Genomic DNA, 87019 nt, shown 5'->3' with positions numbered 1-87019 from the left:
CTCTAGCCATTTTTCTCCAATCTCGCAGTGACTGTGGGGTGACGCCGATTGCAACGGCGAGTTCTGCCACCGCTCGATTAAGGGGCGGCATCATTTGCAGAACCGCCCAATCCTTGAAGTCATTGTCATAACGTTTCGGCATTGCCAAACACCTTCGCCCCCTTGAATGATTGAGTCAAACATCAGAGGTGACAGATAGGCTGACACGGGGGGCGTTTGCCAAAAGTGACCCGCTGTAAGAGCGGAACCCTAAGTGGCCGTTACCGAAGAAACGGATATGTACTCAATCCCCACATCTCATGCTAACCCCCTGGCCCGCCAGCAAAACACCGCACTAACCGCAATCGCCGCCCCCGCCACGCCAAACACCCAAGGCGCCGACGCCACCGGCAACAACAACCCCGCCAGCAAAGGCCCAAGCCCCGCTCCCACATCCCGCCAAACCGCATTCGACGCCAACGCAGAAACCCGCATCGCCCCCGGATTACGCTCCGCCACCAACGTCGTCACCAGCGGCAACTGCAACGCGCGCAACACCAACACCGCCGCCGCCCCCACAATCACCCAGTGACTACCAAACGCCCCCAACGCCAACGCACTAAGAAACGAAAACAGCAACAACATCGAAGTAGCACCAAACTGCTGAGCGAAGCGCCCCCCTAGCGGACTCAGAAGCAACTCCGAAACATATCGCAGCGCCATCAACCCACCGGCAATCAATACCGCATTCCCACCCAGCATCTTCTGCGCCTGAATCGACAAACCAAAGATAAACAGCCCATCCAGCGCCACCCCTTCGATAAACGACCAGGTCGCCACACTGTCAGGCAACTTGAACCGCCGCCCCGGCGTGCCATGCAAATTGTGACCCGCAGTCGGCAACCCCCGCGCCATCCACAACCCCACCAGGCAACACACCGCCAGAATCCAAAAGATCGGCCGCGGCCCCACCTGTAACGTCAGCCACCCACCCAACGGCAAAGCCAGCATCGGCCCCAGGGCAATCAACGCCCGCGACCGCCCCGCCCGCCGCGCTGCACCCAGCGGTTCAGAGGTGGCCAACACTTGAGTGGAAAGGTTCAACGCCGCAAAACACAGCCCCCAGACCAACCGCAGCCCGAGCAAGGCCGCAAAGCCGGACAGCATCGAGTTGCCAAGGGCACACACCGCCGCCGCGCCGGCGGCGATGGAGCACGTCAGCCGATCACCGTTGCGGGCATAGAAATTCAGAACATGCTTGTAGCCGAAGATCCGCACCAGGCGGTTGGCCGCCAGCAGCACCCCGGCCTGGGCCAGGGTGATACCAAACGCCTGGGACTCCATCGGCAGCACCAGGTACAGCAACACATCACTGGGCAGGCACAGGCCAAGGGTCAGCGCGGCACGGCGGGAGTGGGAATCAGCACTGCGTTGGGCCAGATCAGACATAAAGGCTGAAACATTCAGAATTATTTAGACGGCCACGGTAGCCGCCTACCTCAATGTTTTACAAGGCCCAAATAATTAAACCTTGGCGCCGTCCTGCATCAGGCGCAACCCGCTGGCCACCGCGCCCACCAGTGCGAACCCGCACCCCAGCCACAACGCGTACTGCGGACCGCTGCTCAGGGACAGGTGGAAGCACAACGCCACCAGCGAAGCGCCGAGTGTCTGCCCCATCAACCGCGACGTGGCGACGATCCCGCTGGCACCGCCACTGCGGGCGATAGGCGCACTGGTCATGATCGCCTTGAGGTTGGGCGACTGGAAGAACCCGAACCCGGCGCCACACAGGGCCATGCGCCAGCCGATATCGAAGGTCGAGGCGTCGTTGCCCAGGGTCGCCAGCGAGGCCATGCCCGCGCTCAGCATCACCAGGCCGATGCCACACAGCAACGCCAGGGAGATACGGTCCGCCAGCCGCCCGGCAATCAGCGCCATCACTGCCACCACCGCCGGCCACGGCGTCATCAGGAAGCCGGTGGCCACCTGGCTGTGACCCAGCACCGTTTGCAACAGGAATGGCAGCGACACAAACGCCAGGCCCTGGGCGCTGAACGCGCAAATTGCGGTGAGGGCCGACAAGGTGAACAGCGGGCGCTTGAACAGATCCACCGCCAGCATCGGTGCCGGGTGCCCAGCCTGACGGCGGATCAGCAACAGCCCGCACAGCAGCGCCACGGCGATCAGTCCCAGGGTCAACACCGCCTGCGCGCCGTGCACCGCCGAACCCAGGCCCAGCACCAGCAGGGCGAACAACCCGGCGCAGAGAATCGCCGCCAGCCGGTCGAAGGCATGCCCGGTGATCGGGATCACCGGAATCGCACGCCCCCCCAGCCACAAGGCCAATGCGCCCAGGGGCAGGTTGATCAGGTACAACCAGTGCCAGGTGGCCACCGACAGAATCGCCGACGCCGCCGTGGGCCCCAGGGTAAAGGCCAGCCCCACCACCAGCGAGTTATACCCCAGCCCCCGGCCCAATATTTTTGCCGGGTAGATATGCCGCAACAGCGCAATGTTCACGCTCATGATCGCCGCCGCGCCCAGGCCCTGCACCACCCGGGCGGCGGTCAGCGTCGGCAGCGACCAGGCCAGCCCGCAGAACAGGGACGCCACCACAAACACCAGCAAGCCGCCGAGGAACACCCGGCGGTGGCCGACCACATCACTCAGGGAAGCAAAGGGCAGCACCGCAGCGATGGTCGCCAACTGGTAGGCATTGACCACCCAGATTACCGAGGCGGAGTCGGTGCCAATGCCTTCGGCCAGGGTCGGCAACGCGGTGTTGACGATGGCCGTGTCGAGGGTCGCCATGCCGATCCCCAGGGAAATGGCGACAACCGCCGCGAGACGTTTATCACTGGGCAACCCATCAGCTACTGAAGACATGGACAATCCGCACACGTGGCAAAGGCCTGTAGATTACGGGCAGCGGCCTTTTTTTTCAGCGGGCAAATGCGTGGCTGTCCAAATATTCATGTTCAGGTGCGCCAGTTGCCCATTCGGGCCATCTGCACCAGCACCTCGGCCAGGGCGGGCTGCGGCGCGCTGTTGACGGTGACCAGCGCCACACAGCGGCTCGGCCGCAAGGTGGCCGCTGCCGTGACGGCACGGCCGCCGAGATCGAACCCACCCAGCACCGCTTCAGGGATGTGCAAGGCGTTCATCAGGTCCAGCACGTCCTGGCCGAGAACGACTTCCTGAGTGACGGCGGGTGCAGCCTTGTCCAGTTGCGTGGTGCTGCCATGGCCCCGCAGGTACGGAATGACCACCCGAAAGCCCTGGGTCACCAGATGCGGCGCGACCTCGGCAAAACGCTTCAAGTCGCCATCAGCCCCATGCAGCAAAATGACCGGCCGGCCGTCTTCCGGGCCGGCTTCGTAGTAGCCGATATCCAGCAGGTCGGTGCTGACCTGGCGAATCGTCCAACGCGCAGGCGCCGCCAATACCGGCAATGACAGCGCGACCGAGGCAATGGCGCTGGAAATCAGAAAGCGACGACGATTGAAAAAAGACATGGGTTTATAGCTCCGAAAAATACGCCACAGGAAGGTCGTCAACGACCCCCACGATCAACTCACTGCCGATCCAGCCGGCCAGCCACTCACCGGCTTGCGCCACGCCCTCCTCTTCCCCCAGGCGCTCCACCAGAAACTCGCACAGCCCGGCAAAACTGCCGTCGCCTTGCAGATGCACCAACGCCTGGAATTCCAGGGCCTCGACTTGCCGCAAGCGCGAGGTGAACTGCCGACGCCACACCAGCAACCCACCGGCCTCGGCCAGCATCACCGCCTCGGGCGCCGGGGTTTGCTGCCATAACGCCGACCAGATCGCCTCGGCATTAGTGGTCAGCCCGTGGCAACGCAGCGACGGCGTGAGTTGCAGGCGTGCCGTGTCCCAATCCACCGCCGCCAGCACATCCATGGGCAACGGGCTGGCATCGGCGGCGACAAATGCCTCGTTGAGCGACGACTCGATCCAGGCCAGTTCATGCACGTCGGGATTGTTGGGGAACCGTTCACCCAGGGTCAGGTGAAAGCCCTCGGGATAGACGTCCAGGGTCCAGGCATGGGGCGGATACCGGTCGATATGGCTGATGCACGCGGCCAGAAACGCCTCATCCCCCAGCCAGCGCCGCAGGTTGGGAAACGCCTGCTCCAGGCAACCCACCAACTGCGCGCGGTAGTTATTCTGGTAAACCGCCAGGCCTGCGGCCTTGTTACCCAGCAACTGGGCCGACTCCTGCGAGGCACTCACCAGCCAGGTGTGAAACGCCTGCTGCCATTGCGCGAGATTCATGAGCGCACCTGCGCACGCTTGTAGGCCTCGGAAGCACCCAGCATGCGGGCAATGGACAGCTCCTCCAGCAGCTCTGCCAAGGGCGGAATCTCGTCATCGCGCTCGATCATCGTGGCGACCGGGCCGAGCAACGCAACAGCCCTGGCATACAAATCCCAGACCCCGTCACACACCGGGCTGTCATGGCTGTCGATCAGCAAATCGCGGCCCTGACTGTGGCCGGCCAGGTGAATCTGCCGCACCCGCTCGGCCGGAATACCGTCGAGAAATGCCAGGGCGTCGAAGCCATGGTTGCTGGCGCTGACAAACACATTATTGACGTCCAGCAACAGCTCGCAGCCGGTGCGCCGGGACATGGCGGCGATGAATTCCCACTCGCTCATGGATGCGCCATCAAAGGCCAGGTAGCTGGACGGGTTTTCAAACAACATCGCGCGGCCCAACACGTCCTGGGCCATGTCGATATTGGCGCATACCCGGTCCAGTGCCTCATCGGTATAAGGCACCGGCAGCAAGTCATGGGAGTTGAAGCCTCCACTGCGGGACCAGCTCAGGTGGTCGGACACAAACAGCGGTTCGATCTCGTCCACCAGCGACTTGAGGCGCTTCAGATAATCGAGATCCAGCCCCTCAGCCGTGCCGATCGACATCGATACACCGTGCAGCGCCACCGGGTACCGCTCACGAATCTGGCGCAGGATATGCCGGGGCTGGCCGCCCGCGACCATGAAATTCTCGGAGATCACTTCAACGAAATCTACCGCCACCGGGGTCTCCAGGAACTCACTGTAGTGCTCCTTGCGCAGCCCCAGGCCGTAGCCCGGAAAACGCGGATTGGGTGTCGGCATCACATGGTCTCCGTTAAAAAACTGTAGGAGCGAGCTTGCTCGCGAAAAACCCAAGAACAACGCGAGGCGTCAAGCACCCCGCGTCATCGTTAACGGTCTTACTTCGGCTCGGTAGTGGTACCACCCAGCTTCAAGCACTCGGACGGAGTCTTAACGACAACGCCCTCACCCTTGCAGCTGTTGAGACCCTTGCAATCGTTCTTGGCCGTGGCGCACAGGCTTTCGCCTTTGCAGTTGTTCACGCCGTAGCAGCGACCCGGCTGTTCCGGCTGGTCGGCGGCGCTGGCGGCAGCGGCAAAAGACGCCGACGCCATGGCGATCAGGGCGGCAGCAGTAGCAAGACTCAAACGGGATTTAATGGATGTGCTCATGGGTATTACTCCTCAGGGTGGGGTTTATTTGATGACGGATGCAGCGTCTTCGATGACCTTCGCCACAGCCTCGGGCTGGGAGATGTACACCGAGTGGCTGGCCTTGATTTCAGTGACTTTCGAGCCGGCGCGCTTGTACATCCAGCGCTGCAGATCGGGGCTCAGGGCACGGTCTTCGGTGGACACCACGGCGTAGGTCGGTTTCTTGTGCCAGGCCGCAGCCCACACGGTGCCGCCGAACAGCGCAGTGGTGGCCGGCACTTGGGAGGCGGCCATGAAGTCGGTGCGGTTGGTGGTCAGGTCGGCAGCAAAGTCGGCATTGAATTTGGTGCGATCAAAGAACAGGTGCCCGTCGCGGGTCTGCTTGACGTCATTGCTCGGCGCCGGCATCGAAGACAGCAGTTGGCTCATGTTTTCGCCGACTTCCGGTTGCAGGGCAGAGACATAGACCATCGACTTGACCTTGTCGCGGTCACCGGCAATCGAGATCACCCCGCCGCCGGAACTGTGACCCACCAGCACCACCGGGCCGACTTGCTGCTCCAGCACTTCGCGGGCCTCGGCCACGTCGGCGGCGAGGCTTTCATGGCCCTGATGCACTACGGTGACCTTGTAGCCCTTGTGAATCAGGATGTCGTGCACCACTCGCCAGCCGGAGCCATCGACGAAGGAACCGGGCACGATCACCACGCTTTTACCGGTGCCCGGCTGGGGCTTGGCTGCATCGGCGGCCGAGGCCACTAACGGTGCAGCGAGTGCCATGGCGATCGCCAGGGAAGAAAGAATACGCATGCGACTCTCCACAGGCCTTGGGGCCTGATCATTGTTGTGAAAGGGTTAACGGCGTTGGCCGGACAACACGCGATCCAGTGACCAGGCCCCGCCGCCATACGCCAGCAGCGGCAACAACAGCCCGGCCCAGGTCAGGTGGGTCGGCCAGGCATCGGGGTACACGAACACCTCGATCACCAGGGTCATGCCCAACAGCGCGGCGGCCGCCGGGCGGGTCAGCAGGCCCAGCACCAGCAACAGCGGGAACAGATGCTCGGCGTAGGTCGCCAGGTGTGCCGCCCAGTCAGGCGGCACCAGCGGCAAGGCGTATTCCGAACGAAACAAGGTGTAGGTCGACGGCTTGAGTTGCAGAAAACCGGTCACCTTGGTGCGGCCCGAGAGGAAAAACACCGAAGCGATACCCACGCGAGCCACCAGCAACAGCAGCGCCTCAGGCAGCACACGCTTGAGCACCGCAGGGGCCAGGGCAATCATGGTTGTTCCGTCAGGCTGCCGAAGCCTTTGGGGGTTTTGATCTGGGTGCAGGTACCTTTGTCCACCAGCACCCAGGCGTTGCCCTGGTAATCCGCCTTGGCGGTACCGGCGCAGGAAGTACCGGCACCGGCGGCGCAATCGTTGGCCCCGGCGAGGGACACGCCGAAGCATTTTTCCTGAGGTTTGGCATCCTCGGCATGGGCGGTGGCGGCGAAGGCACCGAGGGACAGTGCGAGGGTGGCAGCAAGGGCCGCGTAGTGGCGCTTCATGGTTGAATCTCCTGGCTTGACTGAATGTGGCCAGGGCGCTTGTGCGGTGCGTGACCACTTGCGCCATCTGGTAGACAGATTTAAAGCCAGGCGTGTATCCCGTCTGTGTCGCGTTCCCTCCTGCTAATCATGCCGCTGTATCAGATGGGTGCTGATACACAGTCTGATACACAGCCAAAAAAACCGCGCCAAACCACCACCGTTTTATTCGGCATCCCGAACGACACAATTAGAAATATTCGCCTTTCCGAACACTCCTCTCTCGCCGCCTCCGACGACCTTAAAAATCACCATAAATTTCATACGGTTGTTGTCATCTTTGTTACATGCCAACTGGCATACATTCTGCTACATCAGGTTTTCTAGTAATAAAATGTTTCTGAATTGAAACAGTCTCATCGCCTGAACCCCAACGGCCCCGCGCCCTATAACAATGTCCATGCCCCAAAGGAGGGCGGCAATTCTCACCTTTTTGATCGACTTCAACTCTCCAAGCCTGCTGCCGCACGTAAGCACCCAAAAGGGCGAATGGCCTGATCGCCAATAACAAGCCCGACTACAAAAAAGGACAAATTGATGAGTTCGAGCAAATACCACGCAGTGTCCTTCACGGACCTCGTCCCCCAGGCCCCGGACCACACCGAGAGCGCAATCGGTTTTGGCCCCTTTCTCTTGTTGGCGCGCCAGCATGTATTGCTGCGCAACGGCGAGCCGGTGACTCTCGGCAGCCGCGCCTTGTACTTGCTGATCGCTCTCGCCAGCCGGGCTGGCGAGTTGCTGGAAAAGTCCGAACTGATCTCCTTCGCCTGGCCCAAGGTGGTGGTGGAGGAATGCAACCTGCGCGCACAGATCGTTGCGCTGCGCCGGGCGTTGGGGGATGACGGCAACTTCAGCTACATCGTCACCGTGCCGGGCCGGGGTTACCGGTTTGTCGCGCCCGTGACGATGCAGGCGGTGAGTGAAGGCGCTATGACCCAGGCCCTGCTGCCCGCCCCGACCATGGAGGCACCGAACCTGCAACCGCCGCCCACCACGGTGATTGGCCGCGAACAACTGATCCTCAGCCTCGCTGACCAGCTTCTAAGCCAGCGCTTTGTGACCATCACCGGCCCAGGCGGCATCGGCAAGACCACCGTCGCCCTGGCCGTGGCGCAACTGCTGCAGGGCCGCTTTCACCAGGGCATGTGCTTCGTCGACCTGGCCCCCGCCACCAGCGGCCAATGGGTGGCCGGCATGCTCGCCAACGCGCTGGGCATTCAAAGCGTGAGTGACGACCCCTTGCAAAGCGTGGCCTCGATGCTCGCCAACAGCCCGTTGCTGCTGGTGCTCGACAACTGCGAGCACGTGCTGCAAGCCACCGCCGACGCCGTCGAAGTGCTGCTGCGCTGCGCGCCCCAGTGTTGCGTGCTGACCACCAGCCGCGAACCGCTGCGGGCCGAAGGCGAGCGGGTGCACGACCTCGCACCGCTGCTGGTGCCGGACGAAGACTTAAGCTTGAGTGCCGAGCAAGCCATGACGTGGTCGGGCATCGCGTTGTTCATCGAACGGGTCAAGGCCCTCGATCCCGGCTTCGTGTTCAAGGACACCGACGTCGCCGCCGCCAGCGCCATCTGCCGCAAGCTCGACAGCAATGCCCTGGCCATCGAAATCGCTGCGGCGCGGGTGCGTACCTTTGGCATCCAGGACCTGGTGGGTTTGCTCGACGGCAGTTTCCGCCTGCAAATGACCGGCCGACGCACCGCCCTCGCCCGCCATCGTTCACTGAGCGCGACGCTGGACTGGACCTACTCGATGCTCACCGGCGACGAGCAGGCCATGCTGCGTCAACTGGCGGTGTTCACCGGTTCCTTCACCCTGGATGCAGTCAAAGCCATGACCGCCAGCAGCACCCTCGACGCCCGCAACGCCCTGCCCTTGCTGGAAAGCCTGATGGACAAGTCGCTGCTGATCGCCGGTGAATCGCAGTTGCTCAAGCGCTACCGCCTGCTGGAAACCACCCGCGCCTACGCCCTGGAAAAACTCAACGAACACGGCGAAGCCGACGCCACCCGCCGGCGTCATGCACGGTATGCCCTCGGGGTTTTGCAGGAAGCCGGGCAAACCCTCGACAGCCTTTCTCCCGAGACCTGGGTTGGCCTCTATGGCCCGGAAATCAACACAGTCCGCGCCGCACTGGAGTGGGCCTTTTCAGCCTCGGGCGACCTGCCCACCGGCATCGAACTGACACTGGGCGGCGTGCCGTTGTGGCTGCGCCTGTCGCTGGTCAGCGAGTGCCGTACCTGGGTCGACAAAGGCCTGGCCAGCGCCGACACCACCCCGCTGCCGCTGCGCCAGCGCATGCTATTGCAAACGGCCTTGGCCAGCGTGCTGATGCTCACCTACGGCACCGGCGGGCCCATGCGCGAAGCCTGGCGCCAAGTGCGCGAAGACGCCCGCGACCTGGGCGATGCCGAGCACAAACTGCGGGCGCTGTGGGGCCTGTGGAGTGACCGCTGCGGCTGCAACCAGTACGCCGAAGCGCTGGAACTTGCCGAGCGCTACATCAGCCTGAGCCACAGCGGCAACCAGCAACTGCTGGGTAAACGCATGCGTGCAGTGGCGTTGTTTCACATGGGCGACCTGGCCGGCGCCCGGCAGAATATCGACGAGGCGCTGGGTTCACCGTCGGCGCCGCGCTCGCACATTATCGACGTGCATTTCGACCAGCGCATCGCCGCCCGCTGCCTCAAGGCGAAGGTGCAGTTGCTGGAAGGCGATGTTGACCCGGCGCTGCGCCTGATCGGCAGTTGCGTCGATGAAGCCATCACCCTCGATCACCCCGCGACCCTCTGGTACACCCTGTGCCTGGGGGCGATTCCCCTGGCGCTGTTGGCGTCCAACCTGCCCAAGGTGCGTTATTACCTGGGCTTGCTGCAGAGCAGCACCACCCAACAAGACTTGCATATCTGGCGCCAGTTTCGGTTGTGTTTCGAGAGTATTTTGCTGATTCGCCAGGGCTCGCCTGAGGAAGGTGTGCCGCTGTTGGGTGAGGCGTTGCATCACTTGAGTGGGCAGGGAGACAGCCAGCTGTATAGCTTGCTGCGCTGTGAATACGCCTTGGGTCTGGCGCGACTGGGGCTGGAGAAGCTGGCGCTGGAGGTGTTGGAAGACACCTTGCAATTGGCGCTGGGGCGGCATGAGCATTGGTTCGTGCCGCAGATGTTGCGTATCAAGGCACAGCTGATCTTGCGTCAGGCCCAGTATGGGTCGGTGGACAAGGCCAAGGTGTTGCTGCGCCAGGCGTGGGTGGATGCGCAGTTGGCCGGGGCGCACTTTTGGCGGGCGCAGATTGCCAGTGACCTGGCCAGGTTGCAGGAACCGAAGATGCGGATTGCTTCGTTGCCCCGGTTTCAGCATCGGTAGGCGGCCGTTATTCGGTACGCACTTGAGTGTTCTGGGGTGGGGGCAATGTTATGGGGCAGGATTTCTGATCGGGTCGGGTACATATCCGTTTCTTCGGTAACGGCGGCTATTGGTTCCGCTCTTACAGCGGCTCACTTTTGAATAGCGCAAAAGTAAGCAAAACGCTCTTGCCCCACCACTCGGCACCTCGCTTGGGCTCGGTGTGCCCGCACTCCGGCAGCACGAAGTGGGCCGCCGCGACGGGGCGTCCCTGCCCCGTCGCGGCTAAACCGGCGTCCTGCCGGTTTACCCGCTCCGTACTGCCTACGTTCGGCCAGCGTGGTTTAACGGGGCGCCTAAGATCAAGATCAAAAGCAGATCAAGGGCACAGCGGCCTACAGGCCGGCTTGAGTGTGGTGAAACAACAGCAACAGCCAAATCAAAAGCTAAAGCGGGCACGGTCCAAATGTGGGAGCGGGCTTGCTCGCGAAGGTCGTTAACGATGACCCGGGCATCCTGATTCAACGCGGCGGTCTCAGGTTTTTCGCGAGCAAGCTCGCTCCTACAGAAAAGCAGCCCTGCTTTCGCTCTGGATCTTGCCTCTGCTTCACCACACTCAAGCCGGCCTGTAGGCCGCTGTGCTCTTGCTTTTGATCTGCTTGTGATCTTGATCTACGGGCCCCGTTAACCACGATGGCCGCAAGCAGGCACGGTGGAGCGGGTAAATCGGCAGGGAAGCCGATTTAGCCGCGCCGGGCCATGGATGGCCCGTCGCGGCGGCCCGCGGAAGCGGGCCGGAGTGCGGGCATGCCGAGCCTAAGCGAGGCACCGAGTGGTGGGGCAAAGACCTTTTGGTTACTTTTGGCTGGGCCGGCATTCCGGGCGTTTGCCAAAAGTGACCCGCTGTAAGAGCGGAACCCTAAGTGGCCGTTACCTAAATAACGGATATGTACTCAACCCCAACCCCCTAGCGAAACCGCGCAATCACCGCCTCCACCACCGGATTCGGCCGCTGGGTATTCCACGCGACAGCCGTAGTCACCACATTGAGTTTCTGACTCAACCCACGAAACACCACATTAGCCGGCGCCAGCTTCTTCAACGACGCCGGCACCAGCGCAATCCCCTGCCCATAGCTGACAAAGGCAATCTGCGAGGCCACCGACCGCACCTCATGCAGTACCCGAGGCGAAAACCCACTGGCACGACAGGTAGCGATCAAATTGTCGAAATACACCGGACTGACGTTGCGCGAAAACATCACCAACGGCTCGTTAGCCAGACTCGACAAACTGATGCGCGTGCGGCTCGCCAGCGGGTGATCCGCCGGCAACGCCACCACCAGCCGGTCCTCCGTCAATGGCAATGACTGCACCGAAGCCCCAAGGTCGCCATCCAACCGGGCAAACGCCAGGTCGATATCCCCAGCCTCCAGCGCCGGCAACGCCTCGACGCTGTCGATTTCCCGCACCGACACCGTGAGCTGCGGGTAATCGAGCTTCAGTTGCTCAATCAACCCCGGCAGCACATCGAACATCGCCGTGGAGATCGCGCCGATGGTCAACATCCCCGACTGCCCCGCCACCGCTTCTTCCACGGCGAGCTCCAGGCGCTCCAACTGCTCGGCGAACTTGCGCACCGCCGGCAGGATCGCCGCGCCCACCGGGGTGAGTTTTGCGCCGCGTCGGGAGCGGTCGAACAGCTTGACCTTGAGCGCCTGTTCCAGCACCTGGATCTGCTCGCTCAGCGGTGGCTGGGACATGCCAAGGCGCTTCGCCGCACGGCCGAAGTTCTGCTCTTCAGCTACCGCAAGGAACAACCAGAGGTGGCGAATCAGGCGAAAATTGATCATGGTTTTATCCATAGGTTAAGCGTATGCAAGGCTTCTGTACTTCGTAATATACCTATCATAGCCACTCACTGACACTGGCCGCCTCCGTCACCCGAGGCTTGCCCATGACCCCTGACCGTTTGCTCGATCGCCTGGCCGCACTGGACACCAACACCGTGTCCGACGCCCTCGACTTCCTCGGACTGCCCGGCGCCACCGTGGGCCTGCGCCCGCTGTGGAACTGCCCGAAGATCGTTGGCCGCGCCAGTACCGTGCTGCTCGGCCCCAAGTCCGACATCGCCCCCACCGTGCACTTGATCACGCCGGTGATCGAACAGGTTGAAACCCGCGACCGGGTGCTGGTGATTGCCGGCGGTATCGAGGGCATTTCCTGCTGGGGCGACATCATCGCCAACGCCGCAGCGCGCAAACACATACGCGGCACGGTGATTGATGGTTTCAGCCGCGATATCGACGGCAGCGAAGCCATCGGCTATCCGGTGTACGGGAGGGGCGTGACCATGATCAGCGCGCGCAACCGCGTGGTGCAGCTCGACGCCGGCGTGACGCTCAACGTTGCTGGCGTGAGCGTCAGCGAGGACGACTACGTGATCGCCGATACCTGCGGCACGGTGTTCGTGCCCCAGGCGGTGATCGAAAACGTCCTGGACCTGGGCGAGCGCATCGCCCGCCGCCAGGACGGCATGGTGCAGGCGGTGCGCAGCGGGCGTTCGGTGGTCGAGGTGATGCACGACGCACAGTTTGAGGCGATCACCCGATGAGCGCCGATATCCAGCGGCTGAACCCGCGCCTGGCCAGCGCACAACCGTCCGCCACCTATCGCATCATGGACCGCGTCGCCGAACGCCGGGCACAAGGCGCGCAGGTTATTTCGCTGTGTGCCGGCGAGCCGGATTTCGACACCCCGGCGCATATCCGCGAGGCTGCGATCCAGGCCATCGAAACCGGGCATACCCGCTACACTCAGGTGGCCGGTGCGCGGGCCCTACGGGAGGCGGTGGCAGCGAAGTTCCGGCGCGAAAACGGCCTGGACGTGTCCTGGCAGGACACCCTCGTGTGCAACGGCGGCAAGCAGGTGATCTATAACGCCCTGGCGGCCACCCTCAATGAAGGCGACGAGGTGATCGTGCCCGCACCGTACTGGGTCAGTTACCCGGAGATGGTGCAACTGTGCGGCGGCAAAGCGCGCATCGTCACTTGCGATGCCGACAGTGGGTTCAAGCTGACACCCGAGGCCCTGGCCGCTGCAATCACCCCGCAAACACGCTGGCTGATCCTCAATTCACCGTCCAATCCCACCGGCGCGGTGTACAGCGAGGGCGAGCTACGGGCGCTGGCCGAAGTGCTGTTGGCCCACCCGCAGGTGCTGATCCTGGCCGACGACATCTACGAGCACCTGATCTTTGACGGCCAGGTGTTCCATACCCTGGCCCAGGTTGAACCCCGGCTGGCACCGCGTACATTGACCATGAACGGCGTGTCCAAGGCCTACGCCATGACCGGCTGGCGCATCGGTTTCGCCACCGGCCCACGCTGGTTGTTGGAGGCCATGGAAAAGCTGCAAGGCCAGCAAACCTCTGGCGCCTGCTCGGTCTCGCAACAAGCGGCACTTGCCGCGCTGGAAGGCCCCAAGGATTTTATCCGCAACAGTCGCGTGGTGTTCCAGGCGCGCCGGGACTTGATGGTGAAGTTGCTGAATGACACGCCAGGCCTGACGTGCATCAGCCCCGCCGGTGCGTTCTATGCGTTCGCCTCCTGCACGGCGCTGATCGGGCGTACCTCGGCGGGCGGCCGGGTACTGCACAGCGATGAAGATGTCGCCCTGGCGCTGCTGGATGAGGCCAATGTGGCCGTGGTCCACGGCAGCGCCTTTGGCCTGGGGCCTTACATTCGCATCGCCTATGCCCTGGATGATGCGTCGTTGCGCCAGGCGTGCGAGGCAATCCGCGGCTTCTGCAGCAAACTGCTGATCGAAGAAAAAAAGTGATGAGTTCACATAGATAAATATCGCTAATGGTGGCGTTCGGCCCTTCTTAAGATTGGGGCCGAACAGGACAACACTCACAACAACAAGGTCCGCCCTCATGTCTATGCCTGAAGTCATAAAACCCGCTGTGCGCAGCCAATACCGCTGGGTGGTTGCGGCGCTGATTTTCCTGATCTACACCGTCGCCGCCGCCGACCGGGCCAACCTCGGTGTGGCGCTGCCGTTTATTCGCCAGGAATTTGAAATGAGCAATGCCCAGGCCGGCGGCCTGGTCAGCCTGTTCCTGCTGGCTTACGCCCTGGCACAACTGCCGTCGGGCTTTGCCTTCGGCCGCTTTGGCGTCAGCCGGATCCTGCCGGGGGCCATGGTGCTGACCTCGTTGCTGACCGGCCTGGTGGGCACCGCCAGCTCACTGCTGGCGCTGAAACTCTATCGCCTGGGCCTGGGCATCGCCGAAGGCCCGCTGCCCATCAGCATGACCACCACCATCAACAACTGGTTTCCGGCACGGGAAAAAGGCACCGCGTCGGGGATCTTTTTGTCGGCCGTGAAGTTCGGACCGGTGATCGTGCCGCCGCTGTGCGCCGTGATCATTTCGGTGTGGGGCTGGCGCGAGATTTTCTACTTCTTTGCGATCCCGGGCATCGTGCTGGCGGTGGTCTGGTACTTCCTGGTCACTGACCATCCGTCCCGCAGCCGCTTCGTCAACCCGGCCGAACTGCAGTACATCGTCGAGGACACGGCAATCAGCCAGACCGCCCGCGTGCACAAGACGCCGGCCTGGGTTGAGAGGCTCGACCGGGTCATCCGCACCCGCGATGAAAAGCCTCTGGAAACCAACCGCCAGGTGTTCAAGTCGTGGAACATCTGGGGTTGCGCCACCAGCTACTGCTTTCAGCTCGGCGTCTCCAGCGTGCTGCTGGCGTGGATTCCCACCTACCTGATGACCGTCAAGCAGTTCTCGATCATGAACATGGGCCTGGTCTCGGCAGCGCCCTGGGTGGGCGCGGTGCTGGGCAACCTGCTGGGTGGTTTCTGCTCGGACCGCCTGATGGGCGGGCGCCGCAAGCCGGGCATGTTGCTGTCGGCCGTCGGCACCTCGTTGATGATGTACCTGCTGATCAATTCACCGGCCGAACCCCTGCCCTACGGCTTGCTGCTGATGCTGACCGGCGTGGTGCTGAGCCTCGGCTTCTCGTCCTACATGGTCTACCCGATGGGCCTGACCACCAAGAAGACCTTCCCGATCTCCAACGCCATCGTGAACATGATCGGCCAGTTGGGCGCCGCCGCCACGCCCTTCATCACCGGCCTGCTGCTGGACAACTACGGCTGGAACTACGTGTTCGCCTGGCTGGCGATCGGCTCGTTCATCAGCTTCATCATTTTGCTGACCATTGCCGAGCCCCGCCCGGCCTCCAGCCAACCGACCTGATTTGTCACCCCACGAGGAGTTACCCATGTCGCCCCAAGACCAAGAATTGGTTGACCTGTTTGCAGGCCTGGACACCCCGGGCGTGTCCGACGCCCTGGACAAACTCGGCCTGCCCGGCCAGTGCCTGGGAATCATGCCCCTGGACAACTATCGCCAGGTGGTGGTCGGCCCGGCCTTTACCGTGCGCTACGTCAGCGCCAGCACCCCGCCGGGCACCGTAGGCGACTTTATCGATGACGTGGCCGAAGGCGATGTGGTGGTGATCGACAATGACGGGCGCACCGACTGCACGGTGTGGGGCGACATCATGACCCAGTACGCCGGCAGCCAGCGGATCGCCGCGACGGTGATTGATGGCGTGTGCCGCGACGTCAGCAAGGTCCTGGGCGACGGCTACCCGCTGTTCACCAAGGGCCGGTTCATGCGCACCGGCAAGGACCGGGTTGAAGTGGAAGCGGTAAACCAGCCGGTGTCCATCGGCCAGGCCCGGGTGTGCGCCCGGGACATCGTGGTCGCCGATGCCAATGGCGTGGTGATCGTGCCGCGTGAGCGGGCCCATGAAGTGGCAGCCTGTGCGCGCTCGATTGAAGCGGTGGAAGCACGTATCCGGGGATTGCTCGATGAAGGCAAATCATTGAGGGAAGCGCGGGCAGTGCTGGGTTATCACACCCTGCAACGCAAGGGCTGAGACGCACCGGGCCGCTCCGCTGATCCAACAGATTTGCGCAGCGGCCCCTGCATTCCTCACACTACCCGCCCTCACCGCCTTCCCCGGAATGTGAAAAATGTCCGACCTGTTGCTCAAGCCTGCCCTGCCCGGCATTGCGTTGAGACGATGGCGTCTGCTGCACCGCGTCAAACAGACTCACGCCGCCGAGTTGTTCCACGTCACCCAGTCGACCATTTCCCGCTGGGAAAGTGGCGTGCAGGCCATGGAGCCTGCAGCGCACCGACAACTTGAACAGTTGCTGGCCGCACGCCTGGAAGCCGCCGCCGATCAGGCCCTCGCCCGGCTGGTCAAGGAAAGTCCGCGCCCGATGCACCTGGTTTGTGACCTGACCCATCGTCTGCTGGCTTGCTCGGCCTCCCGTGCCGCCGAGTTCAGCAGCCCGTTGGCGGACCTTCTGGGGCATTCACTGTGGCGCTTCGTGACGCCGGAAATCCTGCGCATGGAGTCCGCGCTGGATGACTCGGGCTGGCGCGACAGCCTCGCCCCGCCGGCCCTGGAGTTCATCACCGGCACCAACGACTCCACGGTTGTACCGATCCGCCAGAGCCTGTGCCGCTGGACCCGCATCCCCCTGAGCGATGGCACCGCCGCGCGGCTGGTCGAGACGCTCTAACTCCCCGGCGCATATTTTATGCGTGGACGCTTCGCACCACCGCGCCTAGTCTTGAATCCTTAACCGCGACCCTGCCGGGGCAGATTCATGGACATCGAAAAACTCAAGGGCCGCCTCGACTTCCTGCGCGAAGCGGAAAAACTCAAGGACGTGCTCAGAAGCGCGCATACCTCTTCCGGCCGCACCGAAAGCACCGCGGAACACAGCTGGCGCCTGTGCCTGATGGCAATTACCTTCGGGGATGAGCTGGCCGGCCTCGACCTGCTGAAAATTCTCAAGATGTGCGTAGTCCACGACCTGGGAGAGGCCATCCACGGCGACATCCCGGCAGTCGACCAGGCGCAGTTCCCCAACAAGAGCCAGCAAGAACACGACGACCTGCTGCTGTTGACCCGGGCACTGGATGAACCGCTGCGAGCCGACATTCTGGCCCTGTGGGACGACTACGAAAACGCCCGGTCTGCCGAGGCCAAGGCAGTCAAGGCCCTGGACAAGCTGGAGACCCTGCTGCAACACAACCAGGGCCTGAACCCGCCCGACTTCGACTACGCCTTCAATCTGGCCTATGGCAAGAAACACACCAGCGCCTGGCCGATTTTCCAGACACTGCGCGAGATCATCGACCAGGATACAGAAGCAAAAATCCAGACTCTCAACCGGTAGCGCGAACTAGTTCGCCGGCCGCAACAGCTGCATCTGCTGGCGATAGTCATCCGTCACCTGCCGCGACTGGCCGCTACTGGTAATCACCCTCGGTGTGATCAGCACGATCAGTTCGGTGCGGTCCTTGGACTTGCTGGTGTTGCCAAACAACCAGCGCAAACCGGGGATTTTCCCCAGGTACGGCACCGCACTCACGCTCTCGGCGTTGTCCTGCTTGATCAGCCCGCCGAGCAACACGGTCTGGCCGCTTTGCACCGCCACCTGGGTGGACACCGAGCGTGTGGAGATACGCGGGTTGTTGGGCGTGTCGCTGCTGTTGGTGGTCTGGTTCTCGGCGTCGCTGACCTGTTGCTGGATGTCCATGTACACCAGGCCGCCCGGGTTGATGCGCGGCACCACGTCGAGGATCACCCCGGTCTGCACGTATTCGACGCTGCTCAAGGTGCTGTCGGAATTGCCGGTGTTGACCGTGGTCTGGCTGATGGGGATGTTGTCGCCCACCTGGATCTGCGCTGGCTGGTTGTTCATCACCACCAGCGACGGCGCCGACAGCACCTGGGTGCGGCCGTTGGTTTCCAGGGCATGCAAGGCCACTTGCAGGTTGGAGCTGACGAAGGAATAGAACAACGAATCTGCGCCCAATCCCGCCCCGCCACCGCCCAGCGCGCCCTGGCTGCCAGGAGTATTGGCCACCGTGGTGCTGGTGGAATTACCCGCCAGGCGGCCCAGGTACCATTGCACCCCGAGGTCCAGTTCGCCGGTGAGTTTGACTTCGAGGATGCGCGTCTCGATCTGCACTTGCAGCGGCGGATTGTCGAGGCGCTTGATCGCCGACTCGATCTCCTTCCACTGCACCGGGCGGGTGCGTACCAGCAGTTGGTTACTGCTTTTTTGCGCGGTGATCCGGGTGCCGGCGTCGAGGCTTTTGGCGGCAGTACCGTCGGCGGCGCCCTGCTCTGCGCTTTCACTGTCTTCGTTGGCGCTCGGGGCCTGATCCTCGTCGTCGCCGGCCTGCTGGTTGTTGCTGATGCCCGCGCTATTGCCGCTGTTGTTCAGGCCACCCGAGGTGCCGCCGCTGGTATTGAGTGAGGACAAGGTCGCCGTGCGCAAACCCGGCGCCACCTTGGCTGGCGTATCGTCCTTGATCGCGCCGGTGCCGTAGATCTGCCGCAGGTACTTGGCGAGGTCTGTGGCCTTCATGTTGCGCACGTCATAGACGTACATTTGCGGCTCGTTGCCGCCGCCTTCGTCGATCGTATGAATCCAGTCGCCGACTTCGCTGAGGTACTGCGGCTGGGAGGAGATTGCCACCACCGAATTGGTCCGCTCAATCGGCAGGAACCGCACCATGCCCGCCAGGGGCATGCCGCTGTCGGGGCCGAACATCTTTTGCAACTCGGGCATCAACTCCGCGACCGAAGCCCGCTGCAAACCGAACACCCCGACCGACATGCCTTTGAGCCAATCGACGTCGAAGGTGTCGATGGTGTCCTGGTAGTTGGCCAACTCATCCGGCGTACCGGCCAGGCTCAGCACATTGCGCGCCGGGTCCACCAGCAGGAACGCGTTTTCCGGGGCGAACGGTTTGAGCAGTTTCTGCATTTCCGTGGCCGAGATATAGCGCAACGGAAACAGCCGCGCCGAGAGCCCGCTGGAGGGTTGCGACACGCTCATTTCCGGCACCAGCTTGCCCGCCACCGCCTGGTTGGCGGGCAGAATCACGTAGCGCTGGCCCTGGCGGATCATCGCATTATCGGTCCAGGACAGCAGGGTTTCGAGGATCGACAACGCCTGCTTCTTGTTCACCGGCTTTGAGGTGGAAAAGCTCACGTTGCCTTTCACGCCCTGGGCGATGCTGTAGTTCTCGTGCAACAGGTCGCCCATGACGCTGTTGATCACCGCTTCAATCGGCTGGTCGGCGAAGTTGAACACGATGTCGCCACTGGCTTCATCCTTGACCGCCGGCGCCGGTGCGGGCTGGCGCACGAACTGCTGGTTACCGCGAATCAACTGGCGCTGGGGCGGCGTGGGCGCCTGGGGTTGGCGACTTTCAGCCGCAGGCGACTCGCTGGCCGGGTCCACGGCGGGCCGTTGCGAACCGGTGCCCTGCATCGCCTCGTGGAGCAAGGCATCGTCCGGGTCGAGGTGATCGGGGAATGACCCACAGCCGCCCAGGGCGACGGCGGTGGCCAGGCAAAACACGGTGGTGCGCAAGGCGCGAGGGGAAGTATCGATCAAGGGGCGGGCTCGTGAGGAAGGGAAATCGGGGGGGTGGTGGACGGCGGCGGCAAACGCAGGGCGCTGAGGCTCAGGGTTTGCGTGCGGCCGTCCAGCACAAAACGGGCGTGCAGCGGTGTCAGGTGTTCCAGGCGCCAGCCGTTGGGCAGGGTCTGGCCTTGGTGGACCTTGAGTGGCGGGCCGTCTGCGGGTTTGAGCAGCGCGACGCGAAGGTCGCCGTCGAGCAGCACGCCGGTCAGCTTCAGGCTCGACAGGCTGGAAATCTCGGCCTGGCCCACGGCCGCGTCGGGGCTGCGGTCGGGGCTGAACAGCGGCGCCTGCCAGGTGCCGGCGAGGCTTTCCAGGGTCGCACTTGGGGCCACATGAACCTTGGCCGAAGCATTGGCGCGCGTAGCGGAGGCTGGCTCATCCAGCCACTGGGGCGCATCGCCGATGCTGCTCAAGATGCCCACCATCAGCAGGCCCAGCAGCCCGGCTACACCGAGCAATCCCCACTCCAGAGGGCGCAATGAATTGATCATCGGCGGGCCTGCGTGGCCGCTGCCGGTTGCAGATAACCGCGCACCAACAGGTGCACCACCAGCTTTCCGGCACCGCCGCTGGCGGGGGCATTAGGGGCCCGGCGGATGCTCATTTCATCCACGAACAGGAACGGTCGCTGGTACTCCAGTTCATGCAGGATCGCGGTCAGGGGCTCGATGGCGCAGTTGAGGGTCAGGCTGACTTTCACCTGGCGATAGGGCTCGGTGTCGTCCTGCTCCGGAGTGATGGGCATGCGCTGGGTCAGGCTGCAACCGCCGCCGAAGCTGGCGCGGCTGCTGATCAGGTCGGCGATGCGTTGCATCAGGTCGGCCGCCACGGCGCTGGGGTCATCTCCCGGCAACAGGCTGGTGCTGCTGGCCGGGTCCTGGCGGGCTTGCTCCAGTTGCTCGCGCAAGGCGGCGCCCTGGTGCAACAGGCCGGCATAGCGTTGCTGTTGTTCGCGCAGCTGTTCTGCTTGCTCGCCCATGTCGCGCAATGGCCCGGCGAACCAGCTGTCGATCAGCAGCCAGTAACCGCCGCCCAGCACCAGCGCGAGGATCAGCAAGGCCGCGCCGCGACGTTCACGGGGTGTCAGTGGTCGGCGCATCGGCGGCCTCCTGGTGCAAGTGGGCGCGCAGGGAAAACTGATCCTTGCCGGTTTGCGCATCGGGCTGGATCACCCCTTCGAACTGGGCGTTTTCCAGGCTGTGGCAGGCCTTGATCCGGGTGATCATGGCGCTGGCCTTGGCGCTCTGCCCGGAAAAGGAAACGTCGGCGCCGTCATTGACCTCCAACTGGTCGATCCAGGTGTCGGCGGGCAGGCACGCGGTCAGCTCATTCAGCAGCGCGGCCAGTGGCGGTTGTGCCGATTTGCGGCGGATCAGGTACTGCGCGGCGCCACGGGTGTTGAGCAGTTGTTGGCGCAGGCTCTGGATCTCGGCAACCTGGGCTTTTTGCTGCTGCACCTGCGCATGCATCACGTCGAGCACCCGCTGCCGGTCGTTGAGCCACAGCAGCATCGCGGCAATCAGCAAGGCACCGCACAGCCACGGCAGGCTGCGTTGCAAACCCTTCCCGGCCGGACGCTGGCGCGGACGCAATGGCGCCGGCAGCAGGTCGATACCCATCAGCCCGACCCCGTCGGCCACATCCACGGCATGGGGCTGCAAGCCAAGGGCCGCGCATTCATCAAGCATCTGGTCAAGGCGCTCGCGCAGGATCGCCACCAGTGTCACCTGCAAGTGCGTGGGTGTACGGCGCTCCTGGCGCACGACGAAGTACAACTGGGCGGCATCGAACGGGGTAAAACGGTCCAGCTCATAACCCACCACTGTCGCCAGGTTACGCGCGGCGGCCGGGGGCAACTGCACGGTTTGCACCAGCACCGCCGAGGGTGGCAGTACCAGCACCCGACGCGCCTCGCCGGTGAGCTGTTCCACGGGCGCCGTCAACGGCCAGCGGTAGACATGCTCGGGGATGTCATGCAGCGACAACCAATCCGGCAGGCAGCCATGCAGCTCCTTGAGCCACAGCTGCCAGCCCAATTGCAGCACACTGCCGCGCCAGCGCTGGGCGAAAGGTGCCACCAGCACTTGCAGCCGTGCGGATAAGTGTTCGTTCATTCTTGCCAACGTAGGACTCGATAGGGTTGTGCGCTGCCTTGCGCGGGGCTCAATAACACCGTGGCTTGCAACCGGGCGTGATAGCCGCCGGGACGTTGTGCGCGACTGTCGATCACCAGCACATCACCGGGGTCGGCGCCCGTCGCGCTCTGCCGGGGCAGGTTCAACGCCTGGCGCATCAATGGGCTGGCGAAAGCAGGATCGGGCCGGTCCAGACCACTCCACAAGCTGATTTCCGGGACCAGCCGGCTGTACAGCGCCTGGGTCATGCCGGGCAATTGCCGCAGTTCTTCCACCACACGGAACGGCGGCAGGCCTTCGTTGCGCCGCACTTCCAGGTCACTGGCGAGCCGGCTGGCCTGGGCCTGGGTGGCGCCGCAAGCCAGGGCCAGGCGGGCAAAGTCGGCCGCCTCGGCGCTGTTCAAATACAGCTTGCCGCGCTCGCTGTGCAGGCTCACGAGCAGCTGTGCGTCATCAAACACCAAGGGCATTTCGCGGCCGTCGGCAATCCATTGTTTGCGCTGCAACGGGTCGGCCAGAGCCTGCATGGCCAACGCCACGCCCGCCTCCGCCGCCAGCAACGCCTGGGTGTGCTGGCGATGCCACAGGGCCTGGCGGCTTTCCAGTTGCACCCAACCGGCCAGGCCGCCCAGCAGCAGGCTGAGCAATGCCAGCACCCACAGCACCAGCAGCAGTGCAACGCCGCGCTGACGCTTCATTGGTCTGATGCTCCGCTGGACAGATTCAGGCGCAGGGCAACCACTTGGGTCACCCACGGCACCGGCCCGTTGACGCGCGCCGCAATGCGCACTGCATAAGGCAAGCGTTTGGTCCACGGCCAGTCACTGATCCAGCCGGTGGCCTGGCCCTTGGGCGACACGCCGCGATAGCTGAATTGCAGATCCTCGACGTTCTTCAGCAACACCTGGGGCTCGCTGCGGGTGGCCGGCACACTCACTTGGGCACTGGACTCAAACCGCGCGAACGCCACTTGCAAATCGCGCTGCTCCTCGGGCCCGGTTAACTGCAAAGTGAAGCGCTGGATACCGCCACCGAGCACACCGGGCAAGGTCGCGACGAATTGCAGGCGTTGGGCGGATCCGGCAAAAAAACCGTTGGTTTGGCTGTCGTCCTCAGTCACGTCCAGCGGCAGCGCCTCGCTGATAGAGGTGCGCAAAAACTGTTGTGCGGCGCGCATTTCATCGAGGCTGACCGTGTAGCGCTGGGCCTTGAGCACCGCGCGGTTGGCACCCAGCAACGCGCCGCCCACCAGCGTCAGCAACACACCCAGCAAACTGAGCACGATCATGATTTCCAGTAAGGTAAAGCCCTGTTGACGCTGATTCACGGGCCAGCCCTGTCGGTGACAGCGCGCAATTTCAAGGTGCTGAAATGGGCCTGGCGCCGGGCCTCACTGACGGTAAGGTCAAGGCGAAACAACCGCGGCTGGCCGATACGGGTTGGCTGCTGGGCAATGGTCAATTGCCAATCGATGCCGTCGCCCAGGCTGCCCTGGCGAGTGCCGCTTGCCAGCGGGCCGGATCCTTCCTGGTCCATCACGCTCAAGGCGGCATGGGTCAGGCGGTCGCTGTGGGCGACCTGCAACAACGAGCGCGCGCTCTGCCCGAAAGCGACCAGCAACACCGTGCTGCAAATGGCCATGAGGGTCAGTGCAGCAAGCATTTCCAGCAAGGTGAAACCCGACTGACGCTTCATGGCAACGCCTTGGACTGCACGCTGCCAGTCAGCCAGCCAATATCGATGCGCCAACGCCGCGAGCCATTGGCCAACAACAGGTTGCCGCCGGTGGAACTGCCGTCAGGGTAAAACTCCACCGCAGAGCCTGCTTGCTCGGCGGTGTGCAGGGTCACTTGCAGGTCGGCCGGCCAGTGTTTGACCGGGCGTCCCGGCGCATGGAAGCTCAATTGGTGCATGTCGAACAGCGTCTTGGCCGGCGCCCCGCTGACAATCGCCCGCGCCCGCGTGCTGCGCAGGGCATCGACCATCTGCCCAACCGCCTGACGCTCTTTGGCAACCCGCAGGCCTTGTTGCAGGCCAAATCCCACCAACCCGGCCGCGATGCTGATCAACACGATCACCACCAGCATCTCCAGCAGGGTAAAGCCGCGTTGGAGGGCCTGCATTATTCCCAGTTGCCCAAGTCAGCGCTGTAGCCTTCGCCGCCGGGCTGGCCGTCTTGACCGTAGAAAATCAGGTCGAAGGCCCCATGTTCACCGGGGAAACGATAGCCGAAGGCATGGCCGAACGGGTCCTTGAGGTCTGAGGGCTTGGCGTACGGCCCGGCCCAACCGGCGGCGTTGCCGGATTTCTCGACCAGTTGCTGCAAACTCTTGGGCGGCGACCCCACATCCAGGCCGTAGCTCTCGATCTTCATGCTCAGGCTGGCCAGTTGCGCCTTGCCCGCGCCGTACTTGCCCTTGTCGACATTGCCGCCCACTTGGCGCACCACGATGGTGGCGACGATCCCCAGCAACACGATCACCGCGAGCATTTCCAGCAAGGTAAAACCGCCTTGGCGGCGGGCGGGTTTGAAACGGGTATGGCGCATCGGCTTGCTTCCTCGGGTTTTCATATATTGCTGGTCAGACTCATCAACGGCAGCATGATCGCCAGCATGATCACCGCCACCAGCACCGCCATGACCACGGTCAGGGACGGCACCAGGGCGGCGAGCAGGCGGTCGATGCCGCGCTTGGCTTCGACGTCGAACACGTCGGCGACCTTGAGCAGCATGCTGTCCAGTTCACCGGCCTGTTCGCCGACTTCAATCATTTGCAGCGCCAGGTCCGGCAGCAGCGGTTGGCTGCCAAACGCACTGGCCAGGGTGCCGCCGCCTTTCACCGACTCGGCGGCCTGGGCCACTTGTGCCTGCAAGGCTCTGTTCGTACAGACCTGGCGAGCGATCACCAGCGCTTGCAGCAACGCCACGCCGTTGCTCAGCAAGGTGCCAAGGGTGCGTGCCAGGCGTGCGGCTTCGACCCGCTGCAACAGCGGGCCTATAACTCGGATACCCAGCACGCGCCGGTCGTACGCTTCACGGTGTCGAGGGTTGCGCAGGCGTGCCGCCAGGCCCCAGACAGTCACGATCAACCCGGCGAGCACCGCCAGGCCATAGGCGCCGAGGAACTGGCCGAGTCCCAGAATCACTTCGGTGATCAGCGGAATCGGCACGCCCAAGTCCTTGAAGATCGGCACGAACTGCGGCACCACGTAGGCCAGCAACAGCGCCAGCGAACCGAGCACGCCGACGACCAGGAAGGCGGGATAGATCAAGGCATTGATCACTTCGCCCCTCAATAACTGGCTGCGTTCCAGGTAGTCGCTGATCTGGCGCAGGGTGTTCTCCAGCGCGCCGCCGGCCTCGCCGGCGCGGACCATGCTCAGGTACAGCGGCGAGAATTGGCTGCCCTCCTCCTCCAGCGCTGCCGACAAGGGTTTACCGGCCTTGACGTGCTCGCGGATGCGCTCGATCAACGCGCGGGTTTGCGGCTGGCCGGGTTGCTTGAGCAGGATGCCCAGCGAGCGTTCCAGCGGCTGGCCCGCGCCGAGCAGCGTGGCCAATTGCTGGGTAAAACTGACCAGCGCCGCGCCATTCAAATGGCCGCGCCCGAAAGCGTTGCGCAGCCCCTGAGCGCTGGCGGGATCAATCTGCAACAACAGCAGCCCACGCTTGTGCAGCGCGGCGACGGCGGCGGCCTGGTCCTTGGCTTCCAGGGTGCCGTTTTGCGCGACGCCCTGGCTGTCCAGGGCGCGGTATTTGAACAGGCTCACGCGCCCTCTCCACGGGTGACGCGCAGCACTTCTTCAAGGGACGTGACACCCGCCACGGCTTGGCGCAGACCCTCTTCATGCAGGGTACGCAGGCCACTGCGGCGGGCAGCTTGTTCAAGGGTCGCGGCATCCGCCTGGCGCATCAACAAACTGCGCAGTTCGTCATTCATCACCAGCAATTCGGTGATTGCACTGCGGCCGTGGTAACCGCCGCCGGGGGCGTTGGCGCGAGGCCGGTAAAGCAGGATCGGGCGCTGGTCGGTGAAGCGGTCGAGGCCGTGTTCCTCGATCAGTTCCGGCGGGGCTTCGAACGCCTCGCGGGTCGCCGGGTCGAGGCGGCGCACCAGGCGCTGGGCGAGGATGCCATTGACGGTGGACGCGATCAGGTAGCTCTCTACGCCCATGTCGAGCAGGCGGGTGATACTCGCCGCGGCGCTGTTGGTGTGCAAAGTAGAAAGCACCAAATGCCCGGTCAACGACGATTGAATAGCAATGCGGCAGGTTTCCAGGTCGCGGATTTCACCGATCATGATCACGTCCGGGTCCTGGCGCACGATGGAGCGCAGCGCCCCGGCGAAGTCCAGCCCGATGGCCGGCTTGACCTGGATCTGGTTGATGCCTTCCAGTTGGTATTCCACCGGGTCTTCGACGGTGATGATCTTGCGCTCGGCGGTATTGAGCCGCGACAGCGCGGTATAGAGCGTGGTGGTTTTACCCGAGCCGGTGGGGCCGGTGACCAGCAGGATGCCGTGGGGTCGCTCGAGCACTTCAAGAAAGGTTTCCAGGCGCTGGCCATCAAAACCCAGGCTCTGGAAATCGAACTGCACGGTCTGGCGGTCCAGCAGGCGCATCACCACCGACTCGCCAAAACTGGTGGGCACCGTGGACACCCGCAGGTCCAGCTCCTTGCCCTGGATGCGCAACATGATCCGGCCGTCCTGCGGCAAGCGCCGCTCGGCGATGTCCAGCCGCGCCATGATCTTGACCCGGGAAATCACCGCCGCCGAGGAGCTCGATGGCGGCGCCTCGGCTTCATGCAGTACACCGTCGATGCGGTAGCGCACCTTGAGCTGGTTTTCGAAGGGTTCGATATGGATGTCCGACGCTCGATTCTCAACGGCCCGCTGCAGGATCAGGTTGACCAGGCGAATCACCGGCGCCTCGGACGCCATGTCCTTGAGGTGTTCGATGTCTTCCAGGGCGCCGCCCTGCTCGTCGAGATTTTCGATCAGGGTGCCCATGGCCGAACGGCCCTGGCCGTAATAGCGCTCGATCAGGGTTTCGACTTCATTGCGCGGGCCTACCGCCAGCCACACCGGCACGCCGCACGCATACGCCAGGGCCTGGAACGGATACAGCAGCGCCGGGTTGGCCGCCAGCACACGCAAGCCGCCGTGGCTCCAGCCCACCGGCACCACCTGGTAATGACGCATGAAGCGTTCGGTCAGCGCCGGCAGCGGATCGAGCACGGGCGGTGCGGCGTCCGCCAGCAGCAACGGAGCGCCAAGCAAATCCGCCCAGGCCCGCGCCAGCTCCACTTCGGAAACCAGCCCCAGACGCGTCAGCAGGCCGAGCAGTTCAGGGTCGTCGGACTCCTGAGATAACCGTCGGGCGCGTTCCAGGTCGACGGTTTTCAAACCGGCCTGCTGCATCAGCCATGCACACACCTGTTCGGTATCCGGAATCTGCATTCGGCAAGCATCGATGGGCGTGGACGGCATGGGCTGGGGCATCTGCGAAATCTGAGGGGCTATTTAAAAAAACTGTTGCCGTGGCGCCTGCTGGTAAGGCGCCCGGAAACAGGTGCATCCAACCTTAGTTGGAAGTTTTTGGCGCAGTCGCCTGGCTGTTACTCAGCGGGCGGCCGCCCTTGGTGGTTTCGGCCTTCTGCTTCTTCGCCGCCTTGGCATCGTGGGCCTGGGTGATCACCGTGGAATCGGCGGCACCGGACTTCGCGTCAGCGTCCGTCGACTCGACGGCCATTGCCGCCCCACTTAGCGCAACGCCCAGTACAACACCGGCACTCAACAGGGAAATCTTCATTAACTTTCTCCAGATAAAAAACAATCAATCGCCCAAGCACGGTCCTGACAGGGTCAAGACCCTACACCAAAGCATTTTGTATTACAGCCCATTTGGATTATGGCCATTTAGAACTACTGGCGAACGCCACTAGTTAGCCATGACTGCGCATATTTCCTTAAACCAATCGACTAGTAGGTTTAATCTAAGTTCATAAACGTAAGAAAATATTTCTTATTTTACGCAGATATTAGCTTTCGTTTGACATTTTACGGCAAGAATTGACTTAATTACGGCGTTTTAGCGGTTCAAAATGCCATCTCGTGATATCGCATAGACACTACTCAAAACAATAACTAGTTCAATTATTACACTTTTAAAACTGCGGAATCCGCCCCGTAATCGCAATTAGCCATCGGCAAAAAGTTGCGACAAAGGTGAACTATTGCCCGTAAAAAAGTGACGAGCGTGCACAACGAAATGCACTTCTCGGCACCCAGCTATCAATAATCAGTTGTCGGAGAGTCCCATGAGTAAACGCAAAATGATCGGTGCGCAGTCGGCATTCGCCCTGCTGGCGCTCGCTGTGTCCCAGGTGCATGCGGCCACCAGCCCCGCCCTCGATGAAGCGCGGGTAAACCGTGCCGAAAAGGCCGCAAACAAGACCCTGGCCAAGATGACCCTGGAAGAAAAACTCGCCTATATCGGCGGCACCGGTGGTTGGGACGTCAAGCCGCTGACTCAGTATGGCGTGCCGCAGATTCATGGCGCCGACGGTGGCGTGGGTGTGCGCTACACCAGCGAAGGCAACGACCAGGGCGTGGTGTACCCCTCCGGCCCGAACCTGGCGGCCAGCTGGAACCCGCGCCGCGCCATCGACCTGGGCCGTGCCCTGGGTTACGACACCGCAAGCGGCGGTTATCAATTCGTCACCGGGCCCGGGGTGAACCTGTACCGCATGCCTTACAGCGGCCGGGCGTTTGAGTACCTGTCCGGTGAAGACCCATTCCTTGGCGCCAGCCTGGGGCCGGCGGTGATCAATGGTATCCAGTCACGCGGGGTATGGGCCAACGCCAAACATTTCGCCGCCAACGACCAGGAAAGCAACCGCTTTCACCTCGACGAGACCATCAGCGAACGGGTGCTGCGGGAAATGACCCTGCCGCCCTTCGAATCCGCCTCGAAGAACAGCAAAGTGGCGATGATGATGTGTTCGTTCCAGAAGGTGAACGGTGAGTTCGCCTGCGAGAACAAGCACCTGATGCACGACATCCTGAAGACCGAATGGGGCTATCCGGGCTTTGTGCAGAGTGACTACAACGCTGTGGTCAACGGCTTGCCGGCGGCACAGGCGGGTACCGATCTGGACATGATGGGCTACCAGATGAACAGTACTGTACTCAAGCCGTTCCTCGACAGTGGCGAACTCGCCGGCGCGACCATCGATGACAAGGTGCGGCGCATCCTCAAGCAGATCTACCTGTACAAATTCGACAGCAAGGCGCCGCTGACCACCCATAACATGAACAGCGCAACCAGCAACCGCGTGGCGTTGAATGCGGCCCGCGAAGGCATCGTGCTGCTGAAAAACCAGGACAGCCTGCTGCCCCTGGACGCGAAGAAGGTCAAGCGCATCGCCGTGGTCGGCAACCTGGCCAAATACGCACCGCCCACCGGATTCGGCAGCGCCAATGTGATGGCCGCCAACTACATCAGTGAACTGAGTGGCCTGCAGCAACTGGCGCCGAACGCCAAGGTCGAGTTCATCGAAGGGCTGTCCCTGGACCAGACGGCGTCCAACTGGACCCACACCGACAGCGACGGCAACAGCGTCAAGGGCTTGAAGACCGAGTTCTTCAGCAATGCCAACTGGTCCGGCGACCCGGCTGCCACCCGCACCGACAACCATGTCGACCTCGACTGGTCCACCGACAGTCTGCCGGTGAATGGCAACACCGCCGCCACGTCGATCCGCTACAGCGGCCAGATCACCCCGACCGTCAGCGGCGAACAGGTGTTCAAGGTGCGCGCCGACGGTGCCGTGCGCCTGTACGTCAATGGCCAGAAAGTGCACGACAACGGCGACGGCAACCCACTGCCCAACAACAGCATCCCGCCGACGATTCCGGTGTTCGCCAAGGTCAATCTTGAAGCCGGCAAAGCCGTGGACATCAAGCTTGAGTACTCGCGCCGCAAAGGCTACATCTCGACCATGGGCGGCCTGGTAGGCGTGCAAATGAGCTGGGCCTCGCTGGTGGCGCCCAAGGACCTGGCCCAGTACGACGCGGTGCTGGTGGCGGCAGGCAACAGCAATGAGTACGAAGGTGAAGGCTTCGACCACAGCTTCGATTTGCCGGAGTACCAGAACCTGCTGATCCAGAGCATTGCCAAGGTCAACCCGAACACCGTGGTCACCCTGCACGGTGGCACCGGGCTGAAGATGAGCGACTGGATCGACCAGGTGCCGGCGGCGCTGCATGCGTTCTACCCGGGGCAGAACGGCGGCCAGGCCCTGGCGGAGATTTTGCTGGGCAAGGTCAATCCATCGGCCAAGCTGCCCATCAGCATCGAGCGCAATATCGAAGACAACCCGATCTACGCGACTTTCCCGAAATTCGACAATCAGGAAACCCTCACGCAGATGAGCTACAAGGACGACCTGTTCCTGGGTTATCGCGGCTACGAGAAAAAAGGCATCAAGCCGCTCTACCCGTTCGGCTACGGCCTGTCGTACACCACCTTCGGCTACAGCAACATCAGCGTGACACCCGGTGTCGCGGTGGCGGGCGCGCCGATCAAGGTATCGTTCGACCTGAGCAACACCGGCAAGGTGGCGGGCGCTGAAGTCGCCGAGCTGTATGTGGGCCAGAACCACCCGAAAGTCGAACGGGCACTGAAGGAACTCAAGGGCTACAAGAAGGTGTTCCTCAAGCCCGGCGAGAGCAAGCGCGTGACCATCGAACTCAACGACCGCTCACTGGCGTACTTCGATGTGGCGAGCAAGCAATGGGTGGTGGACGCCGACAGCTTCAACCTGTCGGTCGGCGCCTCGTCCCAGGACATTCGCCTGAACGCCAAGCTGGTCAACCCGTTCCGCCAGGAACTGTCGACCACCACCAGCAACCCGCTGCCACGCTCGGCGCTCAACTCCACGCTGCGTGAGCTGCCAACGGTCAAGACCGGTGGTGTGCTGCATCAGAACCAGGGTGACTCCGGCACCAGCGACGGTGACGGCTACGACACCTCGGATGACAGCAACCAGGGCAGTGCTGTGGGTAACTGATAAAAACCTGTAGGAGCGAGCTTGCTCGCGAAAAACGCAAAGACACCGCGTTAAGCCAGGATGCCCGCGTTATCGTTGACGTCCTTCGCGAGCAAGCTCGCTCCTACATTATTTACGCCCGTATGGCCGCATCGACCCGCGCGATGTAGGTATCGAAACGCGCCACCAGGTCCACCTGATCGGGAAAGCGCAGCCACTGGATCTGCAAGCCGTCCATCATGGCCAGGATCTCTTCCACCAGCCCGGCGATGTCCACATCGGCGCGCACCTCGCCCATGGCCACAAGGTCTGCAAACTGCCCGTGCATGCGCCGATGAATGCCCGCATAGCGCTCCTGAAACCAACCCCAGGCCGGATGGGTGTCCAGCAGGCTTTCCGCATTCAGAATCGTAAAAGCCCGCACCACCCCCGGCGCTGTCGCGTTGGAGCGGTTGATCGCCCGCAGGCTGCCGAGCAACCCGGACAATGACTTCTCGGCCCGAACCTCATCGGCAATCCGCTGATTGACCTCGTCCCGGCGTTGCAGCACGCCCATCAACAACGAAATCTTGCTGGGAAAGTGATGCAGCAGGCCGGCCACCGAGATGCCGACGATCGCCGCCACCTGCGCCATCGAGGCGCCGCTGTAGCCTTCCATGGAAAACACCTGTAAAGCAGCGTCCAACAGTTCTTCCCGGCGCTTTTCGCCTTTGGGCGCACGGCGGGTTCTGGGCGCGGTAGCGGGTTGTGGCTCGGTCATTGGCAGGTCCTTTTGGCAGGCCTGCACCGTATCCAAAATGGCCAGGCGCCGCAAATAAACCTCAGCCGCTCTCGCGCTCGATCAAGCGGCAGTTAGCCCGCAGCCGTCACGCCCACCGCGTAATGCAACGGTTCGCGCTCGGAAAACGGCGGACCTGTTTTACCAGAACCGCCTGCTCCCCAAGCCTGTGGAGGTCAGAAAAGCAGTGTGGCAGGCCGCCGAGGCATCGAATCAGAAGTCGACCGTGGCCGACAGCAAGTAAGTACGCGGCGTCGACAAGGTCAAACCCGGCTCGCTGTCATCCGAGGCACCGGCCGAACTCCAGTAGCGCCGATTGGCCACGTTCTCGACGTTGGCCCGCAGGGTGATGTGCTTGTCGTCGACCTTGAAGGCGTAGCGTGCGCCAACATCAAGACGGGTCCAGGCGTCGATTTCCTTGACGTTGGACTGGTCCAGGTACTGGGAGCTGGAATAGATCCCGCGGCTGGTCAGGGTCAGGCCTTCAACGGTCGGCACATCCCACTCGGCGCCGAGGTTGACGTTGTACTTGGGCGTGGCCGGCGCGCGGTTGCCGTCGAAGGTGCCGTTGGTGGTGTTGGTCAATTCGCTGTCGATGTACATCACCCCGCCCAGCAGGCGGAAGCCCTTGAGCGGTTCGCCGAACACGCTGAGTTCGACACCGTCGTTCTGGCGCTTGCCGTTGGGGCCGAAGACCCGCGTGGTGGCGTTGGTCTCGTAGGCCGGCTGCTTGATCCGGAACACCGCAGCGGTGACCGCGAACGCCCCCGCGTCGTACTTGGCACCGACTTCAACCTGGCGGCTGATGAAGGGCGGGAAGATTTCATCCTCGTTGATCGAGGTCGACGGCGCGATCTTGCCTTGGCTCAGGCCTTCCATGTAGTTGGCGTACAGCGACAGCTTGTCGGTGGCCTTGAACAGGATGCCGCCCGACGGTGAGATTTTTTCCTCGTCGTAGGCGGTGTCGCCTTTGACGTCATCGGTCCAGTCATCCACCTTGACCCGCTGCCAGCGCGCACCGAGGGTCAGCAGCAACCGGTCATCGAAGAAGCCCAGGGTGTCGGACAACGCCACGCCGCTGAAGCGGTTTTCGGTGTAGACCTTCGAGTCAAATCGCGTTGGCCGGCTTGGCGTAGGTGTTTCTACCGGATTGTAGATATTGCTCGAACCTGGCGCATAGCGTGCGCCGCCGTTTTCGAAGTCCATATAGAAGTAGCTGGCCGCCAGGTTGACCTCATGGCTGACCGGGCCGGTATGAAACCAGTTGCGCACGCCCGCCGTGGCGGTACGCACGTTTTCGTCGCGGGTGAAGTCGCGGGGCTGCACGCTGAAGTCACCGGCGTTGTTGGTCACCGACACCGCATGACGCAGGAAGTCATGGTTACTTTTACGCGCGCCGACACCGCCATAGAGCATCACGTTGTCACTGAGGTCGAACTCGCCGTTGACCGTGCCGAAGGTGTCGTTGGTGCTCGCCTTGCTCCAGGGTTGCGCGTAGTTGTGACGCACGTCGTTGGCACTCGGCACCTTGGCATTGGGACCAACTTGCACGCGCTCCTGCGGGGCGTCGGTGTCGCGCTCGGTGCGGCCGATGTCGGTGGAGAGTCGCAGGCGTTCACCGCGAAAATCCAGGCCCAGTACGGCCATTTCGCGATCGACACTCTGGTCGTCCCAGGCAGTGTCGCCGGACTGCTTCACGCCGTTGAAACGCAGGCCGAATTTATTGTCTTCACCAAAACGCCGGCCTATGTCCACGGCCCCGCCCGCCTGGCTGTCGGAGGCCCAACTGCCGGTTAACGAGGTGATGGGCTTGTCGGTAGCGCGCTTGGGCACCACGTTGATCCCGCCGCCGACGCTGCCCCGCGGCGAGATGCCGTTGATCAGTTGGCTGGGGCCTTTGACGATGTCGACGCGCTCGGCCATTTCCATGTCGATGGTGTAGGTCGGCAGCACGCCGTAGAGGCCGTTGTAGGCGACATCGCTGTTAAACAGGCTGAAACCGCGAATGGTGAATTGTTCATAGCGCCCGCCCGCCGGGTTGGTGGCACGCACCGAGGGGTCGCTGGCGATCAGGTCGCCGAGGGTTCGCGCCTGCTGGTTCTTGACCGCCTCGCTGGTGTAGGTGGTCATGCTGAACGGGGTTTCCATGAAATCCCGTGAGCCCAGCAAACCCTGGGAGCCACGGCGTGCCACCTGGCCCCCGGCGAAGGACTCGCTGCCGGCATCGCCGACGGTGCCAAGAATCGAGGTGGGTGCCAGTTGCAGGCTGCCGCCTTCCGGAATCGGGGTCAGCATGTAGGCCTGCTCGCCCAGGGGTTGCAGTTGCAGGCCCGAGCCTTGCAGCAAGCGGGCAAACCCTTCTTCGACGCCGTATTCGCCGGACAACCCGCTGCTGTTACGGCCGCTGACCAGCGCCGGGTCTACCGAGAGGTTGACCCCGGCCAGGCCGGCGAAACGGGTCAGCGCGGTGCTCAAGCTGCCGGCCGGCACCTGGTAGCTGCGCCGGGACGCGCCGTCTTCGGCATAACTGATGGGGACGAACAACGGGCTGGCACTCAGGCTCAGCATCAGGCTGAAATTCAGCAGCGGGCGGATTGCGGGCATTGGAAGAAGCTCTCGATTTTGTTCACTTACCTGGAATGACCAGCCACGTGAAAAAAAGGGACAGGCTTCAGCCACTATTTTTTTGAGGATTACGGTTTGATGCCTTTCAGCTTTTGGAGCAGCTCCATCAACTGCTCCAGGGATTCCTCGCCGAACTGCTCCTGAATCTTCTGGTAGTTGCTTTCCATCCCGGCGCTCATGTCGACAAAACACTGCTGGCCCTGTTCGGTCAGGGCGACGAAGACCCGGCGCTGGTCTTCGGCGGATTTGCGCCGGCGCACGATGCCGTCACGCTCCAGCCGGCCCAGCACGCCGGTCATGCTCGGCTTGAGGATGCACGCGAGGTGCGCCAGTTGATGGCTTTCGAGTTCGCCCTGCTGACGCAGGATGCGGATCACCCGCCATTGCTGTCGGTCAGGTCATGTTCATTGAGCAGTGGCCGGAAGAACGCCATGGTCGCTTCGCGGGCCTGGAGCAAGGTGAGCGTAAGGGACGGTCTAGGGGTGGGCATGGTTCACGCGCAGTAGAGGTCGAAGCGTCGAAGCTTAGAGTCGGTGTCCGGTGCATGCAACCCGAGGCAGGGAACAAATCATTAATTTAGAAACGATTTTTAAAAAACCTGCTAATCCCGCTATTCAGCCTATAGATAACATGTTAACAATATGCCGCCCCCGACCTAGCAGAGGGCGCATACCAACAAAAACAACAAAAGGAACGCCCCTCATGCATTCGTGCCTCTTTCGCACGGCGGCAAGCGCTGGCCTGTGCGCCGCGTTTACCCCTCTGGTCGCCCACGCCGATTTCATCCAGGACAGCAAAGCCAGCCTGGACCTGCGCAATTTCTACATGAACCGCGACTTTCGCCAGGCCAACGCGCCGCAGAACAAAGCGGACGAATGGGCCCAGGGTTTTGTGCTGCGCCTGGAGTCGGGCTACACCGAAGGCGTGGTCGGTTTTGGCGTGGATGCCTTGGGTGAAATGGGCTTAAAACTCGATTCCAGCCGCGACCGCCGTGGCACCGGGTTGCTGCCGTCTGGCGCCAGCGGCGAGCCGGCCGACAGCTACAGCGAACTCGGCCTGACCGCCAAGCTGCGCCTGTCGAAAACCGTGCTCAAGCTCGGCACCCTGCAACCGATTTTGCCGGTGGCCGCCTACAACGACACCCGGCTGCTGCCGTCGACCTACAACGGTGAACTGGTGACCTCCCAGGACATCGACGGTCTGACGTTGAACGTCGGCCGCCTGGAAAAGCAGAACCTGCGGGACTCCTCCAACAACGAATCCATGAGCTACGGCGGCGTCACCAGCAGCCACCTGGATCTGGCAGGCGGCACCTACGCAATCAATCCGCACCTGGCGGCGACTTATTACTACGCGCAAATGCAGGACATCTACCGCCAGAACTTTATCGGCCTGGTGCATGACCTGCCGCTGGCCCAGGGCGTGAACCTGCGCACCGACCTGCGCTACTTCGACACCCGCGAGCAAGGCAGCACGCTGTTGCGCAGCCCTACCCGGGTCGACGGCGGGCGGATCGACAACCGCTTTTTCAACGGCATGTTCAGCCTGTCGGTAGGCGCGCACAAATTCGGCCTGGGCTTTCAGACCCTTTCCGGTGACGGCGACTTTGCCTTCCCGGGGCAAGACCCGTACTCGGTCAACCTGGTGACCATCAATATCTTCACCAAGGCCAACACCGATGCATGGCAAGCGCGCTACGACTACAACTTCGCCGCCCTCGGCCTGCCCGGCCTGACCTTCATGACCCGCTACGTCGACGGCAGCCACGCGCAAACCGCCACGGTGCGCAACGGCCGGGAATGGGAGCGCGATACCGACCTGATCTACACCGTGCAAAGCGGCCCGCTGAAGAACGTCAACGTGCGGCTGCGCAACGCCACCCTGCGCTCAAGCAACGGCCTGACCAGCGACATCGACGAAAGCCGGGTAATCATCGGCTACACCGTGGCCCTGTGGTAACGCCGGGCGCCTCAACGCAACCCCGATTGACGCTGGCGGTATTCCCCCGGCGTCATTTGCGCGTAGCGCTGGAAGAACCGGCTGAAATACGCCGGGTCCTTGAACCCCAACTGGTAGCAGATTTCATTCGCCGAGCTGCCGGTGAACAGCAGCAGGCGCCGGGCTTCCTGCATCAGCCGTTCGAGGATCAGGCGTTTCGAGGGCAGGTCGGCGATCCGCCGGCACACCTCGTTGAGTCGCGCTTCAGTGACGCCGATACCGTCGGCATAACGCGACAGCGGCCAGTGTTGGAGGTAGTGGTCTTCGATCAGTTCGTTGAAGCGGTGGAAGATTCGCAGGTCTTCGTGACGTGCCGGCCGGGCTTCCAGGGAATTGGCGCAGAGCCGCAGCAGGCTGATCATGATCAGCCGCGTCAGGCTGTCCAGCGCCGAACCGCGTCCGCTGGCCTGGGCGTTGATCTCGCTGCACAGCTCGTCGAACAGGAATTCCAGGCGGCGTACCTCGGGATGAAACTCCGGCGCCAGCCGCGCCAACGCCACACAGGCCGCCGGCAATTGCGCGCCGGGGGCCAGGCTTGGGTCGGCGTCAATCAAGGCCCACACCAGTTGCTGGCGCACGGTCAGCACATGGCCGTCGGCGTCGGCTTCGGTGACGAAGGAATGCGCCACCGTCGGCGGCGTGAGGAAAAACATCGGCCCGGATTCGAGGTACTGCTGGTCGTCCAGATAGACCCGCACCGCGCCGGTCTTGACGTAATGCACCTGGAAAAACCGGTCATGACGATGCACCGGCATGTTCCGGCCAAAAAATCCCGCCAGGTTGCCGAGCCGGTCGTAGTGCACCTCGGCATCGCTGTAACGCTGGTCGTAGACCTGCCCGATGTTGATGTTGGGGATCGGCTGACGATCGCTCATCACTGCATTCTCTTTGTTGTTTTGAGTGCCCTGAAATATTGCCACGCTTGACGATAGTTAACATCTTAATTATAACGTTAACAGGTTAACGAATATCCCACGGAGCAGGCCCGAATCTGCCCCGCCACTGCCAGGAGAAAAGCATGAGCCGTGCCCTGCATGATGTTGCGAACGGCACCCTGTTCGGCGTTGCGCTGAACTACCAGGGGTTGCTGAACCAACGTCTCGCCGAATTCGAACAAGCGCCTTACCAGAAGCCACCGGTGAAGCCGGTGCTGTTCATCAAGACGCCCAACACCCGCAACGGCCACGACGGCGTAGTGCTGCACCCTCAAGGTGAACGCCTGCAACCCGGCCCGGCCCTCGGGGTGGTGATTGGCAAGACCGCCAGCCGTGTCAACGTCGAAAACGCCCTGGAGCATGTGGCCGGCTACACCATCATCAATGAGTTCAGCCTGCCGGAAGACAGCTACTACCGCCCTGCGGTGAAAGCCAAGTGCCGGGACGGTTTCTGCGCCTTGGGCCCGGAACTGGTGGCCCGCGACCAAGTTGCCAACCCGCACCAACTGAGCGTGAAGCTGTTCGTCAACGGTGAACTGCGCCAGCAAAACTCCACCGCCAACTTCGTGCGCAGCCTCCCGCAATTGATCGCCGAGATCAGCGAGTTCATGACCCTGCACGAGGGCGATGTGCTGATCACCGGCACGCCCGAAGGCCGCGTGGATGTGCATCCAGGCGACACGGTTGAAGTCGAGATCAGCGGCCTGGGCCGCCTGGTCAACCACATCAAGGCAGAGGAGCTGTCATGAAACACGCGCGTATTCGCTTTGAAGGTGAAGTCCATTCGGTACAGGTCGAAGCTGAGAACGCCGTGCGCCTGGCCGACGGTCGCCTGCTGGCTGAAGACCAGGTCGAATGGCTGCCACCGGCCAACGGGAGCATGTTTGCCCTGGGCCTGAACTATGCCGACCACGCCGCCGAACTGGCCTTCAAGCCGCCGACCGAACCGCTGGCGTTCATCAAGTCTCCCGGCACCTACACCGGCCACAACCAGGTGACCTGGCGCCCGGACAACGTCGCCTACATGCACTACGAGTGCGAGCTGGTGGCGGTCATCGGCAAACCGGCACGCAACGTCAAGCGCGAGAACGCCCTGGAGTATCTGGCCGGCTACACGGTGTGCAACGACTACGCGATCCGCGACTACCTGGAAAACTACTACCGCCCCAACCTGCGGGTGAAAAACCGCGACGCCACCACGCCTGTCGGCCCATGGATAGTCGACGTCGCCGACGTGCCAGACCCGAGCAACCTGAAGCTGCGCACCTGGATCAACGGTGAACTGCGCCAGGAAGGCAGCACGAAAGACATGATTTTCGACATCCCGTATTTGATCGAGTACCTGTCCAGCTTCATGACCCTGCAGCCCGGCGACATGATCGCCACCGGCACGCCGGAAGGCCTGGCCGATGTGGTGCCGGGAGATGAAGTGATCGTGGAAGTGGAAGGCGTGGGTCGCCTGGTTAATCGAATTGTCAGCGAGGCGGACTTTTTCGCCGCCCGGAAAGAGGCTTGAGCAACATGATCAAACACTGGATCAACGGCCGTGAGGTCGAAAGCAAAGACACCTTCATCAACTACAACCCGGCCACCGGCGAAGCCATCGGTGAAGTCGCCAGCGGCGGCGCCGAGGAAGTGGCGCAGGCGGTAGCGGCGGCCAAGGAAGCCTTTCCGAAATGGGCGGGAACACCGGCCAAGGAACGTGCCCGCCTGATGCGCAAGCTCGGCGAGCTGATCGAACAGAACGTGCCACACCTGGCCGAACTGGAAACCCTCGACACCGGCCTGCCGATCCACCAGACCAAAAACGTGTTGATTCCCCGGGCGTCCCACAACTTCGACTTCTTCGCCGAAGTCTGCACCCGCATGGACGGCCACAGCTACCCGGTGGACGACCAGATGCTCAACTACACCCTGTACCAGCCGGTGGGTGTGTGCGCATTGGTGTCGCCGTGGAACGTGCCGTTCATGACCGCCACCTGGAAGACTGCGCCGTGCCTGGCGCTGGGCAATACCGCGGTGCTGAAAATGTCCGAGCTGTCGCCGCTGACGGCCAATGAACTGGGGCGCCTGGCGGTCGAAGCCGGGATTCCCAACGGCGTGCTGAACGTGATCCAGGGCTACGGCGCCACCGCCGGTGATGCACTGGTGCGCCACCCCGACGTGCGGGCGATTTCCTTTACCGGCGGTACTGCCACCGGCAAGAAAATCATGCAGACCGCAGGGTTGAAAAAGTACTCCATGGAACTGGGCGGCAAGTCGCCGGTGCTGATTTTTGAAGACGCCGACCTGGAACGCGCCCTCGACGCGGCACTGTTCACCATCTTCTCGCTGAACGGTGAACGCTGCACCGCCGGCAGCCGGATCTTCATTCAGGAGAGCGTCTATCCGCAGTTCGTCGCCGAGTTTGCCGCCCGCGCCAAGCGCCTGATCGTCGGCGACCCGCAGGACCCGAAAACCCAGGTCGGCTCGATGATCACCCAGGCCCACTACGACAAGGTTACCGGCTACATCAAGATTGGCCTCGAGGAAGGCGCCACCCTGCTGGCCGGCGGCCTGGAACGCCCGGCCAACCTGCCGGCGCACTTGAGCCGCGGGCAGTTTATCCAGCCCACGGTGTTTGCCGATGTGAACAACCAGATGCGCATCGCCCAGGAAGAGATCTTCGGCCCGGTGGTGTGCCTGATTCCGTTCAAGGACGAAGCCGAAGCGCTGCAATTGGCCAACGATACCGAGTACGGCCTGGCGTCGTACATCTGGACCCAGGACATCGGCAAGGCGCATCGTCTGGCCTACGGCATCGAAGCCGGCATGGTGTTCATCAACAGCCAGAACGTGCGGGACTTGCGCCAGCCATTCGGCGGGGTAAAAGGTTCCGGCACCGGCCGTGAGGGCGGCCAGTACAGCTTCGAAGTGTTTGCCGAGATCAAGAACGTGTGCATTTCCATGGGCAGTCACCACATCCCGCGCTGGGGTGTGTAACCCGGATATAACAACGCTCCCTGTAGGAGCGAGCTTGCTCGCGAAGAACCCGCAGGCGCTGCGGGCTAACAGAAGTGCTGCGTTATCGTTGATGTTTTTCGCGAGCAAGCTCGCTCCTACAAAAAAATAAATACTCAGGAGAATGATCATGGGCGAAGTGGTTCTGGCAGCGAAGATCTGCCACGTCCCCTCGATGTACCTGTCGGAACTGCCCGGCAAGCACCACGGTTGCCGCGAAGCAGCCATCGCCGGGCACAAGGAAATCGGGCGGCGCGCCCGTGAGCTGGGGGCCGACACCGCCGTGGTGTTCGACGTGCACTGGCTGGTCAACAGCGGCTATCACGTCAACTGTGGCGAGCATTTCAAGGGCACCTATACCAGCAACGAACTGCCGCACTTCATCAAGAACATGGAGTACGAGTACCCGGGCTGCCCGGAGCTGGGCGAGTTGATCGCCGCCGAGGCCAACCTGGCCGGCGTGCGCACCATGGCCCACAACATCCCGAGCCTGGAGCTGGAATACGGCACCCTGGTGCCGATGCGCTACATGCACATGGGCGTGCCCGACGAGCAGAAGTTCGACGTGATCTCCATCGCCGCCTGGTGCGCCTGGCACCGCCTGGAAGACAGCTTCGCGTTTGGCGCCGCCGTGCGCCGGGCCATCGAGAAGAGCGACCGCAAAGTCCTGGTGCTGGCCTCGGGTTCCCTCTCCCACCGTTTCTCGGACGACCGCGAAGCCGAAGCCAACATCCACAACTGGACCCGTGAATTCGACAAGCAGATGGACCTGCACGTGGTGGAAATGTGGAAGCAAGGCCGCTTCAAAGAGTTCTGCGCGATGCTGCCGGACTACGCCGAGCACTGCTTCGGCGAAGGCAAAATGCACGACACCGCAATGCTCCTGGGACTGCTGGGCGGGCCGGACTACAACCAGCCGGCCGAGATCATCACCCAGCCGTTCGGCAGTTCGGGCACCGGCCAGATCAATGCCATTTTTCCCCTCTGATCCGGGAGCCGCACATGCCGCACTTCATCGCCGAATACACCGACAACCTCGAACAGCAAGCCAACCTGCCCGCTTTGTTCGAGCAGGTTCACGCCGTGCTGGGCGACAGCGGCGTGTTTCCCCTCGGGGGTATTCGCAGTCGCGGGGTGCGCCTGGACACCTGGCGCATGGCCGACGGCAAGCATGACTACGCCTTCGTCCACATGACCCTCAAGGTCGGCCACGGGCGCGACCTGGAAACCCGCAAGACGGTGGCCGAAGCCCTGTTCAACGTCATCACCGAGCACTTCGCCGAGCTGCAATCCCAACGGCTGCTGGCGTTGTCGTTCGAGATGATCGAGCTGCACCCCGAGCTGAATTTCAAGCAGAACAACGTGCACGCATTCCTGAAGAACCAGGCGGGCTGACCACAGCACACCTTTCCACCCATGGCCACTCAAACAAAAAAGAACAACATCATGAGCACAGCCAATACCGCCGACAGCACCACCCTGATCGAACATCAGCGCACCCACAGCATCGTCACCTGGCGACTGATGCCGTTGCTGCTGATCTGCTACCTGTTTGCCCATCTGGACCGGATCAACATCGGCTTCGCCAAGATGCAGATGAGTACCGACCTGCATTTCAGCGACACGGTGTACGGCCTCGGTGCCGGCCTGTTTTTCATCGCCTACGCGCTGTTCGGGGTACCGAGCAACATGGCCCTGGACCGGGTCGGGCCGCGGCGCTGGATCGCCTGCCTGATGGTGGTGTGGGGCGTGCTGTCCACCAGCATGCTGTGGATCGAAAGCTCCACCGGCTTCTACGTGCTGCGCTTTTTGCTGGGGGTGGCCGAGGCCGGCTTCTTCCCGGGGATCCTGGTGTTTCTCAACCGCTGGTACCCGGCACGGCGCCGGGCGCAAGTCACCGCGCTGTTTGCGATTGCCGTGCCCATGGCCGGTGTGGTCGGCGGGCCGTTGTCCGGTGCGATCCTGGAGCATTTCCATGATTTCGGCGGGCTGCGGGGCTGGCAGTGGATGTTCCTGATCGAAGGCGCGCCGGTGGTGCTGCTCGGTCTGGTGGTTCTGAAATACCTGCCCGACAGCTTTGAAACCGTGAAGTGGCTGGAACCGGCGCAAAAGCAGCAACTGCGCGAGCAACTGAGCAGTGAAGAACAGCGCAAATCCATCACCTCCTTCGGCGGCATCGTGCGTGACCCACAGGTGTGGCTGCTGGTGGCGGTGTACTTCGCGGTGATGCTGGCGGTGAATACCCTGGCGTTCTGGATGCCCACCCTGATTCACGGTGCCGGTATCGGCCGCGACAGCCAGGTGGGCCTGCTGAGCGCCGTGCCGTACCTGGCCGGGTGCTTCTTCATGATCGGCTGCGGACGCTCATCCGACCGCAACCGCGAGCGCCGCTGGCACCTGTGCGTGCCGTTGTTGATGTCGGCCATCGGCATCGCAGTGGCCGGGCTCTCGCCTACCAACCCGACCCTGGTGCTGGGCGGCCTGATCCTGGCCGGCATGGGCGCCAGTGCGGCCTTGCCGATGTTCTGGCAACTGCCGCCGGCGTTCCTGTCCAACAGCACCCAGGCCGCCGGCATCGCGTTGATCAGCTCGTTCGGCAGCATTGCTTCGTTCCTCGCGCCGTACCTGATCGGCTGGATGCGCGACACCACCCAAAGCGCGAGCCTGGCCCTGTATGTGCTGGCGCTGCTTATCGCCCTCGGCGGCCTGCTGGTGCTGCGCACCCACGCTGCCATCGTCAATCCCCAGTAGAGATTTCGTCATGCTTGATCAAGCCCACATCCAGCAAGCCGCCGCCCGCCTCGACCAGGCTGAGCGTTCCCGTGAACAGGTGCGCCAGTTTTCCCTGGAACACCCGAACATCACTATTGACGATGCCTATGCCATCCAGCGCGCCTGGGTGGCACAGAAAATCAAGGACGGGCGCAAGCTGGTCGGGCACAAGATCGGCCTCACCTCCCGCGCGATGCAGGTGTCGTCGAACATCAGCGAGCCGGATTACGGCGCCCTGCTCGATGACATGTTCTTCGACGAAGGCACCGATATTCCGTTCGAGCGCTTCATCGTGCCAAGGGTGGAAGTGGAACTGGCGTTCATCCTCGGCAAGCCGCTCAAGGGGCCGAACTGCACGATCTTCGATGTGCTGGACGCCACCGAATGGGTGATCCCGGCCCTGGAGATCATCGACGCCCGCATCCAGCAGATCGATCCGCACACCAACGCCACGCGCAAGGTGTTCGACACCATTTCCGACAACGCCGCCAATGCCGGCGTAGTCATGGGCGGCCGCGCCGTACGCCCCACCGAGATCGACCTGCGCAAGGTGCCGGCGGTGTTGTACCGCAACGGAGTGATCGAAGAGTCCGGGGTGTCGGCTGCCGTGCTCAACCACCCGGCCAAGGGCGTGGCCTGGCTGGCGAACAAACTGGCGCCCTACGACGTGACCTTGCAACCCGGCCAAATCATCCTCGGCGGCTCCTTTACCCGCCCGGTGGCGGCGAATCCGGGCGACACCTTCCATGTCGACTACGACATGCTCGGTTCCATCTCCTGCCGCTTTGTCTGAATACTGGAGGACTGCTTCATGGACATGCCCATCAACCGCTTCAAGCAGCGCCTGCAACGTGGCGAAACCCAGATCGGCCTGTGGCTCGGTTTGGCCGACGCCTATTGCGCCGAACTGGCGGCGAATGCCGGGTTCGACTGGCTGCTGATCGACGGCGAGCACGCACCCAATGACCTGCGCGGCATGCTCGGCCAGTTGCAGGCCGTTGCGCCTTACGACAGCCAACCGGTGATTCGCCCGGTGATCGGCGATACCGCGCTGATCAAGCAGGTGCTGGATATTGGCGTGCAGACGCTGTTGGTGCCGATGGTAGAGACGGCAGAGCAGGCTCAACAGTTAGTGCGGGCCGTGCGCTATCCGCCCTTTGGCGTACGGGGCGTTGGCAGTGCGCTGGCACGGGCTTCGCGCTGGAACAGCATTCCGGGTTATCTGGATGAAGCGGATGCCCAGATGTGCCTGCTGGTGCAGATCGAGAACCGTGAAGGCCTGGACAACCTCGACCTGATTGCTGCGGTTGAAGGGGTGGACGGGGTGTTTATCGGGCCGGCGGATTTGAGTGCGGCCATGGGGCATCGGGGGAATCCCGGGCATCCCGAGGTACAGGCGGCGATTGAGGACGCGATTGGGCGGATTCAAAAGGCTGGCAAGGCGGCTGGGATCCTGAGTGCGGATGAGAAATTGGCGCGGCGGTACATCGAGTTGGGGGCGGCGTTTGTGGCGGTGGGGGTGGATACGACGGTGCTGATGCGCGGGTTGCAGGGGTTGGCTGCCAAGTTCAAAGACACCGCAACACCTGCGACTACCGGCGGCGTGTACTAACTCTTTGAAACGACAAAGATCCAAAATGTGGGAGCGGGCTTGCTCGCGAAAGCGGTGTATCAGTGCCAGATTTGTTGGCTGACCCACCGCATTCGCGAGCAAGCCCGCTCCCACATTTGGATCGGCGGTGTGTCAGCGTTTGATGGTTTTCAACTCATCCAACAACCTCAACAACACCTGCAACTTCTCCTCCCCAAACTGCTCCTGCAACCGCTGGTAATTCTCCTCCATGCACTGGCTCATCGACTCGAAACTGGCCTTGCCCTTCTCCGCCAGCGTCACCAGCACCCGCCGCTGATCCTGCTCGGCCTTGCGCCGGTGCACCATCCCGGCCGCTTCCATGCGCACCAGCACGCCGGTCATGCTCGGTTTGAGAATGCACGCCAGTTCCGCCAGTTGGTAAATCTCCAGCTCGTCATGCTGGCTGAGAATTCGAATAACTCGCCACTGCTGCTCGGTCAGCCCATGCTCATTCAGCGAGGGCCGGAAAAAACTCATGGCCGCTTCACGGGCCTGCAACAGGGTCAAGGTCAGGGATTGTCTGGGTTTCAACATAGGCTCAGGGTCACGATAGATTTAGTTAATGTTTTAACGAAACTCTAACACTCTCCTCCCCGCCTCACGCTATAACTTGTGAACCCGGCGAAGGCTCTGGCGCGCAGGATCAAAAAGCCCGGCACACAGAATCAAGACATCCAGCGCGCCAACGCCCTTAATACACTCATTAGCTCTTCACTGTCAGGCAGCGCAATGATCAATATCGAAACGCCGACCTATTACACGGCAACCAAGAAATACAACCTCAGCTTCCCCACCCTGGAACAGGATGTGGAAGCCGACGTGGTGATCATCGGCGGTGGCTTTTCCGGGATCAACACCGCCCTGGAACTCGCCGAAAAAGGCATCACCAACATCGTCGTGCTGGAAGCGCGTTACCTGGGCTTTGGCGGCACCGGGCGCAACGGTGGGCAGATCATGGCCGGCATCGGCCACGACCTGGAGAAGATCAAGAAGGACGTGGGTGAAGACGGCCTGCGTCAGATCTTCGAGATCAGCGACCTGGGCGCCGACATCATCAAGAATCGCATCGCCAAGTACGACATCGATGCCGACTTCTGCCATGGCTACGGCTACATGGGCTTCAACGCCCGCCAGGAAAAGACCCTGCGCGCCTGGGAAAAAGACTTCAAGTCCATCAACACCCAACACGAGATCCGCTTCCTTGGCGGTTCCGACGTGAAGCAGATCATCGGCTCCGACGCCTACAGCAGCGCCCTGCTGCACATGGGCGGCGGGCATGTGCACTCGTTGAACCTACTGCTGGGCGAGGCCAAGGCCTTGGCCGGCCACGGCGTGCAGATTTTCGAGAACAGCCCGGCATTGGAAGTCAGCTACGGCGAACGCATCACCGTGCGCACCGGCCGCGGTTCGGTCAAGGCCAGCAAGCTGTTGTGGGCCTGCGACAGTTTCCTCAACAAACTGGAACCGGAACTGCACCGCTCGACCATCAACACCTATGCGTTCCAGATGATGACCGAGCCGTTGTCCGAAGAACTGATCAACCGCATCAGCCCGATTCGCGGGGCCTACAGCGACATTCGCCCGGTGATCGACTACTACCGCGTCACCAACGAAAACCGTCTGCTGTTCGGGGCCGCCACGCCGTTGGTGGAGCACATTCCCGGCGATTTGAAAGCCTGGAACCGCAACCTGATGCTGAAGATCTTCCCGTACCTCAAGGACGTGAAGATCGACCTGGCCTGGGGCGGCCCGATGGCCTGCAGCCCGAACCTGTTCCCGCAGATCGGCACCCTGCCCGGGCGCAGCAACGCGTTCTATGTGCAGGGCTATTCAGGCTTCGGCGTGACGCCGAGCCACATCATCTGCAAGGTGCTGGCCGAAGGCATGAGCGAAGGCTCGGCGCGGTATGACCTGGTCAGCTCGATCCATCGCCCGACCATCATCGGCAAGGACGCGATCCGCCCGCTGCTGCTCACCGCCGGCAAGTCCTGGCACCAGCTCTCCGGTTATTGGAACGGCCGCCGCTAAAGCCCGACACCTGACACTAACACCTGACACCTAACACCTGACACCTAACACCTGACACCTAATACCTGACACCTGACACCTGTAGGAGCGAGCTTGCTCGCGAAAAACCCGAGGGCACCGCGTTCATCCAGGACGCCAACGTCATCGTTGACGACCTTCGCGAGCAAGCTCGCTCCTACAGTTGATCGCTAATTTTTTCTCATCAGGAGCAACTGCCATGACCCTCGTTACCCTCAAAAAAGACATCCAGCTATCCGAACTCGACGCCTGGGGCACCGTCGCCGATCTCGGTTCGACCATCCTCGAAGGCGAAGTCCGGGCCTTCGGCAAAATGACCTTCGGTGCCCCCACCGACCCGGTCAGCAGCGCCTATTTCGGCACTACCCAAGGCAAATTCCGCATGGTCTATCCCTTCGCCGAACAAGCCACCGTGGTCACCGGCGAGGTGGTGCTCACCGATGAATCCACCGGCCAGAGCACCCGCTACCAGGCCGGCGACAGCTGGTTCGTGACCAAGGGCACTCCCGTGCTGTGGGAAGTGGTCAGCGAAAGTTTCGTCAAACACTACTTCGCCGTGGTGTGATGGCCCCGGCTGCCGCACCCGTCGGCAGCCTTTTGGCGCAGGTGACCTACCATGCACGCCCTCCCCGTCCACGAAGTCGCCGGCCAGTGCCTGCAGGCTTTCACCCGCTTGATTCCGGTCAGCCAGGCCGCGTTCTACTGTGTCGACCGCCACCTGCAAGCCCGGGATTTCCAGTTGCACGGCATGAGCGGCGAGATGCACCGCGACTACCTGGACAACTACCGCCAATTCGACCCGTTGCAACCACGCAACTGCCTGTCCAGTGGCTTGGCGGTGGTGCCGCTGGGTTTTGCCATGGCCCGCCAGCCGGTGCGGGATACTCGGCGCTATGGGGATTTTCTGCGGCGCTATGGCGTGGTGGATGTGGTGGAAATCCTCGCCCAGCGTGGCGGCCAGCCCCAGGCGGCGATTTCGTTGCTGCGCACCGCCGACCAGGGCGCCTTCACCGGCGAGCAACTGGCCCAACTCAACGCCCTGCAAACCTTGCTGCAGCTGGCCGTGGCCAATATGCAACCCGCTGAAGATGCACTGGCCAACCTCACGCCCAAGGAGCGCCAGATCGCCCTGTTGTTGCGCCAGGGTGCCAGCAACAAACAGCTGGCCCGGGAGCTGGAAGTCGGCCTGCCCACCATCAAGACCCACCTGATCAACCTGTTTCGCAAGACCGGCGTCAGCAGCCGCACCGAGCTGGTGGGCAGCCTGTTTCTGTAGCCCGCCTCAACCATCCGGTTGATACCCGGGCCTGCTCCCGAGCGCGATGATCCGAGGTGTTCATCCACCCAACCGGAGCATCGCAAATGACCACACCTTCTGACTGGATCACCGTGGGAGCCCTGGCCGACGGCTTCGCCCCCGAAGCGTTTATCCTGCCGAACCTGGCGGACCTGAGCGGCAAGACCTTCACGCTGTATTTCGCTAATGGCTGGCAGATCGAGCACCGTTTCGAGCGCGACAGTCTGTCCTGGGTCGCGGCCGACGGTCACTCCAGCGGCAGCGCATCCTACCGCGCGACCTCGGTGCGCCCCGGCTTGTACCTGGTGGATTTCATCAAACGCGAAGGCGCCCAAGCCTGGTCGGTCAGCCTGGTGCTCGACACCGCCAGCGCCTCGTTCACCGCCGTGCTCGGGCGCATGCCCACCCAGGAACAAACCCGCGAAGGCCTTTACAGCCGCGCCCTGGCCGGCAAACCGCTGACTTCAGTGGAGGTGGAATTCCTCCACGGCAGCCTCGACCGCCCCTGGCAAGCCGGCCAGTGCCCCCACGCGCCCACCACCGAACTGACCGGCCTGCGCAACCAGTACCGCTACAGCCCGAGCGAGGTCTACGAGCACATCTACCTCAACCACCAGTTCTACGCCTGGCAATGCCTCAAGGGCGTCGAGCAAGGCCTGTGCGACACCGACCGCTGCCATTACTACAAGATCGCCGACCAGTTGTACCTGTTCGTCTGGCGCGAAAAAATCATCCCCACCCTTGGCCTGGTGCTGATCGACCTGCAACAGCACCGCAGCGATGGCAAGATCTTCGGCTATGCCGGGGCGGCTTTCGATGAGCTGTCGAACTTCCCCATCAGCTCCTACTGCCAGGTACTCAACCGCACGGAGCATCCCGATGACTGAGCCGCGCACGATTGTGATCACCGGGGCCGGCACGGGCATCGGTGCCGCGTGCGCCCGGCTGTACGCCGCCGAGGGTGCGCATGTGGTGCTGATCGGCCGTCGTCGCGAGCCGCTGGAGCAGGTCGCGGGGGAAACCGGAGGTTTGGTGCTGGTGGGTGATGCGGCCTGCCCTGTCACGTGGGCGGGCTTTGTGGAGCAGATTCGCCAGCGCTTCGGGCGGATCGACGTGCTGCTGGCCTGCGCGGGCGGCCATGGCATGGGCAGCGCCACCAACACCAGCCCGCAGACCTGGGAAGCGGCGCTGCGCAGCAACCTCGACAGCGCTTTCTACAGCGCGCGGGCGTGTTTGCCGCTGCTGCTGGAGAGTGGCGGGAACATCGTGCTGATGGGTTCGATTGCCTCACTGGCCGCCGGGCCCGAAGTGTGCGGCTACACCACAGCCAAACATGCATTGCTTGGGCTCAACCGTTCGCTGGCCCGGGATTACGGCCCGCGCGGGGTGCGGGTAAATGCGGTATGCCCGGGCTGGGTGCGCACGCCGATGGCGGATGAAGAAATGCAGCCGTTGATGGATTTTCATGGCGTGACACTGCAAAACGCCTACGACCGGGTGTGCGCCGACGTGCCGTTGCGACGCCCCGCCAGCGCTGAAGAAATCGCCAGGGTGTGCCGCTTCCTCGCGTCCAGTGAAGCGTCGATCATTACGGGTGCGGCGCTGGTGGCGGACGGTGGTTCGAGCATCGTCGATGTACCGACGTTGGCCTACGCGCATATGGAGCTGAATCATGGATGAGGACCTGGATTTCAGCGGGCGCAGCGTATTGGTGACGGGTGGCGCCCAGGGCATCGGTCGGGCCATCGTCGAAGCCTTTGCGCTGCGAGGTGCGCGGGTGATGATCGCCGATCTGCAACTGGCCCAGGCACTCGCGCTGGAACTGTGCGGGCGCGGCTGCCAGGTGGAAGCGGTGACTGTGGATCTGGCGGATGCGGCTGCGGTTTTCGCGCTGATTGCAGGGCTGGAACAAGGTTGGGGGCGGCTGGATATTCTGGTGCATAACGCCGGGTATTTTCCGCTGACGCCCTTTGCCGAAATCACTCCGGCGATGCTCGACCGCACCTTGGCGGTCAATCTCTCGGCGTTGTTCTGGCTGACCCAGGCGGCATTGCCCATGTTCCGTCGCCAGGGCCAGGGCTGCGTGCTGGTCACATCTTCAGTCACTGGGCCGAGGGTGGCCTTTCCGGGCCTGAGTCACTATGCGGCGTCGAAGGCCGGGGTCAACGGGTTCATTCGCAATGCCGCGCTGGAGCTGGCCGCTCTGAATGTGCGAGTCAACGGGGTGGAACCCGGCATGATCGCCACGCCCGCCATGGGCAATCTGGGGGATGATCAGGTGAACGCACAGATCGCCAGCCGGGTGCCGCTGGGACGGTTGGGTGCGCCAGCGGATATTGCCGGGGCGATGCTGTTTCTGGCATCGGACCTGGCGGGTTACATCACCGGGCAAACGCTGGTGGTGGACGGCGGCTCGACCTTGCCGGAGGTTTAACGAAACGTCCTACCGAACGGCCAGATAACCTCTACTCCCCCGCCTTGAGAACCGCTGCAAAGTCCCTCGCCTGATCACACAGTGCGAGGGAACGCCGATGCTTTTTCCGATTAATGCCCTGCCCGATGGGGCTGTCTCTTGATTCCCGCCATAGGCTTTCTGGTCGTGGCGGCGATGGACCCGAAGACGCGCGACGTCGACGGGGTTCTCAACGACTTCACGCACTGCCTGAACACCTACGACGCCTGGGCCGAAAGCTTCTGGAGCTTTTCGGCGCTGGATGTCGAGCAGGTGTTCAAGGTGGGGGATGAAGTTGCGCTGGTTGCGCCCATCACCCGTTCTCTTTATCCCAGCAGCACCGTCGCGACCTGCAAAGCCAACGCGTCGTTGAAGCTGGTGCATATGTTCCAGAGCACGCGGTTCGTGCCCATCGGCAATACGCCAGTGATGCTGCAGGAAGTCGCGCAAGACGGTGGCCCCCTCGGCGACCCCATCCATAAAACCATCGGCCCCAGCGGCATTCTCGAAGTCACCGAGTGCACCGTCGACCGGCAGTACCGGGTCAGCTTTTACCCCAACGTTTCCAAGGACCACGTCAAGGCGCTGTATGCCTCCTATCAGTCCGAGATCAGCTCGCTGGAAGGTCGCTTGCGTGACGAGTGGACGAGCACATTCAAGCCGATATGGGAGAGCTATTCCAAGGCTGACTTTGTCGATCGGTACACCTCGCTGCAACAGGCGTACGCGCAAGGCTTTGGCAACGTGCTTTACGGTCTGTGGGACGGTATTGCGCAACTGTACCAGTGGCTGGCAGATATCAAGCCCAACAGCGAAAAGCTGCTGCAGTACCTCTCCCAGGCCGAGCTTGGAGCGCTGCTGCAGCTCAGTAATGAGGCGATTGCCAAAGGGTTGCTGATCCTGAGTGATGAACCGTTGCTGTTCATCTACCTGTCCGCAATGGTCAGTTGGATGCGCATGCTGCCACCGCATTACATGCTTGAGTTGCTCGGGGAAATCACCACCGAGGTGCTGCTCAACCTGCTGTTGCTATGGGCTACCGGTGGCATGGGTGTGGCGGTGCGCTTGGGTGCGCAGGTGCTGGGCAAGGTCAAGTCCGAGCAGGCACGGGAGTGGTTGGAGCAGATTGCCAAGCTGGGTGGTACGGCCCCGCTGGATGGGCATGCGGAGGTACTTAAGCCGTTATCACTTCAGAGTCATGCAGTGCCGGTGAAGGCGGCGGCGGTGCCGTTGAAGGCTGGCGTGGAGGAAATTTCGAACCCGGCACCGATGGTGCGGGAGCCCAAGACGGCGCGAACAGCGCTGGTGAAGCAGGAGCCCGTGGATGATGTCCCTGCTTCTGCGAAAAACCCCAACGGGGATGCTTCGGTCTGTTCGGCAAATACCTGTACCAATGGCTGCCCGGTGTCGATGGTTACCGGTGAGGAACTGCTGACTCTCACAGACGGCTCGTTGGAAGGTGTGCTGCCGTTTGCCTGGACGCGACTGTATCGCAGCAGTGCCGTGGAAGTGGATTGCGGGTTGGGGTTTGGCTGGAGTCATTCGCTGGCTCAGCGCTTGGTAGTGAGCGGTGAATCGGTGGTGTGGACCGATCACGAAAACCGCAGCACCACCTTTCCCCTGCCCTCTGCTGCGCGGCCGGCCATCACTAATAGCCTGGCGGAAGCGGCGATTTATCTGGGCGCTTTGCCTGATGAGTTGGTACTGGCTCAGGCGTCGCTTTTCTACCACTTCCGCAACGGTGTGCTGACGTCGATCAGCGATGCGTACGACAACCGACTGCGCATTTCCCGAGACTATTCCGGGCGGATTCAGCGGATCGATAACCACGTTGGTCAGGGATTGCTACTGCGGTATGACCGTGGACACATCGTTGCGGTCGACTATCAGGTGCAGCGGGAACTCGGCTGGGTTACTGAGCAGAACGTTGTTTCCTACAAGTATGACGATGTGTGGCGGTTGGTTGAGGCGACCAACGCTGTCGGCGAAAGCGAACGTTATCGCTACGACGATCAGCAGGTGATCCTGGAGCGGGAACTGGCCGGTGGGGCGAGTTTCTTCTGGGAGTGGGAACGGACTGGCAAGGCTGCAAGGTGTGTCCGGCACTGGGCCAGCTTTTCGCAGATGGACACGCGGTATGTGTGGGACGACAACGGCACTGTCACCGTGCACAACGCCGATGGCAGCCAGGAAGTCTACGTTCACGACCAGCGCGCACGGCTGGTGCAGCGAATCGATCCGGACGGCGCGCAGCACTTCAAATCCTACGATGAAAAAGGCCGGCTGACGGTCGAGCAGGACCCGCTGGGAGCGGTGACGGCGTATCAGTACGACGAAGCCGGTCGGTTGATTGCGCTGTTTCCCGGTGACGATGCACCCACGTCCTACGAGCATGACAACGGGTTCGTACGGGTTGTACGCCGTGGTGACGCGGTGTGGAAATACCAGCGCAACGATCAGGGCGATATCACCCGTAAGACCGATCCGGACGGCAATTACACCGAATACACCTACACCAAACACGGAAAGCTCACCGGCGTCTGGTATCCGGACAACAGCAGCCAGCGGTTGATCTGGAACGAGCGTGGCCAGCTCACCGAAGAGAAGCTGGCGAATGGCGGAGTGCGGCGTTATTGCTATGACGACCTGGGGCGGCAGGTGGCTTGCGAGGATGAGCATGGCGCGCTGACCCTGTATCAGTGGGACGCCGTGGGCCGCTTGCTGAACGTGATTCAGCCGGGCGGCGCCACGCGCGAATTCAGCTACAACCCGTACGGAAAAATCACTGCCGAGCGTGACGAGCTGGGTCGGGTTACTCGCTATGAGTATGCCGACGGCCTGCATCTGATCAGCCGTCGGATAAATCCCGACGGCACGCAGCTCAAATACCGCTACGACAATGTTCGGTTGTTACTCACCGAAATCGAAAACGAGGTTGGGGAAACCTATCGGCTCGAGTACCACGCCAATGGCCTGATCCAGCAGGAGACCGGCTTTGATGGGCGCCGCACCGCCTATGCCTACGACCTCGCCGGGCACCTGCTGGAAAAGACCGAATACGGCGACGACGGCAGTCAGCTGGTTACCGGTTATGCGCGCGATGCGGCCGGTCGCCTCGTAAGGAAAACCCTTCCCGACCGCAGCATTGTCGATTACACCTACGACCGCCTCGGCAACCTTCTCAGCGTCGACGACGGAAATTGGCCGCTCCACTACGAATACGACCTGCAAAACCGCCTCACTGCCGAGCACCAGGGCTGGGGGACGCTGCGCTACCGCTACGACGAATGCGGGCAACTCAACTACCTGCGCCTGCCCGATAACAACCGCCTCGCTTTCCACCACGAAAAAGGCGGCGACCTCGCCACCGTCGAGGTGAACGGCAAACCGCTCACCTCGCACCTGTTCAAATCCGGCCGTGAACACCAGCGCCAGCAAGGCCAACTTCTCAGCCACTACCACCACGACGACCAGGGCCGCCTGCACGCCCACGCCATCACCCAACAAGAACAACGCCACCAACGCCGCCAATACGACTACGACAAACGCGGCAACCTGACCCGCATCCTCGACACCCGTAAAGGCCAGCACGACTACCACTACGACCCGCTCGACCGCCTGACCCGCGCCAACCATTCGCACGATCTGCAAGAACGCTTCGTCCATGACCCGGCGGGCAACCTGCTGATGCAAGACCGCGTCGGTCCCAGCATCGTCAAAGGCAACCGCCTGTTGATGCAAGGCGACCGTCATTACGACTACGACGCCTTCGGCAACCTCCTGCGTGAACGCCGGGGCCGCGCTCAAAAACTGGTCACCGAATACCGCTACGACTGCCAGCACCGCCTGATCGGCGTCACCCAACCGGACGGTACCGAGGCCGCATATCGCTACGACCCGTTTGGACGGCGCATCGCCAAAGTCGTCAACGGCGAGACCACCGAATTCTTCTGGCAAGGCGACACCCTGATCGCCGAACACAGCACCGATCACCACCAAAGCTACCTCTACGAACCCAACAGCTTCCGCCCGTTAGCGCTGCTCAAAGGCTACGGCCCGGAAGACGTAAAACCCTTCCACTACCAACTTGACCACCTCGGCACCCCACAGGAACTCACCGCGCCCGACGGCGAAATCGTCTGGTCCGCCCACTACCGCGCCTACGGCCAAATCGCGAAGCTGGACGTCAACACCATCATCAACCCACTGCGCTTCCAGGGCCAATACTTCGACCCGGAAAGCGGGCTGCACTACAACCGCCATCGCTACTACAATCCGGACATTGGCCGCTATCTGACGCCTGATCCGGTGAAGCTGGCGGGTGGACTGAACGGATACCAGTACGTGCCCAACCCGACGGGGTGGGTAGATCCGTTGGGGTTAAGCTGTAAAGCTACAGCCTGCCCAGGCCAAATAGTCGCCGATGGGCCTTATAGCGAAATTGTTCCTGGTGGAGGTTTAGCTGCTCACGAAGCTGCCGGAGGACATTTGATGCAAAAGCACATTGGTAGAACTGACCAACAACTGGCAACACGTCTTAAAAATGAGCCTCATGTGCCTACGGCATCTACCTTCCCTGATCGCGCGACAGCCGAGTCAGCTATATCAAGCGTGATAGCAGGCAACAAAACCAAAATAAATTCGTTCGTTAAAGGAAAAGACAAAAAAATTGTTATTACTCAAAAGCCTCCTCAACCAGTTGGAACCAGCCTGAAGCGAGGTGCAAAAACAACCGTCCCCGGACGGGAGATCTACCTGATTTTGTACAAAGATAAAAGCATGCCCGATGGCTATAGAATTCAGACCGGATATCCGAATCCATGAATAACGATTATTCACAGCTGCAGCAACTTCTCGCGGGTTACTTCAATCAGGATTGGGTTGATGAGTTTGATAGTGCGGACGATGTGATCCTAAGCTTTATAGCTGAATCCTCAACAGAAACTTTTAAAACCGCACACCTTGAGTTAAAAGCCCTTTTACATGCCAACAAGACGGAGCAAGCGTTACAGCATTTTTTATTCTCAGATATTGGCTGTGGCTACTATTATCCTCACGATTGGAAAAGCGGGAAATTGTGGCTGGAGCACATTGACGCGCTTTTGAACCAAAGAGGCGAATAACTTCGATCTTTTAAGATATTTATAATGAAGAAGGTGCTCGGAAAGCCCCTTCTTCCTCCCCTACCCCACCTGCTGCAACCGCCCAGCCCGAAAATCCTTCGGCGACACTTCAAACTGTTTCTTGAACGACCGACTAAAGTGCGCCGAATCCGTAAACCCCCACTTATACGCAATCGACGTGATCGACTCACTGCGCAAAAACGGGTTGGTCAGATCATCCGCACTGCGCTTCAACCGCGCCCGCTGGATATACCGGCACACACTGTCATCCTGTTCCTCAAACAACCGATACAAATGCCTTACCGAGATGTTCAACCGACTCGCCAACCCCATCGGGCTCAATCCTGGCTGGGTCAACGATTCATCAATCACCTTCTGCACATAGCTGCGCAAATTGCTGCCTTGCAACCCGCCGCAATCGTCCCGCTCATCATCTTCCTGCTCAAACGCCGACCCCAGTAGCGAAACAAACGCCGACTGCAACGCCTGCCCCTCGCCGACCGCGCCTTCGCCGTTCAACGCGTCTTTGCACAATTGGTCCATCAGCACATGCAACATGCGCCCGCAGGCTTTGCTTGAGGAGATTTTGCCGAAGGTCTTGGGCTGGTTGCCGAACTGTTTGCACACCTCTGCGCGGGACAATGACAGTGAGGCATGTTCGATCAGCCCGAACGGGGTGATGTCGATGGAGCCCACCGAGTCCATCAAGAGTAATTCGCCGGGGGCGAGTTGCACGCTCTGGCCGTTTTGGGTGATCTGGCAGTAGCCGCTGCGCTGGCTGACCAGGAAACAGTTCTGGTCGTCATCGTGGTCGGCGCGGGCTTTGGGGCGTTTGATCAGGCCGGCGTTGGTGCGCAGGTTGGCCAGGGGCAAGCCACCGCGGGAAAAGGTGCTGATGCTGCCGATGAACAGCGAGCGGTTGAAGGCCAGTTCTGTGTCGAAGTGACCGCAAACCGCGCGCAGATCCCGGGTCCAGCGGTCCAGCCCGTCTTGCCCAATCTGTTGCATGCTCATGGTAGTTTCCACCTTGGCTTTTTGTTTTTGTCGGGCAATAGTTAACATGTTATCTATATGCGCGCAACAAGTACGTGTCTGCCAAGGTGTTTGCACTATTGATGCCAAATCCTGCGGTCAGTGGGCCTGTAATGCGCGCTGGAAACCGCTCAAGGCGTCCAGCAGCCAGGCACGTTGAATGCTGCTCAGGGCGATATAGCGCCGAAACGCCGGCATGCGGTTGACCACCTCGCTGCCGCCCATATGCTCAAGCCGCACGCACCACTGGTGATCCACCAGGTCGATGCGCAGGCGCTTGAAGTCCAGCGGCATCAAGGCGCGATACAACGCACTGCCCTCCTGCAACTCGGTTTGCAGAACGCCTAAAACTTCCTTGTTTCCCGAGCGCTGCCGACAGCGGATTCCAGTGCGTCGAACGGCCCCGGTGTGGTGCAGTTCGAAGCTCGCCGTGCCCTGCTGCGAGGCAGGCAGGTGCAGTACGAATTCGGTCATCACCAGGTGCATCAACAGTTGCGATTCGGTGCGCTCGACGATCTCCAGTTGCAACCCGAGTTCGTCCAGGGTGACCCGGGCCGTCGTCGGGCCGCACACCGCATAACCGGCGAGGCCAAGGTTGCGCCGCAGGTGTTCCAGCGTAACGCCGGGACGATAACCGGCAGGCGCGCGCCGGGCGCTGAACAGCTCAGACAGTTTTTGCAGCATGGCTGATATACCCGTTGTGCGGCTGACCCGATTCATGGGCGAACTCCTTGGCTAACACCTCTTCCACCGAGGCGGGCTTGAATGGATTGACCTTCTGCACCACCAGGGTCCAGAACAGCGCGTACGCCGCCGTGCAACCGAGCATCACGCCGAAGGGAATGTAGATGTCAGCAGGGTTCATCCCCGGCGGCGTGATAAACCACATGCCCAGCAGGATGCCGATGCTCGACAGAATCTGCGGCAGCGGAAAGAACGGCGAACGGTAGGCACGAGGCAGATCCGGCCGGCGAATCCGCAGGATCACCACCGACAATGTCACCAGCAGATAAGCAAAACTCCAGGCACACACGGCGGCCAATACCAGGTGCATGATGTTGTCGGTGTTGCCTCCCAGGTACAGCGCGTGCAGGCACGGAATCAGCATTGCCACCAGGATGCACAGCAGCGGTGTCTTGAAGCGCGGGTGCAGGTACGTGAAGACCTTGGGCAACGCGCCGTCCACCGCCATGCCGTACAGGATCCGTGGTACACCGGCCATCAAGGTGTTGATGGTCGCAGCACCGGCAAACAGGAAGCCGATACCCAGCCACATCGGGCCGATGCTGCCCATCACCTGCTCGGCGAATTTCGGGATCGCCATCGGCGTATCCAGCAGGTGCACGCCGCCCGCCGCGTCGATCAATACGTTCTCCACCTGGCGCTTCATGGCTGCGCCGTAGATGAACATGCAGGTGGCCACCCCCAGCAACCCCAGCACCATGGCCTTGGGCATCACCTTGGCCGAATTGCGCAGGTCCGGCGCCAGCGGCGTGACGAACTCGCAACCGACGAACATGAACATCGCCATGCCCACCAGCGACAGGATCGTGATCAGGTCGGTGCCCACCAGGGATTCACCGAACCAGCCGTCCAACTGCACCGCCGGAGCCGCGATCAAGCCCAGCACGCCAAACACCATCAGGGTGGTCCACATGCCAAAGGTGAGGATGATCTCGGCGCGGCCGAACGCGCTGACACCAAACGCATTCAGCACCCCGAACACAATCACGAAGCCAACCCCCAGCAACCATGAGCCGCCGGCAGATTCCGCCAGGGTATTGAGGTGCTCGAAGTTCACCAGCGCCATCACCCCGGACAGGATCGTCTCAGCGGTGCCGGCAAACACATGCACGATCAAGTACGCCGACAAGGTGCCGGTGATCGCAAAGAACCGGCCCATGCCGCAGTTGATGTAGTCGTAGACCGAGCCGGTGGTGGGCAGGATCGAGGCGGCTTCGGCGAAGGTGGTCGCCTGGGCCAGCATCATCACCACCGCGATCAACATTGCTACCGCGAAGGCGCTGCCGCCGATGCCAAACCCCATGGTTGCGGTGAGGATCACCGGGCTGGCCATGATCAGGCCAATGGTGCTCGCCAGCGCCGTGGGAAAGCCCACCGTGCCGCGTTTCAAGTGTTCGGTGAGCCGGTCGTTGATCGACATGGTGCAGATCCTCAAGAAGCGGATTTTTAGAAGTATTGGCACTCTGCGCCCCGCCCTGGCTGATCGTCTTGCTCCTGGCTGCCGCCGGTTTTGTTGCTGCCTGCCACTGTCCCGCCGCTGGCGGCCAGGGTCAATTACCTGGCACGCAGAGGAAAGACTTGGCCCGCCCCCGCTCGCACTAATGCGCCCTCAACTCAACCTGCTGGGGACTATAACAATGGAGCACACACAAAAAACCCGTCGGCTGTACAAGGCCGTGAGTCTGGGCATTGCGCTGATGGTCATCGAGTCATCGGCCCGGGCGTTCGAGCTGTACGCCGATGACGACACCCAGGTCACCGGCAACTTCCTCGCGGTGTACGGGATGTTCAACAGCCGCAAAAACTATGACGGCACCACCGGCGGTTCCACCTGGCGTGAAGGCTTCATCAAATATGGCTTGAGCGTTGACCAGCGCTTCGGCGCCCTGGGCAGCGTGTATGGCACGGCCAACCTGGTCAGCTCCGGCACCTGGGGTGATGGTGATGCGTCGGGCGTGACCACCGGCAGCGAGCGCACCACCAAGTTCGACGAAGCCTTCGCCGGTTGGCGCTCGGGGGAGCTGTTTCCGGCGCTGGGCAAGGATGGTGTGGACCTGTCGTTCGGCCGCCAGATCATCATGCTCGGCGACGGCTTCATCATCAATGACGACGGCCCGAACCTCGGCAAGGGCGTGGACGACGGTAAGTTCAACCGGGGCGGCGCCTACTACATCGCCGCGCGCCATGCCTTCGATCAAACCGCCGTGTTACGCCTGGGGGGCAAGGACGGCGTGCATGGCAGCGTGATGTGGATCAAGTCCGACAACCGCGCCCAGGCCAACACCGAAATGGCCGCCGGCACCCTGGACTACACCGCCGCACCCGGCACTGTGGGGTTGACCTATATCCATGGCATCAGCGTCGACGACCGTTACGCCAATGACCTGCAAAAACAGCGCGCCGGGATGAACCTCTACAGCCTGCGGGGCGCCGGCAATGCAGGGATCGAGAACGCACACTTTTCCTTTGAATACGCCTGGCAGGACAAGGACGCCGGCCCGGAAAAGGCCTGGTACACCGAGGGCGGTTATACCTTCGCCGCGCTGCCATGGTCGCCGGACCTGACCTACCGCTACAGCCGCTATTCGAAAAACTGGGACGCGATGTTCGCGGGTTTCAACCGTGGCTACGGCACTTGGGTGCAGGGCGAAGTGGCCGGCAATTATTCGGGGCCGTTCAATACCAATACTGAGGTGCAGCACGTGGCGTTGAAGGTCAAGCCGCTGGACAGCGTGACCGTCGGCGCGCTGTTCTTCGATTACAAGACGTTGAGCAAGGGCGGCATGCTCAACCTCGACGGGCGCGAACTGGACCTGTACGCGGAGTGGGCGGTGAACGAACACCTGATCGTCACGCCGCTGCTGGGGCTGTACAAGCCCAACAAGGATGAGAGCAACGGCGGCAACCAGGTGGGTGGCAACGGCACCAATGTCTATAGCCAAGTCACAGTGGCCGTGCCGTTCTAACACAGATGCAATGAGCAACCGAGATCACAGGTGGGAGCGGGCTTGCTCGCGAAAGCGGTGTGTCAGTCGCCAGATGTATTGGCTGACACTCAGCATTCGCGAGCAAGCCCGCTCCCACATTAAACCTGCATCAGCCCTCGATAGAGGTGTTCGCCCTACGGTTGCCGCTCCTCGATCCGCGCATACGCCCCTTGGTGATAGAGCAACGGCGAACGCCCAAAATCATCAAACGCCACCACCTTGCCGATCATGATCCAGTGATCGCCACCGTCCACCTGCTGGTATTTCTCGCAGTGAAACCGCGCCGAGCAATCGGCGAAGACCGGCGAGCCGCCTTCGCCCGATTCGAATTCGATTTCGGCGAAGCGATCGTCCTTGGGCCGGGCAAAATTGTTCGACAGGTGAATCTGGTCGGCCGCCAGCACGTTGACCGCAAAATGGCTGGCCTGCTCGAACACCTCATGGCTGTTGGAACGCTTGTCGATGCTCCACAGCACCAGCGGCGGGTCCAGGGAGACCGAGTTGAAGCTGTTGGCGGTGACACCCACTTTGCGCCCGCTGGCATCAGCGGCGGTGACCACCGTGACACCGGTGGCAAAGTTGCCCAGGGCCCGGCGAAAGGCCCGTGGATCGAAGATCGTAGCGCTGTGCTCAGACATACAAGACTCCCGGATTACTTATTATCGAGCTGCTCCCTGTAGGAGCGAGCTTGCTCGCGAAGGTCGTTAACGATGACGTGGGTTGCCTGGAGGGGCGCGGCGCTCTCGGTTTTTTCGCGAGCAAGCTCGCTCCTGCAGAGGGGCCGCCACGAGGCTTCAAATCATGCTCGGATCAGGCTCAAGCCCCATCAGCTCACGCCCCAGAATCTGTGCGCACACGTCGTAATCGGTGTACGCATGGGCGCCGGTCATATGAGAATCGCGGAACAACCGCTGCATTTCGTTGTGCTCGAACCACGCATTACCACCGGCGGCCTCGAACAAACGGTCCACCGCCTGGATGCACATCTTGGTGGCATACGCCTGATTGGTGCGCCAGAACGCCAGGGTCTCGCGGCTCGGGTAACGGTGCTGTTCGCTGTGTTCGGCGTGTTCCTGCCAGGTCTTTTCCAGGAACGCCCGGGCGGCGGCCACCTGGTGCGTCGACTCGGCCAGGCGCATCAACGCCGGAGTCGCGGCACCCACCGCCGCGCCGGTGTAGGCACGTACGCGGGTCTTGGTTTTCTCGCGGAACACCTCCAGCATGCGCTCGGCCACGCCCAGGCTGACGGTGGAGAAACCGCTGGCGAAATACGGCCGGTACGGCGAGTAGAAAATCTTGCTGTCGGGGTACAAACCGAAGCCGGCGGACTTGCCTTCCATCATGTCTTTGGCTTTCTGGATGCGATGTTCGGGCACCAATACGTTGTCGATGATCAGGGTCTTGGTGCCGCTGCCTTTCATGCCGGCGGCGAACCAGTCATCACGAATCTGGTAGTCGCTGCGCGGCAGCACCGCAAAGCAGTAATCCTGAGTACCTTCGGTATTTTTACGACGGAAACCGACAATCGCCCACTCGGCGTGATCGCAACCGCTGCTCCAGCCCATTTCACCGCTGAACAGCACGCCGCCTTCAACTTCTTCAGTGCGGCCAAACGGCGCGATGCTGCTACTGGCCGTGGCGTTCGGGTTATCGCCCCAGACTTCCTGCTGCAGCTTGGCGGAAAACAGCGCCAGTTGATGGCTGTGGGTGCACAACAGGCTCATGGCCCAGGCGGTGCTGGCACAGGCGCCGGCGAGCAAGGCGATGCAGTCGGCAAACTGCGGCAGGGAGATTTCCATGCCACCAAAGGGTTTGGGTTGAAAGGCACGGTGCATGCCGATGCTCTTGAGCAGCGCAATGTTCTCGTCGGGAACCTTGCGGTCCTGCTCGGCCAGGGAGGCATTGGCAGCGATGGTCGGCAGAATCGCCTTGATGTCTTCGAGGAGCGGGTTTGGCTTTTTCATGGACGGCCCTGCTTATTATTGGATGTCCGGCTGGCGTTCCAAATCAACGAACGACGCCGGATGTGGGGCCAGTATGGAGCCGGCGATCACACCGGAAAATGCACCTTCCACAGCCAAGATTGCACTTTCCACAGGCCTGGCAGCCACAGACATATCGCGCGGCAGGCACAGACAAGCCTGGCCCAGCGGCGCTGGTTAACCTCGGGCTTTTGCGAGCAGGAAATTCCCATGAGCGATATTGCGCTGCTGCCTGAAGTCCAAGCCTTCCTCCGTCGAAACCATGCCTTGTTTATCGACGGCGGCTACGTCCAGAGCCACTCCAGCCAGACCCTGGAGGTGATCAACCCGGCCACCGGCGAAGTGATCGCCCGCGTCGCCGATGCCGACCTTGCCGATATCGACGCGGCCGTGGAATCGGCCCGACGTGGCTTCCGGCAGTGGTCCCAGGTCGCGCCAGCCATTCGCGGCAATGTGCTGCTGAAACTCGCCGACCTGCTGGAGCAACACCGCGAAGAACTGGCACAGATCGAAACCTGCCAGTCGGGCAAGATCATCCAGATTTCCCGGGCCTTTGAGGTCGACCAGGCCGCGCATTTCCTGCGTTACTACGCCGGTTGGGCCACCAAGATCAGCGGCCAGACCATCACCCCGTCACTGCCCTCCTTCGCCGGTGAGCGCTACACCGCCTTCACCCTGCGCGAACCGGTGGGCGTGGTGGTGGGCATCGTGCCGTGGAATTTCTCGACCATGATCGCCATCTGGAAACTCGCCTCGGCGCTGGTGACCGGTTGCAGCATCATCATCAAGCCCAGCGAGTTCACCCCGCTGACCATCCTGCGCATCGCCGAACTGGCCATCGACGCCGGCCTGCCGGCGGGCGTGCTGAACGTGTTGACCGGTGGCGGGCATGTGGGCAAAGGCCTGGTGGAGCATCCGGACACCGACAAGGTTTCGTTCACCGGCTCGGTGCCCACCGGCATCGCCGTGGGCCGCAGCGCCATGGGCGCGGGGCTGACCCGGGCGACCCTGGAACTGGGCGGTAAAAACTCGGCCGGGTTTCTGCGGGATGTGGACCTCGACAAGGCGGTCAGCGGCATCATCGAAGCCGGCTTCCTGCACTCCGGGCAAATCTGCGCTGCCGCTGAACGCTTCTTCGCCCATCGCTCGCAGATCGAGCCGATCATGGACAAGCTGGCGCAGCGCCTGGGCCGCTTGAACATCGGCTCGCCCCTGGATGAGCGCACCGAATTCGGCCCGGTGACCAACCGTCAGCACCAACAGAAACTCGAAGGGTTTTTCGCCAAGGCCCGCGCCGAAAATAACACGATTGTCCACGGCGGCAAGCTGATCGAAGGGCCGGGTTGCTACGTGGAGCCGACCGTGATTCTCGCCAACACGATCAACGACACCCTGCTCAACGAAGAAACCTTCGGCCCCATCGCCACGTTTTTCCCCTATGACACAGAGGAAGAACTGCTTGAGTTGATGAACAACACGCCGTACGGCCTGAGCGCCAGCCTCTGGACCAACGATTTGAGCAAGGCCCTGCGCATGGTGCCTGCGATCAACGCGGGGACGGTGTGGGTGAACATGCACACGATGCTCGACCCGGCGGTGCCGTTCGGCGGCAACCAGTCTTCGGGGGTGGGGCGGGAGTTTGGTGGGGCTTTTATCGAGGACTATACCGAGCTCAAGTCGGTGATGATTCGCTACTGACCGGCATGCGGGGTGCCTGTCGGGGCTTTGCCGCTGGGGGAGGATGCTAGGTGGGGACATATCCGTTATTTGGGTGATGGCTTGCATTGGTTCCGCTCTTACAGCGGCTCACTTTTGAAAAGCGCAAAAGTAAGCAAAACGCTCTTGCCCCACCACTCGGCACCTCGCTAATGCTCGGTGTGCCCTCAGCTCCGGCAGCACGAAGCGGGCCGCCGCGACGGGGCGTCCCTGCCCCGTCGCGGCTAAACCGGCGTCCTGCCGGTTTACCCGCTCCGTACTACCTGCGTTCGGCCAGCGTGGTTTAACGGGGCGCCTAAGATCAAGATCAAAAGCAGATCAAGGGCACAGCGGCCTACAGGCCGGCTTGAGTGTGGTGAAGCAAAGGCAACAGCAAAATCAGAAGCTAAGGCGGGCACGGTCCAAATGTGGGAGCGGGCTTGCTCGCGAAGGTCGTTAACGATGACGTTGGCATTCTGGATGAACGCGGCGGTCTCAGGTTTTTCGCGAGCAAGCTCGCTCCTACAGGAAAGCAGCTTTGCTTTTGCTTTTAACACTCAAGCCGGCCTGTAGGCCGCTGTGCTCTGGCTTTTGATCTGCTTGTGATCTTGATCTGCGGGCCCCGTCAACCACGATGGCCGCAAGTAGGCACGGTGGAGCGGGTAAATCGGCAGGGAAGCCGATTTAGCCGCGCCGGGCCATGGATGGCCCGTCGCGGCGGCCCGCGGAGCCGGGCCGGAGTGCGGGCATGCCGAGCCCAGGCGAGGCACCGAGTGGTGGGGCAAAGACCTTTTGGTTACTTTTGGCTGGGCCGGCATTCCGGGCGTTTGCCAAAAGTGACCCGCTGTAAGAGCCAGCCCTTTCAAGGTCTTTGATAAAATCCCACAAAACTCCAGTCAGGGTGACGAAAGCGATGTGGGCAGAAGTTCTAGCGCGGTTTGAGAAAAAAGCACCGGCCAGTGTCATGACCAGAGTGATATTGGAGCAGGCTGTTCCTGCTGAGTGGGTCGATCAGGTGTTCGAAGAACACCGTCAGCGGCAGTACCCACGTGAGCTTTTGTTTTCAACCATCGTTGAACTGATGTCCCTTGTTTCATTGGGTTTGCGACCTTCGCTGCATGCCGCCGCTCGACAGATGGAAGATCTTCCTGTCAGCTTGGCGGCGCTGTATGACAAGGTCAATCGCACAGAGCCTGCGCTACTTCGCGCTCTGGTCACCGGTAGCGCAGAGCGTTTGGCACCGACGATAAAAGAACTGGGGCACTCAGCCATTTTGCCTGGCTGGCAACTACGGGTCGTTGACGGTAACCACCTGCCTTCCAGCGAAAAGCGTCTGGGCGCTTTGCGCCGTGAACGAGGCGCGGCCCGGCCTGGTTTTTCCGTTGTGGTTTACGACCCCGATCTGGACCAGGTCGTTGATCTTCAGCCTTGTGAAGATGCTTATGCCAGCGAACGCGTCAGCGTGCTGCCCTTGCTGGAAAAGGCCTGTGCGGGACAACTGTGGATGGCTGACCGACTCTACTGCACGCTCCCGGTCATGGAGGCCTGCGAAGATACCGGGGCCTCGTTCATCATTCGCGAACAGAGCAAACATCCACGCCTGCTTAAGGAAAGCGACTGGCAGATGCCTGTCGCAGTCGCGGCAGGCAGCGTGCGTGAGCAAATCATTGAAGTAAAAGGTGGGCGCCAGTGGCGGCGAGTCGAATTGAACCTGCAAAACCCCACCGAATCCGGCGACACCACGCTGCTGTTCTGGAGCAACTTGCCCGACTCTATCAGTGCTGAGCAAATCGCTGATTTGTACCGCCGTCGCTGGAGCATCGAAGGGATGTTCCAGCGCCTGGAAGCGGTGTTGGACAGTGAAATCGAAACCTTGGGCACCCCTAAAGCAGCCCTGTTGGGATTTGTATCAGCCGTGTTGGCTTACAACGTTCTGGCCGTGCTCAAACGCAGCGTCGAGCAGGCTCATCGCGAGACTTTACCCGACGATTGGGAGGCATCGATTTTCCACCTGACGGTGCAGGTACGCAGCGGTTACGAGGGAATGCAAATAGCTTTGCCAGAATATTTATCCATCCCTATCCCCGCAGAGGGACTGACCCAGTACCTGCTTGCACTTGCTCGAAATATCCAGCCCAAAACGGTCGTCAAGAGCAAACGGGGGCCGAAGGTGCCTAAACCCAAGGAATGGCTGGAAGGCAAAGCCGCGAATGCCCATGTGTCGACGGATCGGGTGCTCAAGGCCGCTAAAATCAAAAGACCTTGAAAGGGCTGGCTGTAAGAGCGGAACCATAAGCCGCCGTTACCTAAATAACGGATATGTACTCAGCCCACGCCCGAAGTCTGCCTTCCACATCGGCAATGGCCAGGTACACAGTGCCGCTTCGGCCCAACGGTCTTACCCAGCCGTCGATCAGGAACGTGGGCAACAACATTCAGATCCCCCTCTAAATACCTGTACAAATTTATTATTTTGTACAAGTATCAACCATCGAGGCTTCATCTGTATCAAGCCCTCTCAGGGAGAACCGAAATGACCCGTCTATTGGTTTCGCTGGCCCTTGTGCTCGGCCTGAGCAGTTGTGGCAGCGTCGATGTAAAACACTATGCCGACCAGCAACCCCAACTGGACCTGGTGCGCTTCTTCAGCAAACCGGTCAAGGCCTGGGGAATATTCGAAAAGCGCTCAGGTGAAGTCGCCAAGCGTTTCGAAGTGAATATCGCCAGCCGCCGCGAGGGCGAGAACCTGATTCTCGACGAACGGTTTCTCTACAGCGACGGCACTCGCCAAAAGCGCGTCTGGACCCTGACCCCCGACGGCCCGAACCGCTGGCGCGGCCGCGCCGACGACGTGGTCGGTGAAGCCAAGGGCGAAGTGGCCGGCAACGCACTGCGCTGGCGCTACATCCTGAGCCTGCCGGTGGACGGCTCCGTCTACGAAGTGAGCCTCGACGACTGGATGTACCTGATGGACGAAGACACGCTGATCAATCGCTCCAGCATGTCCAAGCTGGGCGTCGAAGTGGGCCAGGTGACGCTGTTCTTCCGTCGCCAGTCTTCGCAACCCTGACCGGCAAGGAGTGAATCATGAACCTGCAAACCCTGACCCAACTGGCCACCCAAGGCGATGTACGTGAAATGGAACTGCTCTCCCTGGAAGGCGGTTTCTATCTGGCGCGCGTCCGGCTGGACCATGGCGAGTTCACGTTGCTGGACGCCGCGGCAAAGCCCCTGCACTTTCGCTCCGTCAACCACCTGCGTGACGTATTGCAATCAGTCCCTGCATTCCCCTGCACCCTGGTGCATCAGTGCGTACATGATGAAATGTGCGGCCGGCGTGAAGGGCCCATTGAGGCACTGCGAACGCCCTTTTCCCTGGAAGCGCCCTGGTGACCAAGGCCGTTAGAAACCTGTGCCTGGTGCTGGGCGATCAGTTGTCGTTTGACCTGGCCTCACTGGCCCGGCTGGACAGCCAGCACGATGCCGTCTTGATGGTCGAGGTCATGGAGGAAGCCAGCCATGTACCCCACCATCCGCAAAAAATCGTCCTGATCTTCAGCGCAATGCGCCACTTTGCCGAAGCGTTGCAGCAACGCGGTATTCGGGTGCAGTACGTCGCCCTTGATGACCCGCAAAACACCGGCTCGGTACCGGGTGAGTTGAAGCGCTGGCAGTCGCTGATGCAGCCACGGGAACTGCACCTGACCGAATGCGGCGACTGGCGCCTGGAACAATCCCTGAAAGACTGCGGCTTGCCGATCCAGTGGCATGCCGACAGCCGTTTCCTGTGCAGCCGTGACGAGTTCGCTACATGGGCCAGCGGCAAAAAACAACTGCGCATGGAGTTCTTCTACCGGGAGATGCGCCGCAAGAGCGGGCTATTGCTCAACGGTGACGGCACGCCGGTCGGCGGCGCCTGGAACTTTGATGCAGACAACCGCAAGGCGCTGCCCAAGGGCACCAAAGCGCCCTACCCGGCGCGCTTCAGTTCAGACTCCATCACCCAGGACGTGCTGGCGCTGGTGGGTCAACACTTCAGCAGCCACTACGGCGAACTGGACACCTTCGATTACCCGGTAACCCACGCCGACGCTCAGGCGTTGTGGGGTTACTTTCTGGATTACGGCCTGGCCGGGTTCGGCGACTACCAGGACGCCATGGCCAGCGACGAGCCCTTCCTGTTTCATGCCCGCATCAGCGCGGCGCTGAACATCGGCCTGCTGGACCTGCGCCAACTGTGCAGCGACGTGGAGGCAGCCTATTGGTCGGGCAGCATCGGGCTGAATGCCGCCGAAGGGTTTATCCGCCAACTGATTGGCTGGCGTGAATACGTACGCGGCGTGTACTGGCTGAAGATGCCGGACTACGCCGCTGGCAATTCATTCGGCAACAGCCGCCCGCTGCCGGAGTTCTACTGGACGGGCGAGACGCAAATGAACTGCATGCGCCAGGCGATCGGCCAAAGCCTGAAACATGCCTACGCCCATCACATCCAGCGGCTGATGGTCACCGGCAATTTCGCCCTGCTGGCCGGCATCGTGCCCAGCCAGATATGCGAGTGGTACCTGGCGATCTACATGGACGCTTTCGACTGGGTCGAGCTGCCCAACACCTTGGGCATGGTCATGCATGCGGATGGCGGCTACCTGGGTTCCAAACCTTATTGCGCGAGCGGCCAATACATAAAGCGCATGTCGGACTACTGCCGCGACTGTGCGTACAAAGTCACTGAAAGTACCGCTGACAATGCCTGCCCGTTCAATGCGCTTTACTGGCACTTTCTGATGCGCCATGGCGACCTGCTGCGGGGCAATCAGCGCATGGCCATGCTTTACAAGAATCTCGACCGGATGCCTGAATCCAAGCAGGACGCGCTGTGGAACCGGGGCCAGAAGCTGCTGGCGAAGCTGGATGCGGGCGAGTCACTTTGAGCGGGCGACTTGGTGTTTGCCGGCACGCTGACCGAGCAGCATCAATCCACCTCCCGTCAGCAGCAAGCCCGCCGCGATAACGATGTAGCCGCCGTACACATCCACGCCTTGCACGATGTTGAGCGTCTGGGAACACACCAGGGTGCCGGTCAGCGAGGCAATGGCCAGCACCGGCGTCACGGTCGCGGAGACTCGACCCAAATAGCCTGCCGGCACGGCCTCTTGCAGCATCGGCCCCTGCACCATGGCAAACACCGAAAAGCACAGCCCGCAGCAGAACATCAGCACCCAGGCCAGGTAAAACGGCGGATGCAACGCATAGCCCCAGGTAGCTCAACCCCAGGCACAACAGCGCCACGGTGAACGCGCGTCGAATGCTCAAGGCCTTCAACAGCGGCCGAACGAGAAAGGCCGCCATCAGCCCGCCGACGGGGAATGCGGCGAGTACCAGGCCATATTCACGCGGGCTCAGGCCCAACGTTTTGAAGGCATACAACGACAGGACGACGTTGTTGATACCGAGGGAAAAGCCATATAACGCCACGCCGATCAGCAGGGTTCGAATCGACGGGTGCCCCCAGGAAAACCGCAGGCCGGCCAAGAGTCCACGCCAGAATGAGGCGCGCTCTGCGGGCAATGCAGCCCCCAAATCTCGGGTGGCCAGAATACATAGCGCCGAACCGCTGAACGCCAACACATTTATCAGCAACGCCCAGATCGGCCCTACCCATACAAACAGCGCCGGGCCCACGGAAGCGGAAAGCACCGAAATGCCCGTGAGGGAAAACATCGTCTTGGCCGACGCTTCCACCCGGCGCTCAACGGGAATGATCACCTGCATGACCGCCTGCCGGGACGGGTTGAAGAACTGCGCGGCGCCGCTGTTCATCACCAGCAACAGCAGCACGCCGGCAAACACTTGCATCTGATCGAGGCCGGACAGCGAATAGATCAGGATAAAGATCAGGAAGTTGATCACGCGGATAGCGTCTGCGCTGATCATCACGTAGAGCGGGGTCAGGCGGTCGACCCAGGCACCCGCGAATGGCGCCACCAGCACCCGCGGGATCGCCGAGGCCGCCACCGCCAGGCCCACGGCGCTGGGTAGGAAGGCGCTGTCGCGGAACAGATCGGTCACCAGCCAGACGATGATCGTGCTCTCCAGCACGAACTCGCCGAAGGACGAGAGCGCCTGGCCCAGCCATAAAAGTGAAAAATTGCGGCTGATGAAAAACCCGGCAAACCGGCTTTGCCCTTGATTCGTCCTGAACACCATCCCTTCCCTGTGCGAAACGCTGTGAAATTTTCCGGCCGCTGCGAATTGTTGTGAAGCCGACGATAAATGGCCAATTGCCCATGCTAACGTCGGCTTCGATGTCATCCAATTCATTGAGGGAGCAGCGCCGATGTCTACTACCGTAACACCCGCCGGTGGCGGACCGACCACTCAAAAAGCCTCGACGTCGGTATTTGACGACAAGTTGAATATTTCCAAGTCGAGCAAGGTGATCGCCGATTACATGCGCCAGTCGGGCAAGTCGGCAATTACCAAGCAAGAGCTTTCACAGCTTGCCAGCAATGCTTCGGGCAAGGTTCCCGCCGATGTGAGCGCTGCGGCCCAGTACATGGAACGCCATCCCGACGTGTTCACCGCGATCGAAACCCATGACGTGGCGGGTGCCGATAACCTGTCCGGGGTGTGGAACTTCGACTGGGCGGCCAACGGTGGCCTGAACGGCACGGCAACCGATGCGATCGCCAAGATGCAGGACACCTTTGACTTTGCAATCGCCAAGTCGGCGCTGATCACCGAGATCAGCACCGGCAAAAAGGCCGAGCTGGATTCGACCAAGCAGCGGCCGCAGAACTGAATCTCCAGCCACTACAAAAATCCAGTGTGGGAGCTGGCTTGCCTGCGATGCGGGCACCTCGGTGCTTCAGGTACACCGAGGTGATGCCATCGCAGCCTCGCTAAGGCTCGACAGCTCCCACACTGGATTTGCTTTGCCTGTCAGGTCGTGGTGCTGCCATCAAAAGTGAAACGCAACCCCCGTGGTCACGTTGAGCGCATCCCCTACATAGAAGTTGGCCGAGTCCTGGCCCTTGGCGTCGTACGCGGTGTTGGTGGCCGTGGCATAGCGCTTGTTGGTCAGGTTGCGCGCGTCGACGAACACTTCCCACTTCTTGCTCGGGGCCTCGTAGCCCACCTTGGCGCCCCACAACGTGTAGGACGGGGCACTCAGGGAGTTGGCGAAATCCACGTAGTAGCTCGACGCCGCCCGGGCATTGAGCTGCGCGTAGAAACCGCTGCCCTGGCGATACTCCAGCTCCGCCTGGTAGACCTGACGCGGCAAGCCCGGCAACTGGTTGTCGCCGAACACCCCATCATTGCGGTAGTGGAAGTCGTTGAAGGTGTAGGCCTGGCGCAAGGTCACGGTGTCGCCATTGCCGCCGTCCCACAGTTGCGCATTCAAGCCGGCTTCAATGCCCTGGTGAATCGTTGCGCTGCCGTTGGAGGTAGCCACCAACTGGTCCTGGGTGGCGGTTGCCTGGCGCACCACAACCGACAACAGTTCTTTCTGCACCCACGACCGGTAGACCGTCAGGCTGCCGTCGAAAATGCCGTGGCCGCCGCGAATACCAAACTCCACGGTGTTGGCTTTTTGCGGGCGCACATCGCGGATGTAGGGTGTGCCGGTGCTGCCCAACTGCCAGGTAACGGGTGGATCCACCGAGCGGCTGACGTTGCCGAACACTTCGAATTCCGGGGTCAGCTGGTAGCGCAGGCCGATGCGCGGGGCGACGTCGGTCTCGTCGTATTCGACGCCACTGGGGAACGCGCTGGTATTGGTGCTGGTGCTGTATTCGATCTGCGCCTTGCGCTTGATATCAATCAGCGACAGCCCGGTGGACAGCCACGTACGGTCGTTCAGTTGCAGTTCGTTGCCAAGGGAAAACACCGTGTCCCGGGAGCCGGTGTAGTTGGTTTTCTGCTGGGTGATGCCGGTGGCCTTGCTGTGGGATTTCACATCGGCGAGGTACGCCAGGGTGTTGCTGAAGGTCACGCTGCTGTCGCTGCGCAGGCCGAAGAAGGTGTCGGCGGTGCGCAGGTAGCGCAGGGTCAGGTTGACGTCCTGGGAGCGCCATTCCTGGGGGGTTGGCGAGTAACGCCAGCCGTTGTCCAGCGGGTAGTCGTTGTAGCCCAGGCCGACTTCGAGCTTGGCATTGTCGTTGAAGGTGTAGGTGGTGGTGCTGCCCAGCAGGGTCGAGCCGTCCTTCTTGCGACCGATGGGCACGAGGTTGCTCGTAGGGTCGTGCTTGAGCTGGTATTTGGTCAGGGTATTGCCCTGGCTGAGGGTTTCTTCTTTATAGCGAATGTAGAAACGCGTCTCCAGTTGCGGGCTGAATACATGGCCGAAGTTGGCGACGATCCCCTGCCCCTTGTTCGGCGTGTTGTCCTGATAACCGTCGCGCTCGTTGTGCTGGATGCTGACGTAGTAGTCGTTGTCCCCCTCTACACCGCCGGTGCTCAGTTGCTGCTTGCGGTAGCCGAAGCTGCCGGCTTCGAAGCGTGCGTAATTGCCCGGATCGGTGCGGCCGGTCTTGCTCACGAAGTTGATCGCGCCGCCCAATGACAAGGCCGAATAACGGAAGGCGTTGGCGCCGTAGAGCACTTCGGTGTGGTCCACGGAGGCCATGTCCAGCATGTCTTCCTGGGTGCCGCCCGGGCCGGTCAACGGCAGGCCGTCGTAGAGGAATTTGATCCCCAGCACATAGCCTTGATAGAAGGTGTTGAGGCCCGAACCCCGGATCGAAATCTTGTTGGCGCCCGAGCCGCTGGTGGCCTGGGCGAATACTCCCGGTTGCAACGCCAGCACGTCCTCGGCATTCGCCGCCCGGCCCTGCTCGATCTTGCGGTTGTCGATCACCGCGGTTTTGCCGGGCACCTTGGCCAGCTGCTTTTCGGCCTTTTGCGCTTCGGTAGCCTCGGCGCCGGTGACCACCACCGTGGCCAGGGTCGGGTCGGTCTGGGCCGCAAAGGCCGCGCCGTGTATCAGCATCAACAGCACACCAAGGCTGGACGCGGTGGCCAGTGACTCAAAACGACGAGCGCGTGGTTCAAACAGTTGCCGCATGGATTAAATACTCCTGGGATCTCTAATTAGTTGGAGCATCTATTTGTATAGTCGCGCTCTGAATCCAACTTTGCAGGGTTCGTGCCACGTCAAAACATCAATAAACACGGGACCACAACCGTATTTAATCGGCACAGGCGCAACACTTTGCTGGCGAAATGTTCGATTCCCAACAACCGTTAAAAAGAAAAATTACTTATATGCTTAACCGATAAAAGCATAACCGGCGCCAGGCCACGCGGGCCTTGGCACAACTGTCCGAATCCCAACACCTGCGCAACAAAAGTTGTGCTTTTGATAATAGTCGGCCCAGCCCGTAAACACGGAACCGCAAGTTTCACGCGTGTTTTTACTTGGTATGGCTCTTGCTCTATCAACAGTTGAACAAACCCACTCAAACACGCTCGACTATTAAGCAACGAGGTATTCACGCGTGACGGTCAACTTACTCTGCACCCGCAGGACGCCGCTGGAGATTGCCCGTGACCTGGCGAGCGAATTCGCCCGCACCGCCGTCGACCGCGATGCCAGCGGCGGCACCCCCAAAGCCGAACGCGACAAGCTGCGCAGCAGCGGCCTGTTGTCCCTGAGCATTCCCGGGCAATTCGGCGGGCTGGATGCCAACTGGTCGGAAACCTTCGAAGTGGTGCGCGAATTCGCCCGGGTCGACAGCTCCATCGCCCACGTATTCGGCTTTCATCACCTGATGCTCGCCACCGTCCGGTTGTTCGCCACGCCCGCACAATGGCAAACCTGGTTCAGCCTGACGGCCAGCAACAACTGGTTCTGGGGCAACACCCTGAACCCCCTGGACACCCGCACGGTGGTCAAGCGCCACACGGGCTGGCGAGAATTCTCGGGGCAGAAGAACTTCTGCTCCGGCGCCAACGACTCGGAGATGCTGATCGCCTCGGCGATCGATGAAAGCGCCGGCGGCAAGTTGCTGATCGCGGCGATTCCCAGCGCCCGCAGCGGGATCATCCTGCACAACGACTGGAACAATATGGGCCAGCGCCAGACTGACAGCGGCAGCGTGACTTTCAAACGCGTACGCGTGGAAGAGTCCGACCTGCTGCTGGACCCGGGGCCGTTGAGCACGCCGTTCGCCTGCCTGCGCCCGCTGATTGCGCAACTGCATTTCGCGAATATCTTCCTCGGCATCGCCGAGGGCGCATTCGAAGAGGCGCGTCAATACACCCTCGAAGAGGCCCGCCCGTGGTTCCGCTCCAGCGCCAGCCACACCACCCAGGATCCCTACATCCTCAGCCACTACGGCGATTTCTGGGTGGCCCTGCAAAGCACCCGCCTGTTGGTGGAGCGCGCAGGTGAGGTATTGGATGCGGCATGGGCCAAGGGTTCGGCGCTGACCAGCGAGGAACGCGGCACAGCGGCGATTGCCATCGCCACCGCCAAAGTCGCCGCCAGCCGCAATGGCCTGGAGTTGTGTAGCAAGGTCTTCGAGGTCACCGGCGCGCGGGCGACCAACGCCTCGGTGGCCCTCGACAGGCACTGGCGCAACTTGCGCACCCAGAGCCTGCATGACCCGCTGGACTACAAGCTTCATGAACTGGGCGAGTGGGCACTGAACGGTACCCCGCCCATCCCGACGTTTTATTCGTAGAGACTGCCATGCAACTGCTGACCCTACCGCCCTCGCCCGCCCTTGCCACCTCCATCCGTGCCACCGCGCAGGTGTTTGAAGATCCCCGGTCCAAAGCCTTGCTCAAGCATGTGCAACAAGTCGCCCCGAGCGAAGCCAGCGTGCTGATCATCGGCGAAACCGGCACCGGCAAAGAGCTGGTGGCTCGGCATATCCACAACCTCAGTGGCCGCAAGGCTCAGCCGTTCGTGGCGGTGAATTGCGGTGCGTTCTCCGAGTCATTGGTGGAAGCCGAGCTGTTCGGCCACGAGAAAGGCGCGTTCACCGGCGCCCTCAGCGCCAAGGCCGGCTGGTTTGAAGAAGCCAACGGCGGCACGCTGTTCCTCGATGAAATCGGTGACCTGCCGATGTCGATCCAGGTCAAGCTGCTGCGGGTATTGCAGGAGCGCGAAGTGGTGCGCCTGGGTTCGCGCAAAAGTATTCCGATCAATGTGCGGGTACTGGCGGCGACCAACGTGCAGTTGGAAAAAGCCATCAACGCCGGGCATTTTCGCGAGGACCTGTTCTACCGCCTGAACGTGGTCAACCTGGAACTCAGCCCGCTGCGGGACCGCCCCGGCGATATCCTGCCGCTGGTGCAGTATTTCATCGACACCTACACCCGCCGCCTGGGGTACGGCGAGGTCATCCTGAGCAAGGACGCCGAGCAACGGCTGGCCACCTACAGTTGGCCGGGGAATATTCGCGAGCTGGAGAACGTCATCCACCATACCCTGCTGATCTGCCGTGACGGTGTGATCCAGGCCGATGACCTGCGCATGTCCAACCTGCGTATCGAACGCCAGGAAGACAGCACCACAGCCCATGACCTGCTCGACCTGGCCTTCCAGCGCCTGTTCGAAGAACAGATCGACAACCTCCACGAACAGGTCGAGCGCAGCCTGCTGACTGCCGCCTACCGGCTGTGCCACCACAACCAGGTGCACACCGCCGAGTTGCTGGGGCTGAGCCGCAACGTGACCCGCACCTTGCTGATCAACCTGGGTGAGCTGAAGGTCAACAAGCGCCGCCCGCTGGCCGGTGCCAAGGACGAGCGGGTACTGCACCTGTCGATCTGACCTGCACTGCGCGGCGTACCCGGTACGCCGCCTGATCACAGCGCGACTTCATCCAGCGCATCGCTGAACTGGCGACTCCACAACCGCGCATATTGCCCGCCCTGGCGTAGCAGCTGTTCGTGGCTGCCGTCCTCGATCACCCGGCCATTGTCGAACACCAGGATCCGGTCCAGATGGGCCACGGTGGACAGCCGATGCGCCACCACCAGCACGGTCTTGTCTTCCATGATTTCGTCGAGCTTGTCCTGGATAAAGCGCTCGGTGATCGAGTCCAGGCTGGAAGTGGCTTCGTCCATCACCAGGATCGGCGCGTTTTTCAGCAACACCCGGGCGATCGCAATGCGCTGGCGCTGGCCGCCGGACAACTTGACCCCACGCTCGCCCACCAGCGACTCGTAGCCGTGCTCCATGCTGTCGATAAACTCACTGGCGCCGGCGCGGTGGATCGCCTCGGCGACTTCATCCATCGAGGCATCCAGGCGGCCGTAATGGATGTTTTCGCGAATGCTGCGGTGGAACAGGCCGGGCTCCTGGGGAATCAGGCCGATCTGCTGGTGCAGTGAATGCTGGGTGACGTCGCGCACGTCCTTGCCGTCCACCAGCACCTGGCCTTGCTGCACGTCGTAAAGGCGCAGCAGCAAGCTCAGCAGCGTCGACTTGCCGGAACCCGAGGCGCCCACCAGGCCGACTTTCTGGCCGGCGGGAATCACGATATTCAGGTGCTCGAAAATCGGCCGGCCGGCGCTGTAGCTGAAGCCCACGTCGCGAAACTCGATATCCCCGCGCTTGACCTGTAGCGCCTTGGCACCGGGTTGGTCGATGACTTCATGGGGGCGAATCAAGGTGCGCACGCCATTAGCGATGTTGCCGGTAGCTTCGAAAAATTCGAGAAAGCGTCGCGACAGGTTTTCGACATCGCTGATGATCAACAACGAAAGGCTGGTGGACATGACAAACGCAGCAATGTCGATACGGTGACTGCGCCACAGGTAGAGCGCCAGCAACAACAGACCCAGCTTTAGCACCACGCCACAGCTGGCCTGGAACCAGCGAATTTTTTCCATGTACCCCAGGGATCGATAGGCAGCCGCCACCTCTTTGTCGAGGAAGGTGCCGAGGTAACTGTGCTCGAACGCATGGCGCGCAAACAGACGGATATTGGCCAGGTTGGAGACCGCATCCACCACCTTGCCGGTACTGGTGCTGCGCGCGGCCGAATACTGCTGGGCCAGAGGATGGCTGCGGCGCGCGAGCACGTAGCAGATGGTGATGAACGCCACCGACCAACCCGCCATGAACAACGCCAACAGTGGTGATGCGGTCCATAGCAAGGCCGTGGCCAGGCTCAGCGTCACCAGCAGCGGGATCAGGTCGAACAACAAGATGCTCAGGGTCTGATTCACCCCCAGGGTAATTTCCGCAACCCGATGCGCCAGAGCCCCGGCGAACTCATTGCTGATGAAACGATGGGAATGCTGTTGCAGATAAGCGAACACCACATGCGTCACCGTGCGCCGCTGCAACGGCAAGACATGGATATGGCAGCCCGCAGAGGCACGGGTAAACAGTACCTGGCACACCAGTAGCGCGCTTAGCAGTGTCAGTGGCCATTGCAGCACTTCAAAGGCACGCTCCGCTTCCAGCCCGTTGCTGACCGTGCGGGTGATCTGCCCCAACCCCCAGGGCGTCAGGATCGAGCACACCACGGCGGCAATCTGCAGCAGCAGGATCGCCAGGTACCAACCTTTGAAATGACCGATGAAATGCCGCACAAAAGCCGCCGGCGTCGACGGCAAGTGTTGGACATTCCAGGTGCGAAACAATGAAAAAGACGAGCTCATGGCCAATGACATTCCTGAATGACGCCTGTGGCCGCGCAGCTTTCAGGCAAAAATGGTGAGTGTGATCGTTCCCACGCTCTGCGTGGGAATGCATCCGGTGACGCTCTGCGTCACGATTTTAACAGCGGACGCAGAGCGCCCAGAGCGGCATTCCCACGCAGAGCGTGGGAACGATCTCAATAGGCAGCAACTGTGCCCCATGAAACAGACAAACATTCCCCTGTGGCGAGGGAGCTTGCTCCCGCTGGGGCGCGAAGCGGCCCTAAAAGATGGGCCTGCTGCGCAGGCCAGCGGGAGCAAGCTCCCTCGCCACAGGTTCAGCGTCACTTTTGGGATTGGTAGCGAACTTCCGCCAACTCACAACCGCCCCGGGTAAGGGTGCGGCTTGATTCGGGCTGCGCTATCCATCCGGCGTTTCGGTAAAAGCGTATTGCCCGGTGGTTTCCGGCAAGCACCCACAACGTCGCCGTCTCCAGGCCCAGGCTTGCAAGATATTCCAGGCCCCAGAGCCAGAGCGCCCTGCCCACCCCGGTTCCCCAATGCTCGGCCAGCACATACAGCGCCTGCACTTCACCGGTTTCACCTGGATTGGCATCCTCATCACGGCTCGGGCTGACGACAATCCAGCCCACCACACGCCCCTCGACCTCCGCGACAAACACAGCTTCGTTTTCCTGCTCAATCGACTGCCGCCAAAAGGCTTCACGCCGAGGCTGCGTTGCCTCCAGCGAAGCCAGGTAATCCGCCGGCATCAGCTCACGATAAGCCTGCTGCCAACTACGAATATGCACCCAGGCAATGTCACCTGCGTCATCGATACGTGCTGCACGAATCATCCAATACCCTCTGCGCGTTTTGCATAAATCGCCGAGCCCGCCTGCGGCGACAGCCTGCGATAAACCAGCCCCGATAATCCACACAGCAATCCGGCACCCGCCATGATCCAGGCGATATCGCTTTGTTCGACGATGGCATGCCCACGCACGGCCATGATCAAACCGAGCAACGCCGCTGCGATGCCCACCGACAAACTCAAGGTCAGTTGAATGGTCATCGCCGACAGGCTGCTGGCACGGCTGGATTGCTCCGGCGGCACGTCGGCATAGGTCAATGCCCCCAGGGTGCTGAATTGCAGCGAGCGAATGATCCCGCTGCCGAACAACACCAGTACCACAATCCAGTAAGGCGTTGACACCTCGAACAGGCTGCACGCCAGGATGGTTGCACCAGTGAGCACGGCATTGCTGATCAAGGTGCGGCGGAAGCCGAAGCGGCTGACAATCCGTACCGCCAGCATCTTCATCAGGAACGCGCCCACACCACCAGCCACGCTCAGCAGCCCGGCCTGCAACGGGTTAAGCCCGAAACACAGCTGAAACAGCAGCACCAGCAAAAACGGCTGTGACGCACTGCCGATGCGCATCAGGTTGCCGCCCCAGAAGCTCACGGCGAAGGTCGGTATTTTCAACAATGAAAAATCGATCAACGGGTGCGCCGTCCGCCGCGCATGCCGGACATACAGCCAGGCACTCAACAACCCGCCGCCAATCAGCAGCAACGCCCACTGGCGCGGCAACAGGCCGTGGCCGAGCACCTCGAAACCGAACACCAGCCCGCCCAGCGCCACACCGCTGAGCAACAGGCCGGGAACGTCCAGTGGCTGGCCGGGCGCCCCGGAATAATCCGGGATGTAGCGCAGCACCAGCATCACCCCGAGCACGCCGATCGGCAGGTTGATCAGGAAGATCCAGTGCCACGACAACACCGTCACCAGCAGCCCGCCCAACGGAGGCCCCAGCAGCGGCCCCACCAGCGCCGCCACCGTCAGGTACGACATGGCACGCAGCAGGTTTTCCCGCGCCGACCAGCGCAGCAGGATCACCTGCCCCACCGGCACCATCATTGCGCCCGCCGCGCCCTGGGCCAAACGCGCCAGGGACAACTGCAGCAGCGAGCCCGAGCAGGCACAGGCCACCGACGCCAGGGTGAACAGCACGATCGCACTGATAAATACCCGGCGCGGCCCGAACCGGTCGGCCGCCCAGCCGCTGACCGGTACGAACAGCGCCACCGCCAGCAGGTACAGCGACACCACCAGGTTCATGCGCACGCTGGGCTCGCCGAAATCCTGGGCCATCTGCGGCAGCGCCGTGAGCACTGCCGTGGCGTCGATCAGTTCCATGAACAGCGCACAGCCGATGATCATCGGCACCCGGCGCGCGTGCCCGGTGCCCACCTCGCCCAAGGGGTGTGAAAGGTCGAGGGCTTTGTTCAAAACAGCCCCGAGGTCGGAGGCGGCGTGCCCTTGAGTTGCCAGGCGCCCACGGCCGCGGCTTTCCAGTGCCGGGGATTGTGGTTGGCCACGGTGCGCGCGTTGCGCCAGTGCCGGTCCAGGTTGTGGGCGCGGCCGGTGGTGGACGCGCCACCGACGTCGAACACCAACTCGGCGGCCTTGAGTGCCGATTCCGCCGCGATGTATTGCGCCTGGGCCACATCCACTGCCGCCTGGTCGACCGCCACCGCATCAAGATCCGCAGCCCAGGCATGGTCGATGGAGTCCGCCGCGTGCAGTACCACCGCTTCGGCGGTAAAGGCCCGGGCCGAGACGTCGCCCACACTCAGCTCTACATATGGATCATCCACCGAGCGCGTGGCGCTGCTGTGCTTGATCGGCCGTGCATGTTCCTTGGCAAAGCTCACCGCATCGTTCAGCGCATTGCGCGCAATACCGGCCTGCACCGCCGCGAGGAATATTTGCAGGAACGGCGTGACAATCGTGCGCTTGCCCTCTTCGACGGTGCGGGTGCGGATCTCGCTGGCCAACACTTGCACATCATGCAGGTGGGTGGTGCCGCTGGCCGTCAGGCGCTGGCCCATGGCGTCGAAATCATCCAGCAACTCCAGGCCCTGGCGGTCGCGGGGCAGGATGAAGGAGACGGGCTGATCATTCTCGTCCAGGGCGACGGCGCTGACCCAATCGGCATACAACGAACCGGTGCTGTAGTACTTGCTGCCGGAAGCGCGAAAGTGCTCGCCGTCACGCACGATGCGCGCACTGATGGAACCGTTGGCGCCGCCGACTTCCCAACCGGCATTGCCGATCACGGCGCCTTGCAGGTAACGCTCGAACCAACGCTCGCGCTCCTCTTCCGCCCCTTCGGCGCGGGACGCCAGCAAACCTTCGATAAACCCGAAACCGGGGCGCAGAGCCTGGGCCACGTTGGAGTCGGCCGAAGCGATGCGAATCAGCAAGGCAATCACGTCCTTGACCGAACCACCGGCGCCGCCAAACCGCTTGGGAATCCGCACGGTAAACAACCCGGCCTTGGCGATCTGCGCCACGGCCTCATACGGCAGTTGGCGGTCGCGTTCGCGTTGCGCAGCGCCGGCGGCAATCTGCGGCAGGATGCGGTCGGCACGGGCGTTCAATTCGGCCACCGTCACAACCGGCGGCGTGGGTACAGCAGACAACTTGCTCATGGCACTTCCTTGATTCAGGTCTAGATGGCGATTTTCCACAGGCGCGATTCATCAAACAGCCAGCCGGGGTTTTCCGGCTCCAGGGCCGGCACCACCAGCTGCATACCGCTGCCGGGCAGGCGCGGCACTGCGCCCAACAGGCGTTGGGTGTATTCGTGTTGGGGGGATTCGAACAACGTCTCGACGCTGGCGCTTTCCACTACCTGGCCGTGGCGCATCACCAACACCTCGTCGCTGACATGGCGAATCACCCCGAGGTCGTGGGAGATAAACAGGTAGGCCAGGCCCAGCGAGGCTTGCAGGTCGGCCAGCAAATCCAGGACCTGGGCCTGCACCGACACATCCAGCGCCGACACTGGCTCGTCACAGATAATCACCTTGGGGTTGCTGGCAATCGCCCGGGCAATCGCCACGCGCTGGCGTTGCCCGCCCGACAGTTGCAGCGGCCGGCGCTCGGCCAATTGCGGCGCCAGGCGTACCTGGTCGAGCAACTGCGCCACTCGCGCCGCCTGTTGCTCGAGGGCGATACCGGCGACGTCCAATGCATCACAGAGGATCTGCCCGACCGTCCAGCGCGGGTCGAACGAACTCAGCGGGTCCTGATAGATCACGCTGATGTCGCGGCGATGCAGGCGTCGGGTCTTCTCCTCGACCCGTTCGGTGCCTGCCGCGGCCCATGGCTGGTCGAGAAAACGCACCTCGCCGGCATCCGGTTGCAGCAGCCCGAGGGCGATACGCGCCACCGTGGTTTTGCCCGAGCCGGATTCACCAACGATGCCCAACGTACGGCCGGCGCGCAGCTCGAAGCTGACGTCGTCCACTACCTGGCGTGACTGTTGATCGGGGCCGACATACCGTTTGCCCAGGCCGGAAGCCTTGAGCAGCACCGGCGAATCCGCACCGGGCCGCGGTTGCGCGACCGCGTTGCTGCGCTCCGGCGACAGCCGTGTGCCACGGGCATGTTCGGCGGGCACCGCATCCAGCAGCGAGCGTGTGTAGGCGTGGCGGGGATTGAGCAGCACCTGATCCATCGGGCCCTGCTCCACCACTTCACCGTGGCGCAGTACCAGCACCTCATCCGCCAATTGCGCAACCACCGCCAGGTCATGGCTGATGATCAGCAGCGAATCGCCACGGGCCTTGATCTGCTGCAACACTTGCAGGATCTGCGCCTGCACCGTGGCATCCAGCGCGGTGGTCGGCTCATCGGCGATCACCAGGCCGGGGTTCAGCGCGAGTGCACTGGCTATCAGCGCACGCTGGCGCAGGCCGCCGGAGAGTTGATCGGGACGCTGGCGGGCACGCAGTTGCGGTTCGGGTACGCCCACCAGGTCCAGCAGCTCGATGACCCGTTCGCCACGGCTGCGACGGTCGCCCCAGCGATGGGTCTCCAGCACCTCGAGAATCTCCTTGCCCACCGGCCGCAACGGGTCGAGGGACACCAGCGCGTCCTGCAATACAAAGCCGATGCCATTGCCACGCAAACGACGCCAGCCACGCTCCGACAGGCTGAGCAAATCCACTCCGTCGTAACTCAAGGTGCGTGCCGTGACCTTGGCGCCCGCACCGGCCAGGCCGATCAGGCTGCGGGCGGTGACGCTTTTGCCGGAACCGGACTCCCCCACCAGCGCCAGGGTCTTGCCGGGCTCCAGGGTGAAAGACAAATTGCGTACGACAGACTGCCCGGCAAACTCGATGGACAGGCCTTCAACGATCAAGCGTTTCTGGTCGCTCATGAAAGACGGCCCTCCAGGCGTTGTTGCAGGTAACGGCCAGTGACCGTGGTCGACAGGGTGGTGAGTACGATGAACAGGCCGGGGAAGAACGTCAGCCACCAGGCGTTGGCGATAAAGTCGCGGCCCATGGACAACATGGTCCCCCACTCCGGCGCCGGCGGGCGGGCGCCCAACCCGAGAAAGCTCAGGGCCGAGGCCCAGACAATTGCCTGGCCCACGCCCATGGTCAGGGTCACGATCAGCGGACGCATGGCGTTCGGCAGCAACTGGCGCAGGATGATGCGCAGCGGCGGATGCCCAAGAGCCCGGGCGGCTTCGATGTAGCCCGCGTTACGCACCGCCAGCACCTGGCCACGGACCATGCGTGCGTAACCCGGCGCACTGCCAAGCCCGGTGGCGACGATCAGCGGGCCGATGCCGCTGCCGAAGATCGCCACGAACAGCAGCGCCAGGATCAGGCTCGGAAACGCAAACAGTACTTCCAGCAACCAACCCACGCCACGGTCCACCCGCGCGCCGCCAAGGCCCCCCAGCAGACCGAGAACGATGGCGATACTCATGGCAATCGCCGTGGCTGCCAGACCGATGAACAACGACTGCCGGGTGCCGTAGATCACCCGTGAAAAGATATCCCGCCCCGACTGATCGGTGCCGAACCAGTGGGCCAGGCTCGGCGAATGAAACGCATCGCGGGGCACGATGGCCAGCGGGTCGCTGTAGGCGAACAACTGCGGCACCAGTGCCGCGACGATCACCAGTAACAGAAAGGTAATCGCCAACAGCGGGCCGAGGCGCAGCGTGCGAGTGGTGCGCTGAATCCGCAGCGCGGGCAGCGGTGTTTCCAGGGTCAGGCCGCTCATGCTGGAAGCTCCTGTTGGCGAGGGTCGACCCACAGGTACAGCAGGTCGACCAGGATGTTGGCGAGCACGTAACCGGCGGCGACCACCAGGCTGATGCCGATGGTCAGCGGTAGGTCCTGTGCCTGCACCGCCTGGTACAACTGGCGGCCGAGGCCCTTGCGGGAAAAGATCACTTCAATCACCACCGCGCCGCTGATCAGCGCGCCGATGGCCCAGCCCGACAGCGAGATGCCCGGCAATACGGCATGGCGCAACGCATGCTTGAAGCGCACGTTGACGTCACTCAGGCCACGGGTGCGGGCGGTCAGGATGAAGGGTTGGTCGAGGGTCAGGTCCAGGGATTCGCGGGTGACCTGGGCGATAAACCCGGCCAGCGGAATCGCCAGGGCGAACGACGGTAACACCAGGGTGCGCCAGCCATCGCTGCCCGCCGGCGGGAACAGCCGCAGGCCGAACGCAAACACCGCCAGCAACAGAATCCCCAGCCAGAAGTGCGGCAATGCGGCGGCCAGGGTTTCGGCGAGCGAGGCCAGGCTGGCAACCCAACGGCGGCGCCCGGCCGTCAATACCGTCAGCGCCAGCACCAGAACCCAGGCCAGCGCGAGAGAGGTCAGGGTCAGCTCAAGAGTCGGCCAGGATTGCTCCGCGAGGACGCGGGTTACCGGCAGATGCTGGGAATAGGAAACCCCCAAATCACCCTGCACCAACCGCCCGAGGTACAGCGCGTATTGCACCGCCAAAGGCTTGTCGAGGCCGTATTCGCGGGTGGCTTCAGCGATGGTTTCAGCAGTGGGGTTGCCACTCGGGCCGCCGAGGATCGCCAGCACAGGATCGCCGGGCATCAGGCGCAAGGCAAAGAAAGTCAGCGTGGCCACCGCCCAGAGCACCAGCACGCCGCCGGCAAGGCGCCACAGCGCACGTTTGCCGAGCCGGGCCAGGCGCTCGTGGCGAGGGTTGGCAAGTGATGGACTGCTCATTTGTTCACCCATGCGTCATAGAGATACGTCACCGCCAGCGACGGCTCCAGCCGCACGCCCTGGGTGGTCTTGTAGATACCCAGCCGCGTGCTTTGCGGGTAGGTGGTCAGTTGCAGGTACTGGCTGGAAGCGATTTTCTGCGCCTGGTAATACAAGGCCCGGCGCTGCTCGCTGTCCTGGGTGGTGAGGGCCTGCTGGATCAACGTGTCGAAGGCTGGATCACTGAAGCCTGCGGTGTTCTGGTGGTAACCCCCGACGCCTGCCGGACGGATGAACTCGCTGCCAAAGATGATCCGCAGCACGTCGGCGGTGTTGGTGTTCCAGTAGCCGAGGCGAATGTCGTAGTCCCAGTCGGCCTGGCGCTTGGTGGCCTGCACGTCACTCATCTGGTCGACGATCAGCTCGAAGCCGACCTGCCGGGTGGTAGCCTGCACCTGCTCCCACAAGGTGTATTCCGACGGTGGCGTGCGGTTGCCCATCACCACGTGGACTTGCAGGCGCTTGCCGTCCTTGGTGCGGTAGCCCTCGCTGTCGCGCTGGGTCCAGCCGGCCTGGTCGAGCAACTGCGCGGCACGGGCCGGGTCGTAATCCTGGGCGTGCTGGAACTCCGGGCTGTAGAAGCGCGTGGCCGGGCTCAACGGCCCACCGGCGCGGGGGAATTCGTTGAAATACACGCTCTTCAACGCGCCCTCGATGTCGGAGCTGCGCACGAAGGCTTCGCGCACCCGCACGTCATCGAACGGCGCACGGGTGATGTTCAGCGTGCCGTTGGTGGGGTTGCCGGGGCGTTGGGCGATCACCAGGGTCAGGTCCGGGTTGCGTCGAGCGGCCTCGTGGGATTCGGGGGGCAAGGCTTCGATCACGTCGACCTCACCGGCCTGCAACGAGGCGAAGCGTACGGACGGTTCCTGGATGAACTTCCAGACGATCCGGTCGAGCCAGGCCGGGCCTTGGTGTTTGGCGGTGGGTGGGGCCCAGTTGTAGTCGGGGTTGCGCACCAGTTCGACCTGGCTTTGGCGGTCCCAGCGCACGACCTTGAACGGGCCGCTGCCGACCGGGCTTTCGCAATTGACGTCGCGGGAGCGCAGCAGTGCCGTGGGGGACTCGATGCCGAGGAAGCCTTGGGCCAACACTTCCAGGAACGCGGCGTAAGGCGTGGCCAGGTGCACCACTGCGGTGTATTCGTCGAGCACGTCGGTGCTGCGGTATTGGCGGATGTAGCCGCCTGCGGTGCTGGATTGGGTCTTGGGGTTGGCCATGTGGTCGAGGTTGGCCTTGACCGCTGCGGCGTTGAACGGGGTGCCGTCGGTGAAGCGCACGTCGTTGCGCAGGTGGAAGATGTAGGTCAGGCCATCGGGGGAGACTTCCCAGGTCTTGGCGAGCCAGGGACCGATGCGGCCGTCGGTGTCCATTGAGACCAGGGAGTCGAGGTATTGCTGGGCGACGAACACCTGGGGCATGTCGCCGGCCACGTGGGGGTCGAGGCAGGTGGGTTCGCGGTCGGTGGCGTAGACCAGGGTGCCGCCCTTTACCGGTTGGTCACTGCGGGTGACGGTGGAGCTGCTTTGGCCGCAGCCCAGCAGCAGGCTGCAGAGTGTGGCGGTGCCGATGAGCAGCAACGGGCTGGATCGTCGCGGGTAAGGGGCGGGTTCTTGCATGATGACTGAGGCCTAAAGTCCGGGAACTGGGTCATTGCACAAGGCATGCCGGGTTTTTGGGGCCCTAAACAGGGGACATTGGGGGTTTAGGTGATGGCTGAAAACGACAATGTGTGCGGCAACTGTTGGCCAGGCAACATCTGGCCTTGGGGGGAGTACATATCCGTTGCTGCGGTAACGGCCGCTATTGGTTCCGCTCTTACAGCGGCTCACTTTTGAAAAGCGCAAAAGTAAGCAAAACGCTCTTGCCCCACCACTCGGCTCCTCGCCTAGGCTCGGAGTGCCCTCACTCCGGCTTTGGAGCGTGGGCCGCCGCGATGGGCCATCCTTGGCCCAGCGCGGCTAACCCGGCGTCCTGCCGGGTTACCCACGCTCCAAAGCCTGCGTTCGGCCAGCGTGGTTTAACGGGGCGCCTAAGATCAAGATCAACAG

At 62.1% G+C, this 87019-nt stretch carries 73 protein-coding genes and 3 pseudogenes; 34 read left to right on the top strand and 42 right to left on the bottom strand.

Annotated features, from left to right (window positions below; all coding sequences use genetic code 11):
• Positions 1-297: 297 nt before the first annotated feature.
• The 9 genes from AU074_RS19295 to AU074_RS19255 all read right to left on the bottom strand — a co-directional run bounded on the left by AU074_RS19295 (position 298) and on the right by AU074_RS19255 (position 7032).
• Complete coding sequence (locus AU074_RS19295; protein ID WP_076016074.1) at positions 298-1428, bottom strand: MFS transporter; 1131 nt, start codon at positions 1426-1428, stop codon at positions 298-300.
• Positions 1429-1503: 75 nt separating this feature from the next.
• Complete coding sequence (locus AU074_RS19290; protein WP_076016073.1) at positions 1504-2868, bottom strand: MFS transporter; 1365 nt, start codon at positions 2866-2868, stop codon at positions 1504-1506.
• Positions 2869-2960: 92 nt separating this feature from the next.
• Positions 2961-3497, bottom strand: coding sequence for an alpha/beta fold hydrolase (locus AU074_RS19285; protein WP_076016072.1), 537 nt, complete (start codon positions 3495-3497; stop codon positions 2961-2963).
• A gap of 4 nt (positions 3498-3501) precedes the next feature.
• Positions 3502-4278, bottom strand: coding sequence for a DNA-binding domain-containing protein (locus AU074_RS19280; RefSeq protein WP_076016071.1), 777 nt, complete (start codon positions 4276-4278; stop codon positions 3502-3504).
• Positions 4275-5126, bottom strand: coding sequence for a DUF692 domain-containing protein (locus AU074_RS19275; protein ID WP_076016070.1), 852 nt, complete (start codon positions 5124-5126; stop codon positions 4275-4277). Before AU074_RS19275 ends, AU074_RS19280 begins: the two co-directional genes overlap by 4 nt.
• Positions 5127-5224: 98 nt before the next feature.
• A complete protein-coding gene (locus AU074_RS19270; protein ID WP_076016069.1) occupies positions 5225-5497 on the bottom strand; it encodes a hypothetical protein in 273 nt (90 codons plus the stop codon).
• Positions 5498-5521: 24 nt separating this feature from the next.
• Entirely contained in the window at positions 5522-6289 is a 768-nt protein-coding gene (locus AU074_RS19265) for an alpha/beta fold hydrolase (RefSeq protein WP_076016068.1), read from the bottom strand.
• A gap of 45 nt (positions 6290-6334) precedes the next feature.
• Positions 6335-6763 (bottom strand): DoxX family protein, encoded by a 429-nt coding sequence (locus AU074_RS19260; RefSeq protein ID WP_010175348.1) that lies wholly within the window; start codon positions 6761-6763, stop codon positions 6335-6337.
• On the bottom strand, positions 6760-7032 hold the full coding sequence (locus AU074_RS19255; protein WP_003211270.1) for a DUF2282 domain-containing protein: 273 nt from the start codon (positions 7030-7032) through the stop codon (positions 6760-6762). The genes AU074_RS19260 and AU074_RS19255 overlap by 4 nt, the downstream gene beginning before the upstream one ends.
• A 576-nt stretch (positions 7033-7608) precedes the next feature.
• Here AU074_RS19255 and AU074_RS19245 point away from each other — a divergent pair.
• Positions 7609-10434, top strand: a complete 2826-nt coding sequence (locus tag AU074_RS19245) for a winged helix-turn-helix domain-containing protein (RefSeq protein ID WP_076016067.1) — start codon at positions 7609-7611, stop codon at positions 10432-10434.
• Positions 10435-11380: 946 nt separating this feature from the next.
• Here AU074_RS19245 and AU074_RS19240 read toward each other — a convergent pair.
• A complete protein-coding gene (locus AU074_RS19240; RefSeq protein ID WP_076016066.1) occupies positions 11381-12265 on the bottom strand; it encodes a LysR family transcriptional regulator in 885 nt (294 codons plus the stop codon).
• A gap of 104 nt (positions 12266-12369) precedes the next feature.
• Between AU074_RS19240 and AU074_RS19235 the strand changes: the two genes are divergently transcribed.
• The 6 genes from AU074_RS19235 (at position 12370) to AU074_RS19210 (ending at position 17693) form a co-directional block, all read left to right on the top strand.
• A complete protein-coding gene (locus AU074_RS19235; protein WP_076016065.1) occupies positions 12370-13026 on the top strand; it encodes an RraA family protein in 657 nt (218 codons plus the stop codon).
• Positions 13023-14252, top strand: a complete 1230-nt coding sequence (locus tag AU074_RS19230) for a pyridoxal phosphate-dependent aminotransferase (RefSeq protein WP_076016064.1) — start codon at positions 13023-13025, stop codon at positions 14250-14252. The genes AU074_RS19235 and AU074_RS19230 overlap by 4 nt, the downstream gene beginning before the upstream one ends.
• 97 nt (positions 14253-14349) lie before the next feature.
• Positions 14350-15687 (top strand): MFS transporter, encoded by a 1338-nt coding sequence (locus tag AU074_RS19225; RefSeq protein ID WP_256576936.1) that lies wholly within the window; start codon positions 14350-14352, stop codon positions 15685-15687.
• Positions 15688-15712: 25 nt separating this feature from the next.
• Positions 15713-16375 (top strand): RraA family protein, encoded by a 663-nt coding sequence (locus tag AU074_RS19220; protein WP_076016062.1) that lies wholly within the window; start codon positions 15713-15715, stop codon positions 16373-16375.
• A gap of 97 nt (positions 16376-16472) precedes the next feature.
• Complete coding sequence (locus AU074_RS19215; protein ID WP_017478976.1) at positions 16473-17030, top strand: helix-turn-helix transcriptional regulator; 558 nt, start codon at positions 16473-16475, stop codon at positions 17028-17030.
• An 87-nt stretch (positions 17031-17117) separates the two neighbouring features.
• Entirely contained in the window at positions 17118-17693 is a 576-nt protein-coding gene (locus AU074_RS19210; protein WP_076016061.1) for an HD family hydrolase, read from the top strand.
• Positions 17694-17699: 6 nt separating this feature from the next.
• Here the strand turns inward: AU074_RS19210 and gspD are convergent, their stop codons facing one another.
• From gspD to AU074_RS19150, 12 genes are all read right to left on the bottom strand, one after another.
• The gene (gene gspD / locus AU074_RS19205; protein ID WP_076016060.1) at positions 17700-19931 is read right to left on the bottom strand and encodes a type II secretion system secretin GspD; all 2232 of its coding nucleotides are present in this window, start codon (positions 19929-19931) and stop codon (positions 17700-17702) included.
• A complete protein-coding gene (locus AU074_RS19200) occupies positions 19928-20452 on the bottom strand; it encodes a general secretion pathway protein GspN (protein ID WP_076016059.1) in 525 nt (174 codons plus the stop codon). Before AU074_RS19200 ends, gspD begins: the two co-directional genes overlap by 4 nt.
• The gene (gene gspM, locus AU074_RS19195; RefSeq protein WP_076016058.1) at positions 20449-21060 is read right to left on the bottom strand and encodes a type II secretion system protein GspM; all 612 of its coding nucleotides are present in this window, start codon (positions 21058-21060) and stop codon (positions 20449-20451) included. Before gspM ends, AU074_RS19200 begins: the two co-directional genes overlap by 4 nt.
• Positions 21035-22075, bottom strand: coding sequence for a type II secretion system protein GspL (locus tag AU074_RS19190; protein ID WP_076016057.1), 1041 nt, complete (start codon positions 22073-22075; stop codon positions 21035-21037). The genes gspM and AU074_RS19190 overlap by 26 nt, the downstream gene beginning before the upstream one ends.
• On the bottom strand, positions 22072-22794 hold the full coding sequence (locus tag AU074_RS19185; protein ID WP_076016056.1) for a general secretion pathway protein GspK: 723 nt from the start codon (positions 22792-22794) through the stop codon (positions 22072-22074). Before AU074_RS19185 ends, AU074_RS19190 begins: the two co-directional genes overlap by 4 nt.
• Positions 22791-23423 carry a prepilin-type N-terminal cleavage/methylation domain-containing protein gene (locus tag AU074_RS19180; protein WP_076016055.1) on the bottom strand — a complete coding sequence of 211 codons (633 nt, stop codon included), beginning with the start codon at positions 23421-23423 and terminating at the stop codon, positions 22791-22793. Before AU074_RS19180 ends, AU074_RS19185 begins: the two co-directional genes overlap by 4 nt.
• A complete protein-coding gene (locus tag AU074_RS19175) occupies positions 23420-23791 on the bottom strand; it encodes a prepilin-type N-terminal cleavage/methylation domain-containing protein (RefSeq protein WP_076016054.1) in 372 nt (123 codons plus the stop codon). Before AU074_RS19175 ends, AU074_RS19180 begins: the two co-directional genes overlap by 4 nt.
• Positions 23788-24219 carry a GspH/FimT family pseudopilin gene (locus AU074_RS19170; RefSeq protein ID WP_076016053.1) on the bottom strand — a complete coding sequence of 144 codons (432 nt, stop codon included), beginning with the start codon at positions 24217-24219 and terminating at the stop codon, positions 23788-23790. Before AU074_RS19170 ends, AU074_RS19175 begins: the two co-directional genes overlap by 4 nt.
• Positions 24219-24644, bottom strand: a complete 426-nt coding sequence (gene gspG / locus AU074_RS19165; protein WP_076016052.1) for a type II secretion system major pseudopilin GspG — start codon at positions 24642-24644, stop codon at positions 24219-24221. The genes AU074_RS19170 and gspG overlap by 1 nt, the downstream gene beginning before the upstream one ends.
• A 20-nt stretch (positions 24645-24664) precedes the next feature.
• Positions 24665-25867 (bottom strand): type II secretion system inner membrane protein GspF, encoded by a 1203-nt coding sequence (gspF, locus tag AU074_RS19160; protein ID WP_076016051.1) that lies wholly within the window; start codon positions 25865-25867, stop codon positions 24665-24667.
• Positions 25864-27588: a type II secretion system ATPase GspE gene (gspE, locus tag AU074_RS19155; protein WP_076016077.1), complete on the bottom strand. Its 1725-nt coding sequence runs from the start codon at positions 27586-27588 to the stop codon at positions 25864-25866. The genes gspF and gspE overlap by 4 nt, the downstream gene beginning before the upstream one ends.
• Before the next feature lie 94 nt (positions 27589-27682).
• Complete coding sequence (locus AU074_RS19150; protein WP_076016050.1) at positions 27683-27910, bottom strand: hypothetical protein; 228 nt, start codon at positions 27908-27910, stop codon at positions 27683-27685.
• A gap of 508 nt (positions 27911-28418) precedes the next feature.
• On the opposite strand from AU074_RS19150, the gene AU074_RS19145 reads away from it, so the two are divergent.
• Positions 28419-31172 (top strand): glycoside hydrolase family 3 protein, encoded by a 2754-nt coding sequence (locus tag AU074_RS19145; RefSeq protein WP_076016049.1) that lies wholly within the window; start codon positions 28419-28421, stop codon positions 31170-31172.
• Between the two features lie 112 nt (positions 31173-31284).
• Here AU074_RS19145 and AU074_RS19140 read toward each other — a convergent pair whose 3' ends face one another.
• The 3 genes and pseudogenes from AU074_RS19140 to hpaR (AU074_RS19130) all read right to left on the bottom strand — a co-directional run bounded on the left by AU074_RS19140 (position 31285) and on the right by hpaR (AU074_RS19130) (position 35044).
• Complete coding sequence (locus AU074_RS19140; RefSeq protein WP_076016076.1) at positions 31285-31911, bottom strand: TetR/AcrR family transcriptional regulator; 627 nt, start codon at positions 31909-31911, stop codon at positions 31285-31287.
• A gap of 231 nt (positions 31912-32142) precedes the next feature.
• Positions 32143-34533, bottom strand: a complete 2391-nt coding sequence (locus AU074_RS19135; protein WP_076016048.1) for a TonB-dependent receptor — start codon at positions 34531-34533, stop codon at positions 32143-32145.
• A gap of 89 nt (positions 34534-34622) precedes the next feature.
• Positions 34623-35044, bottom strand: a pseudogene (hpaR, locus tag AU074_RS19130) (homoprotocatechuate degradation operon regulator HpaR).
• Positions 35045-35256: 212 nt separating this feature from the next.
• On the opposite strand from hpaR (AU074_RS19130), the gene AU074_RS19125 reads away from it, so the two are divergent.
• Entirely contained in the window at positions 35257-36513 is a 1257-nt protein-coding gene (locus AU074_RS19125; protein ID WP_076016047.1) for an OprD family porin, read from the top strand.
• Between the two features lie 11 nt (positions 36514-36524).
• On the opposite strand, the gene hpaA is transcribed toward AU074_RS19125, so the two are convergent.
• On the bottom strand, positions 36525-37427 hold the full coding sequence (gene hpaA, locus AU074_RS19120; RefSeq protein ID WP_076016046.1) for a 4-hydroxyphenylacetate catabolism regulatory protein HpaA: 903 nt from the start codon (positions 37425-37427) through the stop codon (positions 36525-36527).
• A 143-nt stretch (positions 37428-37570) separates the two neighbouring features.
• Here hpaA and AU074_RS19115 point away from each other — a divergent pair, with 143 nt between their 5' ends.
• From AU074_RS19115 to hpaI, 8 genes are all read left to right on the top strand, one after another.
• On the top strand, positions 37571-38236 hold the full coding sequence (locus AU074_RS19115; protein ID WP_076016045.1) for a fumarylacetoacetate hydrolase family protein: 666 nt from the start codon (positions 37571-37573) through the stop codon (positions 38234-38236).
• Complete coding sequence (locus AU074_RS19110; protein WP_076016044.1) at positions 38233-39003, top strand: fumarylacetoacetate hydrolase family protein; 771 nt, start codon at positions 38233-38235, stop codon at positions 39001-39003. Before AU074_RS19115 ends, AU074_RS19110 begins: the two co-directional genes overlap by 4 nt.
• Before the next feature lie 5 nt (positions 39004-39008).
• Positions 39009-40469 carry a 5-carboxymethyl-2-hydroxymuconate semialdehyde dehydrogenase gene (gene hpaE / locus AU074_RS19105; RefSeq protein ID WP_076016043.1) on the top strand — a complete coding sequence of 487 codons (1461 nt, stop codon included), beginning with the start codon at positions 39009-39011 and terminating at the stop codon, positions 40467-40469.
• 148 nt (positions 40470-40617) lie between these two features.
• Positions 40618-41475: a 3,4-dihydroxyphenylacetate 2,3-dioxygenase gene (gene hpaD / locus AU074_RS19100; protein ID WP_017478949.1), complete on the top strand. Its 858-nt coding sequence runs from the start codon at positions 40618-40620 to the stop codon at positions 41473-41475.
• Between the two features lie 14 nt (positions 41476-41489).
• The gene (locus AU074_RS19095) at positions 41490-41882 is read left to right on the top strand and encodes a 5-carboxymethyl-2-hydroxymuconate Delta-isomerase (RefSeq protein WP_076016042.1); all 393 of its coding nucleotides are present in this window, start codon (positions 41490-41492) and stop codon (positions 41880-41882) included.
• A 51-nt stretch (positions 41883-41933) separates the two neighbouring features.
• Entirely contained in the window at positions 41934-43238 is a 1305-nt protein-coding gene (locus AU074_RS19090; RefSeq protein WP_076016041.1) for an MFS transporter, read from the top strand.
• Positions 43239-43248: 10 nt separating this feature from the next.
• The gene (hpaH, locus tag AU074_RS19085; RefSeq protein WP_076016040.1) at positions 43249-44052 is read left to right on the top strand and encodes a 2-oxo-hept-4-ene-1,7-dioate hydratase; all 804 of its coding nucleotides are present in this window, start codon (positions 43249-43251) and stop codon (positions 44050-44052) included.
• 18 nt (positions 44053-44070) lie between these two features.
• On the top strand, positions 44071-44871 hold the full coding sequence (gene hpaI, locus AU074_RS19080) for a 4-hydroxy-2-oxoheptanedioate aldolase (protein WP_076016039.1): 801 nt from the start codon (positions 44071-44073) through the stop codon (positions 44869-44871).
• A gap of 132 nt (positions 44872-45003) precedes the next feature.
• Here the strand turns inward: hpaI and hpaR (AU074_RS19075) are convergent, their stop codons facing one another.
• Positions 45004-45426 carry a homoprotocatechuate degradation operon regulator HpaR gene (hpaR, locus tag AU074_RS19075; RefSeq protein ID WP_076016038.1) on the bottom strand — a complete coding sequence of 141 codons (423 nt, stop codon included), beginning with the start codon at positions 45424-45426 and terminating at the stop codon, positions 45004-45006.
• A 195-nt stretch (positions 45427-45621) separates the two neighbouring features.
• Between hpaR (AU074_RS19075) and AU074_RS19070 the strand changes: the two genes are divergently transcribed.
• From AU074_RS19070 to AU074_RS19035, 8 genes are all read left to right on the top strand, one after another.
• Positions 45622-46920, top strand: a complete 1299-nt coding sequence (locus AU074_RS19070; RefSeq protein WP_076016037.1) for an FAD-binding oxidoreductase — start codon at positions 45622-45624, stop codon at positions 46918-46920.
• A 217-nt stretch (positions 46921-47137) separates the two neighbouring features.
• Complete coding sequence (locus tag AU074_RS19065) at positions 47138-47503, top strand: cupin domain-containing protein (RefSeq protein ID WP_076016036.1); 366 nt, start codon at positions 47138-47140, stop codon at positions 47501-47503.
• A gap of 51 nt (positions 47504-47554) precedes the next feature.
• Positions 47555-48214 (top strand): LuxR C-terminal-related transcriptional regulator, encoded by a 660-nt coding sequence (locus AU074_RS19060; protein WP_076016035.1) that lies wholly within the window; start codon positions 47555-47557, stop codon positions 48212-48214.
• Positions 48215-48300: 86 nt separating this feature from the next.
• Entirely contained in the window at positions 48301-49122 is an 822-nt protein-coding gene (locus AU074_RS19055; RefSeq protein WP_076016034.1) for a molybdenum cofactor biosynthesis F family protein, read from the top strand.
• Entirely contained in the window at positions 49115-49915 is an 801-nt protein-coding gene (locus AU074_RS19050) for an SDR family NAD(P)-dependent oxidoreductase (protein WP_076016033.1), read from the top strand. Before AU074_RS19055 ends, AU074_RS19050 begins: the two co-directional genes overlap by 8 nt.
• A complete protein-coding gene (locus tag AU074_RS19045; RefSeq protein ID WP_076016032.1) occupies positions 49908-50669 on the top strand; it encodes an SDR family oxidoreductase in 762 nt (253 codons plus the stop codon). Before AU074_RS19050 ends, AU074_RS19045 begins: the two co-directional genes overlap by 8 nt.
• Positions 50670-50843: 174 nt before the next feature.
• On the top strand, positions 50844-55511 hold the full coding sequence (locus AU074_RS19040; protein ID WP_076016031.1) for an RNase A-like domain-containing protein: 4668 nt from the start codon (positions 50844-50846) through the stop codon (positions 55509-55511).
• Positions 55508-55810, top strand: a complete 303-nt coding sequence (locus tag AU074_RS19035; protein ID WP_076016030.1) for a contact-dependent growth inhibition system immunity protein — start codon at positions 55508-55510, stop codon at positions 55808-55810. The genes AU074_RS19040 and AU074_RS19035 overlap by 4 nt, the downstream gene beginning before the upstream one ends.
• Before the next feature lie 60 nt (positions 55811-55870).
• On the opposite strand, the gene feaR is transcribed toward AU074_RS19035, so the two are convergent.
• The 3 genes from feaR to AU074_RS19020 form a co-directional block, all read right to left on the bottom strand.
• Positions 55871-56824, bottom strand: coding sequence for a transcriptional regulator FeaR (gene feaR, locus AU074_RS19030; protein WP_076016029.1), 954 nt, complete (start codon positions 56822-56824; stop codon positions 55871-55873).
• Between the two features lie 117 nt (positions 56825-56941).
• Entirely contained in the window at positions 56942-57526 is a 585-nt protein-coding gene (locus tag AU074_RS19025) for a DUF3156 family protein (protein WP_076016028.1), read from the bottom strand.
• Positions 57507-59006, bottom strand: a complete 1500-nt coding sequence (locus AU074_RS19020; protein ID WP_076016027.1) for an APC family permease — start codon at positions 59004-59006, stop codon at positions 57507-57509. The genes AU074_RS19025 and AU074_RS19020 overlap by 20 nt, the downstream gene beginning before the upstream one ends.
• Before the next feature lie 217 nt (positions 59007-59223).
• Here AU074_RS19020 and AU074_RS19010 point away from each other — a divergent pair, with 217 nt between their 5' ends.
• Complete coding sequence (locus AU074_RS19010) at positions 59224-60552, top strand: hypothetical protein (protein ID WP_076016026.1); 1329 nt, start codon at positions 59224-59226, stop codon at positions 60550-60552.
• 173 nt (positions 60553-60725) lie between these two features.
• Here the strand turns inward: AU074_RS19010 and AU074_RS19005 are convergent.
• A pseudogene (locus tag AU074_RS19005) lies at positions 60726-61211 on the bottom strand (flavin reductase family protein); the annotation flags it as partial.
• 156 nt (positions 61212-61367) lie between these two features.
• Positions 61368-62537: a p-hydroxyphenylacetate 3-hydroxylase oxygenase component gene (locus AU074_RS19000; RefSeq protein ID WP_076016024.1), complete on the bottom strand. Its 1170-nt coding sequence runs from the start codon at positions 62535-62537 to the stop codon at positions 61368-61370.
• Between the two features lie 228 nt (positions 62538-62765).
• On the opposite strand from AU074_RS19000, the gene AU074_RS18995 reads away from it, so the two are divergent.
• The 5 genes from AU074_RS18995 to AU074_RS18975 all read left to right on the top strand — a co-directional run bounded on the left by AU074_RS18995 (position 62766) and on the right by AU074_RS18975 (position 69181).
• Positions 62766-64253, top strand: a complete 1488-nt coding sequence (locus AU074_RS18995; protein WP_076016023.1) for an aldehyde dehydrogenase family protein — start codon at positions 62766-62768, stop codon at positions 64251-64253.
• Between the two features lie 961 nt (positions 64254-65214).
• Positions 65215-66516, top strand: coding sequence for an IS4 family transposase (locus tag AU074_RS18990; protein WP_083676696.1), 1302 nt, complete (start codon positions 65215-65217; stop codon positions 66514-66516).
• A 267-nt stretch (positions 66517-66783) separates the two neighbouring features.
• The gene (locus AU074_RS18985) at positions 66784-67320 is read left to right on the top strand and encodes a DUF3833 domain-containing protein (protein ID WP_076016021.1); all 537 of its coding nucleotides are present in this window, start codon (positions 66784-66786) and stop codon (positions 67318-67320) included.
• A 17-nt stretch (positions 67321-67337) separates the two neighbouring features.
• Positions 67338-67643: a DUF6482 family protein gene (locus AU074_RS18980; RefSeq protein ID WP_076016020.1), complete on the top strand. Its 306-nt coding sequence runs from the start codon at positions 67338-67340 to the stop codon at positions 67641-67643.
• Entirely contained in the window at positions 67640-69181 is a 1542-nt protein-coding gene (locus tag AU074_RS18975) for a cryptochrome/photolyase family protein (protein ID WP_076016019.1), read from the top strand. Before AU074_RS18980 ends, AU074_RS18975 begins: the two co-directional genes overlap by 4 nt.
• A 244-nt stretch (positions 69182-69425) precedes the next feature.
• On the opposite strand, the pseudogene AU074_RS34570 reads toward AU074_RS18975, so the two are convergent.
• Positions 69426-70457, bottom strand: a pseudogene (locus AU074_RS34570) (MFS transporter); the annotation flags it as partial.
• 130 nt (positions 70458-70587) lie between these two features.
• On the opposite strand from AU074_RS34570, the gene AU074_RS18965 reads away from it, so the two are divergent.
• A complete protein-coding gene (locus AU074_RS18965) occupies positions 70588-71052 on the top strand; it encodes a hypothetical protein (protein WP_063031603.1) in 465 nt (154 codons plus the stop codon).
• Positions 71053-71211: 159 nt separating this feature from the next.
• Here the strand turns inward: AU074_RS18965 and AU074_RS18960 are convergent, their stop codons facing one another.
• Positions 71212-73317, bottom strand: coding sequence for a TonB-dependent receptor domain-containing protein (locus AU074_RS18960; protein ID WP_076016018.1), 2106 nt, complete (start codon positions 73315-73317; stop codon positions 71212-71214).
• A gap of 433 nt (positions 73318-73750) precedes the next feature.
• On the opposite strand from AU074_RS18960, the gene AU074_RS18955 reads away from it, so the two are divergent.
• Positions 73751-74938, top strand: coding sequence for an acyl-CoA dehydrogenase family protein (locus tag AU074_RS18955; RefSeq protein ID WP_076016017.1), 1188 nt, complete (start codon positions 73751-73753; stop codon positions 74936-74938).
• 8 nt (positions 74939-74946) lie between these two features.
• Entirely contained in the window at positions 74947-76035 is a 1089-nt protein-coding gene (locus tag AU074_RS18950) for a sigma-54-dependent Fis family transcriptional regulator (protein ID WP_076016016.1), read from the top strand.
• Positions 76036-76070: 35 nt separating this feature from the next.
• Here the strand turns inward: AU074_RS18950 and AU074_RS18945 are convergent, their stop codons facing one another.
• The 8 genes from AU074_RS18945 to AU074_RS18905 form a co-directional block, all read right to left on the bottom strand.
• Positions 76071-77876 carry an ABC transporter ATP-binding protein gene (locus AU074_RS18945; RefSeq protein WP_076016015.1) on the bottom strand — a complete coding sequence of 602 codons (1806 nt, stop codon included), beginning with the start codon at positions 77874-77876 and terminating at the stop codon, positions 76071-76073.
• A gap of 323 nt (positions 77877-78199) precedes the next feature.
• Complete coding sequence (locus AU074_RS18935) at positions 78200-78712, bottom strand: GNAT family N-acetyltransferase (protein ID WP_076016013.1); 513 nt, start codon at positions 78710-78712, stop codon at positions 78200-78202.
• Positions 78709-80151: an MFS transporter gene (locus AU074_RS18930; RefSeq protein ID WP_076016012.1), complete on the bottom strand. Its 1443-nt coding sequence runs from the start codon at positions 80149-80151 to the stop codon at positions 78709-78711. Before AU074_RS18930 ends, AU074_RS18935 begins: the two co-directional genes overlap by 4 nt.
• Positions 80148-81356 carry an acyl-CoA dehydrogenase family protein gene (locus AU074_RS18925; protein ID WP_076016011.1) on the bottom strand — a complete coding sequence of 403 codons (1209 nt, stop codon included), beginning with the start codon at positions 81354-81356 and terminating at the stop codon, positions 80148-80150. Before AU074_RS18925 ends, AU074_RS18930 begins: the two co-directional genes overlap by 4 nt.
• Before the next feature lie 20 nt (positions 81357-81376).
• Positions 81377-83092, bottom strand: a complete 1716-nt coding sequence (locus AU074_RS18920; RefSeq protein WP_076016010.1) for an ABC transporter ATP-binding protein — start codon at positions 83090-83092, stop codon at positions 81377-81379.
• Positions 83089-83952 carry an ABC transporter permease gene (locus AU074_RS18915; RefSeq protein ID WP_076016009.1) on the bottom strand — a complete coding sequence of 288 codons (864 nt, stop codon included), beginning with the start codon at positions 83950-83952 and terminating at the stop codon, positions 83089-83091. Before AU074_RS18915 ends, AU074_RS18920 begins: the two co-directional genes overlap by 4 nt.
• Positions 83949-84929: an ABC transporter permease gene (locus tag AU074_RS18910; RefSeq protein WP_076016075.1), complete on the bottom strand. Its 981-nt coding sequence runs from the start codon at positions 84927-84929 to the stop codon at positions 83949-83951. The genes AU074_RS18915 and AU074_RS18910 overlap by 4 nt, the downstream gene beginning before the upstream one ends.
• Positions 84926-86587: an ABC transporter substrate-binding protein gene (locus AU074_RS18905; RefSeq protein ID WP_076016008.1), complete on the bottom strand. Its 1662-nt coding sequence runs from the start codon at positions 86585-86587 to the stop codon at positions 84926-84928. The genes AU074_RS18910 and AU074_RS18905 overlap by 4 nt, the downstream gene beginning before the upstream one ends.
• Positions 86588-87019: the final 432 nt, after the last annotated feature.

The sequence above is a fragment of the Pseudomonas sp. ATCC PTA-122608 genome (genome assembly GCF_001952855.1).
GTDB lineage: Bacteria > Pseudomonadota > Gammaproteobacteria > Pseudomonadales > Pseudomonadaceae > Aquipseudomonas.
The sequence above is the reverse complement of the archived record's forward strand: the minus strand, read 5'-3'. Positions and strand labels throughout refer to the sequence as shown.

Coding starts and splice junctions, on each gene's coding strand:
- AU074_RS19295 (WP_076016074.1), bottom strand. CDS start 1,428: ATGTCTGATCTGGCCCAACGCAGTGCTGATTCCCACTCCCGCCGTGCC.
- AU074_RS19290 (WP_076016073.1), bottom strand. CDS start 2,868: ATGTCTTCAGTAGCTGATGGGTTGCCCAGTGATAAACGTCTCGCGGCG.
- AU074_RS19285 (WP_076016072.1), bottom strand. CDS start 3,497: ATGTCTTTTTTCAATCGTCGTCGCTTTCTGATTTCCAGCGCCATTGCC.
- AU074_RS19280 (WP_076016071.1), bottom strand. CDS start 4,278: ATGAATCTCGCGCAATGGCAGCAGGCGTTTCACACCTGGCTGGTGAGT.
- AU074_RS19275 (WP_076016070.1), bottom strand. CDS start 5,126: ATGCCGACACCCAATCCGCGTTTTCCGGGCTACGGCCTGGGGCTGCGC.
- AU074_RS19270 (WP_076016069.1), bottom strand. CDS start 5,497: ATGAGCACATCCATTAAATCCCGTTTGAGTCTTGCTACTGCTGCCGCC.
- AU074_RS19265 (WP_076016068.1), bottom strand. CDS start 6,289: ATGCGTATTCTTTCTTCCCTGGCGATCGCCATGGCACTCGCTGCACCG.
- AU074_RS19260 (WP_010175348.1), bottom strand. CDS start 6,763: ATGATTGCCCTGGCCCCTGCGGTGCTCAAGCGTGTGCTGCCTGAGGCG.
- AU074_RS19255 (WP_003211270.1), bottom strand. CDS start 7,032: ATGAAGCGCCACTACGCGGCCCTTGCTGCCACCCTCGCACTGTCCCTC.
- AU074_RS19245 (WP_076016067.1), top strand. CDS start 7,609: ATGAGTTCGAGCAAATACCACGCAGTGTCCTTCACGGACCTCGTCCCC.
- AU074_RS19240 (WP_076016066.1), bottom strand. CDS start 12,265: ATGATCAATTTTCGCCTGATTCGCCACCTCTGGTTGTTCCTTGCGGTA.
- AU074_RS19235 (WP_076016065.1), top strand. CDS start 12,370: ATGACCCCTGACCGTTTGCTCGATCGCCTGGCCGCACTGGACACCAAC.
- AU074_RS19230 (WP_076016064.1), top strand. CDS start 13,023: ATGAGCGCCGATATCCAGCGGCTGAACCCGCGCCTGGCCAGCGCACAA.
- AU074_RS19225 (WP_256576936.1), top strand. CDS start 14,350: ATGTCTATGCCTGAAGTCATAAAACCCGCTGTGCGCAGCCAATACCGC.
- AU074_RS19220 (WP_076016062.1), top strand. CDS start 15,713: ATGTCGCCCCAAGACCAAGAATTGGTTGACCTGTTTGCAGGCCTGGAC.
- AU074_RS19215 (WP_017478976.1), top strand. CDS start 16,473: ATGTCCGACCTGTTGCTCAAGCCTGCCCTGCCCGGCATTGCGTTGAGA.
- AU074_RS19210 (WP_076016061.1), top strand. CDS start 17,118: ATGGACATCGAAAAACTCAAGGGCCGCCTCGACTTCCTGCGCGAAGCG.
- AU074_RS19200 (WP_076016059.1), bottom strand. CDS start 20,452: ATGATCAATTCATTGCGCCCTCTGGAGTGGGGATTGCTCGGTGTAGCC.
- gspM (WP_076016058.1), bottom strand. CDS start 21,060: ATGCGCCGACCACTGACACCCCGTGAACGTCGCGGCGCGGCCTTGCTG.
- AU074_RS19190 (WP_076016057.1), bottom strand. CDS start 22,075: ATGAACGAACACTTATCCGCACGGCTGCAAGTGCTGGTGGCACCTTTC.
- AU074_RS19185 (WP_076016056.1), bottom strand. CDS start 22,794: ATGAAGCGTCAGCGCGGCGTTGCACTGCTGCTGGTGCTGTGGGTGCTG.
- AU074_RS19175 (WP_076016054.1), bottom strand. CDS start 23,791: ATGAAGCGTCAGTCGGGTTTCACCTTGCTGGAAATGCTTGCTGCACTG.
- AU074_RS19170 (WP_076016053.1), bottom strand. CDS start 24,219: ATGCAGGCCCTCCAACGCGGCTTTACCCTGCTGGAGATGCTGGTGGTG.
- gspG (WP_076016052.1), bottom strand. CDS start 24,644: ATGCGCCATACCCGTTTCAAACCCGCCCGCCGCCAAGGCGGTTTTACC.
- gspE (WP_076016077.1), bottom strand. CDS start 27,588: ATGCCGTCCACGCCCATCGATGCTTGCCGAATGCAGATTCCGGATACC.
- AU074_RS19150 (WP_076016050.1), bottom strand. CDS start 27,910: ATGAAGATTTCCCTGTTGAGTGCCGGTGTTGTACTGGGCGTTGCGCTA.
- AU074_RS19145 (WP_076016049.1), top strand. CDS start 28,419: ATGAGTAAACGCAAAATGATCGGTGCGCAGTCGGCATTCGCCCTGCTG.
- AU074_RS19140 (WP_076016076.1), bottom strand. CDS start 31,911: ATGACCGAGCCACAACCCGCTACCGCGCCCAGAACCCGCCGTGCGCCC.
- AU074_RS19135 (WP_076016048.1), bottom strand. CDS start 34,533: ATGCCCGCAATCCGCCCGCTGCTGAATTTCAGCCTGATGCTGAGCCTG.
- AU074_RS19125 (WP_076016047.1), top strand. CDS start 35,257: ATGCATTCGTGCCTCTTTCGCACGGCGGCAAGCGCTGGCCTGTGCGCC.
- hpaA (WP_076016046.1), bottom strand. CDS start 37,427: ATGAGCGATCGTCAGCCGATCCCCAACATCAACATCGGGCAGGTCTAC.
- AU074_RS19115 (WP_076016045.1), top strand. CDS start 37,571: ATGAGCCGTGCCCTGCATGATGTTGCGAACGGCACCCTGTTCGGCGTT.
- AU074_RS19110 (WP_076016044.1), top strand. CDS start 38,233: ATGAAACACGCGCGTATTCGCTTTGAAGGTGAAGTCCATTCGGTACAG.
- hpaE (WP_076016043.1), top strand. CDS start 39,009: ATGATCAAACACTGGATCAACGGCCGTGAGGTCGAAAGCAAAGACACC.
- hpaD (WP_017478949.1), top strand. CDS start 40,618: ATGGGCGAAGTGGTTCTGGCAGCGAAGATCTGCCACGTCCCCTCGATG.
- AU074_RS19095 (WP_076016042.1), top strand. CDS start 41,490: ATGCCGCACTTCATCGCCGAATACACCGACAACCTCGAACAGCAAGCC.
- AU074_RS19090 (WP_076016041.1), top strand. CDS start 41,934: ATGAGCACAGCCAATACCGCCGACAGCACCACCCTGATCGAACATCAG.
- hpaH (WP_076016040.1), top strand. CDS start 43,249: ATGCTTGATCAAGCCCACATCCAGCAAGCCGCCGCCCGCCTCGACCAG.
- hpaI (WP_076016039.1), top strand. CDS start 44,071: ATGGACATGCCCATCAACCGCTTCAAGCAGCGCCTGCAACGTGGCGAA.
- hpaR (WP_076016038.1), bottom strand. CDS start 45,426: ATGTTGAAACCCAGACAATCCCTGACCTTGACCCTGTTGCAGGCCCGT.
- AU074_RS19070 (WP_076016037.1), top strand. CDS start 45,622: ATGATCAATATCGAAACGCCGACCTATTACACGGCAACCAAGAAATAC.
- AU074_RS19065 (WP_076016036.1), top strand. CDS start 47,138: ATGACCCTCGTTACCCTCAAAAAAGACATCCAGCTATCCGAACTCGAC.
- AU074_RS19060 (WP_076016035.1), top strand. CDS start 47,555: ATGCACGCCCTCCCCGTCCACGAAGTCGCCGGCCAGTGCCTGCAGGCT.
- AU074_RS19055 (WP_076016034.1), top strand. CDS start 48,301: ATGACCACACCTTCTGACTGGATCACCGTGGGAGCCCTGGCCGACGGC.
- AU074_RS19050 (WP_076016033.1), top strand. CDS start 49,115: ATGACTGAGCCGCGCACGATTGTGATCACCGGGGCCGGCACGGGCATC.
- AU074_RS19045 (WP_076016032.1), top strand. CDS start 49,908: ATGGATGAGGACCTGGATTTCAGCGGGCGCAGCGTATTGGTGACGGGT.
- AU074_RS19040 (WP_076016031.1), top strand. CDS start 50,844: ATGGACCCGAAGACGCGCGACGTCGACGGGGTTCTCAACGACTTCACG.
- AU074_RS19035 (WP_076016030.1), top strand. CDS start 55,508: ATGAATAACGATTATTCACAGCTGCAGCAACTTCTCGCGGGTTACTTC.
- feaR (WP_076016029.1), bottom strand. CDS start 56,824: ATGAGCATGCAACAGATTGGGCAAGACGGGCTGGACCGCTGGACCCGG.
- AU074_RS19025 (WP_076016028.1), bottom strand. CDS start 57,526: ATGCTGCAAAAACTGTCTGAGCTGTTCAGCGCCCGGCGCGCGCCTGCC.
- AU074_RS19020 (WP_076016027.1), bottom strand. CDS start 59,006: ATGTCGATCAACGACCGGCTCACCGAACACTTGAAACGCGGCACGGTG.
- AU074_RS19010 (WP_076016026.1), top strand. CDS start 59,224: ATGGAGCACACACAAAAAACCCGTCGGCTGTACAAGGCCGTGAGTCTG.
- AU074_RS19000 (WP_076016024.1), bottom strand. CDS start 62,537: ATGAAAAAGCCAAACCCGCTCCTCGAAGACATCAAGGCGATTCTGCCG.
- AU074_RS18995 (WP_076016023.1), top strand. CDS start 62,766: ATGAGCGATATTGCGCTGCTGCCTGAAGTCCAAGCCTTCCTCCGTCGA.
- AU074_RS18990 (WP_083676696.1), top strand. CDS start 65,215: ATGACCAGAGTGATATTGGAGCAGGCTGTTCCTGCTGAGTGGGTCGAT.
- AU074_RS18985 (WP_076016021.1), top strand. CDS start 66,784: ATGACCCGTCTATTGGTTTCGCTGGCCCTTGTGCTCGGCCTGAGCAGT.
- AU074_RS18980 (WP_076016020.1), top strand. CDS start 67,338: ATGAACCTGCAAACCCTGACCCAACTGGCCACCCAAGGCGATGTACGT.
- AU074_RS18965 (WP_063031603.1), top strand. CDS start 70,588: ATGTCTACTACCGTAACACCCGCCGGTGGCGGACCGACCACTCAAAAA.
- AU074_RS18960 (WP_076016018.1), bottom strand. CDS start 73,317: ATGCGGCAACTGTTTGAACCACGCGCTCGTCGTTTTGAGTCACTGGCC.
- AU074_RS18950 (WP_076016016.1), top strand. CDS start 74,947: ATGCAACTGCTGACCCTACCGCCCTCGCCCGCCCTTGCCACCTCCATC.
- AU074_RS18945 (WP_076016015.1), bottom strand. CDS start 77,876: ATGAGCTCGTCTTTTTCATTGTTTCGCACCTGGAATGTCCAACACTTG.
- AU074_RS18935 (WP_076016013.1), bottom strand. CDS start 78,712: ATGATTCGTGCAGCACGTATCGATGACGCAGGTGACATTGCCTGGGTG.
- AU074_RS18925 (WP_076016011.1), bottom strand. CDS start 81,356: ATGAGCAAGTTGTCTGCTGTACCCACGCCGCCGGTTGTGACGGTGGCC.
- AU074_RS18920 (WP_076016010.1), bottom strand. CDS start 83,092: ATGAGCGACCAGAAACGCTTGATCGTTGAAGGCCTGTCCATCGAGTTT.
- AU074_RS18915 (WP_076016009.1), bottom strand. CDS start 83,952: ATGAGCGGCCTGACCCTGGAAACACCGCTGCCCGCGCTGCGGATTCAG.
- AU074_RS18910 (WP_076016075.1), bottom strand. CDS start 84,929: ATGAGCAGTCCATCACTTGCCAACCCTCGCCACGAGCGCCTGGCCCGG.
- AU074_RS18905 (WP_076016008.1), bottom strand. CDS start 86,587: ATGCAAGAACCCGCCCCTTACCCGCGACGATCCAGCCCGTTGCTGCTC.